Genomic DNA, 113,715 nt, shown 5'->3' on the forward strand with positions numbered 1-113,715 from the left:
TGCCTGAAGCCGTTCCAGGCGCTGGCCGTGCTGCGAGAGCTCGGGTCGGGCACGCCTCTCGACGCCGTGCAGACGGTGCTGGCCACCGCCAGCCACGCCGGAACCGCCGAACACGTGGCCGTCGTGCTGAGCATCCTGCAGCTCGCCGGCCTGACACCGGATGATCTGCAGTGCCCGCACGACTGGCCGAGCTCTTCGTCGGCCCGTGACTCTCTCGTTCGCGCTGGTGCCGAGAAGTCGCGGCTGTACATGAACTGCTCGGGCAAGCACGCGGCCATGCTCTACGCCTGCGTTCTGAACGGTTGGCCCACCGAGACCTACCTCGACCCGTCACACCCTCTGCAGCAGCAAATCGCCGCCACGATCGAGGAGCTGACGGGCGAGCACATCACGGCCTCCGCTGTCGACGGCTGCGGTGCTCCCGTGCACGCGATCTCGCTCGTGGCGCTGGCCCGCGGCATCGGTCGCATCACCTCCGCCCTGCCGATCGCTCCGCTGCTCAGCCCGGTCGATGCGTCAGCCGACGGCGATGCCGCGGAGGTCTTCGTTGCTGCGACGGCATCCCAGGGCGCCCCCGACGGCAGCCATGCTCCGGGCAGCTCCTCCTCCGACCGTCTGGTCTCGCCGGAGGCTGCCGCCCTCACGGCCTCCGTGCTCGCGAACGGCTGGGCCATCGACGGCCCGGGCCGGGCGAACACCCTCTGCATCGACGAACTCGGCGTCTTCTCCAAGCTGGGCGCGGAGGGTGTGATGGTGATGTCGACCACCGCCGCCTCCCCGGCCCCGGGCCGAGAGGTTGCGCCTGAGGCGGCACCGACCACCGTCGGCACCACGGTCGCCCTCAAGGTGCTCGACGGCAACCTCCGAGCCGCCACCCTGGTGGGCCTCACCCTGCTCGTGCGCGCCGGTGCCCTCACCCGGGACTCCGTCGACGCCCTCCTCCCCCGCCTCGACCTCACGGTCTACGGCGGCACCGCACCCGTCGGCACCATCCGCCTCGCCTCCGCCCTCGCCTGACCCCGTCGGCCCCGCCGCCCCCTCGCTACCGCTGCAGCCGCGCCGTGCGCCGCGCCCGCGCCGCGCGCGTCACCTGTGCGACCACCACGAGCACGATCGCGAGGATGAACACCGCCGACGCCACCACGTTCGCTTCGGCCGGAATGCCCCGCGCCGCCGCGATGTAGATGAACTTCGGGAAGGTGTCGACCGCCCCCGAGTTGAAGTTCGTGATGATGAAGTCGTCGAAGCTCAGCGCGAACGACAGCAGCGCTGCCGCCGCGATGCCGGGCAGCAGCAGCGGGAAGGTGATGCGCCAGAACACTGCCACCGCTGACCCGTAGAGGTCGCGCCCCGCCTCTTCGAGCGCCGGGTCGAGTGACGCCACCCGCGCCTTCACCGTCACCACGACGAAACTGATGCAGAACATCGTGTGCGCGATGATGATCGTCATCAGCCCCTTGTTGACTCCGAGCGACAGGAACTGCGCCGCGAGCCCCGCTCCCAGCACCACCTCGGGCGTCGCCATCGGGAGGAACAGCAGCAGCGAGATCGCCCCGCGTGCCCGGAACCGGTACCTGACCAGCGCGATCGCGATCGCCGTGCCGAGCGCCGTCGCCAGCACGGTCGCTACGACCCCGACCAGGATGCTGTTGGCGAACGCCTCACAGACGCCCTGCGCGGAGCACACGTTGGTCCACTTGTCGAGCGTGAATCCCTGCCACGCGATGTTCAGCTTGCCCGAATCGTTGAACGAGAAGACGAACGTATAGGCGATCGGTATCAGCAGGAAGATGAGCGCGAGCGCCGTGTAGATCGGCAGCCCCAGCCCACGAATCCGGATGCCCCGCCGGCGCCGGCCCGGAACAGGCGCCTCCAGCTCCCGGGCGATCCCCCCGGGCGTTGCGGCAGCCAGCCGCGATGCAACCCCGCTCATACCAGGTCCTCCGTTCCGGCCCGCCGCACATACAACCCGACGATGACCAGGATCACCGCCATCAGCACGATGGACAGCGCCGCCGCCACCGGGTAGTTCTGCGTCACCAGGAAGTTCGACTCGATGGCGTTGCCCACCATCGACGTCTGCGCCGATCCCAGGAAGTCCCCCGACGCATTGATGTAGTCACCGGCGGCCGGGATGAACGTCAGCAGCGTTCCCGACACGATCCCGGGCAGCGACAGCGGCACGGTGATCTTACGGAACGTCGTGAACGGTGACGCGTAGAGGTCATTGCCCGCTTCGATGTACCGCACATCCAGCCGTTCGAGCGTCGCGTACAGCGGCAGCGTCATGAACGGAATGAAGTTGTAGGTCAGCCCGAACACCACCGCGAACGGCGTGCCGGTGATGTGACCGTCGTTCGGAAAGACAGACAGCGCTTTCAGCGCCACCACGATGGGCCCCTCGTCGCTCATGATCTGCTTCCAGGCCAGCGTGCGCAGCAGGAAGCTGATGAAGAACGGTGCGATCACCAGGGTCAGCAGCAGGCTCTGCACGAGCGGAAAGCTCCGCACCTTCACCCCGATGAAGTACGCGAGCGGGTAGCTGATCACCAGCGCGAGCACCGTCGCCAGCACCGCGTAGCCGAACGCCCGCAGAATGAGCGGAAGATACTGCGTCACGCTCTCGGTGTAGTTCTCCCACTTGAAACCGGCGCTGTACTGCCCGATGTCACCGCCTATCACCGGCTGCTGGAACGACGTGAAGACGAGCGAGACCAGCGGCGTGATGAAGAACAGCAGCAGGTACAGGATGCCCGGCAGCAGCAGCACGAGCGCGACCCAGCTGCGCCGCCTGACCGCCGGTTCAGCCGCGGCCGGTGCTGACGCGAAGGCACTGAACGCCACGGCTCAGGCCCTGACCGACGAGGTCACGCCCGTGCGGGTGTCGGCATCTGCGCTCTGGGCGGCCGCGGCATCCTGAACACCGGCGGCAGCCTCCTCGACCGAGTCCTCCAGACCGAAGCCGTGCTCGACGTTCCAGCTCACCCAGACCTCGGCCCCGACGTGCACGACCGGCCCGAACACCATGTTCTGCGCGAAGACGACCACGTCGCCGGCACCCGGGATCGCCACGGTGTACTGGGTGCTGACCCCGCTGAACGACACGTCGATGACCCGGCCCGGCCCGAGCGCGTTCGAGCCGGAGGAGGGTGCCGGAGCAGAGGTGAGCAGCAGCAGCTTCTCGGGGCGCACACCGACGGTGACCGTCCCCTTTCGACGCGGGGCGCGGGCGGTCGGGATGATCAGCCTCTGCCCGGCGATCGCCACCGTCAGAGCATCCGGAGTCGACCCCGAGACCTCGCCCGTGAACAGGTTCGACTGCCCGAGGAAGTTGGCGACGAACGCCGTGCGCGGCAGCTCGTACAGTTCTTCGGGCGCACCCATCTGCTCGATCTCGCCCTTGTTCATGACCGCGATCGTGTCGGCCATGGTCATGGCCTCCTCCTGGTCGTGGGTGACGTGCAGGAAGGTGAGCCCGACCTCCGACTGGATGTCTTTCAGCTCGAGCTGCATCTGCCGCCGGAGCTTGAGGTCGAGCGCGCCGAGCGGCTCATCGAGCAGCAACAGGGCGGGGCGGTTCACCACGGCGCGGGCGAGTGCGACGCGCTGTTGCTGGCCGCCCGAGAGCTGGCCCGGCCGACGCGCGGCGAGGTGATCGAGCTCGACCAGCCGCAGCGCCTCGTGCGCCTTCTCCAGCGGCGAGGCGATGCTGCGGCGGCGCAGCCCGAACGCCACGTTCTCGAGCACGGTCATGTGCGGAAAGAGCGCGTACGACTGGAACACCGTGTTCACCGGTCGCTGGAACGACTTCGTGGCCGTCACATCCTGCCCGCCGATCACGATGCGACCGGCCGTCGGCTCCTCGAGCCCCGCGACCAGGCGGAGCGTCGTCGTCTTGCCACAGCCCGAGGGGCCGAGCAGTGCGAAGAACGACCCCGCCGGAATGAACAGATCGAGCGACTGGATGGCGGTGAAGCCGGGGAACGTCTTGGTGATCCCGACCAGCTCGAGGTCGGCGCCCTTTTCGGCGAAGGTTCCGGCCGCCATCAGCTGCCCAGCAGCACTTTCTGGAACTCGGCTCCGAAGTCGTTCTCCTCCTGCGCGCTGAGCGTGCGGAAGACGTGCACCGTCTTCAGGTACTCCTCGTCGGGGAAGATCAGCGGGTTCGACGCGAGCTCGGGATCGATGGCATCCATCGCCTCCTTCGCGCCGTCGACCGGGCTGATGTAGTTGACCCACGCGGCGAGGGTGGCAGCAACCTCAGGCTCGTAGTAGTAGTTCATGACGGCCTCGGCGTTCGATTTGTGCTTCGAGCCCATCGGCACGACGAAGGTGTCGTTCCAGAGCGTTCCGCCCGACTCCGGAATGGCGAACTGCCATTTGTCGCCCGCCGTCGCGTTCAGCGAGGTGATGTCACCCGACCAGCAGATCGCGGCGTAGGTGTCTTCGCTCTGCAGGTCGTTGAGGTACTGGTTGCCCTTGATGTTGCGGATCTGGCCGTCGGAGACCTGCTGGGTGAAGACATCCATCGCGTTCGTGAACTGGTCGGCACCCCACTGGGAGGTGATGTCGGTGCCCTGGTTCAGCATGATGAGGCCGATGGTGTCCCGCATCTCGCTCAGCACGCCGACGCGGCCCTTCAGGTCGGCGCTCCAGAGGTCGTCAATCGTCTTCAGGCCGTTGGGAACCTTCTCGGTGTTCCAGCAGATGCCGGCGAAACCGCCCTGCCACGGAACGCTCTTCGCCCGGCCCGGGTCGAAGTCGGGGTTCGCGAACGAGGCGTTCATGTTCGAGAGGTTCGGCATCGCGGAGTGGTCGAGGTCCTGGAGATAGCCGAGGCGCACCAGGCGCGACACCATCCAGTCGGTCAGGCACACGGTGTCGGTACCGATGTCCTGGCCGAGCGCGAGCTGGTCTTTGACCTTGGCGTAGTACGTGTTGTTGTCGTCGACGGCCACGTTGTAGGTCACGTCGATTCCGCTCTGGGTGCGGAACGCGTCGAGCGTGGGGTTCGCACCGGCGTCGTCTTCGTCCATGTAACCCGGCCAGTTGTCCCAGATCAGCGTCTTCTCGGTCGATGAGAGGTCGGTCGCGGGCGTCAGCGCCTTCTGTGTGGCGGTCACCGGCGCGCATCCGGCGAGCGCGAGGGCGCCCGCACCGAGGCCCACGGCTCCGAGAAAGCTGCGACGGGTCAGGTTCAGCTGCCTGGCGCGCTGCATGGCCTGGGAGTGACGGATGGCCTGGATGATCATCGGATCCTGCGGCGGTTGTAGTGGCATCGGCTCGTGCGCTCCCTCACATCGGTGGGTTCGATGATTGCACAGCCGTCGAGGGCAGTGGGGCGAAAGAGAGCAAAACGATCATCCTGAAACACAATCTTCACGAAATCAGCATCGCAATCGTTATACGACCGTCGTTATGGTCTGTGGACAATCACGTGCACCCTCCGCTACGAATAGCGTTCATGAACAGAAGAGTGTTGGGGGCCCTCCGACTCGTCGCCGGGGTCTTTCTGCTGGTGACCATCGTCATCCAGATCGCCGACCGCGTGGCGGGCGACGCCTTCGACCCGTGGGAGTACTTCAGCTACTTCACGATCGAGACCAGTCTGATGAACATCGTCGTCTTCCTGGTGGGCGGGATGCTCGCTCTGCGGTTCGATCGAGACACCATGCTCTTCACCACGGTGCGGATGGCCACCCTCACGTACGCCATCGTTACGGCCGGCGTCTACAACCTGTTGCTTCGCACTGAGCCCTACGAAGGATTCCAGGGGCTCAGCTGGCCGAACGAGGTCATCCATGTGTGGGTGCCCATTCTCATCGTGCTGGACTGGCTGTTCGCACCGGGGCGCCCGGCGCTCTCCTGGCGAACGCTCCGTGTCGTCATGATCTACCCGTTCGGGTGGCTGGCGTACTCGCTGGTGCGCGGGGCGGTGTCGGGCGGCATCTACCCCTACCCGTTCCTCGACCCGGCGACAGCGGGCTGGGGCAGCGTCGTGGTGTACATCGTGGCGCTGAGCGTGGTGCTGCTGGGGCTCGGCGCGCTGGCTGTGCTGTACGGCCGCCGGCGCGAGCCGAGCCTCCGGCGGGTGAACAGCTACAGCGCGTAGGCGCTGCCTAGCGCGACACGTCGATCACGAGCACGGTGACATTGTCGCGGCCGCCGTTGCGAAGCGCAGCATCCACCAGTGCCGTCGCGGCCTCCTCGGCGGTCGACAGCTGCTCGAGGTAGTGCGCGATGCCGTGGTCGGTGAGTTCTTTCGTGAGCCCATCGCTGCAGACCAGCAGTCGCTGCCCCTCCACGATGTCGAGCAGGGTGTAGTCGGGCACGGGCTTCTCGTGAAAACCGACGGCCCGCGTGATGATGTTGCTGTCGGGGTGGGTCTCGGCCTGCTCCGCGGTGATCAGCCCGGCGTCGACCAGCTCCTGCACCACCGAGTGGTCGACGGTCACCCGCTCGAGCAGCCCGTCGAGGTACTGGTACACCCGCGAATCACCGATGTTGAAGACAGCCCACTTCGGCTCTTCATCGACGAGGGTCAGCGCTGCCCCGGTGACCGTCGTTCCGGTGCCGAGGGCGTTCTCGTCACCGACCACATCGATGTCCTCGAGTGCGAGCGCGAGAGCGCCGTCGATGATGTCGCCCGTCGTGAACGCCGCGCCCTGCACCGCAGCGAGCCGGTTGACCACGGCCGCGCTGGCCACGTCGCCCGCGGCGTGCCCGCCCATACCGTCGGCCACGGCGAAGATCGGCGGAATCGCCGCGACGCTGTCTTCGTTCACCTTGCGCTTCTTGCCGAGGTCGGTGATGGCGCACCACGTCACGAAGAAGGGAGCATCGGATGCACGGGGGCCCGCCACGCGCACGCGCGCCGCGCTCTCGCCAATCTGGGTCACGCCGGAGGTCTTTCTCTGACCGGCTGCGTTTCGAAGGGCAGCAGCCGCTGCAGACAAGACTAGACGATCGAGCGAGACTCCCCTTGCCACCGACGGTTTCGTGAGTCTGAATCGCAGATGACGACGGAATCACTTGCAGCAGCCGTGTTCCACTGACAGAATCGGTGCATGAATCCTCCGCAGCGTCACGTGCACCTCGATGCCACCGCGAAGGCGATCATCGAACAGCTGCAGGTCGACGGCCGCCGCTCCTACGCTGAGATCGGCAAAGCGGTGGGCCTGAGCGAGGCCGCCGTGCGGCAACGGGTGCAGAAGCTCACCGACGCGGGCGTCATGCAGATCGTGGCCGTCACCGACCCCCTGCAGCTCGGGTTCTACCGCCAGGCGATGGTCGGGCTGAAGGTCACCGGAGACACCCGGGTCATCGCAGATGCCCTGGCCGCCCTGCCGGCCGTCGACTACGTCGTTCTCACCGCCGGCACCTTCGATCTGATGATCGAGGTCGTCTGCGAGAACGACGACGATCTCATCGCGTTGCTGAACAGCGAGATCCGCACCCTGCCCGGTGTGATCTCAACCGAGACATTCGTCTATCTGAAGCTGCACAAGCAGCTCTACAACTGGGGAACACGGTAAACCATGACCATCACGCCCACACCCGTCGCGCCCGCGACCGATTCGCACGCATCGGCCCCGTCTGCCTCGGCGGCCGTCTCCGATCCCGGTCTCTCGTCGAAATTCGACGACGCCGACCTGCAGCAGAAGGCTAAAGACCACCTGTGGATGCACTTCTCCCGCCAGTCGGTGATGGAGGACGGTGCCGGGGTGCCCATCATCGTCAAGGGCGAGGGACACCACATCTGGGACTCCACCGGCAGGAAGTACATCGACGGCCTGTCGGGGCTCTTCGTCGTGAACGCCGGCCACGGGCGGCAGCGCCTGGCCGAGGTCGCGGCCAAGCAGGCCGCTGAACTCGCGTTCTTCCCTCTCTGGTCGTACGCGCATCCGTCGGCCATCGAACTCGCCGACCGCCTCGCCGGCTATGCCCCCGGCGACCTGAACCGGGTGTTCTTCTCCTCGGGCGGCGGCGAAGCCGTCGAGACCGCCTTCAAGCTCGCCAAGTACTACTGGAAGCTGCAGGGCCGCCCCACCAAGCACAAGGTCATCTCACGGGCCGTCGCCTACCACGGCACGACGCAGGGCGCTCTGGCGATCACCGGCATTCCCTCGATGAAGGAGATGTTCGAGCCGCTCACGCCCGGCGGGTTCCGGGTGCCGAACACGAACTTCTACCGGGCGACCGAGCACGCCGACGACCTGGGCGCGTTCGGCATCTGGGCGGCCGACCGCATCGAGGAGATGATCCAGTTCGAGGGGCCCGAGACCGTGGCGGCCGTCTTCCTCGAGCCGGTGCAGAACTCGGGCGGATGCTTCCCGCCACCCCCCGGGTACTTCAAGCGGGTGCGCGAGATCTGCGACAAGTACGACGTGCTGCTGGTCAGCGACGAGGTCATCTGCGCCTTCGGACGCATCGGCCACATGTTCGCCTGCGACGAGTACGGGTACGTGCCCGACATGATCACCTGCGCGAAGGGCATGACCAGCGGGTACTCCCCCATCGGCGCCACCATCATCAGCGACCGCCTGTACGAGCCGTTCAAGCACGGCAACACGTCATTCTACCACGGCTACACGTTCGGCGGACATCCGGTGTCGGCTGCGGTCGCCCTCGAGAACCTGAACATCTTCGAAGAGGAGAAGCTGAACGAACGCGTGCGCACGCTGTCACCGGCCTTCCGTTCCACATTGGAGAAGCTCAACGACCTGCCGATCGTCGGTGACGTGCGCGGTGACGGCTACTTCTTCGGCATCGAGCTGGTCAAAGACAAGGCCACGAAGGAGACGTTCGACGACGACGAATCAGAGCGGCTGCTGCGCGGGTTCCTCTCCAAGGCCCTCTTCGACGCCGGTCTCTACTGCCGGGCGGACGACCGCGGCGACCCCGTCATCCAGCTCGCCCCGCCGCTGACCATCGGCCAGCCCGAGTTCGACGAGATCGAGGGCATCCTCCGCGGCGTGCTGACGGAGGCGTGGGCGCGGCTGTAGCGCGCCCACCCTGCGGCGCGCATCAGGGCTGCAGGCGGGTGACCGTCCAGCCGGTGACGGTATCGGCGGTGCGGGTGTAGACGAGGCGGTCGTGCAGGCGCGAGGTGCGGCCCTTCCAGAACTCGATGCGGTGGGGGTCCACTACGTAACCGCCCCAGTGCGCCGGGCGCTCGGCCGCCCGCTCAGTGCCGTCCTCGGCCGTCAGTTCGGCCGTGAGTTGCTCGACGCGGCGCTCGAGCTCTGCGCGCGACGCAATCGGCTGGGACTGGTCGCTCGCAATGGCCGCGAGCCGCGACCCGCGCGGACGGCTCGCGAAGTAGGCATCGCTTTCCTCCGCGCTCAGGCGTGTCACCGCTCCCTGCACAATCACCTGGCGGTGCACCGGGTACCAGGGGAACAGCAGCGAAGCAGAGGGGTTGGTCGCCAGCGCCAGGCCCTTTCGCGAACCGTAGTTGGAGTAGAAAGCGAAACCCCGGTCATCCACTCCCCGCAGCAGCACCGTACGGCTGCTCGGCACTCCATCGGGGTCGACCGTGCCGACGACCATGGCGTTCGGCTCCTCAAGGCCCGCGCTCTCCGCCTCGGCCAGCCAGCGTCGGAACTGGGCGAACGGATCGGCGTCCAGCGAGCCCTCGTCGAGGGCAGCGTCACCGTAGTCGTTGTGTGCAGCAAGGGAATCCATGAGGACTCCACGGTACCCCGCCGAACCCCACCTCCTCTCCTCCACAGGCGGTCTTCGGATGCTGGTTCTCCACAATCTCGCCCGCATCCGCAGAGCGCCAGAACGGAGCGTTAGGGTCGATCCATGACCGCACCACTCTTTCTTGCTCGCACCGAGAGCCCTCTCGGGAGGCTGGAGCTGACCGCCACCGACACCGCCGTCACCTCCCTCTCGATCGAACGCGCCCTCAGGCTCCCGCACGACGACGAGCCAGAACGCCCCAACCCCGTGCTCGACGACGCCGTCCGGCAGCTCACGGAGTACTTCGCCGGCACCCGCACCAGGTTCACCGTGCCCGTGCAGCTCGTCGGCACGACCTTCCAGCAGGAGATCTGGAACGCGCTGTCGTCGGTGGGCTGGGGCGAAGCGCTCTCGTACGCAGAGCTCGGCCTGGCCGCGGGGCGACCCGGCTCCGGGCGGGCCGTCGGCGGTGCGGTCGGGGCCAACCCCGTTCCCATCCTCATCGGCTGCCACCGCGTGCTCGCCTCCAACCGCCGCCTCACCGGCTACAGCGCCGGCAACGGCCTCCCCACCAAGATCTGGCTGCTCGACCACGAACTGATCGAGCACCGCTGATGCCCTCCCCCACACCCGCGACGGGCACTCCCACCGCGCCCGCGCCTGCGTCACCGCGGGCGGCGGTTCTCGTCGGAGAAGACGGAGTGGCGCGCTGCGCATGGGCCGGAACCGACGCCGAATACCTGCGATACCACGACGAAGAGTGGGGGGTGCCGCTGCACACCGACCGGAAGGTCTTCGAGAAGATCAGTCTGGAGGGGTTCCAGGCCGGGCTGTCGTGGATCACGATCCTCCGCCGTCGACCGGCGTTCCGCCTCGCCTTCGCTGACTTCGACATCGACGCTGTCGCAGCCTTCGGGCCCGATGACATCGAGCGACTCGTGGGTGACGCCGGGATCATCCGCCACCGGGGCAAGATCCAGGCGGTCATCGACAACGCCCGCCTGACCCAGCAGCTGATCGCCGAGAGCGGGGATGGCGCCCTCGACCGCCTGCTCTGGAGCTTCGAGCCGCCGGAGAAGCTCCCGCGCCCGCGCAGTTTCGCCGACTTCGTCGCAACCACCCCCGAGTCGACCGCCCTCAGCACCGAACTACGGCGCCTCGGCTACAAGTTCGTCGGCCCGACCACGATGTACGCCCTGATGCAGTCCGCCGGCCTGGTCGACGATCACGTAACGGGTTGCTTCCGCGCCTCGCCATGAGTGCGAGCCTCCGCAGGCTCCCCACCCCCACCCACACCCCACCCCCTGTGCCCGCTCCGCGCTCACCGCCCGGCACCCGGTGAGCTGCACGGCACCCGGGTGCGGCCCGGCACTCGGGGGCTTCCCGACATCCGGTGAGCTGCCCGTTCCCAATTCAGGCCACGGTGGCTCTCGGGGCCGACACGAGCTCCGCACGCCCTGCTTCCTGAATAAGCGCTCTGGTCGCGCGTTCTGGCGGCTGAACTGAAGCCGACCGGACGGTCAGGGTGCGGCGGTCAGGGTCAGACGGGCGGGGTCAGACGGTGAGGGTGAGCTCTGCCGGGGCAGACAGGCGGAGGTCGAAGCCCGCAGGGCCGGCCCAGGCGAGGAGGTCCTCGGCCGTTTCGAAGTCGTGGCCCGCCTCAACGAGGGCGCGGGTGAGTTCGCCTTTGGCGTGTTTGTTGAAGTGGTTCAGGGCGCGACGTTCTCCGTCGGCTCCGAGCGTCGAGACACGGAGGAACGAGGAGTTCGACCGCGTGTTCACCGGGCCGAGGGTGACGTAGCCCTCCGAGCGGAAGTCGAGCAGCAGGCCCGGATGCGCCGCGAGTGCCGCAGAGACACCCGCGGCCCAGTGCTTCTTCAGTGGGATGGCTCCTGTAGTGTCAAGCGCACCGCGAGATGAGACAGGCGCAAGCGCACCGTGCAAGCCGGGCGCGGGTGGCGCGAGAGCAGGCACGCGCGAGTCGTGCGACAGCCGGTAGGCCGGGATGCGATCCTCCGCCATGACAGGGCCGAAGAGCGCCGAGTGCACGGCGACGTGCGCGAAGGCAAAGGCACGGGCATCCGGAGTCAGCGTCACCGCATCGAGTGCGTCGAACACGACCCCGGTGTACCGGTCGAGCGCCGGCATTGTCGGCGAGAGCGTCACCCGCCGGTTGCGTGAAGACTCCACAGCAGCCAGCTCCGGCGAGACACGCAGCGCAACTGCCGAGGCGGCAGCATCCCGGCCCAGCGCGCGCACCGCACGAACGAGTTCGGCCCGACGTGTCTTCAGCGTGGGGAAGCTGAGTGAAGACAGGTCGAGCCGATCATCCGTGCCACCGTCCCTCTTGGTTTCGGAGGGCGGAAGCAGTATCAACAACGGTGCAGTACCGACAAAGCGCTACGACACCAGCTCTGCAGCACGCGCCACGATCGTCACCCGGTCGTTCTCGACCGACAGGAAGCCGTCGTCGGCCCGGGCCACGATGCGCTTGCCATCGGCGAGCGTCACGCGAACCTCACCCTCGGAGAGGATCGCCAGCAGGGGCTCGTGCCCACGCAGGATACCGATCTCGCCCTCGGTGGTCTTCGCGATGACCTGCGTCGCACCACCGGACCACACCTCGTGATCGGCGGCGACGACGCTCACCTGCAGCGGCGCGGCGTTCGAGACGTCTGCCACGGCTAGTCGTCTTCCTTCTGGATCTGCGCCCACTTCTCTTCGACGTCGTTGATGCTTCCGACGTTGAAGAAGGCCTGCTCGGCCACGTGGTCGAACTCGCCGTTCGCGATGGCCGTGAACGACTCGATGGTGTCCTTCAGCGGAACAGTCGAGCCTTCGACACCGGTGAACTTCTTCGCCATGTAGGTGTTCTGCGACAGGAACTGCTGGATGCGGCGGGCGCGGGAGACGGTGATCTTGTCTTCTTCGGAGAGCTCGTCGACACCGAGGATCGCGATGATCTCCTGGAGCTCCTTGTTCTTCTGAAGGATCGCCTTGACGCGAACGGCCGTGTTGTAGTGGTCCTCACCCAGGTAGCGGGGGTCGAGGATGCGGCTGGTCGAGGTGAGCGGGTCGACGGCCGGGTACAGTCCACGCGACGCGATCTCGCGGGAGAGCTCGGTCGTCGCGTCGAGGTGCGCGAAGGTCGTCGCGGGAGCCGGGTCGGTGTAGTCGTCGGCGGGCACGTAGATGGCCTGCAGCGACGTGATCGAGTGGCCACGCGTCGAGGTGATGCGCTCCTGGAGCACACCCATCTCATCCGCGAGGTTCGGCTGGTACCCCACGGCCGAGGGCATGCGGCCCAGCAGGGTCGACACCTCGGAACCGGCCTGCGTGAAGCGGAAGATGTTGTCGATGAAGAGCAGAACGTCCTGCTTCTGCACGTCACGGAAGTACTCCGCCATCGTCAGGGCCGACAGGGCGACGCGCAGACGCGTTCCCGGCGGCTCGTCCATCTGGCCGAAGACAAGGGCGGTCTTGTCGAAGACGCCCGCCTCCTCCATCTCCATGATGAGGTCGTTGCCCTCACGGGTGCGCTCACCGACACCGGCGAACACCGACACACCACCGTGGTCTTGCGCGACGCGCTGGATCATCTCCTGGATGAGAACGGTCTTGCCGACACCGGCGCCACCGAACAGGCCGATCTTGCCACCCTGCACGTAGGGCGTGAGGAGGTCGATGACCTTGATGCCGGTCTCGAACAAAGTCGTCTTCGACTCGAGCTGGTCGAATGCCGGGGGCTTGCGGTGGATGGGCCACCGCTCGGTGATCTCGATCTTCTCACCGTTCATGGTGCCGTCGGCGTCAGCGTTCAGCACCTCACCGATGACGTTGAAGACCTTGCCCTTGGTGACGTCGCCGACGGGTACCGAAATGGGGGAACCGGTGTCGGTGACCTCCTGGCCGCGAACCAGACCGTCGGTCGGGTTCAGGGCGATGGCGCGCACGAGGTCGTCGCCGAGGTGCTGGGCCACCTCGAAGGTGATCGATGTCTCGACACCCTCGATGGAGACCGTGGACTTCAGGGCGTTGTAGATACCGGGAATCGCGTCGTGCGGAAACTCGATGTCAACGACGGGACCGGTGACCCGGGCGACGCGGCCGATACCGCCAGCTTTCGCCTCGGCGGCAGCTGGCTCAGTGGCTGTTGCTGTCGGTGTCATTGCTTCTCTCTCTTCTTGAATAGACAGTCGGTGATCAGCGGGCGGGGGTCAGCGCGTCAGCGCCGCCCACGATCTCTGAGATCTGCTGGGTGATCTCCGACTGGCGTGCGTTGTTCGCCAGGCGGGTGTAGTCGCGGATGAGCTTGTCGGCATTGTCGCTGGCCGACTTCATCGCACGCTGGCGTGCGGCGTGCTCCGATGCGGCACTCTGCAGCATCGCGTTGAAGATGCGGCTCTCGATGTAGACCGGAAGCAGTGCGTCCAGAACATCGCCGACCTCGGGCTCGAACTCGTAGAGGGGCAGCACGACGCTGTCGGCCGGAGCCTCGTCACCCTCGACGACCTCGAGGGGAAGCAGGCGGACGATCTCGGGAACCTGCGACACCATGCTCACGAAGCGGTTGTAGACGACGTGGATCTCGTCGACACCGCCATCGGAGGCCTCTTTCACGAACATCTCGACGAGCGCGTCGCCGATCTCCTTCGCGACCTCGAACGTGGGCTGGTCGGTGCCGCCGGTCCATGTTCTCGCCGCAGCACGCTTGCGGAATGCGAAGTACGCCGCTGCTTTACGACCGACGACGAAGTAGGCGACCTCTTTGCCCTCGCTGCGAAGGAGCGTCGCGAGCTGCTCCGACTCCTTCAGCACGTTCGACGAGAACGCCCCCGCGAGTCCGCGGTCGGAGGTGAAGATCACGACGAGCGCGCGCTCCACCTTCTCGGGCTCGGTCGTCAGGATGTGGTCGACATTCGAGTAGGTCGCGACGGCCGACACCGCATTCGTCACGGCACGGGCGTACGGCCCGGATGCTGCCACCCGCGCCTGCGCCTTCTGGATGCGTGACGCGGAGATCAGCTCCATCGCGCGGGTGATCTTCTTGGTCGTCTGGGCAGACTTGATCTTCTGCCGGTAGACCCGAAGCTGAGCAGCCATTACCTACCTGCGACCTTTGACGATCTGCGCCTGGTTGACGTCTTCTTTGTCGGAGGCCACGAACTTCTCCGACCCGACCGAGGCGAGCGGCTTGCCCTCACCGGTCTGGAACTCCTTCTTGAAGGAGTCGACACCCGACTCGAGCGCGCTCACGACGTCGTCAGAGAGAACGTTCGTGTCGCGAAGCGTGGTGAGCACGTCGGTGTTGCGACCGAAGTAGTCGAGCAGCTCGCGCTCGAAACGCAGGATGTCCTCGACCGGAACCTCGTCGAGCTTGCCGTTCGTGCCGGCCCAGATCGAGACGACCTGCTCCTCGACGGGGTAGGGCGAGTACTGCGGCTGCTTCAGCAGCTCGGTGAGGCGTGCACCCCGGGCGAGCTGGCGACGGGACGCGGCGTCGAGGTCGGACGCGAACATTGCGAACGCCTCGAGGGAGCGGTACTGGGCGAGCTCCAGCTTCAGGGTTCCCGAAACCTTCTTGATGCTCTTCACCTGTGCATCGCCACCGACGCGCGAAACCGAGATGCCGACATCCACTGCCGGGCGCTGGTTCGCGTTGAAGAGGTCGGACTGCAGGAAGATCTGGCCGTCGGTGATCGAGATCACGTTGGTCGGGATGTACGCCGAGACATCGTTGGCCTTGGTCTCGATGATCGGCAGGCCGGTCATCGAACCGGCACCCAGCTCGTCGGAGAGCTTGGCGCAACGCTCGAGCAGACGCGAGTGCAGGTAGAACACGTCACCGGGGTACGCCTCGCGTCCCGGCGGGCGACGAAGAAGCAGCGACACGGCGCGGTAGGCCTCGGCCTGCTTCGACAGGTCGTCGAAGATGATGAGAACGTGCTTGCTGTCGTACATCCAGTGCTGGCCGATCGCCGAGCCGGTGTACGGAGCGAGGTACTTGAAGCCGGCGGGGTCGGAGGCCGGCGACGCCACGATGGTGGTGTACTCCATCGCTCCGGCGTCTTCGAGGGCACCCTTCACCGAAGCGATGGTGGAGCCCTTCTGGCCGATGGCGACGTAGATGCAGCGCACCTGCTTGTTCGTGTCGCCGGATTCCCAGTTGGCCTTCTGGTTGATGATCGTGTCGATCGCGATGGCCGTCTTGCCGGTCTGGCGGTCACCGATGATCAGCTGGCGCTGGCCACGGCCGATCGGGATCATGGCGTCGATGGCCTTGATGCCGGTCTGCATGGGCTCGTGCACGCTCTTGCGGCTCATGACGCCGGGCGCCTGGAGCTCGAGGGCGCGGCGGCCGGTGGTCGCGATCTCGCCGAGACCGTCGATCGGATTGCCGAGCGGGTCGACGACACGGCCGAGGTAGCCGTCGCCGACGGGAACGGAGAGAACCTCGCCCGTGCGCTCGACCTGCATGCCCTCCACGATGCCGCTGAACTCACCGAGAACGATGACACCGATCTCGTCCTGCTCGAGGTTCTGGGCGAGCCCCAGGGTGCCGTCGGCGAAACGGATGAGCTCGTTCGCCATCACGCCGGGAAGACCCTGCACGTGCGCGATGCCGTCTGCAGCATCGATGACGTACCCCACCTCGACAGCACTGGCTGCGGTGGGCTCGTACGACTTGACGAAGTCCTGAAGAGCGTTGCGGATCTCGTCCGGGCTGATCGTTAGTTCTGCCATTGCCAATCCTTAGTGTCTAGGTGAAGCGTAATACGCAGGGGCTGCGGATGCTCCGGTGAGGGAACGGTCGCTGGAGCCCCGGCGGAATCCTTAGCCCGCGAGTTTCTGTCGCAGGTCGTTCAGCCGGGCTTCGATGCTGCCGTCGATCACATCGTCGCCGATCTGAACACGCAGTCCGCCGAGCACCGACGGGTCGACGATCTGGTTGATCTTCAACTCGCGGCCGTAGCTGCGGCCGAGGGCGGAACGGAGCCGGTCGAGCTGGGCGGGTGCGATGGGCGAGGCACTGGTGACGAACGCGATCGACTGGTTGCTCGCATCGGCCACGATGTTCGCCGCGTTGCCGAGCAGTTCCGCGATGCGCCGGCCCCGCGGCTGCTGAACGAGGTGCCGCACGATGACCGCGGTCTGCTCGCTCGCCTTGCCCTCGAGTAGGGCGTTGATAAGCGAGACCTTTGCCTGGGGCGTACCGAGCGACGATCCGATGGCGAGCTCGAGGCCCGCATCGCTCGACACCGCGGCACCGAACGAGAACAGCTCGGCCTCGATCGACACGTCGGCCGGAGCCGTGGTGGCGATCACGCGCAGGGCGATCTCTTCGATGCCGGCCAGCAGTTCATCCGGAGTCGACCAGTGCGCGGTCGTGATCGCCGTCAGCAGTGACAGCGCGTCTGCACCCAGCCTGTTCGCAAAAACGGCGCTGATGAGCGCGCGCTTCTCCGAGGGCTCCGTGGAGGGATCACCGAGGAGCCCGCGGAACTGTGCCGATTCGCCGATGATTCGGCCGGCGGCGAACAGGTCTTCGCCGGTCGACAGCGTCAACGCACTCTCGGGCAGAGCCTCGAGAGCGAGTTTCGACGAAGCCAGGGCTTCTCTGGTTGCGCTACCCATGCTTAGGACGACACCGCCCCGGAGGCCGGAGCCGTGCTGCCGGCTGCGTTCTCGCTGGCTTCGAGGTCGGCGAGGAAACGGTCGACGATCGCAGCCGAACGACGGTCGTCGGTCAGGCTCTCGCCGATGACCCCCGACGCCAGGTCGATGGCGAGGGTACCCACCTCTGAGCGCAGCGAGACGACAGCTGCCTGGCGTTCGGCCTCGATCTGGGCCTGGGCGTTTGCCGCGATGCGGGCGGCCTCGGTATTGGCCTGGTCTTTGAGCTCGGCAAGGATGCGCTGGCCGTCGTGACGGGCCTGCTCACGGATCGTTCCGGCCTCGACTCGGGCGTCAGCGAGCTGCGCCGTGTACTGGGCGAGAACAGCCTCTGCCTCGCGCTGGGCGACGTCGGCCTTCTCGATGTTGCCCTCGATGGCCTCGCCACGCTCGTCGAGCAGCTTCTTGACGCGGGGCAGAACCGCGCGCCAGAAGAAGATGAGCAGCACGAGGAAGCACACCGCGCCCCAGATGAGGTCGGGTGTCTCGGGCAGCACCGGGTTGTGGGTGGCGTCACCCTCCGCGGCCGCACGAACGACCGCGTCAGCGGCTGAAGCTGCAAGTGAAAAAGACATGCTCTCTCCTTTCTAGATGTAGAACGAGAAAGACGGCTTAGGTGGTGGCGGTGAAGATGAAGTAGGTCGCGATACCGATGAACGCCAGCGCCTCGGTGAAGGCGATACCGATGTACATGAGCACCTGGAGACGACCGGCCAGCTCGGGCTGGCGAGCAACACCCTCGATGGTCTTGCCGACGACGATACCCACGCCGATGGCCGGGCCGATTGCCGCGAGGCCGTAACCGACCGTCGCGATGTTTCCGTGAAGCTCAGCGAGTACTGAGATGTCTGCCACGAGTGTTTCCTTCCGTAGTGATGGGAACGACGTCTGTCGAACCCGGTAGTTCTGCCTCCAGGATGTGCTCCAGTACCTAGAAGGCTAGGGACTAGTGCTCATCTGCAAGTGCGAGCTGGATATAGACGGTCGTCAGCAGGGTGAAGACATAGGCCTGCAGAACGGCGACCAGGATTTCGAAGAGCGTGAAGGCGAACCCGAACGCCAGTGTGCCCACGGCGAACAGCGAGAAACCGTTGCCGAGCAGCAGGAAGAACGAGGTGGCCGAGAAGAAGAGCACCAGCAGGAGGTGGCCGACGATCATGTTCATCAGCAGTCGGAGCGTCAGCGTGATCGGGCGGAGCACGAAGGTGGAGACCAGTTCGATCGGCGCCACGATGATGTACAGCGGCCACGGAACCCCGGGCGGGAACAGCGAGTTCCTGAAGAACGAGCCCGGGTGCTTGCGAACCCCCGCGTAGATGAACATGACGTACGCGACGACGGCCAGCACGAGGGGAACGCCGATGACCGAGGTTCCCGCGATGTTCAGCAGCGGGATGATGCCCGTCAGGTTCATGAACAGCACCATGAAGAACATGGTGGTCAGGATCGGCAGGAAGCGTCGGCCGTCTTTCTTGCCCAGGAGGTCTTCGGCGATGGAGACCCGCACGAGGTCGAGTCCCATCTCGACCAGGCTCTGGAAACGGCCCGGAACGACCTTCATCTTCCTGGTGCCGAGCCAGAAGATCAGAATGATGGCCAGTACCGCGATGAACCTGATGAGCATGATGCGGTTGATCTCGAGCGGCGTACCGGCGAAGAGCAGAACATCAGGAAAAAATTCATTGATGGAGGGACCCGTAAAGCCACCTTCATCGGTTGCTAACGGGACTAGCAGGTTTACAGCGTTAGATATCAGCGCTTTCTCCTGTATCGGGGCGTGGAGCTCAGCTCTCGCGTCGACGAATGGTGGGGGGTGCTACATGGGCGTGCTGCAGATGAGGTGTCACAACACTCAGCAGCGGAACGAACAACCCCACCCTATCAAGCTTTGGGCGTCTGAGACGAATCCTCAGGGCTCGAATCGGGCAGATTTCCGCGGTTCGGGGCCGGGTTTTCGACAATCGGTAGAACATCGCTGGCGTAGGGCATCCTGCTCCGTACGACGACAACCATGTCCACCACCAGCGTTCCGATGATGCCGATGATGAGGCAGAGGAACAGCACAGGGGTGTTCACCCAGTCCTGCCCGCGGAGCAGCAGAGCGACCACCAGGAAGATCACGAACTTCACCAGCCACGCCCCCAGCACGATGGCGAAGAAGAGGGCCGTGAAGATGGGTGAGGCGTAGTACCGGTTGGCGATCAGGATGCTTGCGGCCGTGATCGCGAGAAAGACGAACGCCATCGCCGCCCCGATCACCGCGCTCGTGACGCCCACCCCGCCCGCCACGAAGTACCCGACCACTCCGCCGACAACGATCAGGGCCACCGTGAACAGAGCTCCCATGCGCAGCGCACGACGGAGGATGGGGGTCGAGCTGAGGGTCACGGGGGACGCGGTCACGGTGTCAGACTTCCTGTTCGTCGCTGGCCGAGTCCAGAGGATCGAGCACAGCTCCTTCGGTGGAGATGAGGCTTGCCGCCGGTGCGAGTTGCACGGTCGCCTCGAGGGCCTTGCGACGGGTCAACGGGGCGAGGGTGAGCACCGTGCAGACGATCATCCCGACCCCCAGGAAGAAGAACGCCAGCCAGTACGGCTGCAGCACGAAGAAGAGCAGGCAGCCGACGCTGGCGACCGCCGTCCAGCCGTAGAAGATGAATACGGCATGCAGCTGCGAATGCCCCATGTCGAGCAGGCGGTGGTGCAGGTGCTTGCGATCGGCGCTGAACGGACTCTTGCCCGCCCGCAGGCGCCGGATGATCGCCAGCCCGAAATCGAGGAGGGGCAGGATGAGAATGGCGAACGGCAGCAGGATGGGCATGAACGCCGGGAGCAACTGGGAACGACCGAGGGTTCCGGGGTCGATCTGGCCCGTCACAGCGATGGCGCTCGTCGCCATCAGGAGCCCCACCAGCATCGAGCCGGCGTCTCCCATGAACAGCTTCGCCGGGTGCCAGTTCAGCGGCAGGAAGCCGACGCACGCCCCGATCAGCACGGCGGTGATGAGGGACGCCATGTTGAAGTAGTCGGTGGGTGAGGTGAACTTCGTGAGCAGGTAGCTGTAGAGGAAGAAGGTGCAGTTCGCGATGATGGCGACGCCGGCGACGAGACCGTCGAGACCGTCGATGAAGTTGATGGCGTTCATCACGAGCACGATGGCGAGCACGGTGATGAAGAGGGACGCCCCGCTCGAGCCGATCGTGAGCCCGCCGATGGGCAGCGACACGATCTGCACGCCCTGCCAGGCGAGCAGCAGGGCCGCGATGACCTGGCCGGCCAGCTTGACGGCCCAGTCGAGATCCCAGATGTCGTCGGCCACGCCGATCAGCACCACGATCAGCGCCGCGCCCAGGATGGCGAGGATTGGGCCGGGGTTCATGAACACCAGGCTGAACCAGCTCACCTGCGACGCGATGCCGACGGCGATGACGACGCCGATGAACATGGCCACGCCGCCGAGACGGGGGGTCGGGCGCGTGTGCACGTCGCGTTCGCGGATCTTCGGGTAGAGCCGGAACCGCATGCTCAGCCGGTAGACGAGAATGGCGAGCCCGAAGGTCACGACCGCTGAGATCGCGCCGATGAGCAGGTAGAAACGCACGGGTCAGGCAGCCGGTTCGATCAGGGCGTCGCCGACGACCCGGCGGATCTCGTCAACCGAAACGGCACCGATGCGGATGATGCTCACATGCTCGGGGTCTGTCGCGTCGACGATGGTGGAGGGGAGGGCGGGCGCATCCGGTGCCGTCTCAGGATGCCCCGACTCGAGGTAGACCGAGACACTGTCGCCGAGCATCCCGAACGCCGCCTCGGCACTCTCGGCCGCCGGCTGCCCGGTCAGATTCGCCGACGACACCGCGAGCGGACCGGTCTCGGCGAGCAGTTCGAGTGTGAGGGGGTCGCTCGGCTGACGGAGGGCCACCGTTCCGCGGGTCTCGCCGAGGTCCCACATGAGCGAACTCCGGGCCGTCACGACGATGGTCAGGCCGCCCGGCCAGAACGCGGCGACCAGGGCCCGGGCCGGCTCGCTCAGCGATTCGGCCAACGCCTCGAGCGTGCGCACATCGGCGATGAGCACCGGCGGCGGCGACTGCCGGGTACGGCCCTTCGCAGTCAGCAGGCGTTGCACGGCGCGGGGGTCGAAGGCATCGGCGGCGAGCCCGTACACCGTGTCGGTGGGGATCACGACGAGTTCACCGCGGGAGATCGCCGCCCGGGCGAGGCGCATTCCGGCGAGCAGCTCACTCGGAACGGTGCAGTCGTAGATGGCAGACATATCGAGGCAATGATACCGGCCTTGTGCTGGGAGGCCGGGAAGGCCCTCCCGCGTCAGCGAACAGCCGTGGTCGCGCGGTCGCGCCCGGTCAGGTCACGGTGGGTCGACGCCGCATGCCAACCGTCGGCAGCGAGCAGGCTCCTGATGCCGGGCCCCTGCAGTTCGCCGTGCTCCAGCACCAGCGTTCCGCCCGGGCGCACCAGGCGCAGCGCCGTCTGCGAGACGCTCCGCACGACGTCGAGGCCGTCCGCTCCCCCGTACAGCGCGTGCTCGGGGTCGAACAACCGCACTTCGGGGTCGCGCGGAATCGCGTCGGTGGGAATGTACGGGGGGTTCGAGATCACGACGGAGACGAGCCCGTCGAGCTCGGGCAGCGCGTCGGCGAGGTCGATGAACACGAGTCGTGCGTTCTCTGCGGCCACCCGGCCGAAGTTCTGCCGCGCCCAGATGAAGGCAGCGGTGGAGTTCTCGACGGCCCAGACCCGGGCGTGCGGCACCTCGGTGGCCAGCGCCAGGGCGATCGCACCGCTGCCGGTGCCGAGGTCGACCCCGATGGGTGACTCGTCAGCGGTCGCCCGGAGGCTGTCGATGGCGATACCCGCCACGAACTCGGTCTCGGGGCGGGGCACGAAGACCCCGGGCCCGACGGCGAGTTCGAGCAGCCGGAAGCCGGCCGTTCCGGTGATGTGCTGCAGGGGTTCGCGGGTGGCACGACGTTCGACGACCTCCGAGATCGCCACGGCGTCATCGACGGAGACCGGTGAGTCGGTGTAGGCGCTCGCCTGCACCTGGCCCCTGCTGGCACCGAGAACATGGCCGAGCAGAAGCTGGGCATCCACCTCGGGGTCGGGGACACCGGCACGCCTCAGGACGTCGACCGCATGCTCGAGCAGCACCCGGACGGTGATCGGCCGGTCGATCTGGATGACGCTCACTCGGCTGTGGCCCCGAGTTCTGCCAGGCGGGCCTCTTCGTCGGCGGTGATGCACGATTCGACGACGGGCTCGAGGGCACCGTTCATCACGGCGTCGAGGTTGTACGCCTTGTAGCCGGTGCGGTGGTCGGCGATGCGGTTCTCGGGGAAGTTGTAGGTGCGGATGCGCTCGGAGCGGTCCATCGTGCGGATCTGGCTCTTGCGAACCGCACTGGCCGCCTCGTCGATCTCCTCCTGCTGCTTGGCGAGCACCCGGGCACGCAGCACGCGCATGCCGGCCTCGCGGTTCTGCAGCTGGCTCTTCTCGTTCTGCATGGCGACCACGATGCCGGTCGGAAGGTGGGTGATGCGCACAGCGGAGTCGGTCGTGTTGACCGACTGGCCGCCGGGGCCGCTCGAGCGGTAGACGTCGATCTTGAGGTCGTTCGGGCTGATCTCGACCTCTTCGGGCTCATCGACCTCGGGGTAGACGAGCACGCCCGCCGCGGAGGTGTGGATGCGCCCCTGCGACTCGGTGGCGGGCACCCGCTGTACGCGGTGCACTCCGCCCTCGTACTTCAGGTGCGCCCAGACGCCCTCTGCGGGGTCGCTCGACCTGCCCTTGATGCCGAGCTGAACATCCTTGATGCCGCCGAGGTCGCTCGAGGTCTGCTCGATGATCTCGGTCTTCCACTTCTTGCTCTCGGCGTAGTGCAGGTACATGCGCAGGAGATCCGCGGCGAACAGGGCCGATTCGGCGCCGCCCTCCCCCATCTTGATCTCCATGATGACGTCGCGCCCGTCGTTGGGGTCGCGCGGTATGAGCAGGCGCCGCAGCTTCTCGGTGGCCGCGTCGAGCTCCTCGGTCATGCCGGGCAGCTCAGCCGCGAACGACTCGTCGTCTGCGGCCATCTCGGTCGCCGCAGCGACATCGTCGGTCAGCTGCTGCCACTCGCGCCAGGCCGCGATGATGCGGCTCAGCTCGGCATAGCGACGGTTGACCTTCTTGGACCGAGCAGGATCCGAGTGCAGTGCAGGATCGGCGAGCTGCTCCTGCAGCTCGTCATGCTCGATCAGCAGTGTCTCCACTGATTCGAACATGATCTTCTACTCTCCGTGTGACGCGTTGTGGTTCGCGTGGCCGTTGCCGTTGTGGCCGGTGACCGGTGCCGTCGCGGGCATCGACTTCTGCACCTGCATCAGGAACTCGACGTTGCTGGTCGTGTCCTTCAGCCGGCCGAGCACGATCTCGAGCGCCTGCTGCTGATCGAGGCCGGCGAGGGCACGACGCAGCTTCCAGGTGATCTTCGTCTCATCGACGCCCATCAGCAGCTCTTCGCGACGGGTTCCGGAGGCGTTCACGTCGACCGCGGGGAAGATGCGCTTGTCTGCCAGCTGGCGTGACAGGCGGAGCTCCATGTTGCCGGTGCCCTTGAACTCCTCGAAGATCACTTCATCCATCTTCGAGCCGGTCTCCACGAGCGCACTGGCGAGGATGGTGAGAGACCCACCGTTCTCGATGTTGCGCGCTGCTCCGAAGAACCGCTTCGGCGGGTAGAGCGCCGCGGCGTCGACACCGCCGCTCAGGATGCGCCCGCTCGGCGGGGCGGCGAGGTTGTACGCGCGGCCGAGTCGCGTGATCGAGTCGAGCAGCACGACCACGTCGTGGCCCAGCTCGACGAGTCGCTTGGCGCGCTCGATGGCGAGTTCGGCCACCGTGGTGTGGTCTTCGGCGGGGCGGTCGAACGTGGAGGCGATGACCTCTCCCTTGACCGTGCGCTGCATGTCGGTGACCTCTTCGGGCCGCTCGTCGACCAGGACGACCATGAGGTGCACCTCAGGGTTGTTCGTCGAGATCGCGTTGGCGATCTGCTGCATGACGATCGTCTTGCCGGCCTTCGGAGGGGCGACGATGAGACCTCGCTGGCCCTTGCCGATGGGGGCGACCAGGTCGATGATGCGCTGGGTCAGCTTGCCGGGCTCGGTCTCGAGGCGCAGGCGCTCCTGCGGGTAGAGGGGGGTCAGCTTGCTGAATTCGACGCGGTTCGCCGCCTCGTCGACGGGCAGGCCGTTGATCGACTCGACCTTCACGATGGCGTTGTACTTCTGGCGACCGTTGCTGTCGCCCTCCCGCGGCTGGCGGATGGAGCCGACGACGGCGTCACCCTTCCGCAGGTTGTACTTCTTGACCTGGCCGAGCGAGACATACACGTCGCTGTTGCCCGGCAGGTAGCCGCTCGTTCGAACGAAGGCGTAGTTGTCGAGGATGTCGAGGATGCCGGCCACCGGAATGAGCACGTCGTCTTCGCTGATCTCGGGCTCGAACTCGTCGCCGCCGTTCTGGCCGCGGCGCTTGCGGTCGCGGTAGCGGTTGCGCGCGCTGCGGTCATTGCGGTCGTTCGGGTTCTGGCGGTCGCCGCCGTTGCCGTTCAACTCGTCGAGCTGCTGCTCGTCGAAGCTGTCGGCCTGCTCGCTGCGTTCACTGCGCTCGGAGTTGCTGCGGTCGTTGCGGGGGCTCCGCTGCGACTGGTTGCTGCCGCGCTGGTTGTTCAGGCGGTCGCTGTTGGTGCGGTCGGCGCTGCTGCGGTCGTTCTGGGTGCGGTCGTTCTGGCTGCGGTCGTTCTGGCTGCGATCGTCGCCCTGGCCGAGGTTCTGCTGGCTGCGGTCCTGCTGGTTGCGGTCCTGCTGGTTGCGGTCGGCGTTGCGGTCGCGGCGGTTGCGGCCCCGGCCCTGGCGCGTCTCGCCCTGGTCGCGGTCGCCCTGGTCGCGGTCGTTCTGGTCGCGGTCGTTCTGGTCGGCATCCTGGGTGCGGTCGGCGTCGTTCTGGTCGCCGTCGTCGGATGAGGCGCTCTCGCCGCCCACGATGGGCAGGTTCGGAAGGATCGAGTCGGTGCGCGAGCGGTCGACGGCCGGAGCCTCTCCCCCGTTCGCGGCAGCGTCGCGGGCCGCCTGGGCGGCGCGCTGGGCACGGGTGAGTCGTGGCGTGCGCACCTGCCGCTCGGAGCGGGTGCCCTCGGTACCGTTCTGGCCGGCACCGTTCTGCCCGGCACCGTTCTCGGCGACGAAGTTGTCGATCGCGGAGTCGATGATCGCGGAGGGATCGATCTGGGGGGCGCCGGTCTGGGGGGCGCCGGTCTGGAGGGCGCCGGTCTGGGGGGCGCCGGTCTGGGCGTCCTCGCCCAATGAATCGGCGGGGGCGTCCTGCTCGGACCGCTCCTGCTGGGCGCGGGCTCCGGATGCACGGCGGTTGCCACGGCCGCGGCGAGCTTCAGCGGCCTGGGCCTGGTCGGCGACCGGTACCAGTGGGGTGTGTTCCTCGGCTCCGGCGTTCACGTGCCCGACAGCGGACACCCGGCCGGTCGCGGTCTCGGGTGCGACCGCTGCCTGGTCGGCCTCAGCATCGGCGGGTGCGGCCTGGGCGGTGGCGGCGACCGGGGCAGCGGGGGCGCTGGTCGGGTCGGCGGAGGTGACGCGGCGCGACGCACGGCGGCGCGGGCTGGTCTGGGGCCCGTCGGCGACAGGAGCCGGGGAGGCAGCGGCGGGCGCTTCGGTGACTGCGGCATCAGCGGCCGATGCGTCAGCAGCGGGCGCCTCGGAGGTGAAGGTGGCGGCAGCCGGAGCCTCACTGGCGGCGGGAGCTTCCGCAGCCGGCGCTTCAGAGGTGAAGGTGGCAACGGTGGGTGCCTCAACGGCAACCGGCCGAGCGGTGGCAGGAGCCTCGGTGGCGGCATCCGGGGCCTCCGCGGCATCCGGCGCGGGAGCAGCATCGACATGCGGCGCGGCGTCGGCAGGAGTAGCGGGCGCGGCATCGCCGGCCGGTGCCTCGCTCGGCTGCGCTGCCGAGATGGCGAGCACGAGTTCGCCCTTGCGGAGCTTCGATGCCCCGGGGATGTTGAGGGCCGCCGCGAGCGTCTGCAGCTCGGAGACGCGGAGGGCGGCCAGGTCGGCACGTGATTCCACGCGGGGAACCGGGAGGTTGGAGTCAGTCACTGAGGATTTCCTTCCTCTGCCCACTCAGAACGGTGGCAGAAGAGCTGAAAGCAGGTGGATGCCGTGAAAAAGACGGCTCTACACATGCCAGCGGTAATGTGGAGGATGTGCGACCGGGTGCGAGACGCGAGTAAAACTAGGCGGCTTCGACCGGGTGCGCTATCACTGTAGCACCTTTGAAGTCGACCGCCAGTACTCGGGAATCCCAGGGTGTCGTCGATGCCTGGGCCACCAGTTCGACAGCCGCGAGCCGCTGTGAGGGGTCGCTGCAGAGCACCAGGATGCTCGGCCCTGCACCCGAGACGACGGCCGGAAAGCCCTCCGCACGAAGCAGCCGGATGAGCCTGTCGGTCTCGGGCATCGCCGCAGCGCGGTAGCTCTGGTGCAGCTTGTCCTCGGTCGCTGCGAACAGCAGTTCGGGGCTCTGGATGAGCGCCGCGATCAGCAGCGTCGAGCGCGAGACGTTGAAGATGGCATCTTCGTGTGGCACGGTGGCCGGCTGCAGGCTCCGGGCGAGCGCCGTCGACATGGTGGCCTGCGGCACCAGCACCAGCGGAGACACCCCGCGGTGCACGATCAGCTTTTTGAACTGCGGGCCTTCCGGCGTGACCCAGGCGATGGTGAGCCCACCGAAGAGTGCGGGCGCGACGTTGTCGGGATGCCCCTCCAGCTCGGTCGCGCGGGCGAGCAGCCCGAGCGCATCGATCTCGACCACGCCTTCGAGGAGCCCCTTTGCGGCCATGATGCCGCTCACGATGGCGGCCCCGGATGATCCGAGACCGCGCCCGTGCGGAATCGAGTTGCGGGCGATGAGGTCGAGGCCCGGCATCGGCTGGCCGTACGCGGCGAAGGTGTGGGCGATCGACTGCACCACGAGGTTGGTCGCGTCGGTGGGCACCTCACCGGCGCCGACACCCCGGACATCCACCGTGGCGCCGGGCTCCGCGCGCACCGTGACCGTCAGCTCGTCGTAGAGCGAGAGGGAGAGCCCGAGCGTGTCGAACCCCGGGCCGAGATTGGCCGAGGTGGCGGGCACACGAACCGAGACGCTGGTGCCGACAGCGAGCGGCACCGCGCCCGGCACGGCCTGCCCAGGCGCGGGCTGCGGCGGCACGGCCTTCCCGGGCACGGCCTGCGGGGTCACGGCCGCGGCCGGATCGCTCATGCGGTCGCCTTGCTGAGACCCAGGACTCCCGCGATCTCGGGAACGTCGACGGGAACGATCGTGGGCGTGATGTCGCTGCCATCGGCTGCGCGGAGCGCCCACTGCGGGTCTTTCAGGCCGTGGCCCGTCACGGTGAGAACGACGGTGGCGCCCGCGGGGATCTCCCCGGCCTCTGCGCGCTCGAGCAGCCCGGCGACACTGATCGCCGACGCCGGCTCGACGAAGATGCCGACCTCGGCCGAGAGGATGCGGTGCGCCTCGAGGATGAGTTTGTCGCTGATCGCGCCGAAGTAGCCGTCGCTCGTCTCGCGGGCCTGGGTGGCGAACGCCCACGACGCCGGGTTGCCGATGCGGATTGCGCTGGCGATGGTGTCGGGGTTCTTCACGACGTGGCCGAGCACGATCGGTGCGCTGCCGGCGGCCTGGAAGCCGAACATGCGGGGCAGCTTCGTGGTGGCGCCACGCTCGAGCTCTTCGCTGTAGCCGCGGAAGTAGGCGGTGTAGTTGCCCGCGTTGCCGACCGGCACGATGTGGAAGTCGGGCGCATCCTGAAGCACCTCGACGACCTCGAACGCGGCCGTCTTCTGGCCTTCGATGCGGTCGGGGTTCACAGAATTCACGAGGTGAACCGGGTAGTTCGCTGCGAGCTCGCGGGCGATGTCGAGGCAGTCGTCGAAATTGCCCTGCACCTGCAGCAGTTCGGCGTCATGGGCGATGGCCTGGCTGAGCTTGCCCATGGCGATCTTGCCCTCGGGAACGAGCACGGCCGCGGTAATACCGGCGTGGGTCGCGTAGGCCGCGGCCGAGGCCGAGGTGTTGCCGGTCGAGGCGCAGATGACGGCCTTGGCGCCGTGCTCGACGGCCTTCGAGATGGCCATCGTCATGCCGCGGTCCTTGAACGAGCCCGTCGGGTTCATGCCCTCGAACTTGACCCAGACCTTCGCTCCCGTGCGAGCAGACAGCGCGGGGGCGGGAATCAGCGGAGTGCCACCCTCACCGAGCGTGATGACCGGTGTGGCCTCGGTGATGTTCAGACGGTCGGCATACTCGTGCAGCACACCTCTCCACTGCCGCGACGGGATGCGGGGACTGTTCGGGGACACTAGGCTCCTTCAACTCTCATGACGCTTGTCACGCTCGAAACGGCTGGATTCGCGGCGAGCGAACCGACGGTCGCCGCCAGGGATTTCTCGCTCGCCCGGTGCGTGACAATGACTAGGGTAGCGGTGATGTGATCGGCGCCCGTCGCGCCGTGCCCGGCTGCGCCGAATGCGGTGGGCTGCACGGTCTCGGGCCGGGCGGCCGGGGCGGCGGACTGCTCGAGCGTCTCGACCGACACACCGTGGTCGCTGAAGATGCCGGCGATCGTCGCAAGCACGCCGGTGGCGTCAACCACCTCGAGGGTGATCTGGTAACGGGTCTGCACCTTGCCGATGTCGAGCACGGGCAGGTGCGCGGTCAGTGATTCGGCGACACCCGGGCCTCCCGCGACGTGCCGGCGCGCGGCCGAGACGAGATCGCCGAGAACAGCGGATGCTGTCTCCAGGCCGCCCGCACCGGCTCCGTAGAACATCAGGTCACCGGCCGCCTCGGCCTCGACGAACACCGCGTTCTTCGCGCCGTGCACCGCGGCGAGCGGGTGCAGCCTCGACACCAGCGCCGGATGCACGCGAGCCGCGATACCCTCTTCACCCGTCACGGGGTCGACGACCCGCTCGCAGATCGCCAGCAGCTTGACGACGTAGCCCGACCGGCGCGCGCGCTCGACCTGCGCGGCCGTCACACCCGTGATGCCCTCGCGGGAGACGGCCTCGACCGGAACGGCGGAGTGGAACGCCAGGCGGGCGAGGATGGCGGCCTTCTGGGCGGCATCGAACCCCTCGATGTCGGCGGTCGGGTCGGCCTCGGCGTAGCCCAGCGCGGTCGCCGTGGCGAGGGCGTCTTCGAGGGTGTCGCCGTCGACATCCATGCGGTCGAGGATGAAGTTCGTCGTTCCGTTCACGATGCCGAGGATGCGCTGCACCCGGTCGCCCGCGAGGCTGTCACGGAGCGGCCGGATGATCGGGATCGCCCCGCCCGCCGCGGCCTCGTAGAACAGCTGCGCTCCGACCTGCTCGGCGGCCTCGAAGAGTTCGGTGCCGTGCAGCGCCAACAGGGCCTTGTTGCCCGTCACCACGTCGGCGCCCGAGTTCAGCGACTTCAGGATGTAGCTGCGCGCGGGCTCGATGCCGCCCATCAGTTCGATCACGATGTCGGCCGAAAGGATGAGCGACTCGGCGTCGGTGGTGAAGAGTTCTTTCGGCAGTGTCACATCGCGTTCGGCCTCCACGTCGCGCACAGCGATCCCCACGAGCTCGAGGCCGGCACCGACCCGCGACGCGAGCTCGTCGCCGTGCTCGAGCAGCAGGGCGGCGACCCGGGAGCCGACGCTGCCGGCCCCGAGGAGGGCGATCTTGAGGTTGCGGTATTCGATCATGAGGCTCTCTGTGCTGCTGCTTGTGCTGGTGCGGGTTCGGCGTGCGCCGGGGCAGTGCTGGCCTTGCGGGTCGCCGAACCGATGCCCGGGTCGCGCGCCAGAAGGTCGTCGATACTCTCGCCGCGCATGATGAGCCGCGCCGCGCCGCCCTTGACCGCGACGATCGGTGGGCGGCCGAGGTAGTTGTAGTTGCTCGACAGCGACCAGCAGTAGGCGCCGGTGGCCGCGACGGCGAGCGTGTCGCCGGGCTCGACGTCACCGGGAAGGTAGTCCGCGTGAACGACGATGTCGCCGCTCTCGCAATGCTTGCCGGCAACACGCACGAGAGCCGGCTGGGCGGCCGAGACGCGGTTCGCCATGCGCACGGTGTAGTCGGCCCCGTACAGTGCGGGGCGGGCGTTGTCGCTCATTCCGCCGTCGACGCTGACGTAGGTGCGCACGGCGGTGGCGGGCTCAGGATGCCCGGCAGCGGCGTGCGCGGAGGGGTCGGTCGAATCATCCGGAGCCGTCTCGAACGCGGCCGGCAGGGCCACCGTGACCCTCTTGACCGTGCCGACCGCGTAGAGCGTCACCGTCGACGGGCCGATGATGACCCGCCCGGGCTCGAACGCGAGACGCGGCACCGCGATGCCGAGCCGCGCGCACTCGCTCGCCACGATGTCGGCGATCTGGCGGGCCAGCACGTCGACCGGCGTGGGGTCGTCGGCCGCGGTGTAGGCGATGCCGAAGCCGCCGCCGAGGTTCAGCTCGGGGATCGCTCCGCCGGCCAGGAGCTCGTGGTGCAGGCCCAGGAGACGCGCGGCGGACTCTTCGAAGCCGTCGGCGCCGAAGATCTGCGACCCGATGTGGCCGTGCAACCCGAGGAAGCGCAGCGACGAATGCGACCGGATGCTCGCCACGACACCGGGCGCCTCGGTGAGGCTGATCCCGAACTTCTGGTCTTCGTGTGCGGTGGCGAGAAAGTCGTGCGTGTGGGCGTGCACGCCGCTGTTCACGCGGAGTCGTACCGCCTGCACCCGGCCGTGCCGCTCGGCGGCCGAGGCGATGCGCTCGACCTCGATCGGGCTGTCGACGACGATGGCCCCGATGCCGTGTTCGACCGCGGTGTCGATCTCGACGAGCGACTTGTTGTTGCCGTGGAACCCCATGCGGGCGGGGGCGACACCGGCAGCGAGGGCGACGGCGAATTCACCGGCACTGCAGACATCGACGCTCAGGCCCTCGCCGGTCATCCATTCTGCGACGGCAGAACTGAGGAAGGCCTTCGCCGCGTAGTACACGGTGACCCCGGTGCCGATGCGGGCGCACTCGCGCTCGAAGGCCTCACGGAATCCGCGGGCGCGGGCGCGGGCGTCGGCCTCGTCGACCACGTACAGCGGCGTGCCGAACCGCTCGGTGAGAACGGATGCCGGCACGCCGGCGAACACGAGTTCGTCTGCGGCCGAGCGCCGGGCGTTGGCCGGCCAGACCGACGCGGCAAGGTCATTGGCGTCTGCGGGTGGGGCAAGCCACGACGGCGCGAGCGGGTTGGCAGTCATCGAGGAACTTTCGAGCGGGTCGGTCAGAACGGCTGTGCCTGACTCGCAGGGCGACAACGAAGGGATGCTCCGAAATTCTATCGGAAGCGGACCGGAGATGACGGATGGCGTATCGCACGAAAGCGAGGTTTGCTCTAGACTGAGGGAATGTCGACAAACTTCTCGCACTCCGGTCGCCCCCTGGGCGCACGGTCCCTCCTGGCGGCCGTGCTGGCGGCGATACTGCTAGGCGGCACCCTCGCCGGGTGCTCGTTCCAGATCGGTGGCCCGCCCACCATCTCAGCCGAGAAGTTCGCGTCGCAGGTCGCCGACGCGGTCGTCGACCAACTGAAGGTTCCGAGGCCCATCGTCACCTGCGGCACCGCCGACATCGAGGTGGTCGAGGGCAAGGTGGTGCATTGCGATTTCAGCGCGACCGACGACCCCACGACGGTCTACGACTCGCAGACGACCATCAGCCAGGTGCAGGGCACCGACTTCCACATCGAGACGCAGATCGACGACACGCCGAAGGGCGGGTAGAGGCCAGCCGTCGAGGCACCGGTCCCCGCCGCCGGCGCTAACCGCAGGTGCCGGTGGTCTTCAGGGCGTCGGCGGTGAGCAGAAGGTCGGTCGCGTCGGCGGTCACGACGACCTGGCCGGCGGTGGGGCTGATCGAGGTGAGCTGCACCCGCTCGGGCAGGTACTTGGCCACGCAGATCGAGATCGGGTCGGCGACCACGGCCTTGAGGGCTCCCCCGACGTCGATCGAGGCCGACCCCGCTGAGAGCTTCGCTCCGCTCGGGGCGAGCTGCACGTCCGGCCCGTTCGGTGTCGCCACAGCCGTCGCGTCGTACCCGAACGTCAGCCCGAGAATCTGGAACGAGCCCGAGTAGCCGATCGTTCCATCGCCGAGCACGATCTCGTCAGACCCCGGAATGGTGACGAACGCATTCACCGCCGCCTGAGAGAGCGTCATCGTGACGGATGCCCGGGGTACCGGTTTCGACTGGTCGGTGGGCACATCGTGGGCGACCACGGTCGCAGCCACCGGCACACCCTTCACCTCGAAGTTCTGGGTCGTGACGGTGACCTCATCGAACGTGCCGGCGGCGTACTGCGCCAGGAACGAACCGCCGCCGATCTTCACCGACACGTCGCCGGTCACATCGGGCGGGAGGTTGTCGACGATCGCCGAGCGCACGCGGCCTTCGGCGAACGATCGCAGTCCGAATTCGGCCACGACGACCACCACCCCTATGAGTAGAGCAACCGCCGCGACGATCGCGACGACTTTCGTACGTGTGGAGACGCCGCGGCGGGGCGTCATCTGACCTGCGACACCGCGGGCATGCGAACGGGGAGGCGGCGGCGAGTCGACGGACGGGGTCACGGCGGCCGCTACATCCGGTCGGGCGCCGAGACGCCAAGCAGGGCCAGGCCGTTGCGGATGACCTGACCCGTGGCATCGTTCAGCCACAGGCGGGTGCGGTGCAGGTCGGTGACCGCCTCGTCGCCGAGCGGCAGCACCCGGCAGCTCGCGTACCACCGGTGGTAGTGCCCGGCGACCTCTTCGAGATAGCGGGCGACGCGGTGCGGCTCTCGCAGCTCCGCCGACTGCGCGACGACGCGCGGCAGCTCCTGCAGCGATCCGAGCAGTTCGGTCTCGGTCTCGTGCGTCAGAAGTGACGGCTCGAAGGCACTGCGATCGACCCCGGCCGCCTCGGCGTTCTTCGCCACGGAGCGTGTGCGCGAGTGCGCGTACTGCACGTAGAACACCGGGTTGTCGTTCGTGCGCTCGCGCAACTTCTCGCCGTCGAGCGAGAGGGGTGAGTCGGCCGGATACCGGGCGAGCGAGTACCGCAGAGCATCCGCCCCCACCCAGTTGAGCAGGTCGTCGAGTTCGACGATGTTGCCGGCGCGCTTGGAGAGCTTGGCGCCGTTGAGATTCACGAGCTGGCCGATGAGCACCGTGATGTTGACGTCGGGATCGTCGCCGGCAGCCGCCGCGAGCGCCTTCAGTCGACCGACGTAGCCGTGGTGGTCGGCGCCCAGCAGGTAGATCTTCTCGGTGAATCCGCGGTCCTTCTTGTTGAGGTAGTAGGCCGCGTCGGCCGCGAAGTAGGTCGTGACGCCGTTGCCGCGGGTGAGCACACGGTCTTTGTCGTCGCCGAAGTCGGTGGTGCGCACCCACACCGCGTCGTCCTTCTCGAACACGTGGCCCTGTTCGGCGAGCCGCACGGCCGCGTCGTCGATGAGGCTCCTGCCCGTCTCGGGGTCGGCCACATGAAGGCTGCGCTCGGAGAAGTACACATCGAAGTGCACGTTGAAGTTCTCGAGCGACGTCTTGATCTCGTCGAGCTGCTGCAGGTAGCCCAGGTCGCGTGCCAGGGCGATCGCGTCATCGTGCGGGAGTGTGAGCAGGTCGGGTGCCTTCTCGAGCACGTGAGCGGCGAGCGCCTGCACGTACTCCCCCGGATAGCCGTTCTCAGGAGTCGGCTCACCCTTGGCGGCTGCGAGGATCGAGGCCCCGAAGTTGTCCATCTGGTTGCCGGCATCGTTGATGTAGTACTCGGTCGTGACCTCGGCTCCGGATGCCGTCAGCACGCGAGCGATCGCGTCACCGAGAGCGGCCCAGCGCGTGTGGCCGAGGTGCAACGGCCCGGTGGGATTGGCCGAGACGAACTCCATGTTGACGCTGAGCCCGTCGAGCACCGTCGTGTGACCGTACCTGTCGCCCTGGTTCAGGATGCTGCGCACGATCTCTCCCGCCGCGGCGGTGTCGAGGGTGATGTTGATGAAACCCGGGCCCGCGACGTCGACCGATGCGACGCCGTCGATGGCCTCGATGCCGGGGAGGAGTTCGGCGGCGAACGCGCGTGGGTTCGTTCCGAGCCGCTTCGCGAGCTTCATGGCGATGTTCGAGGTCCAGTCGCCGTGGTCGCGGTTGCGCGGGCGCTCCAGCAGAACGTCACCCAGAGTGATGCTCACGTCGTCGCCGCGCAGGCGAAGCCGATCGCCCACGATGTCGAACAGGGCGCTGGAGAGGTCTTCGGGAGTCACGGGCACCAAGTCTACCGCGAGCCCCTCGGCCCTCCCGCGGCGCACAGGGCGGCCCCCGTTTTGCGCAAAAGCACCCAAGCCAGCGGCTTTGGGTGCTTTTGCGCAAAACGCGCGGAGCGGGCGCGGGGGGCGTGCGGGGGGGGGGGCGTCAGTGCAGCTGCACGAGTTCGCGGGTGTCATCGAGTGGCAGGGCATCCGCCGTCGCCGTCACCTCGAGCTCGCGCAGCGTCAGCCAGCCGCCGTGGTTGGTGAGAAAGGCGGTGTCGGCGGCATCTCTGCCCGTCGCGATGCGCACGAGGCTCTGCCGCGGGGCGAGCGCCGTCGCGTCGATGATGAACCATTCGCCGTCGACGAAGGCCTCGGCCACTGCGTGGAAGTCCATCGGGCTGAGGCCGGGCGCATAGACCGACACGAGCCGCGCCGGGATGTCGAGTCCGCGCAGCAGCGTGATGACGAGGTGGGCATAGTCCCGGCACACCCCCCGGCGGCTGAGCAGGGTCTGGATGGCACCGTCGGTCGGCAGGCTCGACCCCGGAACGTAGTTGAGCTTCTCACCCACCCACGAACTCACGCTGTCGAGCAGCATCCGCCCCGACAGCCCCCGGAACTCGGAGCGCGCGGTCGGCAGCAGGGTGTCGGACTCGCAGTAACGGCTCGGTCGCAGGTACGTGATCAGGTCGTTCTTCGTGACCGGTGCCTGCGCAGCACTGCCGTCGACCTCGGCCCAGTAGTTCAGCGTGAGGCGGCCCGCCTCGGCGTCGAATTCGTGCAGCCGGGTACCGTGCACATCGAGAATGTCGACGGGGGTGATCGGATGCCCGTTGTACAGGTACTCGACCCGTTCGGAGGCGAGGCTCACGTTCGCCGCCGCGGCGACCGAGAACACGAGGTTCGCGGGAGCGTCGATGTCGCAGACGATGTGGGCGCTGACCGTTCGCTTCATGCGTCGATCCTCCCACGGAACACAGGGCACTCCTCGCCGGTGGTAGCCTAGACACCGCACTCCTGGCCCCATAGCTCAGGGGATAGAGCACTGCCCTCCGGAGGCAGGGGCCGCAGTTCGAATCTGCGTGGGGCCACCAGCGGCGCGGGGGCACCCCGATCACACGCGACACGCCGGTGTTGGCGGGTATTCCCGGGGCAGAGTCCCCTAAAGTGGGGACTGTAGAACCACTCGTAGTACGCACCACTCGTAGTACGCACCACTCGTAGTACGCACCACTCGTAGTACGCACCACTCGTAGTACGCACCACAGACCCAGCGCCGGGCCAGCCTGTTCTCGCCGCGGGGTCGTTCCGAACCCCGACCAGCTAGGAGAACGACATGGCGCTCATCGTCTTCATCATCGTCTGTGCAGTGGTTCTGTGGGTGGCGGTGTCATTGCCCCTCGCGGTCATCATCGGCCGCATATCGCACCGGGCCGACCTGGGTTCGGCACCGCGGATGCCCGGCGTGGTCGGCTACCGCAGCACCGGCAGCTTCGCCAGCTCGACGGGCAGCGTCGGCAGCATCACGCGCTGAGGCGTGTCGCGCCCAGCTGTTCGCTCGTGCGAGCGGCAGCGGCGCGTTCGCCGAGCCCGTCCAGCAGCAGCCCAAGCTGTTCACTCGGCGCACCCGGGTCTTCCGGATGGAACTGCACTCCCGTGATCGGCGCCGAGACGTGCTCGACAGCCTCCGGCGAGCCATCCGGTGCCACCCCGACGACGACGAGACCGTCGCCCAGCAGGGCGATGGACTGGTGGTGTGCGCTCTGCACTCGCAGGAGAGACGACCCGAGGCTCGCGGCCAGAGCACTGTTGCTGTGCAGCACCACAGCGTGCCCCGCCATCGCCCGCGACACGGGGCCGTGCAGGTTCTTGTGGATGGTGTTCTCGCCGATGTCCTGCTGCAGGGTGCCGCCGAGGGCGACGTTGATGACCTGGTGCCCGCGGCAGATGCCGAGCAGCGGAGTCGAGCGCAGCAGAGCCCGACGCACCAGCGCGAGCTGCCCCTCGTCGGCGGCTTCGTAGTGCCTGCCCTGGCCGGGGTACCGGGTGGCGCCGTCGTAGAACTTCGGTGCGATGTCTTCACCGCCCATGATGACCACCGCCTCGGCCGTATCGGTGAGGGCAAGCAGTTCGGCGGTGCCGACATCCGCGGCGCCGATGCGGGTGACCGTCCAGCCCCGTGACTCGGCTTCGGCGACGACGCGCGAATTGAGCATGTCGACGTAGGAGTGATAGGCGGTGTCGTACGGACGCGTGCGCGTCACCTCGACCACAGCGAGCCGTCGGGTCTTGCTGATCATCCGTTCGCCTTCCGTGTGTTCGAACCTGTCATCTGCCACCTTCAGTCAAGACTACGAAGGCCGAGAGTGACAGCCGACGCGTAACGGGGCGAAACACGCGGGCCGTGCCACACTGGGATCGTGCCAGCAACGTTTCTGATCGTGCCCGAATGGCAGGGTTCCGGGTCGTCCCGGGCCATGCAGCTGATCGATGGCGCCGAGGCCATCGCCGGTGATCTTCCGAAGGCCCTGACCCGCCGCGTGAGCGTGCCGCTGGGCGCCGGCGAGAGCCTGGGCAGCGGGGTGCAGCGCATGAGCGCGGTGCGCAGCATCCGTGACGCCGTCGAGGTGGCGATCGCGGCGGTGACGGCTCCGGATGCCCAGCTCCAGGATGACGCGGGCACCGTTGTGACGATCGGCGGTGACTGCGGGGTCGAGCTGGCCCCGCTTGCCGCCGCGATGCGTCGCACCGAGCAGGCCGGCGGGCGGCTCGCCGTGCTCTGGTTCGACGCGCACGCCGACCTGCAGGCCCCGGACGACGCGAACCCGCAGCCCTTCTCGGGCCAGGTTCTGCGAACACTGCTCGGCGAAGGGTCGGAGCTGCTCGTTCCGGAGTTCGACCAGACTCTCGACGCGACCCGTGTCGTGTTGGCCGGAGTGCGCTCGGTCGAGACGTTCGAAGAGGAGTACATCGCCGAGAAGGGCATCGCGCTGGTACCGGTCGACGAGCTGGGCGACGGGTCGACGCCAGCCGGGGTCGCGCTCGTCAGCGCGCTGGAAGCCACCGGCGCGACGGCGGTGTACATCCACGTCGACCTCGATGTGCTCGACCCTGCGGTGATCGCGGCGATCAGTTTTCCCGAGCCGTTCGGGCTGAGCCTGCCCGTGCTGGTGGAGAACATCACGGCCGTCAGACGGCGCTTCGCGCTGGCCGGAGCCGGCATCACGCAGTTCGCGCCGGCGAGCCCCGACGCGGCATCCGACGACCTGGCTGTCGTGCTCCGCGTCATCTCGGCACTGACGCGCACACTTTGACCCGCGCGCGCTGACCCGCTGGCCCACCGCTGTCCCTGCCCTGTCGGCCCACCCCACCCGACGGGCCGGTCGCGGATGCCTGAATGGCGGTGCGCCGGTGGCGGCTAGCATCGCAGGATGACTACGCGCATCATCGTCGAACGCCGGGGCCACCTTCTGCTGATGGGGCTGAACCGCCCCGAGAAGCGGAATGCCGCCGACTTCGTCATGCTGCAGGAGCTCGCCGCGGCCTACGGCGAGCTGGACAGCGACCCCGAACTGCGGGCGGGGCTGGTCTACGGAGTGGGCGACCACTTCACGGCAGGACTCGACCTGGCCGACATCGGGCCCCGGATCGGCGCGGCGGGCAGCGGCGCAGTGGCGGGAGTCAGCGGGGCGGGCAGCGCAGGCACGGGCGGCGACACGACCGGCGCCCTCGACTTCGTACCCGAGGGGGGCATCAACCCGTGGCAGGTCGAGGGGCGGAGCCTTCGCAAACCTGTCGTCATCGCGGTGCAGGGCAGCTGCTTCACGCTCGGCATCGAGCTGATCCTGGCGAGCGATATCGCGGTGGCTGCGGAGTCGACCCGATTCGGCCAGCTCGAGGTGAGCCGCGGCATCCTGCCCTTCGGCGGGGCGACGCTGCGGTTTCCCCGCGCCGTCGGCTGGGGCGACGCGATGCGCTGGATGCTCACGGGCGACCTGTTCGACGCCAGCGAAGCGCACCGCATCGGTCTCGTGCAGGAGGTCGCCGCAGACGGGTCGCAGTTCGACCGCGCCCTCCAGATCGCTGAACGGGTCGCAGCCCAGGCCCCTCTCGCCGTGCAGGCGACGCTTGCGAACGCCCGCCTCGCCGTGCGCGAGGGGGATGCTGCGGCCGAAGCGGCACTGCAGCCCACCCTTGTCGCCCTCGCCGGCAGTGAAGATGCAGGCATCGGCATGGAAGCGTTTCTCAGCCGGAAGCCCGCCCTCTTCGTCGGACGCTGAGAGCGCACGCTCGGCCCCCCGACCACTCGGGCGGAGCTAGTCTGAACGAAGAAGCACCAGCCGGCCGCGAACCGATTGCGGCCTGTCGAGAGGATCACCGATGACGCCCACCGATTCCGCCAGCACAGATTCTGCCGGCACAGATTCCGGCACCGAAACGACAGGCCCCGGCACCGGCACCACCGCCACCACCTTCGACGTCATCGTCATCGGCGCCGGCGCCGTGGGCGAGAACGTCGCCGACCGCGCTGCCCAGGGCGGACTCAGCACCGCAATCGTCGAGGCCGAGCTGGTCGGCGGCGAGTGCTCGTACTGGGCCTGCATGCCCTCGAAGGCGCTGCTGAGGAGCGGTTCCGTGCTGCGCCAGGCCCAGGCGGTGGGCGGCGCCCGCGAGGCGGTGACAGGCGAGCTCGACGTGCAGGCCGTGCTGAACCGTCGCAACACGACGGTCAACGACTTCAAGGACGACAGCCAGGCCGAGTGGGTGGCCGGTGCCGGCATCACCCTGGTGCGCGGTCACGCCCGCTTCACCGGCACGAAGTCCCTCTCGGTGACGGATGCCCGGGGCACGGTCACGCACCTCACCGCAAAGCACGCCATCGTGGTCTCGACCGGGTCAGCCGCACTGCTGCCCGACATTCCGGGGCTGGCGGATTCGGCCCCCTGGACGAGCCGCGAAGCGACCTCGGCCCAGAGCATCCCCGCGCGGCTCGCCGTCCTGGGCGGCGGGGTCGTGGGCGCGGAGATGGCGACCGCCTACTCCTCGCTCGGATCGACGGTGACCGTGCTCTCCCGCAGCGAACTGCTCGGCAACCAGGAGCCGTTCGCCGGCGAGCTGGTGCACGAAGCCCTGGTCGGCCTCGGCGCCGATGTGAGAGTCGGTGTCTCGGCCACGAGCGTGAGCCGCAACGGCAGCGGCGGCGAGGTCACACTGACCCTCGACGACGGCAGCACGCTCGTGGTCGACGAACTGCTGGTGGCCATCGGCCGGGTACCCAACACCGGCGACCTCGGGCTCGACACGATCGGGCTCGAGCCGAACAGCTGGCTCGACGTCGACGACACCCTGCTCGTGGTCGATGCCGACGAAAAGCCGCTCGAGGGCGAGTGGCTGTACGCGACCGGCGACGTCAACCACCGCGCCCTCCTCACCCACCAGGGCAAGTACCAGGCCCGCGCAGCCGGTGACGTGATTGTGGCACGTGCCCTCGGTAAGCCCCTGTCGACCGCGCCCTGGGGCGCCCACGTCGCCACGGCCGACCATGAGGCCGTTCCCCAGGTCACCTTCACCGACCCCGAGGTCGCGTCGGTCGGTCTCACGAAGGCGGCGGCCGAGAAGGCCGGCTATACAGTCAAGGCCGTCGACTACGACATGGCGAACGTGGCCGGCGCGAGCGTCAGTTCTGATACCTACAAGGGCATGGCCCGCATGGTGGTCGATGAGAAACGCCAGGTGCTGCTGGGCGCCACCTTCGTGGGACCGGATGTCGCCGAACTGCTGCACTCCGCCACGATCGCGGTGGTGGGCGAGGTTCCGCTGAACCGGTTGTGGCACGCCGTGCCGTCCTACCCGACGGTCAGCGAGGTCTGGCTGCGATTGCTCGAGACCTACGGTCGCGACGCCTCGAGCCACTGAGTCAACGCCATGGTCCTTCGCATTCTCGCCGCGATTCTGAAGCCCCTCCTTCTCGCGCCGCCGGTGGTGCGGGCGGGGTATCTGTATGCAACGCTCGTCGGCCTCGTGTGGGGGGCCGCTCTCAGCACCGGCCGCATCCGACGTGTCGAAGGGCTGTTCGTCTGCCGGGGCGTGCCCACCTGGGCCTTCTCCCGCGGAGGCAGCTGCATCGGCGGCGTGTACCTCACCGACACGAACGACGCGCCGACGGTGTTGGAGCACGAAGCCATCCACCGCCGGCAGTGGATGACGTACGGGCTCACCTTTCCGCTCGTCTACGCTCTGGCCGGAACCGATCCGCTGAAGAACCGCTTCGAGATCGAGGCGGGCCTGACGAAGGGCGGGTACCTCCGATGACCGACGCTCGAGAACCCGACGGTCGAGACTCCGACGCCCGAGAACCCCGCGCCGAAGATCCCGTCGACAGCACCGCGATGGCCGGCAAGACCGTCGTCGTCACGGGCGCGAGCTCAGGAGTCGGCCGTTCGGCGGCAACCACTCTCGCCGCCATGGGCGCGCGTGTCGCGGTCGTCGGCGCAACCCCGAGCGCACTCGGGCCGTCGCCGAACGAATCGGCGGCTCAGCATTCATCGCCGACTTCGATGTGCTGGGCGACGTGAGACGACTCGCGGATGATCTGCTCACCCGGTACGAACGCATCGATGTGCTGGCGAACAACGCCGGCGGGCTCGTCAAGAGGCGCGCACTCACCGTCGACGGCTACGAGCGCACCATCCAGTCGAACCACCTGGCCCCCTTTCTGCTCACCACGCTTCTGCTCACCCGGCTGCGGGAGAACGCCGCAGCCGCACCGGTGCGCATTATCGCGACGGCGTCGGCAGCGAATCTCTTCGGGCGCATCCGGCCCGACGACCTCGACTCACGAAATCGTGCCTTCTTCGGCGGCTGGCCCGCCTATTGCTCGGCCAAGCTCGCGAACATCGTGTTCACGCGGGAGCTCGCGCGGCAGACCGCCGGCAGTGGAATCGAGGCGTTCGCCTTCCATCCGGGCTTCGTGGCAAGCTCCTTCGCGGCCGACACCGCCCTCATGAAGGCCGCGAGCGTGCTCGGCAACGGGCACCTGGGGTCGAGCCCCGAGGCGGGCGCTGCACCGCTGGTGCATCTCGCATCGGTCGACGACGTGGGTTCGCCGAGCGGAACCTACTTCGACGGCTTCAGGCCGAACGGCCGGGAGTCGAAGCAGGCTGCCGACCAGCGTCTTGCTGCACAGCTGTGGTCGGCTTCGACCCGAGCTGTGCGATGAGCTCCTGGCGCAACTCGTAGACGCGGGTGCCCGCGCCGTCGATCCACACGGTGAGCTCTCCCCCGTCGAAGTCGGGGTCACCGGTCGTCATCTCGCTGACCCAGGCGCGCACGGCCCGCTCCAGCGCTTGACCGTGTGCGCATCGGCGCGAGGTACCGGGGTTGCCGCTGCGGCTTTCACGCGTCAGCCATGCGACGCTGACGAGTTCGGGAGTCTCGACAGAGACGATGTCGTCTGCCGACCCGACCTCGACGAACACCTGGCCCCGGGCCGTGTCGGGCAGGGCCGCGACAACGCCCAGCAGGGAATCGAGTGAAGCCTCATCGGCTGCCAGCAGGATGCGGCCGGTCACCTCGGGCAGTGTCACCGGGCCGTTCGTCAATACGCTCATTTGTCATAAGCATAGGCTTACCTAACCTCGCTTTCAAGCGACCAGACGGGTGGGTGCAGAAGTTCCCAGCGAAGTCTCCGTTCGAGCTGCCGCCCGATCGACAGCAGCGTCGCCTCACCCCCGGGCCGACCGATCAGCTGCACCCCGATCGGCAGGTGCGAGCGCGTCTCGCCGACCGGCAGGGTGATCGCCGGCAGCCCGCTGACGTTCACGAACGAGGTGAACGGCGAATACAGAACCTGCTGGGCGAAGTTCTTCTCCCCGTCATCGGGGTCGTACCAGCCGATGGGCCGAGGGGGCAGGGCGAGCGTCGGCGTGACGATGGCGTCGAACGTCGAGAACTGGCGGATGATCGACCGCTCGAACCCCGACAGGGTGGCCAGTGCCGACCCGAGTTCGGCCGCTCCGAGCGCACGGCCCCGGTGCATCAGCCAGCGCGTGAGCGGTTCGAGCAGGTTCTCGTTCGAGGCATCTGCCGGCAGCAGTGCCGCCCCGGCCTGCCAGATGCTGCGGAAGGCCGGCGGGTACTCCGGGGCCGGCTCGAGCGAGACCGGCTCGATTCCGTGGCCGAGCGTCGCGAGGAGGTCGACGGTCTGGTCGAAGGTCTCCTGCACCTCCGGGTCGATCACTATCTCGTAGGCCAGGTCCCACGGCGAGTCGGTCATCACCCCGAGCTGGAATCGTCCCTCGCCGCGCACCGCAGCCCCCAGGAACGGGCCCTCGGTGTTCTCCGGGGCCCGCAGAGAGTACGGCTGGCGGGGCGGCGCCCCGGTCGGACTGATGAGTCCGTCGAGCAGCAGCGCGGCATCCGTCACCGACCGCGCCAGCGGGCCCGTGACCGGCAGTCCGGCGAGCGAACCGATGCCCGAGCCCGAGGGCACCCGGCCGCGCGAGGGCTTGAGGCCGACGAGCCCGGTCGCCGCTGCAGGGATGCGGATCGACCCTCCTCCGTCGGAGCCCGGAGCGAACGGCAGCATGCCGGAGGCGACGGCGACCGCGGCCCCACCGCTGGAGCCGCCGGGCCCCAGCGCCACGTCGTAGGGGTTGCGGGTCGGTGGGCCCACGAGGCTCTCGGTGTAGCTCGCCAGACCGAACTCGGGCGTAGCGGTCTTGCCGAGGCTCACTCCCCCGGCGGCGTCGAGGTCGGTGGCAGCGTCATCGGAGATCTCGGGCAGGAAGCCCTCGAACAGTCGGCTGCCGAAGGTGGTGCGCACGCCCTGTCGCCGCACCAGGTCCTTGTCGGCGAACGGCAGACCCCAGAGCGTCGTCGTGCGGGGCACCTGTCGCTCGACGAACCTCGCCCGCTCGCGCGCCCGGTCTGCCGTCACCTCGAAGAACGCACCCAGCTCGGGGTCGAGCCTCTCGATGCGGGCGAGATAGTGCTCGGTCAGCTCGAGAACGCCCACCTCGCCCTTCTGGAGGAGACGCCACTGGTCGAGGGCGCTGAGATCGTGCAGCTCTGGCATGCTCACGAGCCTAGAACCTCGCACCCCGGTCGCCCTACGCTGAGGGGATGACCAGCGAACCGACTCCCGTGCACGCCACCGGAACGAGCACCGGCACCCTGGCGCCGGTGACACGACCGGAGGCACCGGAACACGGCGGGGAGCGCGAGAGCATCGAGGGTATTCTCGACTGGCAGCGGGCATCCGTCGTCTACAAGGCCACAGGTCTCAGCGATGCGGATGCGGCGACCGCCCTCCTGCCGTCGATCACCACGGTCTCGGGGCTGATCAGGCACCTGGCCGACGTGGAGCGCAGCTGGCTGCGCGACGTGATGGCCGGCGAGCCCGACGTGCCGGCGCGCTGGAGCGATGACGACCCCGACGGCGAGTGGCATGTGACAGCGGCGGACTCGCTCGCCGGGATCGTCGCCGACTACGAGGCCGCCTGCTCCGAGTCGCGGGCGGTGGCCGCCCGGTTCGCACTCGACGACCTGTGCGCCGGCCGCGACCACCGCTTCTCGCTGCGCTGGATACAGCTGCACCTCATCGAGGAGACAGCGAGGCATCTCGGGCACCTCGACGTTCTGCGTGAACTGCTCGACGGGGCCACCGGGGAGTAGACCGGCAGCCGGGCGCCGCGCTATTTCAGGTGCTTCTGCAGCAGCACGGTGCCGAGCCAGCGGTTGAACTTGAAGCCGACCCGGCCGAGACGCCCGACCTCCGTGAAGCCGGCGTTCTCGTGGAGGCGGATGGATCCCTCGGCACCCTTGTCGACGATGACGGCCAGAACCTCGCGGATCTTCGCCGCCTTCGCCCGCGCCAGCAGCTCCTTGAGCAGGGCCTTGCCGAGGCCCTTTCCGGTGGCCGCGGGGCCGAGGTAGATGGAGTCTTCGACGGTGCGGCGGTAGCCCGCCTTATGCTTCCACGGTGACACGTAGGCGAAGCCGATGAGCTGGTCGCTGCCCGAGATCGCGACCAGGAACGGCATTTCGAGCTTGGTGAGCCAGCCGAACTTGACCTTCCACTCCTTCAGCGTCATCGCGTCTTCGTCGAGCGTCACGACGGTATTGGCCACGTAATGGTTGTAGATCTCGCGCACGTAGGGCATGTCGGCGGCGGTCGCGTCGCGGATCGTGTAAGTGAAGGTCGGCTCAGGCGGCGTCTTCGGCCGCAGGCGCACCGGGAGCTGACGACGCGGCTGGTATTCCTCTTCGAGCATGCCCCACAGCTTAATCGTCGGGGTCGACCGGCACAGCCCAGTCGACGGGCGCGGCGCCCGCGGCGAGCAGGGCCGCGTTCGCCCGGCTGAACGGTTTCGAGCCGAAGAAGCCGCGCCGTGCGGAGAGGGGGCTGGGATGCGCTGACTCGATCACCGTCACCCCGGCCAGCAGCGGGCTGAGCTTCGCAGCATCCTTCCCCCACAGAATCGCGACCAGCGGGGTGCCGCGGGCGATCAGGGTGCGGATGGCCAGCTCGGTCACCGCCTCCCAACCCCGGCCGCGGTGCGATCCGGCGTCACCGGGTGCGACAGTGAGCACCCTGTTCAGCAGCATGACCCCGTGCTCGCTCCAGCCGGTGAGGTCGCCGTGCGGGGCTTGGTCGAGACCGAGGTCGTCGGCGAGCTCCCGGTAGATGTTCGACAGGCTGCGGGGCAGCGGCCGAACGTGCCGTTCGACCGCGAAGGAGAGGCCGATCGGATGCCCGGGGGTCGGGTACGGATCCTGCCCCACGATGAGCACCCGAACCTCGGCCAACGGGTAGCGAAAGGCGCGCAGCACGTTCTCGGGCGCGGGCAGGTAGCCACGGCCCTCCGCCACCTCGGCCGCGAGGAAGAGTTCGAGCGTGTCGATGACACCCGCCACCGGCTGAAGCGCCTCGGCCCAGCCGGCATCCATTCGCCGGTCGAGCCCGCCCAGAGACGGCACTTCGTCGCTCAGCTCTCGCCCATCGTCGCGACGCGCACACTGCCGTCGTCGTCGGTGACCGTCCACACGCTGCCCCGGCCGACGACCCGCAGGGGCCCGTCACCGACGATCAGCGCAGTGTGCTCGTCGATCGCGATTCCGCCATCGGTGAGGCCGGCCTCCGTCGCGGCGATGAGCCGGGCGAGCGTGCCCCACTGGGCCGCGTGCACGTCGACCACGAGGTCGATCAGCCCGAGACCCTCGCCGAGCGAGACCTCCTCGAGTTCCTCCGACGCGTCTTCGGGGCAGACGGGTACGTCGCCGATCTTCCAGCCGCCGAGCAGTGCGCGGTCGGCGGCGATCGCCGCACCCGCCGAGAAGCCGAGGTAGGGGACCCCCGCGGCGACCTGGCGGCGGATCTCGCCGAACGACCCCGAAATGCTGTCGCGGTAGGCCGGGGTGAGTCCGCCCCAGACGAGGATGCCGTCGACCTCGGCGAGCAGGGCCGAATCGATGGCGACACCCTCCGCCACCACAATCGGCACCGGCTGGAGCTCGGTGAGGAGCGCGAGAGAGGCGGTGAGTTCGGCGTACTTCTCGGCGCCGTCGCCGTCTCGCACGAGAATCAGCGCGACTCGGGGCCCATCGAGACGGCCGGCCTGCAACGCACGCTCAGCGGCCTCGGAGAGGAACTCGCGGTAGACGGCACCGTCGTCGAGGATCGGCCAGCCACCGCCTGTGAGATGGATGCTCACACGGTGACCGGAGGGTGAGCCGACCACGGGAAGACGATCCAGCGGTCGGTCTTCTTCCAGTAGAAATCGGGCTCGATCACGGAGCGCGGCTTGGCGTACAGCGTCGCGGTCTTCACGATCACGCCGACGCGCTCGAGCAGCCCGACCACGAGCGCCAGCGTACGGCCCGAGTCTGCGACGTCGTCGACGAGCAGGATGTTCTTGCCGATGAGGGCGGTGTTGTCCATCATCGGGGGCAGGATGATCGGCTCAGGCAGTGTCGTCTCGACATCGGTGTAGAACTCCACGTTGAGACTGCCGCAGCTCTTCGTGCCCGTGGCATAGGCCAGCGCACCGGCGGGAAGCAGCCCGCCACGAGCGATCGCGACCACGAAATCGGGCACGAAACCGCTCTCGAGCACACTGGTCGCAAGCACCCGTGAGGCCTCACCGAACTCGAGCCAGCCCAGGACCTCCCGCTCGGGTGGTGCCTCGGTGTCGGGTGCTGTCGGGGATGTGCTCTCGGCCATCCACCAAAGGTAGCGGCAATCCCCTCTCCGGGGCGACACCGTAAAGGGTGCTAGTGCTTCACTTCGAGCGGTCCGCGGTGCACTTTGTAGACGGCCGACTGCGCAACCGGCTTGATGATCACCAGATCGAGGCTGATGTGCGGGGCCAGCTCGACCATGGTGACGATCGACGAGGCGACGTCGTCGGCCGTGAGCGGGTGGGGAACGTTCGCGTACACCGCAGCGGCCTTCTCCTCATCGCCCCCGAAACGGTTCGTCGAGAACTCGTCGGTCTTGACCATCCCGGGCGCGATCTCGAGCACGCGGATCGGCTCCCCGCTCAGCTCGAGCCTCAGCACCTCCGACAGGGAGGTGACCGCGAACTTCGAGGCGTTGTACCCACCGCCCCCGGCGTAGGCGAAATGCCCCGCCGTCGAGGAGACGGTGAGGATGTCGGCCACACCCTCGCCGGTCGGCACGCCCGCCATCGATTCGCGAAGCAGCGGCAGGAGGGCGGTGATGACCCTCTTGACCGCGATGACGTTGACCTCGAACATCCATTCCCAGTCCGAGATGGGGCTGGCCTCGACGGAGTCCATGCCGAGCGCACCGCCGGCGTTGTTGACGAGGGTGCTCACACCGCCGGTGGCACGCAGGTGCTCGGCCAGGGCATCCACGTCGTCCTGCTTCAGCAGGTCGGCGACGAAATAGGTGGCACCGGTCTCTTCGGCGAGCGCCTTCAGGCGGTCTTCCCGGCGGGCGACACCCACGACGTTCCAGCCGTGCGAGCGCAGCAGGCGCACAGTGGCCGCCCCGATGCCCGAACTTGCCCCGGTGACGACAGCGCGACGTTTCTGGATGCCCACGATGGTGCCTCTCTTCTGTAGGCTCACAACGCTAGCCGACCTCAGCGTTACCCCGTGTTGCGGCGGCTGTTGACCGGCCCGGGGGCCCTGCCTACTGTTGGCCCTACCGACCCGAAGGAGTCACGCCATGACCGACAACGCCGACTGGCAGTTCGAGACCAAACAGATCCACTCCGGGGCCGCTCCCGACCCCGTGACCAACGCCCGGGCCACGCCCATCTACCAGACCACGTCGTACGTCTTCAACGACGCCGACCACGCGAAGAACCTGTTCGCGCTGGCCGAATTCGGCAACATCTACACGCGCATCCAGAACCCGACGCAGAACGTCGTCGAAGAGCGCGTCGCCGCTCTGGAAGGGGGAACAGCAGCGCTGCTGGTCGCCTCGGGCCAGGCGGCAGAGACCTTCGCCGTACTGAACATCGCGCAGGCGGGCGACCACATCGTGTCGAGCGCCTCGATCTACGGCGGAACCTACAACCTCTTCAAGTACACCCTCGCGAAGCTCGGCATCGAGACGACGTTCGTCGAGAACCAGGACGACTCCGACGAGTGGCAGCGCGCGGTTCGCCCGAACACGAAGCTGTTCTTCGCCGAGACGATCGGCAATCCGAAGATCAACATCCTCGACATCCGCCTCGTCGCAGACGTCGCCCATGACAACGGTGTGCCGCTGATCGTCGACAACACCATCGCGACGCCGTACCTCATCCGCCCCTTCGAGCACGGGGCCGACATCATCGTGCACTCGGCGACCAAGTTCCTTGGCGGGCACGGCACGGTCATCGGCGGCGTCATCGTCGACGGCGGCGTGTTCGCCTGGTCGGAGAACTCGGCGAAGTTCCCGGGCCTGACCACGCCCGACGAGTCGTACCACGGCGTCACGTACACCGAGGCGCTCGGCGACGGCATCGCCTACATCATCAAGGCCCGCGTGCAGCTGCTGCGCGACCTCGGCTCCTCCATCGCACCGGCGAGCGCCTGGCAGCTCATCCAGGGCATCGAGACGCTCTCCCTGCGCATCGAGCGCCACGTGCAGAACGCCCAGGAGGTCGCCGAGTGGCTCGACAACCACGACGATGTCGCCACGGTCTACTACGCCGGCCTGCCGTCGAGCCCCTGGTACGAGGCCGCGAACCGCTACGCCCCCAAGGGCGTCGGCGCGGTGCTCTCGTTCGAGCTGAAGGGCGGCGTCGACGCCGGCCGTGCGCTGGTGAACTCGCTGACGCTGTTCTCGCACCTGGCCAACATCGGCGATGTGCGTTCGCTGGTCATCCACCCGGCCTCGACAACGCACTCGCAGCTCACCCCTGAGCAGCAGCTGACCTCGGGGGTCACCCCCGGCCTGGTGCGGCTCTCGGTGGGGCTGGAGAACATCGACGACATCAAGGCCGACCTCGCCACGGGTCTGGCCGCCGCCCGGGAGGTCGCCCGCGCGAACGCCCTCTGATGGACTGGCAGATCTCCGAAGACACGGTTCCCAGCGACTTCATCACCGACGCTCAGATCCGCTCGATTCTCGGCAAGCCGCCGGCGACGGGTGCCTGGCGCGACGGCGACCCCGTCGGCCGGCGCCAGTTCGCCCACATCGGCGACGTCACGTTCGAGGGTGGCGGCACGGTTCCGGATGCCCGCATAGCGTTCGAGACGTTCGGTACGCTCAATCCGGCTGCCGACAACGCGATTCTCGTGGCACATGCCCTGACGGGTGACAGCCACCTCGCGGGAGACGCCGAGCCGGGGCATCCGACAGCCGGCTGGTGGGGCGGCATCGTGGGCCCCGGGCTCGCGCTCGACACGGACCGGTACTTCGTGGTGGCGCAGAACATGCTCGGTAGCTGCCAGGGATCGACCGGGCCGGCGTCGCTCGCGCCCGACGGCGAGGAATGGGGTTCGAGGTTTCCCTACACGAGCATCCGCGACCACGTCAGGGCGCAGGAGAAGGTGATGCAGCAGCTCGGAATCCGGTGCTGGGCGGCCGTCGTCGGCGGGTCGATGGGCGGCATGCAGGTGCTCGAGTGGGGGGCCATCTTCCCGGACAGGGTCGAGAAGCTCGCGATGATCGCAGCTCCCCCGGTCTCGAGCGCCGACCAGATCGCCCTCAACTCGGTGCAGATCGAAGCGATCAGGGCCGACCCGCTCTTCGCTCACGGCGGCTACTACAACAGGGGCGACGGCGAGGGGCCCCACTCGGGCCTGGCCCTCGCGCGGCGCATGGCCCTTCTGAACTACCGCAGCCCCACCGAACTCAACGACCGGTTCGAGCGCAGTTGGCAGAGCGGCATCAGTCCGCTCGGGCAGAACGGGCGCTTCGCCGTGGAGTCGTACCTCGACTTCCACGGCAACAAGTTCACGCGGCGTTTCGACGCGAACGCCTACATCACCCTCGTCGAGGCGATGAACTCGCACGACGTCGGTCGCGGGCGCGGCGGTGTTCTCGAGGCCCTGCGCACCGTTACGGCGACCTCGCTCGTCATCGGCATCGACAGCGACCGGCTCTTCCCGGTCGAAGACCAGCAGGTGATCGCCCGGCACATTCCGGCGAACATCGACGGCGACGAGGCGAAAGTCATCTCCTCCCGGTTCGGCCACGACGGGTTTCTCATCGAAGACGATCTCGTCAGCGCTGAACTGCGGCGCCTCCTCGCCTACTGATACCCCCCTTTCTGGGCAGACCCCGTAGCATGGCGATGTGATCAGGCGCCAGGAACCCTTGCTGCGCACAGCAGCGTGGGTGGAGGGCTGGGTCTTCACCATCGCCTCCCTTGTCTGCATCGCGATCGCCGGTGACACGCCGGGCTTCTCACTCGTCTTCGCCCTGCCGCTCTACCTCGTCGTGCTGGTCGGATACTTCATAATGGGGCGGTCGTCGGCGACCCTCTGGATCGTCGTCACCACGGTGGCCGGGCTGTCGGCGAGTGCGCTGCTGGGCGGCGTCGTCGCCTCGAGCCCCAGCGTGATCAGCGCGGTACTGCTGCTCTCGGGCGGCGGCATCGGAGCCTTGGCGATCGTGCTCCAGGGGTCGCTCTACGGGCGGTTCTACCTCGCGCTGATGTTCGTGGTGAACCTCGCCGTCACGCTGCCCTTCATCGCGAGCGAGAACATCTCGCAGGCCCTCACGATCTTCGTGGTCGGCTGGTCGGTCAACGTGATGGTGGGCATCTGGATCACCGACAGCGTCAAACGTGCCCGCAGTCGTATCGCCCGGCTCGGCACCGCGCACCAGGCCGAGCGCCGGGCGAGTGAGCTCGAAGCCCAGCGGCGCCAGAGCGCCCGGCTGCTGCACGACACCGTTCTCGCCACGCTGACGCTGCTGGCGCACTCCGGCCGCGGGGTCGATCCGGATGCCCTGCGGGTGCAGGCCGCAGAAGACGCCGTTCTGCTGCGGCAGCTGAGGCTCGGCGAGACACCGACGCCCCGGTCATCCGGAACCTACAATTTGCGCACCGACGAGTCACCCCCCGTGGCCCAGAGCATCAAGGCCCTGCAGCAGCGCTTCAAGCGACGCGGCCTGATGGTGCACTGGCACGGTGACGGCGACGTGACGCTGCCTCCCCTCGTTCGCAGCGCCTTCCTGCTCTCGCTCGGCGAGTGCCTCGAGAACGTCAGGCGGCACGCGCAGGTCGACCAGGCCGACGTGACGATCACCCAGGATGCCGGTGGCGTGCGCGCGATGGTGACCGACTCGGGCATCGGTTTCGAGACCGACGGGGTGGCCAGCGGCAAGCTCGGCATCGCCGAGTCGGTCGTCGCCCGCATCCGTGACGTCGGTGGCAATGCGCGCATCTTCTCGGCCCCCGGGGCCGGTACGACCGTGGTGCTGGAGGTGCCCCGATGAGCGGCGACGACGATCACGCCACCGGACTGCTCACCCGCCTCGTGCGGGCCCGGACCCTCGGCCCCGAGGCACTCGAGTCGCTGCGACGGGATGTCGCGTCGGACTCCCGGATCGGCATCGGTTACCTCGGCGTGGGGGCCATCGTCGCAGCCATTCTGCTGAGTGTCAGAGGGCTCGCGATCTTCATCTTCAACTGGGGCGCCTACGACAACCCGTGGCTGACGCTCATCGCCTGGATCGCGGTGGCGATCGCCATCGGGGGCGGCTGCCTCATTGCCAACGCCCATGGCAGCCAACTGCCCACCCCCGCCTACGCCGGGGTGCTGATCCTGTTGGCGGGGGCGGTCATCCTCGACCTCGTGTCGGCGCACGGCTTCGTCGCGGCCTCGCCCGAGGTGACGGTCATCGTCGGGGCCGGCGCCACCCTCCTCTCCCTCGTCGCCTTCCGGCCCCTGAACGAGCTGATTCTCGCGACGATCGTCCTGTTCGTCTTCCTGTTCGTCGTGACCCTCGTGGGTGCGGGCGAACAGGCGATCGGCGACCGCCCGCAGATCGAGGTGATCGTGGCCGCCATGTCGCCGCCGCTGATCGCCATTCTGATTGTCAAGTCGTTCAGCCGGTTCATCGACCGGGAGCTCGACCGCACGCTGGTCGAGAGCACCCTCTCCTCCCCGCGTTTCGCGGTGGGCATCCTCGGTTCCGACGAACTGGCGCGGCTCGACCAGAGCGCAGAGGAGCTGCTCTCCGACGTCGCGTCGGGGCGCATCAGCCTGCCGCTGGACCCGACGCAGGCGGCCGCCGCGTCGTCGCTGGCGAGCGAGCTGCGGCTGCGGCTCATCGCCGGGCGGCGCCAGACCTGGCTGCAGCACGCGATCGACGACTCCGAGGTGCTGAGCCCCACCGTGAGCCTCGTCGACCCGGACGGTCTGGCCGGGTATCTCGAGCCCGACCAGCGCGAAGGGCTGCTCTCGGCCATCTGGCTGATTGCGGCATCCGCTACCCGGCAGACCCCCTCGATCGTCATCACCGTCGGCCCTCAGGATGACCCCGATCAGGGGGGTATACCCGATATGATGAATTTTCCGATAGAGATCTCAATCGACGGCATACCGCGCCGCCGCATCGACGTGACCATCTGGGGGGCTCTTGACAGAGTTGGTCAGCATTCGGAAAGCGGGCGGCACGGTTCCATTGACATCCGCGTCAATGCGCAGGTTCAGACGCCCGAGTCATGAGTACGGTTTCGCGTCGCACCAGGGGCGGCGCACAAGGGAGGGCTCGACATGCCGGTAATGCATGAGAACATCCGACTGGCGATAGTCGACGACCACAGGATGCTGCTCGGGGCCCTCACGGAATGGATCCGGGGTGCGGCGAGCGACATCAACATGGTTGCGGCCGTGACGACCTGGCCCGACCTGCTCACGAGCCCCGAATTCCCCGTCGACGTCGTCCTTCTCGACCTCGACCTCAAAGACAACCTGCCGATCTCGGTGAAGCTCCGCGCGCTGAAGTCGGCCGGAGTGAAGACGGTGCTGATGAGCACCTATTCCGAGCCCGTCGTCGTTCGCGAGGCTCTCGCCGCGGGCGCGCTCGGGTACCTCGTGAAGAGCGAGGAGGCCGACATGATCGTCGAGGCCATCCGCTCGGCCGCCAAGGGCGAGCCCTTCATCTCCAGCGAGCTCGACCTGGCGCTGAGCGCACAGGAGGTCGGTGGTTCGCCCAAGCTCAGCGCCCAGGAGCGCCGCGTCATGGCGCTGTACGGCGGCGGCGAGCCGGTGAAACAGGTGGCCGAGCAGCTCAGCATCTCTGAGGAGACGGCGAAGAGCTACCTCAAGCGCATCCGCGAGAAGTACCGCGTGCTGGGCATCGACGTGGGCACCAAGGTGGCGCTCCGCAAGCGGGCGATCCAGGATGGGCTGCTGATCCAGGACGACTATCTGACGACGGCCGAGCTGCCCGAGGCCCGGGTCGGGGAGTAGGTTTCGGCGGTGCTCGCCGTGGCGTCATCCGCTGCAACGAGCTTCGCGCGCGTGCGGCGCTCGACGCTGAACGACACCACCGCTATGGTGACACCGAGCACCGTCAGCACGACGCCCACTCCGATCGGCGCGACGTAACCGAGACCGAACGAGAGCGCGATACCTCCGAGCAGCGGGCCCAGTGCGTTGCCCGTGTTCAGCGACGAGTGGTTGAGGGCGGCGGCGATCGACTGACTGTCGCCCGCCACATCCATCAGCCGTGTCTGGATCATCGGTGAGATCGACGCGGCGGCGGTGCCGACGACGAAGAGACCGACGAAGAGCCCCACCGGGTTGGTCACGAACACCAGCAGTTCGATCAGCCCGAGAAGCAGCAGACCGAACAGCAGCAGCATCGAGCGCTTGAGGTTGTGGTCGGCGGCCCAGCCTCCGAGCAGGTTGCCCACGGTCATCCCGAGCCCCACCACGACGAGCGCCCACGGCACGAACGATTCGGGCAGGCCGGTGACGGTCGTGAGGATGGGCGAGACGTAGGTGTAGACGCAGAAGAAGCCGCCGAAACCGATGGCGCCGATGGCGATGGCGAACCACACCTGCGGCCGGCCGAACGCTTTCAGCTCGTTGCGCATGGTGGCAGTTCGGTCGCCCGGCAGGTTCGGCACGGTGAGGGTGACAGCGATGAGGGCGAGCACGAAGATCGCCGCGACGACGAGGTAGGAGACGCGCCAGCCCGAGTTCTGGCCGATCCAGGTCACGAACGGCACGCCGATCACATTGGCGACGGTGAGCCCACCGAGCACGAGGGCGACACCCTGGCCGCGCTTGTTCGGGCCGAGCAGAGAGGCCGCGACGAGGCTTGCGATGCCGAAATAGGCGCCGTGCGGCAGCGCCGAGACGAAGCGGGCGGCGAGAACGAAGCCGAACGAGGGCAGAACGGCCGAGGCCACGGTACCCACGATGATGAGGCCGAGAAGCGCCATCAGCACCACCTTGCGGGGCCAGCGGGCCGCGACGGCGGCGATGGTCGGGGCACCGACCACGACACCGGCCGCGTAGGCGGTGATCAGAAGGCCCGCCTGGCCGTTGGCCTGCTCGGGCGAGACGGCGAAGACGCCGGGCAGCAGGTCACGGGCGAGGTTCGGCAGCAGGCCCATCGCCACGAACTCGGTGCAGCCGATACCGAAGCCGCCCAGGGTGAGAGCCAGGAGGGCAAGACGAAGACGGGCCGGCGACAGCACAGTCGGCCCAGGAGAAGTGAGGGACACGTCTCTATGCTAACTCGCCCACCGGCCGAAATCGAATCGATTCGATACCGGGTGCCGGGCCGGGCCCGATCGAATCGACACGGTTGCGGCCACCCGGGCAGCATGACGCGGCGGTTGCCCGAATCCGTGTCCGTTCGGGGTGCTGGCGGCCGCCGGGCGCCGGGCGCACGGCGCCAGGCGGGCGGGGGTCAGTCGCCCAGAGCCTGCTCGAGGCGGTCGAGTTTGGCCGTGAGCTCTCCGGTGTAACCGGGGCGGATGTCGGCCTTCAGCACCAGCGAGACCCGCGAACCGTAGGCGCCCACGGCCTCGGTGGCACGTTTGACGACGTCGAACACCTCGTCCCACTCACCCTCGATCGTCGTGAACATCGAGTCGGTGTGGTTCGGCAGGCCGGAATCGCGCACGATGCGCACGGCAGCCGCGACGGCGGCGTGCACCGAGGCATCCGGGCTCTCGCCGCCCGCCGGGGCGGTACCCGACGGAGCCACTGAGAATGCAACGAGCATCAGCTGCCAACCCTTTCTTTGAGCGCGAATGCGACGGCCGGGGCTTTCAGGCGAGTCTTCAACAGGGCCCGCACCGCCAGAACGAAGAGCACGCAGACCAGGATGTTGCGAACGGTCAGCGCGAGCAGCATCAGCGGGTCGAGGGAGATCAGCCAGTCGTAGTAGTACGGGTAGATCACCTGGGTGAGCGCCGCGAGCACGGCTGTGATGATCGCGAAGGTGCGAAAGCCCTTCCCCTGCCAGATGAGGCCCAGGATGACCGGGGCGCTGATCCACAGCATGAACTGGGGCGATCCGACCTTGTTGAACACGATCAGCGACGTCACGAGCGCCAGCGCGAGCGGGGGCAGCACGCGCGTGACAGGGGCGCCGGAGCGCACCACCCAGACCCCGAGCAGCAGCACGGCGAGCAGAGCGACCGCGAGCAGCGGCGTGGTGATGACGTCGGCGATCGATGCTCCGGCACCTTTCACCTGGAAGGTCAGGATGTCCTGGTCGTAGTAGACGAGCTGGGCGCGGGGCTGGAAGTACGCCGCCCACATCCACGGCGTGCTGACGGGTGCCTCGATCTGCAGCCCGCGACTCGTCTGCTGGCCGATGAAGCTGAACAGGTTGGCGCCCGCACCGAGCGCGAGGCCGGCCGCCGCGATCGCGACGGCAGCGACGGAGGCGGCGATAGCGACCGTGACGCGGCGCTTCAGCGCGATGACGAGAGCGACGACCATCGCGATGGGCCACACCTTGACCCAGGTGGCGGCGGCGAGAAGCACTCCTGCAACGGCCGGGCGACGGATGGCCAGCAGCAGCCCGACGATGACCAGGTCCACCTCGAAGGTGTCGATGCGACCGAGGGCGACGGGACCGAGCAGCAGCAGGAACGCGAGCCACCACCAGGCGGCCACGAAACGGATGTTCGGCGCGAAGGCGTCGGGGTGGGCATCCTCGGTCTCGCCCGCCTTCGCGGCGGACCCCACGCCCGCACCCGCCTGCGCCTCGATCGCGGGCGCCACCCGTGTCGCCCTCGAGTTCAGGATGAACGCCAGCACCGCACCGTTGGCGAGGATGACGAGCACGAACCACCCGGTTCCGTACAGCGCGCTGCCGAACATCTCGGCCGCGATCATCGGTGCCAGAGCCAGCAGCGGATACACGAAGGGGCCGTCGAGACCGACCCAGTAGCCGTCGAACCCGTTCTGCACCCAGGAGCTGTAGACGAAGGTGACGTCGCCCCACGGCACGGTCGGCGCGGTCAGCCCGATGTAACCGAGCAGCAGGTGCACGGCGGCGAACACCACCCACAGAAGCAGGGGTTTCGTAGCCAGTCGACGCACCCCGCAATCATATGCGGCGCGCGCCGCCCCGCGCTGCAGGGCGTGCGCAGGTGGGGCGGAGTGGGTGGGGTTGCGCGGATGGGTGGCGCCGGGTGGCCTCTGCGCGCAGCGCGCCCCGGGTCAGAGTCGGCGGAGCTCGGCGATGGTCGCGGGCAGCGCTTCGGCGATGTCGAGCGCCACGAGGGGTCCGCCGCCGGATGCCCGCTCCCCCGCCAGCCCGTGCAGCACCGCCGCAGTAGCGGCCAGGCGCGCCAGAACGGCAGGGTCGTCATCGACCTGGGCGCGGTGGGTCGCTACGAGCGCACCCAGGATGCCCGCCAGCACGTCCCCCGACCCGGCCGTCGCGAGCTCAGTGGTGGGTGCCGTCACGCGGAAGCACTCACCCACGACAACCCCGCCGCCCACGTCACCGGCACCGGCGTCACCACCCCGCACCGCGCTCACCACGTGCGTCACGTTGCCCTTCAGCAGCACCGTCACCCCCAGCAGCCGCGCCGCGCGCACCGCCCACGTCGCCGGGTCGGCGGTGACCTCCCCCCTGGACACCTCCACTCCGTGGGCCGCGAGCAGCGTCACGAGTTCCCCCGCATGCGGCGTGATGACGACCGCACCGGATGCCCGCCCGACGAGATCGAGGGCCCCTGCGTCGATCACCGCGGGGTCACCCTGTTCGAGCGCCTCGCCGATCGCCGCGGTCACCGTGTCGTCCCGGCTCGCCGCGTCCATCCCCGATCCGACCAGCCACGCCTGTACGCGCCCCTCCGCCGTCACGATCTCGGGCCGGCGCTGCATCACGAGCCGCGTCGCACGCCCCGGACCGAGGTACCGCACCATGCCGACCCCGGTGCGGCTGGCGCCCTCCACTCCGAGCACCGCCGCCCCGGGAAAACTCGGCGAACCCGTCATGACACCCAGCACGCCGCGGGAGTACTTGTCGTCACCCGGTGCCGGCGGAGTGACCCAGCCCCGGGCATCCAACGCCCCGAAATCAGACCAGCGGATGTCGCCCCCACCGGCCGGCGAGGAGTCGGATTCTGCGTTCTGGGCCATTCCTCCACGATAGGCCCGCGCATGCCCCTGCCGGAATATCTCGTATGCCATTCGGCGTTGGCTCCCACGTGACCAACGCAACGCTCTTCAGTCCTCTGACCATCCGCGAGACCGAGTTTCGCAACCGGCTCTGGGTGGCACCCATGTGCCAGTACTCCGTCGAGAAGCGCGACGGAGTACCGACCGACTGGCACCTCGCGCACCTCGGGTCGTTCGCGACCGGCGGCGTCGGTCTCATCCTCACCGAGGCGACGGCTGTCAGCCCCGAGGGTCGCATCTCCCCCGAAGACCTGGGGCTCTACAACGATAAGCAGCAGGCGGCATTCTCGCGCATCAACGCCTTTCTGCACGCCCAAGGAACGGCCACGGGCATCCAGCTGGCGCACGCCGGCCGCAAGGCCTCGGTCTACCGCCCCTGGGCCGAGGAGAAGGGCACCGCCCCCGCTGAAGACGGCGGCTGGGAGACGTTCGGCCCCTCCGCAGTCGCGTTTCCCGGCTACAGCACGCCGACCGCCCTCACCCTCTCTCAGATCGCGCAGATCGTCGAGGACTTCCGCGCCGCCGCCCGGCGCTCCGTCGACGCCGGGTTCGACGTGATCGAGCTGCATGCGGCCCACGGCTACCTCATGCACCAATTCCTCTCGCCGCTCAGCAACGAGCGCACCGACTCCTACGGCGGCAGCCTCGAGAACCGGGCCCGGATCGTGCTCGACGTCATCTCAGCCGTGCGCGCCGAGGTCGGCGAGAGTATCCCGCTCTTCGTGCGTTTCTCGGGTACCGACTGGGTCGAAGACGGCGGCTGGGACATCGAGCAGACGACGATCGTCGCCCGCTGGGCCCAGGATGCCGGAGCCGACTTCTTCGACGTCTCGAGCGGTGGCAATGTGACCGGCGTCACGATTCCCGTGGCTCCGCTCTACCAGGTCGAGCTCGCCGCGCACCTGAAGTCCGAGGCCCACGTGCCGGTGAGCGCCGTCGGACTCATCACGACCGCCGCCGAGGCGGAGGACGTCATCGCCTCGGGCCGCGCCGACGCCGTCATGATGGCCCGGCAGTTCCTGCGCGACCCGCACTTCGCACTGCGCGCCGCCCACGAGCTCGGCGTCGACCTCGACTACTGGCCCGCCCAGTACACCCGCGCCCACTTCCGCTAGCCGCACACGCCGGGCGCCCGGCCACCGACGGGAGTGGGAGGCCGGCGCTGGGCGCGTAGGGCACGGGCGGGGCGGGGCCTCAGACGCGACGCGTCGCGTCCTGGACCTCACCCACGAGCTCCTCGATCACGTCTTCGAGGAAGAGCACGCCCGTGGTGTTGCCCGAAGCGTCGAAGGCCCGGGCGACGTGGGCACCCGTGCGCCGCATCGTCGCCAGGGCGTCCTCGAGCTCGGTTCCGTCGTAGATCGACGCCAGCAGCCGGATGCGCTTCGCCGGCACGGGCTCGGCGAACTCGTCGTTGTCGAGGTCGATCACGTCTTTCAGGTGCAGGTAGCCGATCGGGTTGCCCGTCGCATCCACCATCACGTAGCGCGAGAAACCGTACTTCGCGACGGCGTGCTCGATGTCGGCCGGGGTCGCCGTGCGATCGAGGGTCACCAGGCGTTCCAGCGGCAGCGCCACCGACGCCACCGTCTTCTCGGTGAACTCGAACGCGGCGTGCAGCGCACCGGAGTTGTCGTCGAGCACCCCCTCGCGGGTCGACTGGGCCACGATGCTCGAGACCTCGTCGAGCGTGAACGAACTCGCGGCCTCGCTCTTCGGTTCCACGCCGAACAGTCGCACGACGCCGTTCGCCGTCGCGTTCAGCGCGACGATCACGAACCGGAAGATGCGCGCCACCCAGACGAGCGGCGGCGCGAGCAGCAGCACCGCACGGTCGGGCACCGAGAACGACAGGTTCTTCGGCACCATCTCGCCGATCACGACGTGCAGGAACGACACCACGACGAGCGTGATGACGAACGCTACGCCGGTGATCACGTCTTCTGACCAGCCGGTGATGCCGAGCGGCACCTCGAGCAGGTGGTGGATGGCCGGCTCGGAGACGTTCAGGATGAGCAGGGACGCGACGGTGATGCCGAGCTGGCTGGTCGCCAGCATCAAAGTGGCGTGCTCCATCGCCCAGAGCGCCGTCTTGGCGCTCTGCTTGCCGGCCTCGGCCAGGGGCTCGATCTGCGAGCGCCGGGCCGAGATGACGGCGAACTCCGCCGCGACGAAGAACCCGTTCACCAGAAGCAGCACGAAGAGCCAGACGATTCCGATCCAGTCGCTCATCAGCGCTCACCCGCCTCGGCGCGAAGCGCCGCTTCAGCCTCGGCGCGAAGAGCCGCATCCGCCTCGGCCGCGACCGATCCCGGACCTGCGCCGGTCAGCGAGTCGACGGATTCGGTGCGCAGCAGTTCGGCGTTCAGCGACTCGGCCCCTTCGATCGTTCCCGGGAGGGGCTCGGTGGGCGTCGGAGTGAAACGCAGGCGATCGATTCGCCGACCATCCATTCGTTCCACCCGCAGTTCGCCGTCAGGCAACGCGACGGTGTCGTCGACGAGGGGCAGCCGCCCGAGCTCGCTCATCACGAACCCCGCGACGGTCTCATAGGGGCCGTCTTCGGGCACAGTCACTCCAGCTCGGTCGAGCAGTTCGTCGGGGCGCAACTGCCCCGGAAAGGAAATGGTGTTACGACTCCGGATGACGCCCGCACGCGTGCGGTCGTGCTCGTCGTTCAGTTCGCCGACGAGTTCTTCGACCAGGTCTTCGAGGGTGACGACGCCGGCCGTTCCGCCGTATTCGTCCATCACGATGGCCATCTGGTAGCCCTTGCCGCGCAGTTCGCCGAGCAGAATGTCGAGCTTCATCGTCTCGGGCACCCGCAGCGGCTCGCTGATGAGGGCGATGACGGGAACGTCGGCCCGCTTGGCCCGCGGAACCGACACGGCCTGCTTCACGTGCGCCACCCCGACCACATCGTCGATCGATTCGTCGACGATGGGAAAACGGCTGTATCCCGTCGAGGTGGCCAGGGCGATGACGTCGCTCGCCGAGTCGGTGCGCTTCAGGGCAGCGATGCGGGGCCGCGGGGTCATGACATCGGAGGCGTCATGCCCGGCGAAGAGCAGTGTGCGGTTCAGCAGGGTCGCCGTGTCGACGTCGAGGCTGCCCTCGAGGGCCGAACGGCGAACGAGCGACGAGAGCTCCTCGGCGGTGCGGGCGCCCGACAGCTCCTCCTTGGGCTCGATGCCGAACGAGCGGATGATCGCATTGGCACTGTTGTTCAGCACCGACACAAAGGGGCGGAACACCGTCGTGAACAGCCGCTGGAACGGAATGACCAGCTTCGCGGTCTGGATCGGCAGGGCGAGGGCGAAGTTCTTCGGTACGAGCTCACCGACGATCATCGACAGCAGAGTGGCGATCACGACGGCGACGATCGAGGCCACGACGGTCGTCACGTCGTCGTTCAATCCGGCGGCGTGGAAGACCGGCCGGAGCAGCCCCGCGAACGCGGGCTCCATCGTGTACCCGGTGAGCAGTGTGGTGAGGGTGATTCCCAGCTGTGCGCTCGAGAGATGGGTCGACGTGATCTTCAGGGCCGAGATCGTCTGGCCGAGGCCCTTCTCGCCGCGCTCCTGGCGACCCTCGAGGTCGCTGCGGTCGAGGTTGACGAGCGAGAACTCGCTGGCGACGAAGAACCCGGTACCGACGGTGAGCAGCAGGCCGACGAGAAGCAGGATGAGCTCAGAGCCCACGGATGTCACCCCGCTCGGCTACAGGAAAGGAGGAACAGGTGGGTGAGGGAGGGTCATCCATGAGGAGGTCAATACTACCGGCCCGGGACGCCCGAACCTGAGAGGTTTTTCACCAAGAGACGGGTAGCGCCTTCCCCTCCTCGTACCCCGCCGCCGACTGGATTCCCACCAGCGCCCGGTCGTGGAACTGCCCCACCGACCGCGCCCCGGCGTAGGTGAACGAGCTGCGCACCCCCGAGGTGATCATGTCGAGCAGGTCCTCGACCGACGGCCGCAGCGGATCGAGGTAGATCATGCTCGACGAGATCCCCTCCGCGAAGAGCTGTTTGCGGGCCAGGTCGTAGGCGCCGAGGCGCCCGAACCGGTCGGTGACGGCCTTGGCCGAGGCCATCCCGTAGTTCTCCTTGTACAACCGGCCCTCGGCATCCCGCCGCAGCACGCCCGGCGCTTCGATCGTGCCCGCGAACCATGAGCCGATCATGACGGATGCCGCACCGGCCGCGAGCGCCAGAGCGACGTCACGCGGGTAGCGCACTCCCCCGTCAGCCCAGACGTGCGCCCCGTACAGCGTTGCCGCGGCAGCGGTCTCGAGCACCGCAGAGAACTGGGGGCGACCGACCGCCGTCATCATGCGCGTGGTGCACATCGCACCGGGGCCGACGCCGACCTTGATGATGTCGGCTCCGGCCTGCGCCAGGTCGCGTACGCCCTCCACCGTCACCACATTGCCCGCCACGATGGGCAGCGCCAGCCCGGCCGCACGCACGGCACGGATCGCGGCGAGCATCCCGTCCTGGTGCCCGTGCGCCGTGTCGAGCACCAGCACGTCGACGCCGGCCGCGGCGAGAGCCCTCGCCTTCGCCGCGACGTCACCGTTGATGCCGACCGCAGCCGCCACGCGGAGCCGGCCCTGCGCATCCACTGCCGGCGTGTAGATCGTGGAGCGCAGGGCGCCCGTGCGGCTGAGGGTGCCGATGACCCGGCCGTGCCGGGTGACGGGTGCGAAGTCGAGGTCGGCGGCGACCATGGCGTCGAAGGCCTGGCGCGGGGTATCGAAGTCGTCGGCCGCGAGGGAGGTGAGCGGGCCGTGCAGCAGGTCACCGAGCTGGGCGTCGTGCAGGGCGGAGGCGAGGCGGAGGGCAGGGATGCACCCCAGGTACGACCCCGACTCGTCATGAACCACGATGCCCTGCCCGCCCACCGCGGGCAGCACGGTCAGCGCCTCCGCAACGGTCGCCGAGGGGCGAAAGTCGAAGGGGGTGTCGTACTCGACCGACTGCTCCTTCACCCAGCGGATGGCCGCATCGAGGTCTTGCAGGTGCATGTCCTGCGGAAGCACTCCCAGCCCGCCACGCCGTGCAAGGGTGGCGGCCAGCCTCGGACCGGTCACCGAGTTCATGTTCGCTGAGACCAGTGGAATGGTCGCACCCGTGCCGTCTCCGGGCGCCAGCGAGACGTCGAGGCGGCTTCCGACGTTCGACCTGCTCGGAACGAGGAAGACGTCGGAGTAGGTCAGATCGGTGTGGGAGGGCGCGCTGAGGAACTTCATGAAGGCCACGGTAGACCCGTTGGGTGATCGATCTCACGGCCGGAGGGTTTAAGCTGGCTGAGCACGTGTCGGCGCGTGAACACCGCAGCGCTTCTGTCTGGCACGTGATCGATACGTGAGCATACGAAAGTGGGCGATCGGCTGTGTCAAGCCAGTTGACCGGAACGGGAACTGACGACGGTTCGTCGGGCGAATTCGGAGCGAACGAGTGGCTCGTCGACGAGCTGTACGAGCAGTACATCGTCGACAAGAACTCGGTCGACCAGTCGTGGTGGTCGATTCTCGAGCACTACAGGCCGAGCGGTTCGGCCGAGACGACCGATGCCGGCGCGACCGGCACGGGCGACAGCTCGACCGGCGAGGCCCAGATCCCCGACGAGATCGCCACACAGGATGTCGCGGCCACCCCCGCACCGAGCGAGACCCCCGCATCATCCGCACCGCCTGCGGCTCCAGCCACCCAACCCGTGGCCCGCACCACTTCCCGCGAACCCGCTCCGAAGCCCATCCCGGCGGAGGCCACCGTGCGCCCGCAGAGCGACGCCGAGGCCGAACAGGACAAGGTCAGCCCCCTCCGCGGGCCCGCCAAGTCGCTGGCGACCAACATGGATGCGAGCCTGTCGGTTCCGACGGCGACGAGCGTGCGCAGCATCCCGGCCAAGCTCCTCATCGACAACCGCATCGTCATCAACTCGAACCTGAAGCGCGCCCGCGGCGGCAAAGTCAGTTTCACGCACCTCATCGGCTGGGCACTCGTTCAGGTGCTCAAGGAGTTCCCCAGCCAGAACGTCTACTACGACGTACAGAACGACAAGCCCGTCGTCGTCTCCCCCGCCCACGTCGGCCTCGGTATCGCCATCGACATGCCCAAGCCCGACGGCACCCGATCCCTCGTCGTGCCGGCCATCAAGCGCGCCGACACGATGCACTTCGGTGAGTTCCTCGCCGCCTACGACGAACTCGTGGCCAAGGCCCGCGGCGGCAAGCTGACGGCTGCCGACTTCCAGGGCGCGACCATCTCCCTGACGAACCCCGGCGGCATCGGAACGGTGCACTCGATCCCGCGGCTCATGAAGGGATCGGGTGCCATCATCGGCGCCGGAGCCCTCGAGTACCCGGCCGAGTTCTCGGGCGCCTCTGCGAAGACGCTGACCGACCTCGGCATCGGCAAGATCATCACGCTCACCAGCACCTACGACCACCGCGTCATCCAGGGTGCCGGCTCCGGTGAGTTCCTGAAGAAGGTGCACGAGCTGCTCATCGGCGAGCGGGGCTTCTACGAGAACATCTTCGCCGAACTCCGCATTCCGTACGTTCCGATCCACTGGAACTCCGACATCTCGGTCGACGTGAGCGATGCGGTCAACAAGACGGCCCGGGTGCAGGAACTCATCAACTCGTTCCGCGTGCGCGGCCACCTCATGGCCGACATCGACCCGCTCGAGTACAAGCAGCGCACCCACCCCGACCTCGACATCGAGAGCCACGGGCTCACCCTCTGGGATCTCGACCGCGAGTTCGTCACCGGCGGCCTCGGCGGAACCTCGTCGCTGCTGCTGCGCGACATCCTCGGCATCCTGCGCGATGCCTACTGCCGGAAGACCGGCATCGAGTACATGCATATCCAGGACCCCGAGCAGCGCAAGTGGATCCAGGAGAAGATCGAGCGGCCCTATGCCAAGCCGGGGCACGACGAGCAGATGCGCATCCTGTCGAAGCTCAACGAGTCCGAGGCCTTCGAGACGTTCCTGCAGACCAAGTACGTCGGCCAGAAGCGCTTCAGCCTCGAAGGCGGCGAGTCGACGATCGCCCTGCTCGACGCGGTTCTCCAGGCCGCCGCAGACGAGGGGCTCGACGAAGTTGCCATCGGTATGGCGCACCGCGGTCGCCTCAACGTGCTGACCAACATCGCCGGCAAGACCTACGGCCAGATCTTCCGCGAGTTCGAAGGAACGCAGGACCCGCGCACCGTGCAGGGCTCGGGTGACGTGAAGTACCACCTCGGCACCGAGGGCACCTTCACCGGAACCGAGGGCAAGGAGATCCCGGTCTACATCGCGGCGAACCCCTCGCACCTGGAGGCGGTCGACGGCGTGCTCGAGGGGATCGTTCGCGCCAAGCAGGATCGGAAGCCCAAGGGCACCTATTCCACGCTCCCGATCCTGGTGCATGGCGACGCCGCCATGGCCGGCCAGGGAATCGTCTACGAGACCCTGCAGATGGAGAAGCTCCGCGGCTACAAGATCGGTGGAACGATCCACGTCAACATCAACAACCAGGTCGGGTTCACGACGCGTCCGAGCGATTCACGCTCCTCCGTGTACTCCACCGATGTGGCGAAGTCGATCCAGGCGCCGATCTTCCACGTGAACGGCGACGACCCCGAGTCGGTCACCCGCGTCGCCCAGCTGGCATTCGAGTACCGCCAGCGCTTCCACGCCGACGTCGTCATCGATCTCATCTGCTACCGCCGCCGCGGTCACAATGAGGGAGACGACCCCTCGATGACGCAGCCGCTGATGTACAACCTCATCGAAGCCAAGCGCTCCGTGCGGAGGCTCTACACGGAGTCGCTGATCGGGCGCGGCGACATCAGCCAGGAGGAGTACGAGGCCGCGCACCGCGACTTCCAGGACCGCCTCGAGCGCGCCTTCGCCGAGACCCACGCAGCACAGACCTCGTCGATCCCGATCATCACCGACGACATGAACGCCGTGGCCGACCTCGAGCGCCCCGAGGCGCAGCAGGCCGACGACAGCTCGGCGGGCGAGCCCGAGACGACCGGCGTCCCCGCCGCGACCGTCGCGCTCATCGGCGACGCGTTCAACAACGCACCGGCCGGTTTCACCGTGCATCCGAAGCTGCAGCAGCTGCTGCAGAAGCGTGTCGAGATGAGCCGCAACGGCGGCATCGACTGGGCGTTCGGTGAACTGCTGGCCCTCGGCTCGCTGCTGCTCGAGGGCACCCCGGTGCGCTTCTCGGGCCAGGACACCCGGCGCGGCACCTTCGTACAGCGCCACGCGGTGCTGCACGACCGCGACAACGGCCAGGAGTGGCTGCCCCTCGTCAACCTCAGCGACAGCCAGGCCCGGTTCTGGATCTACGACTCGCTGCTGAGCGAATACGCGGCCATGGGCTTCGAGTACGGCTACTCGGTCGAGCGTCCCGACGCCCTCGTGCTCTGGGAGGCCCAGTTCGGCGACTTCGCCAACGGCGCCCAGATCATCATCGACGAGTTCATCTCGTCGGCCGAGCAGAAGTGGGGCCAGCGCTCATCGCTCGTGCTGCTGCTGCCGCACGGGTACGAAGGCCAGGGCCCCGACCATTCCTCCGCCCGCATCGAGCGCTACCTGCAGCTGTGCGCCGAGAACAACATGACCGTCGCCCGGCCCTCGACTCCGGCGTCGTACTTCCACCTGCTGCGCCGCCAGGCCTACATGCGCCCCCGCCGCCCGCTGATCGTGTTCACCCCCAAGGCGATGCTGCGGCTGAGAGGTGCGACCAGCGGGGTCGAGGAGCTCACCGAGGGCAAGTTCGAGCCCGTGCTCGACGACGCCCGCATCGGCGACAGGACAGCCGTGAAGCGCGTGTTGCTGATGGCCGGCAAGGTCTACTACGACCTGCTGAACGAGCTGCAGAAGACACCGAACGACGAGATCGCCCTCGTACGGCTCGAGCAGTACTACCCGATGCCCGCCGCCGAACTCAACCGGGTGCTCGCGAGCTACCCGAACGCTGAGATCGTCTGGGTTCAGGATGAACCGCAGAACCAGGGGGCGTGGCCGTTTGTGTGCCTCGAGCTGGCCTCGCGCCTGCCCGCCGGCCGCACCGTTCGGGTCACCTCCCGTGCGGCGGCGGCCTCACCCGCAGCCGGATCGGCGAAGCGCCACGCCCGCGAACAGGCCGACCTGCTGCAGCGGGCCCTGACCCTCTGACCCCGGGCCCTCGGGGTGCGAATCCCGCGGGCCGCGCGTTGTGCGCAAAAGCACCTAAACCGCAAGGTCTAAGTGCTTTTGCGCACAACCGGGCCGGTTCGTCTCCGCGAAAGGACCCCGCGCATCGTCAGGCGTGCGGGGTCCTGGGGTAGAACCTCTAGTGCGTGCTCTGGATCTGACGGATGCTGAACAGCACCTGGTCACGCAACTGTTCGGGCGCGACCTCCTTGCAGGCGCGCTGTACGGCGTCGGTCAGCACGCGGCCGACGTGCAGCTCCGACTCGCAGTCGGTGCAGCCGGCGAGATGCTCACGGATGTCGGCAGCATCGTCGCTGGCGAGTTCGTTGTGGAGGAACTCCTCGAGTTCGGCCTTGGCCTTCGTGCAGCCGCAGTCAGTCATCTGCTGCTTCCCTTCGGTGCGTCTTTCGCGGTGACGGGGATTCCCCGGCCCTCCGCGTACTCGGTCAGCAGACCGCGGAGCAGACGCCTGCCACGGTGCAGGCGGCTCATCACGGTTCCGACCGGAGTCTTCATGATGTCGGCGATCTCCTGGTAGGAGAAGCCCTCCACGTCGGCCAGGTACACGGCCAGACGAAAGTCTTCGGGGATGCTCTGCAGGGCATCCTTCACTGCACTGTCGGGCAGATGGTCGATCGCCTCGGCCTCGGCCGAGCGGGATGATGTCCCGGTCGCCGTCGCCGACTCGGCGTTGCCCAGCTGCCAGTCCTCGAGGTCGCTCGTCGTGCCCTGGTAGGGGTCACGCTGCTTCTTGCGGTAGACATTGATGAACGTGTTGGTGAGGATGCGGTACAGCCACGCCTTGAGGTTCGTGCCTTGCTCGAACTGGGCGAAGGCAGCGTAGGCCTTGACGAACGTCTCCTGTACGAGGTCTTGCGCGTCGGCGGGGTTGCGGGTCATGCGAAGGGCAGCGCCGTACAACTGGTCGAGGAACGGAACGGCCTGCTCCTCGAAGAGCGCTCGTGGGTCGGTGTCAACGGAAGTCATCGGGGCCAAGTCTACGATGTGGGGCCGCTCGAGAACGCTGGTCGCGCCCATCCGCACACCACCTTCCTTTTCGATCGGTCGTAACGCCGATACCCTTGACAACTGATGCTGATCTCGAGATATTCCGCCCCCGACTTCAACCCCTACGGCGACACCGCTCCCGGGGAGCCGAACGCCGACTGGAAGGCCCCCCGTGCGCGTGGCCCGCTGGCCGCCTCCGTCAGCCTTCCGGGGTCGAAGAGCCTGACGAACCGTGAGCTGGTGCTCGCCGCCCTCGCCGACGGGCCTTCGAGGCTCCGCGCGCCGCTGCACTCCCGCGACACGACGCTGATGGCGGACGCCCTGCGATCGCTCGGAGTGACGATCGAGGAGGTTCCTCCCACCCGTGGCCCCGCGGCGGGCCGATTCGGCGCGGACTGGCGGGTGACTCCCGCCCCCGAGCTCACCGGCAGCACCACCATCGACTGCGGCCTGGCCGGCACCGTGATGCGCTTCCTCCCGCCGGTCGCCGCCCTGGCCCTCGGCCCGACGGTGTTCGACGGCGACGAGGGTGCCAGGCGTCGCCCGATGGCGACGACGATCACCTCACTTCGCGCGCTCGGTGTCGACATCAACTCCGACGGCCGCCAGAACCTCCCCTTCACGGTCTACGGAACGGGCAGCGTGCCCGGTGTCGACAGTGGCGGCGAGCTCACGATCGATGCCTCCGCCTCCTCCCAATTCGTTTCGGGCCTGCTGCTCGCGGCCTCCCGCTTCGAGAACGGGCTCACTCTGCGCCACAGGGGCGAGCGCCTGCCGAGCCTGCCCCACATCGAGATGACGATTGCCGCCCTGGCCGCCCGGGGGGTCACCGTGGCCTCTCCCGAGCCGGGCGTCTGGGTCGTCGAGCCCGGCACGATTGCGGCGCTCGACGTCGCGATCGAGCCCGACCTCTCGAACGCCGCGCCCTTCCTCGCCGCCGCGCTGGTCGCGGGAGGCTCGGTGACCTTCGCCGGCTGGCCCGCGCACACCACCCAGGTGGGAGCCCACCTCACCGAGCTGCTGCCTCTGTTCGGCGCGACCGTGGAACTGGTGGATGATCGGCTGACCGTCACCGCAGGGCCGAGCATCCGGGGTATCGAACTCGACCTCTCTGCAGGCGGCGAACTCGCTCCCGCCATCGTGGCGATCGCGGCCCTGGCGGAGACGCCGAGCACGATCACCGGCATCGGTCACATCCGGCACCACGAAACCGATCGGCTGGCAGCGCTGGCGACCGAGATCAACCGGCTCGGCGGCCAGGTCACCGAACTCGACGACGGCCTGCGCATCGAGCCACGGCCCCTCACCGGCGGGGTCTGGCAGACCTACGACGACCACCGTATGGCCCACGCGGGCGCGATCATCGGGCTCGCCGTCGACGGTGTCGTGGTCGAGAACATCGCGACGACCGCCAAAACGCTGCCCGAGTTCGCCGACCTGTGGGAAGCGCTCGTTCTCGGCTCCTCCGGCGAGCGCAGCACCCTGAGCGTCGAGCTTCCTTCGTGACCTGGTGGAGCGACGGCCACGACGACGAGCCTGACGAATTCGACGAATTCGACGAGTCGAGCATCCGGAGCCGGCCGAACCCGAAGGGCAACCGTCCGCGCACGAAACAGCGCCCCGAACACGCCGACGCCGTGCGCGGGCGGGTTCTCTCGGTCGACCGCGGCCGCTTCGGGGTGCTCGTTCGTGAGAACGCCGACGACGAGGCGGTCATCACCGCCTCTCGAGCGCGCGAGCTGGGCCGCCTCGGCATCGTCACGGGCGACACGGTTCAACTCGTGGGCGACGCCAGTGGCGCCGACGGGTCGCTCGCCCGCATCGTGCGAGTGGATGAGCGCAGCACCCTGCTGCGGCGAAGCGCCGACGACTCCGACGCCGTAGAACGCGTGATCGTGGCGAATGCCGACCAGATGCTCATCGTCGTGGCGGCGGCCAACCCGGAGCCGCGGGCCAACCTCATCGACCGTTACCTCATCGCGGCGTTCGACGCCGGGCTCGCCCCGATCCTCTGCATCACGAAGACCGACGTCGCCGACCCGACCACGTTCCTCGAACAGTTCGACTGCTTCGACCTCGAGATCATCATGGGCGCCAAAGACGAGTTCCCGATCGAGGCCCTGAAGGCGCTGCTCGTCGGGCACACCACGGTGACGGTGGGGCATTCCGGCGTCGGCAAGTCGACCCTCGTGAACGCCCTGGTGCCGGGTACCGACCGCGCCGTCGGCCGGGTGAACGACGTGACCGGGCGCGGCCGCCACACCTCCTCGTCGACCGTCTGCCTGCGGGTGCGGGATTCCAGCGGAGACCCGGGCTGGATCATCGACACTCCGGGCGTGCGCTCCTTCGGGCTGGGGCACGTGCAGCCCGCCAACATCCTGAAATCGTTCGCGAACTACGCCATCCCGGCCGCGACCCTGCCCGCCTCGGCCGGCGGCATCGAGCTGAGCCAGGCGCACGACTGGGAGATCGTCGACCGGGTCGAAGCCGGTGAACTGGGCGCCAGTGGCAAGGCCCGCCTCGAATCCCTGCAGAAGATCATCCAGACCCTCGAGAGTTAGGCGCGCCGGTACGCTGGGGGGCGTGACCGAACCCACCCTTGCCGATGATCTCGCCCTCGCGCTCGAGCTGGCCGACGCGGCCGACACGGTATCGCTCGACCGGTTCCGTTCCCTCGACCTGGTCGTCGAGCAGAAGCCCGACCGAACGCCGGTGACGGATGCCGACCGGGCGGTCGAACGCATCATCCGCGACGGGCTCGCCGCCCGGCGCCCCGGCGACTCCATTCTCGGTGAGGAGTACGGCGAGACGGGCAGTTCCCCCCGCCAGTGGATCATCGACCCCATCGATGGCACAGCGAACTTCCTGCGGGGGGTTCCGGTGTGGGCGACGCTCATCGCGCTCGTGGTCGACGGCACGCCGGTGCTCGGGGTCGTGAGTTCACCGGCCTTCCAGAAGCGCTGGTGGGCATCCACCGGCCGGGGGGCATGGCTGATCGAGACGGGGCCCGGGCATACCGCCGCACCCCAGCGCCTGGCCGTCTCCGGGGTCACCGGGCTGACCGATGCCTCGATCAGCTACAACTCTCTGAAGGGCTGGGACGAGGCCGGCAGCCTCGACGACCTGATGCGGCTCTCCCGTGCCGTCTGGCGGACGCGTGCCTACGGCGAGATGTGGTCGTACATGATGGTGGCCGAGGGGCTCGTCGACGTGTCGGGCGAGTACGACCTGCAACCCTATGACGTCGCAGCGCTCATCCCGATCGTCGAGGAGGCCGGCGGCCGCTTCACCAGCCTGACGGGCGGCGAAGCCCTCCACGCCGGCAACGCCCTCGCCACGAACGGCCTCCTGCACGCCGAGACGCTCGCCCTGCTCGCCCGGAGTTAGGCTGGAAACCTCACCGTAACGCAAGGGAGTACCGCCACATGCCACGCATTTACGACAACGTCACCGATCTCGTCGGTCACACGCCGCTCGTTCGCATCAACCGCCTGGCCGAGGGCATCGACACGACCATCCTGGCGAAACTCGAGTTCTACAACCCGGCGAACAGCGTGAAGGATCGCGTCGGCGTCGCGATCATCGACGCCGCCGAGAAGGCAGGGGCGCTGAAGCCCGGCGGCACGATCGTCGAGGGCACCAGCGGCAACACCGGCATCGCTCTCGCTATGGTCGGCGCGGCCCGCGGCTACCGGGTCATCCTCACCATGCCCGAGAGCATGAGCATGGAGAGGCGCGTCGTGCTTCGTGCGTACGGCGCCGAACTCGTGCTCACCCCGGGGCCCGACGGTATGCGCGGCGCTGTCGAGACCGCCGAGAAGATCGCGGCAGAGACCGAGGGCGCCATCCTCGCCCGCCAGTTCGAGAACGAGGCCAACCCGGCGAAGCACTACGCGACCACGGGCCCGGAGATCTGGGAGGACACCGACGGCGAAGTCGACATCTTCATCGCCGGCATCGGCACAGGCGGAACCATCACGGGCGTCGGCCACTACCTCAGGGAGAAGAACCCCGACATCCAGATCATCGGTGTCGAACCGAGCGACAGCCCGATTCTGAACGGCGGCGCCCCCGGCCCTCACAAGATCGCCGGCATCGGCGCGAACTTCGTGCCCGCACTGCTCGACACCTCGGTCTACAACGAAGTCATCGATGTGACCCTGGCGGACTCCCTGCGTCTCTCCCGGCAGCTCGCCACCGATGAGGGCATCCTCTCGGGCATCTCCTCCGGCGCCATCATGTGGGCCGCGCTCGAGGTGGCCAGGCGACCCGAGAACGCCGGCAAGACCATCGTCGCGATCGTCTGCGACTTCGGCGAGCGCTACGTGTCATCGGTGCTCTACGACGACATCCGCGGCTGACCTGCCGCGTGGGCTTCTTCGACACGCTCGGCGAAGACCTCGCCACAGCGATGAGGCGCGACCCCGCCGCTCGGTCGCGCCTCGAAGTGTTGGTCGGGTACTCCGGCATGCATGCGCTCTGGATGCACAGGCTCACCCATGCGCTCTGGCTCCGCCCGGGGTTCCGGCTCCCGGCACGTCTGCTGTCGCAGTCGACCCGCTTCCTCACCGGCGTCGAGATCCACCCGGGAGCAGCGATCGGCCGCCGGGTCTTCATCGACCACGGCATGGGCGTCGTCATCGGCGAGACAGCAGAAGTGGGTGACGACGTGCTCATCTACCACGGCGTCACGCTCGGTGGAGTCGGGCCGAGAACGGGCCGGCGTCATCCTATCGTCGGCGACGACGTGCTGCTCGGGGCGGGTGCGAAGCTGCTCGGCGCGATCGAGATCGGCAGTGGCAGCGCTGTCGGCGCCAATGCCGTCGTGCTGCAGGATGCTCCACCGAACTCGCTCGTCGTCGGAATACCCGCAACCGTGACGCCGAGAGCCCCCCACCGGTCTTCCGGAGGGGGGCTCCCGAGTCGGTGACGGGTCGTCAGACCTTCCGGCCGGTGATGAACCGGAGCAGGAAGACGATCAGGGCGATGACGAGCAGCACGACGCCGACCCAGATCAGGAAGCTGAGCGACGAGGAGACGCCGCCGGTGATGAGCAGAATGACCGCGATGACCGCGATGATCGCTACGAGAATGTTCATAGGAGTACCCCTCTTGCGTTGAGTGCGGCGAGTGCCGCAGAACGACTCTATCGCCGCTCAGCCCGAGAGGCTCAGCCCAGGAGGCTCAGCCGGGTCTCGGGCTGCTCGAGCAGGGGTGTGCCCGCCAGCAGTTCTCGCGGGGTGATGCCGTACGTCGTCCGGAGGGCGTAGCGCAGTTCCTTCACACTCGAGAACCCGGCCTGCAGCGCGATGTCGGCGACCGACCGCGGGGCCTGCGACGCGAGCCGCATCGCCTCGAGAGCAGATTCGAGGCGCTTCGCCCGGATGGCCTCGGCCGGCCCGAACCCCCGTGAACTGAAGCTCCGCTGCAGGTGCCGCAACGACACGTTCAGGGTCTCGGCAAGCACCGGGGGCGTGAAGTCGGGGTCGGAGGAGTTTCGTGCGATGAGCGCCTCGGCCCGCGCACGCAGCCCCTCAGAGAACGAGGCCGAATCCATGCGGTAGCCGGAGTCTTCGATGAAGAGGCCCGCCATGAGCTGGGCGAGCACCGTCGAGACCGGGCCGGGCGGGGTCGACGTGACGCCGGCCGCCGTCAGTTCGTCCATCAGCGCGAGAACGAACGACAGCGCGGGGCGCCTGAGCCGGCCGGACTCCGAGAAGCCGCCGATGTCATCCCGAACAGTGACACCGAGCGTCGCGAGGCGGTCCCGGTGCATTGTCACCATCGCAATGCGCGCCTTCACCGAACAGGATGCGGAGACGCTGTTCCAGCCTGCCATGTAGCCCGCGCTGCCGGCCTCGAAGTGGAAGGTGCCGCCTTCTCCGTAGAGATCGTAGACTCCGTGCCTGACGAAGACGACGCTCACGTAGTCCCGCTGCTCGACGCCGTTCTCGGGCGGGGAGATCGACACCGGCGTGTGGGCGACATCGGAGACCGCCACACCCGGCAACGTCCACCGCCTGCCCCGCAGATGGAATTCGTCCGGCTCGTCGGACACCAGGTAGCCACCGAGCTCTTTCAGGCCATCACGGCCGTCGAACATCCAGCGCACCGGCCTGAGGTCGGAGCAATCGGGTTCATCCATGCTGTTCCTGCCTTCGCCCCTCGCGAACTCGGTACCGTCGAACCCCTCTGCTCTCAGGTTACCCCCAGCGCCACGTTTCTGACCACCTGCGACTGCGAGCCTCCCCCTCTCGGAGGGCCCCGGACGGCCCGACGGAGAATGTTGTCACCTCGCTCTGGTCCCGTAACGGCGGCAGATCACCCGAGAGGAAGGTGGGTTCACGATGACACACACTCGTTCCCTGGTCGTGCTCGACGACCGGCCGGTTCTCGTCGACGGCATCGTGCGCGTCGCTCAGTTCACCTACCCCGACCTGCACGTCGACACGGTGGTCGTCGACACGGTGGTCGGCGACACAGTGGTCGGCGACACGGATGCCGCCGGGGCCGGCCGGGTCGTCGTGCTGGGCGGCGCCCAGCTCGATGCGTGCCCCGGCTCCGAACAGTTCCGCGCCATCGTGTCGTCGGGAGCCACGGTGATCGCCCTGGTCGACACCCGACCCTCGACCGATGTGTACGAGCTCCGGGAAGCCGGGGTGAGTGTCTTCGTCTGCATCTCGGAGGGTATGAACGAGCTGCTCCGGGCCATCGATCGCGCTTTCTCGGGCGAGACGCACCTCTCGCCCGACGCCGAGGTGCTGTTCTCCCAGCCCAACAGGGTCGTGCCGCGGATCAGTCCCCGCGAACGCCAGATCGTGCTGCTCTACCTCTCGGAGAACGACTGGAGCGTCGACGACGTCGCCGGCTTCCTGCAGATCAGCTCGCAGACCGTGCGTTCCCACCTGGCTCGCCTCCGCAGCCACTTCACCGCTGCCGGGTTCCGCGTGCACAACCGCCTCGAACTGCGGCAGACGCTGGTCGACGTCGGCATCATCGACGTGACCACCACGGCCCACCCCTACGCCCTACCGGCGGCGCAGGCAGATCCCCGCGCCGTCTCCCGGTTCCACTACGTCGGCGACTCCGCCTTCCGAACGAAGGTCGGCTGACAGCATCCAGCCCGTACCGATTAGCATCGGAGACATGAGCGTTTTCAAGGGCATCGACACCGGCGTCGCACCGAGCGGCCCGGGGTGCGGCGACTGTGATGCCGACGGGAGTTGGTGGTTCCACCTGAGGCGCTGCGCCCAGTGCGGCCACATCGGCTGCTGCGACGATTCCCTGGGAAAACATGCCACGGCGCACAACCGCGAGACCGGGCATCCGATCATCCAGAGCTACGAACCGGACGAGACGTGGATGTTCGACTATCGCATCGACGCCCTGGTCGACGGGCCGCAGCTCGCACCCCCGACCCACCACCCCCTCGCCCAGCCGACGCCGGGCCCGGCTGACCGTCTGCCCGCCGATTGGGTCCAGCAACTGAGCTGAGCCGTGCGGTCAGGCCGTCGGCCTCGATCAGCCGGGGGCGCCCCGGCTAGCCGGTGTTCTGCAGGCCGGCAGCCACACCGTTGACGGCGAGCAGCAGCAACCGGTGCGGTTCGTCGAGCGGGTCGGCGCTGCCGGATGCCCGGATGTCGCGAAGAGCACGCAGCTGCAGCAGCGACAGCGCATCGACGTAAGGGCTTCGCAGGCGCACGGCCCGGCGGAGCACCGGGCGCCCCTCGAGCAGTTCGGAGTGCCCGGTGGTCTGCTGCACCCACTCACGGGTCAGCGCCATCTCCTCGAGCACCAGCTCGGCCAGGTCGTTCCGGTCGCCGAGCGCGAGGTACCGCTTCGCGAGGCGCAGATCGGTCTTGGCGAGCGACATCTCGACGTTGTCGATCATCGCCGTGAACAGCGGCCAGCGTGCGTAGGCGTCTCTTAGCACGCCTACGTCGCCAACCGCAGCGAGCGCCGACCCGAGCCCGAACCAGCCGGTGAGGTTGATGCGGGCCTGGGTCCAGGCGAACACCCAGGGAATGGCGCGCAGGTCTTCCAGCGACTCGATCGAGAGTCCCCGCCGGGCGGGGCGGGAGCCGAGGGCGAGCAGCCCGACTTCTTCGAGCGGGGTGACCTGTGCGAACCAGGGCGCAAAACCCTCGCTCTTGATGAGTTCGTAGAAGCGGTCGCGGGAGCGGGCATCCATCGTCGTCGCGACCGCTTCGAAATCGTCGGTCGCCGCCTGGTTCGCCTCTTCGTTCGACGGGCTCGAGGCCAGCAGGGTCGCCGCCGCCATCTGCTCGATGTGCCGTGCTGCGATGGTCTTGTCGCCGTACTGCGCGAAGATCACCTCACCCTGTTCGGTGAGCTTGAAGCGGCCCTCGACCGATCCGGGGGGCTGGGCGAGCACCGCCTCGTTCGCCGGGCCGCCCCCGCGGCCGAGCGCTCCGCCGCGGCCGTGGAACAGGGTGAGCTCGATGTCATTGTCGACGGCCCACTGGGAGATGCGCTGCTGGGCGGAGTACAGCGCCAGGGTCGCCGAGACCGGGCCGACGTCCTTCGAGGAGTCGGAGTAGCCGAGCATCACCTCGAGCTTTCGCCCGGTTGCCGCGAGACGCGCCTTGACCGCGGGCAGCTCGACCATCTCGGCGAGGATGCTCGTGCTCGCGGCGAGGTCGTCGAACGTCTCGAACAGCGGAACCGCATCGAGCACCGGAGCCGCCTCCGGCGTACCCATCGCCGCCTCCGCCAGCTCGTAGACCGTGGCGAGATCGGCCGAGGACTGGGTGAACGAGACGATGTACCGCCTCGACGACTTCTGGCCGTAGCGACGTTGCAGAAAGGCGATGGTGCGGTAGACGTCGAGCACCTCGACGGTCATCTCACTGAGCTCTCCGCCCGCTCTCACCTCGGCGAGCGCCTCGCGGTGCACCTTCGAGTGCTGCCTGACCTCGAGCTCTGCGAGATGGAAGCCGAACGTCTCGACCTGCCAGATGAGCGCCTGCAGTTCCCCGTTCGCGCTGCGCACGGCGCCGGCGCCCTGCAGGGACTCCTGGATGACGCGCAGGTCTTCGAGCAGTTCCTCCGGATTCGCGTATCCCAGGTCGGCATCGCGGCGGCGCGTCGCCGCGATGCGTTCGGCGACGACGAGCAGCACGCGGCGGTGCGGTTCGTTCGGAGCTCGGGTGCCGACGAGTGCCGTCACCTCGCCCGCGAAGCTGCGCTGCGTCTCCCAGAGCCCCTTCAGCGCCCGGCTCGCCGGGGTGTCGGCCTCATCGAGGGTGAGGGTTCGGCCGATGCGGGTGGCGACGTGTTCGAGGCCGAGCAGAATGTGCTCCGACAGGATGGCGGCGGCCTGTTTGGTGACCGCTGCCGTCACGAACGGGTTGCCGTCACGGTCGGCCGCGATCCAGCTGCCGAGGCGGAGGAACGCGGGCGCTTCGGCGGGCCGGGCTCCGGCGATGTTTCCAAGCAGCCAGTCGTCGAGCATCCGGTACACCTTCGGCACCACCTCGAAGAGCGTCTGGTCGAAGATGCTCATGGCGGTTCGCACCTCGTCGAGCGGGGTGGGGCGGGTCGTTCGAAGCGGCGAGGTTCGCCAGAGCACGTCGATCTCCTCGAGCAGGCGGCGGTCGTTCTCGGCGGCCGGCAGCGACTCGGGCACCAGCTGGTCGCGACCCTCGAGCAGCTCACTGATGCGACGGATTCCGGATGCCACGGCACGGCGACGCGCCTCCGTCGGGTGGGCGGTGAGTACCGGGTGAAAGCGCAGCGCCTGCAGCCGCTCGGCCGTCTCCTCGGTGCCGACCTCGGCCACGAGCTTCTCGATGGCGGCCGGGAGGGAGTCTTTCGCGGCCGTCGTGCCCGCAGCATCCCGAGCCCTCAGCACCCGCACCCGGTGGTGCTCTTCGGCGAGATTCGACAGATGGAAGTAGCAGGTGAAGGCACGGGCGACCTGCTCGGCGCGCTCGGGCGTGAACGCGTCGACAAGGCGTTCGGCATCTTCGATCGAGACCCCGGCTTCGCTCTCGTAGGCGGCGATAGTCAGCGCACGGAGCTTCTCGACGTCGTCGAGCAACCCGGCACCACCGGCCTCGGTGAGCACCCGGCCGAGCAGGGCTCCGAGGAGCCGAACGTCGCGTCTCAGGTCTTCGTCGACCTCGTCGCGGGTGCTCCGTCTCGAAAGATCGGTCGAACGGGCATGCGTCGCGGGGTCTGGGCTCGTGCTCACAGAGATCACGCTAGCGCGAACAGATTGACAGCATGTTTCGAAAGGGCATTCCGAACGGTGCGAGCGACGAACCCGCGGCGCAGCGATCGCTCAGCTTCGTCCGACAGATTGAGAACCTATGGAACTCGCCGTCGATCTCGTTCTCGCCGTCGCGGCACTGATCGCCCTTATCGCGGGCTGGGGTCGCGGTGCGCTGGTGATGGCGGCATCCCTCGCCGGCATCGTGGTCGGGGCCTGGGTGGCGACCCTCGTGGCGCCGATCGTCGTGACCATGCTCGAAGGCCACGGCTGGACGAGTTCGCTGCAGCGCTCCATTGCCGCGGGTGTGGTGTTCGTGCTCTGTTTGGTCATCGCCTCCTCTGTGCTCGGATCGCTGGCGCTCGTGGTGCGCCGCACCATCGGCCGGGTCAGGGTCGTGCGCGGTCTCGACTCTCTCGGCGGAGCGGCGATGGGCGTGATCGCGTGGGCCGTGGTGGTGTGGCTCGCGGGCGAGTTCCTGCTGTCGACCGGGCAGCTGCAGGCCACGCAGCTCGTGAACTCCTCGAAGATCGTCTCGACGCTCGACACCCTCGCCCCGGTTCCGGCGACCGAGGCCCTCGGCACACTCGACGGTGCGCTCGGCAGCGCCGGCTTCCCCACCGTGTTCGCCGACGGCGCGGAGATCATCGCCGGAGCGCAGGCTCCCGACAACTCCGTGCCGGGCGCCGTCGACAATGCCTCGGGCGGGGTCGTCAAGATCCTGTCGTCGGCGCCGAACTGCAACACCGACGCCGAGGGCAGCGGCTGGGTGGTCGCGGGCGACCGCATCATCACCAACGCCCATGTCGTCGCCGGCAGCAGCGAGATCTTCGCGCAGGTCGAGGGTTCTGGCGCTCTGCTCCCCGCGCGACTCGTCGTCTACGACCCCGAACGCGACCTGGCGGTACTCGCGGTGCCAGACCTCGGCGTGACGCCGCTCTCCCTCGGAACCGACCTCGGGGCATCCGACCCGGCGGTGGTTGCCGGCTACCCCGAGAACGGTCCCTTCACGACGGCGACGGCTCGCGTCCGCCAGGTCGTGCAGGCCACCGGGCTCGACATCTACGGCCAACAGAACGTGACCCGCGAGGTGTACTCGCTGCGCGGAACCGTGCTGCCCGGCAACTCGGGCGGACCGCTCTTCGACACCGCGGGCAACGTGGTGGGCGTCGTCTTCGCGCGCTCGACCACCGACTCCGACACGGGCTATGCGATGACGCTCGACGAGATCGCGCCCGTCGTCTCTGCCGCTTCAGGCGCCTCCGAAGCCATCAGCTCGGGCGCCTGCCAGACCGAGTAGCGCCCTCGCCGCCGGGTCAGGCGTCCCAGGCGAGGCGGAGGCCGTTGCGTGCCGCCGCCCTGCGCACCCGGTCGTGCAGGTGGGCCGAGGCATCCGGGGCCGACGGATGCACGCTCACCCCCTCCTCGGAGACGAGCACGCCACCGACGAACACCTTCTTCAGGTTGCGCAGGCCGCAGGCGAACGCGTACGCCGCCACCACGTTCCAGACCGGCCCGGTGTCGGGCGAGGTCGGATCGACCACCACGAAGTCCGCGAACTTGCCGACCTCGAGGCTGCCGACCCGGTCTGCCACGCCGAGCGCCTCCGCGGAACCGAGGGTGTGCATCCGGAGCATCTCTGCGGGGCCGAGGATCGAGGCGTCCCGGTGCACGGCACGCTGGGTGTACATGCCGATGCGCATGTTCTGGAACGCGTCGGACACGTCTGTGCACGACTGATCGTCGAGACCGACACCGATCGGCATACCGAGGTCGCGGTAGCGCGGAATGTCGGCGACGCCCGAGCCGAGCCGGCCGTTCGAGGTCGGCTGCCACACCATGCCGCTGCCCGAGCGTGCGGCGGTCTCGGCCATCCGGGCATCCGGATGCACGAAATGCCCGAAGAGAAAACCGTCCCTGAACGCACCCGCGTCTTCGTACCAGCGGAACTTCTCGCGCTGCTGATCGAGCGCCTCGCTGGTCTCGAGGAAGTGCGCCTGGTTGCCGATGCCGTGAGCGTCCATCATGCGGACCTCGTCGCGCGCGGCGCGCTCCTCGGCCGACCACTGCACGGCTCCGAAGACACTCTGCCCGAGGCTGAGGTCGGCCGGCACTTCTGTGCGCGCGTATTCGACAGCATCCGCGAACACCTCGAACGCCTGCTCGACCCTCTGGAACTCACTGTCGACCCGGATCGCGCTCATCGTGCGGAGCCCTGCATCCCGGGCCGCGTCGAACTGACGCTGCAGGTAGCGCTCCGATCGGATCGAGAAGATCTCGCGGCGGTCCGTCGCAGGGTCGTAGCGCCCGACCACCCGCGAGTCGGTGAAGTTGTAGGCGCTGGTCACGCCGTTGTTCAGAAAGTCGAGGCAGCCGTGCAGCGTGAACCAGTAGATGTCGTCTTCATCGGCGGCCGAAATGAAGGTCGACTGCTGGCCGACCCAGCCGTAGAGGCTGTCGTCGGGGGTCATGCCGCGCATTCCCGAGGTGAAGATGTGGCTGTGCGCCGAAACGAAGCCGGGCGCGACGAAGGCGCCGCCGACGTCGAGCACCTCGCCCTGCGCACCCTGACCCTGCTGCGGCTCGCCCTCCCCGAGCCCACTGATGCGGCCGTCGCTGCCCACGGTCAGCCACCCCCTGAACCATTCGATGCCGCCGCCCACCGGAATGATCACCGCATTCGTGATGGTGAGAACGGTGCGTGACGGGGTGGGGTCATCCATTGGCATGGGTGGCACGTTACCGAACCGAGAAGTCGGTCAGGTTACACGCCGCTCGCATTCGACGAGCACCGTGCGGAGCGACGCCTCCAGGCGCGCCCGGTCGCGGGCGTCGAGCCCGTCGACCAGCGCCCGTTCGAGGTCGAGCTGGGCGGGCAGGGCGGCGTCGACGCGAGCCTGCCCCGCCGCGGTCGCCTGCACGGTCACGATCCGCCGGTCGGCGCTCGTGCGCTCGCGGGTCGCGAGTCCGGCGGCCTCCAGGGCGACAAGACGCTTCGTGATCGAGGCGTTCGATGCGGCCAGCAGCCGGGCGAGGTGCGAGGCCGTGACCGGTTCAGGTGCCCGGCGCACCGCAGAGAGCACGTCGAACTCGCCGCGGGTGAGCCCGTGGGCGGTGAGCAGTTCGTCGCTGAACAGCGTGACGAGGCGGGCGATCCGCAGAATGCGTCCGACCGTCGCCATGGGGGTGGTGTCGAGGTCGGGCCGCAGCGCCTGCCAGGAGGATCGGGTGTCATCGAGCAGATCGGTGGTCATCCAATTATTTTACTAGTAAAATGGTTTGTGAGCCTCACGGCGGCCGCGCGTGTGGATGCACCTCCCGCACCACTCCCCTTCCCGTGGAACTCCGTACGCCTTCCGACCCAGAACAGGACCCCCGTGTCGACCAGCAGCACCCTCCGCCCGTACGCCCGCTCGCTCGTGCGCGTCGGCGAGCACGGCGGGGCCCACCGGGTGGCCCTGCGGGCGGGAGCCTCGGTGCTCGTCCCCTTTCTCGTGCTCTTCACGATCGGTCATGTCGAATGGTCGATCTACGCCGCGTTCGGCGCGTTCACGGCGGTCTACGGGCGCACTGCGCCACGGCGGGCGCGCCTGGGAATGCAGGCCGCCGCGGCCGCCGTTCTCGTCAGCACGGTGCTGCTCGGCAGCCTGGTCGCCCTCCTGCCCGGCCGAGAGTGGGCGGTGGTCGCCATCGCGAGTGTCTGGGCGATGGTCGTGGCGCACGTCTCCGACGTGTTCCGGTTCACGCCTCCCGGGCCGCTCTTCGCGGTGTTCGGCCTCTGCGCCATCGCCTCGGTGCCCGGCTCGCCGTCGTCGCTCGGCGCCGCGTCTGTGGTGAGCGGGGCATCCGCCCTGTTGGCCGTAGCCATCGGGCAGGCCGGCCGGGTGCGCGGGCTGCAGGCGCGCGGGCGGGCTGCGGCGACGGATGCCCGGCAGCGGCCCGCCCGCAGCAGACCCTCCGCCGCACCCTCCGCCCTCACCCCCGGCGCGTCGACCCAGCCCTCCCCCGTGCGCTGGGCGCACCTGGCGCGGTACGGAATCGCCGCTGCCGCGGCGGGCTCCCTCTCGACGGGGCTCGGCATCGGGCATCCGTACTGGGCGATGGTCGCTGCCATCGTTCCGCTCGTCGCGGTCGATCTGCCGAACTCCCTGCTTCGCGGAACGCACCGCGTGCTCGGAACCGTCGTGGGGCTCGTGGTGGCGTGGGGGCTGCTGCTCGCCGACCCGACCGGAATCTCCGCCATCCTGCTCATCGTCGGGCTGCAGGTGCTCGCCGAGCTGTTCGTTGTGCGCAACTACGGGCTCGCCCTGCTGTTCGTGACCCCTCTTGCGCTGCTCATGGTCAACCTCGTACACCCGGCAGATCCGACCCGGCTGATCGTCGACCGGGGCGTGGAGACGCTGCTCGGCACCCTCGTCGCGCTTGCCGTTGCCTGTGGATCGGTGCTCGTTTTTCGTCGGCCGTTGGTTCGGGCCGAGCGCCTCACCTAGGGTTGAGTAATGGCTAAACCTTCCCGTGGCAGAACTCCGTGGATCCTGGGGGCCCTGATCGTCTTCATCGCAGCCGATCTGGCGCTCGTCGCCTTCGCACTGCGGGGCCCCGCCACCGAGAGTTCGACCGTCAATGCGCTTGCTCCCTCGACGAGCAGCGCAGCGCCGACGACGGGAGCCGCGACGCCGGTACCGAGTGCCGAGCCCTCCACGGCGGCGACCCCGTCGACCTCCGCGCCCACCCCGTCTGCCACACCCGGGGCGACCACCCCCGCCACGTCGTCGCCCGCCACATCGTCACCCTCCTCCACCGGCGCCGCGAGCGCGCTGAGCGGCATGGCCTCGGCGAAGGTCGGTTACCGCTCGACGGCCGGCACCTGCACCGGTACCTCCACGGCCACCGATGCCGTCATCGAGCTCACCACCGACGGCGGAGCCACCTGGACGACGGTGAACCCCACGAACATCCGCATCCGAGCCGTCGAGAAGATGATCGTCGTCGATGAATCCCACGTCGACCTGCTCGCCAAGTACGGCGACACCTGCGTCGAGTCCGACGTGACCACCTACACCCAGGGCGAGTTCTGGCAGGTCTACCCCGACCGCACCGCCCAGTTCAACTAGCAGCACGAAGTCAGTCGGCGGGCACGCAACGGACGACACGAAGCGGTTATCCACGCGAGCCTGGCTCAGCAGTGCGCAACGGTGGCCGGCGGTGGAGATGCGGGGAATTGAACCCCGGTCCACTGCTGTGGTCGTATGCCTTCTACGGGTGTAGCCAGCAAGATGTTCTACTCGGCTCCGGAAGTTGTCGCTGGCACCTGATCCGACGAGCCCAGCCCGAGTGCAAGTCCCTGTGCGCCCTCTGGCGTGACGCACAAGCAATCCCTCTAGATAACGCCAGGGGCCGGGTAGAGGGCATTCCCGGTCTGACGGTTCCTTAAGCGGCTAGCGGGAGCTTAGGCTGCGAGAGCGAAAGCGGCCTGCTTGGCCGGAACAGTGCTGTTTTGATTGGCACTTATTGTTTGCGCGGATCGTTTACGAGATAACCGTGCGTCCTCGGCCCGCTTCTCACACTCACTCAGGCAATGTCGAAACCGATCATCCCCGCGAGCAGCTGAAGAGCTGGGCCACCGTTGCACACTGTTGAGTTGTCAGAGCCGCCCTCTCAGGCAGCCCTCCATACTATCAACTATTGTCGGGGAATGACGACCTCTCGCTGGACCCCGGCTCTGCTCCCCTCCCTCACCGGCAAGACCTTCGTGGTGACGGGCGGCAATGCCGGCCTCGGCTACTGGGCGGGCGAGTTCCTCGCCCGAAGGGGCGCCAGCGTCGTGATCGCCGCGCGCAACCGAGACAGGGCACACCGTGCCATCTCCTCCATCCACACCCGAGCACCCCGGGCCGATGTTCGTTTCACGGAGCTCGATCTCGCCGACCTCGGGTCGGTGCAAACCGCCGCCGAAGCGCTCTCGAACGATCCGATCGACGGCCTGATCCTCAATGCCGGGGTGCTCGGCCAGTCGAAGCGCAGCACGACGAAAGACGGCTTCGAGCTGATGTTCGGCACGAACGTGCTCGGCCACTTCGCGCTCACCGCCCAGCTCGCGCCGACCCTGCTGGCGACGCCCGGCTCCCGCGTCGTCTCCCTCGGCAGCATCGCGCACCGCTTCTTCGAGCTGGACCTGGATGATCTGCAGAGCGATGACTACTCGAGCTTTCGCACCTACGCCCGCTCCAAGCTCGCGGTCATGCTGCTCGGATTCGAGCTCGACCGGCGGCTGCAGAAGGCCGAACACGGCACCCGGAGCATCGTCGCACACCCCGGCTTCGCCCTCGACGGCCTGAGTGCCGCCCGGCCGGACATCGGCTCGAAACGGTCACCGGCCCTCGTTCGCACCGGTCTCGGCGCCTTCGCGCAGGGCAAGGACGCGGGAGCCCTGCCGATCGTGCGCGCCGCCGCCGACCCCCTCGCCCAGGGCGGTGAATACTGGGGCCCCGACGGGTGGGAGCAGCTCAGCGGCAACCCGGCGGTGGTCTACGCGCGCACCCGTTCCCGCGACATCCGCACCGCCAGCGCACTGTGGAACATCGCAGAGACCCGCACCGGAACTCCCTTCGTGATCTGAGCGGCCACCGCCCCCTGACCCACCGCCCCTGACCCTCCGTCGCGCCACCGCTCACCTACCGGGAGCTCACCGAGGTGAACTTGCGGATGCTCAGCGGCACGAAGATCACCAGCAGCAGCGCGATGCCGATGAGCACCGTCAGCACCGGGTGCTGCTGCGTCCACACATCGGCGACCGGGGTGCCCGGGGGAATGTTGCCGAACAGTGTTCGTGCCGCCTGCACGAGCGCCGACACCGGGTTGTACTCCGCGAAGATGCGCAACGGCGTGGGCAGCGTGTCGCTCGGCACGAAGGCGTTCGAGATGAACGTGATCGGAAAGAGCACGAGGAACGACACGTTGTTGATCACCTCGGGGCTTCGCACACTCATACCGAGAAAGGCCATCACCCACGACAGCGCGTAGGCGAAGAGCAGCAGCAGCACGACCGCCGCCGCCGCCTCGAGAAAGCTGGAACGTACCCGCCAGCCCACGATGAACCCGGTCGTCATCATCACCGCCATCGAGATGGTGTTGATGAGCAGGTCGCCGTTCGTGCGCCCGATCAGCACCGACGCCTGGTTCATCGGCAGCGTTCGGAAGCGGTCGATGATGCCGTCTTTCAGGTCTTGCGCCATCGCCGAACCCGAATAGGTCGACCCGAAGACCACGGTCTGTGCGAAGATGCCGGCCATGATGAACTCGGTGTAGCTGCTGCCCGGAATGTCGATGACGCCGGCATAGACGTAGCTGAACAGCAGCACGAACATGATGGGCTGCAGCAGCGTGAACACCAGGATGTCGGGAACCCGCTTGATCTTGATGAGATTGCGCCGGGTTGTTATCCAGCCGTCGTTCACCAGGTTGCCGAGGTGTGAGGTGGAGGCGGCGGGGGCTGCACCCGAATCGGCGATCTTCACAGCGGCGCTCATGCCGCCACCTCCTCGTCGCTGGCCATATGGCCGGTGAGCCTCAGGAACACGTCGTCGAGCGTGGGCCGTCGCATGCCTGCGTCATAGAGCTCGATGCCCCGCTGACCGAATTCGCCCAGCACCTCGCGGAGCGCTGCCGGGGCGTGAACGGCGTTCACCGTGAGTTCGCGGCCGTCGCCCGAGAGCGTCGGCTCTGAACTGCCGACACGCCTCAGGATGCCCGTCGCCACCTCTGCATCGGCCGCACTCACGAGGCTGATCTCCAGCCGCTGCCCGCCGATCGACGCTTTGAGCTCGTCGGAGGTGCCTTCGGCGATGACCCTGCCCCCGTCGATCACCGAGATGGCGTCGGCCAGCTGGTCGGCCTCCTCCAGGTACTGGGTGGTGAGCAGCACGGTCGTGCCCTCCCCCACCAGGGTCGTGATGATGTCCCACATGCCGAGCCGGCTGCGCGGGTCGAGCCCCGTCGTCGGCTCGTCGAGAAAGAGCACCTGCGGCCGTGACACCAGCGCCCCAGCGAGATCGATACGCCGCCGCATTCCGCCCGAGAAACCCTTGACGGGCCGGTTCTGGGCCTCGGTGAGGTCGAACAGCTCGATGAGTTCGCTCGCCCTCGCCCTGGATGCCCTGGACCCCAGATGGTAGAGCCGCCCCACCATGTCGAGGTTCTCGAACCCGGTCAGGTTCTCGTCGACCGCCGCGTACTGCCCCGACACCCCGATGATGGGCCTGATGCATTCGGGGTGTTTCACCACATCGACCCCGCCGATGGTGGCGGTGCCGGAATCGGGCCGGGTGAGGGTGGTCAGCACCTTGACGGTGGTCGTCTTGCCCGCCCCATTGGGGCCGAGCAGAGCCGTGATGGTGCCCTGCGGCACCTCGAGGTTCAGCCCGTCGAGGGCATGCACCGGCGACGCGCCCCGGGGGGTGTAGGTCTTCAGGAGGTCGTGCGCGATGATGAACGTCATGCGGCGAGGCTAGCCAGAACCTCCGACATCGCACAACGGTGAACACTGTCCACTTTGTCCCGAGTTGATCACGACGCGGGCAGGTCTACTCTCCGAGGTTGCGCTGCGTTCCCATCGCCCGGTCGGCCTCGCGTTTGTCCTGCCGCTCGCGGAGGGTCTGGCGCTTGTCGTACTCGCGCTTGCCCTTGGCCACCGCCAGCTCGACCTTCGCTTTGCCGTCGCTGAAGTACAGCCGAAGGGGCACCAGCGTGTAACCGCCCTCTTTCACCTTGTTGTGGATCTTCAGGATCTGGGCTTTGTGCAGCAGCATCTTGCGCTTGCGGCGCGGCGGGTGGTTGTTCCAGGAGCCCTGGTTGAACTCGGGGATGTGCACGGCGTCGAGCCACGCCTCACCCCCGTCGATGTAGCCGTAGCCGTCGACGAGGGATGCCCGGCCGGCGCGCAGCGACTTGACCTCGGTGCCCGTGAGAACGAGCCCTGCCTCGAAGGTGTCTTCGATGCTGTAGTCGTGGCGGGCCTTGCGGTTGGTCGCGACGACCTTTTCTCCGCGTTCGCGTGGCACGAGTACTCCTGGAGGTAGAGAGGGTGGATGCTGCGGGGCGAGAGCGCCCGGCAGCCCTCCAGTCTATGCACTCGAACCGCTCAGACCTTCAGGTACCGGGTGATGGCGAACTTCGCCGAGAACGCGGCCAGCACGATCGACAGCACGATGAGCACCGGAACCACGATCGCCAGCGCATCGTTGTCGTTCACGAACGCCGTGAACGGCAGCGCCTGCTGCAGGTAGCCCTGCACGAAGAAGTGCACCACGCCCCACACCGCCGCTCCAGCGAGCACCGACCCGATCAGCGCGGCGATCACGCCCTCGAGGATGAACGGCGTCTGGATGAACCGGTTGGACGCCCCCACCAGCCTCATGATGCCGATCTCCCGTCTGCGGGAGAATGCCGAGAGCCTGATCGTGGTGGCGATCAGCAGCACCGCCGCCACCAGCATCAGGATCGCGATACCGATCGCGGTATAGCTCGCGGCGTTGAGGATGGAGAAGATCTGCTCGAGGTAGCTGCGCTGGTCCACCACGCTGTCGACGCCGGGCTGGCCCGACAGGCTCTCGACGAGCACCGCCGACTGCTGCGGGTCGACCATGTTGATCCAGTAGGTCTGGTTCAGCAGGTCGGGCGTCACGTACTGGGCGACGTCATTGCCCGCGAACTGCTGCTTGAACTTCTCGTAGGCCTCTTCGTGCGTCTCGAAGTAGTACTGCTGGATGAACGGCGACAGGGTCGGCGACTTCAGCTGGGCATCCACCGCGGCGATCTGGTCGGCCGTCGCCTCTCCGTTCGCGCAGTTGTCGCCACCGGACGTGGCCGTGCACATGTACACCGCGACCTGCGCCTTGTCGTACCAGTAGCTCTTCATCTGGCCGATCTGCATCTGCAGCAGAATGGCAGCACCGACGAAGGTCAGCGAGATGAAGGTGACGAGCACGACGGAGACGACCATCGACATGTTGCGGCGGAGGCCGGTGCCGACCTCGCCGAGAATGAGTGCGAATCTCACGAGGTGGGCCCTACGTTCTGGTCTCGGGTGGGATCGTCGTGGTCGCCGGGGGCACGCAGCCCGAGCTTCTCGGCGAGGCTGATCTGGCCGGTCATCAGCGGATCCCCTGCCGGCTCCTCCGCCTCAGGCACGGGTACCTGATCGGACTCGGGCACGGGCGCCGGCTCGGGATGCTCGGCAGCACCCTGAGCGGGAAACCGGCCCCGGGCATCCGGTGCCGTCTCGGGCACGACACCGTCGGCGGGCGGGAAGAAGAACGGCTCGTCGAACGGCTCGTCGTCGATGACGGCGACGGGCGCGGCGTGGGCGACCGGCGCGGCATGGGTGGAGGGCTGCGCAGCGGGCTGGGCTGCGGGCGCGGGCCGCACCAGGGGAACGGACGACGTGTGCGTCGACACGGGCGCGGTGCCCACGGGCATCACGGGCCGCTCGATGGCGCCCGTGGCCTGCATGCGGAGCGACAGCGGGTCTGGCCGGGTGATCTCGGCGGTCATACCGCTGTCTTGCAGGCTGATCTCGGTCGTCGTGCCGTACCCGCCCTGCACATCGTCGCGAACGACCTGGCCACTGACGAGCTCGACGACCCGGCGCTGCATCTGGTCGACGATCGCGTTGTCGTGGGTGGCCATGATGATGGTCGTGCCGCCCGCGTTGATGCGGTCGAGCACGTTCATGATGCCGGCGCTGGTGACAGGATCGAGGTTGCCGGTGGGCTCGTCGGCGAGCAGGATGGCGGGCTTGTTCACCACCGCGCGGGCGATCGCCACGCGCTGCTGCTCACCACCGGAGAGTTCATGCGGCAGGCGCCCGGCCTTCTCGGCGAGCCCCACCATCGCGAGCACGTCGGGTACGGCCTCCTGGATGAAGCCGCGCGACTTGCCGATCACCTGCAGGGTGAAGGCGACGTTGTCGAAGACGTTCTTGTTCGGCAGCAGCCGGAAGTCCTGGAAGACGACGCCGAGGTTGCGGCGGAAGTACGGCACCTTGCGCGACGAGATCGAGCCGAGGTCCTGGCCCAGCACGTGGATGTGGCCGCTCGTGGGGCGGTCTTCCTTGAGCACCAGCCGGAGGAAGCTCGACTTGCCCGAGCCGGAGGCACCGACGAGGAAGACGAATTCACCGCGCAGGATTTCGAGGTCGATCGAGTTGAGCGCCGGCTTGGCCGTGCCCTTGTACATCTTGCTTACCTGGTCAAATCGAATCATGGCGAGGTCAGCCTAAGCAGAGGGTCGGGGCATTGTGACCAGCGACTCGCCCAATGCCCGAAGCCCCCGGGTGAAGCTGGGAAGCGGCTCGGTGAACGCCGAGGATCGACCGGCTCAGCTCTCGATCTTGCGCTTGCGCCACCGGATGCCCGCGGAGATGAACCCGTCGAGGTCGCCGTCGAAGACATTGCTGGGGTTGTTGACCTCGTAGTCGGTGCGCAGGTCTTTGACCATCTGGTAGGGCGCCAGCACATAGCTGCGCATCTGGTCGCCCCAGCTCGCCGTGATGGTGCCGGCCAGCTCCTTCTTCTTGGCGTTCTCCTCCTCGCGCTGCGCGAGAAGCAGCCGCGACTGCAGCACGCGCATGGCGGCCGCCCGGTTCTGGATCTGGCTCTTCTCGTTCTGGCAGCTGACGACGATGCCCGTGGGGAGATGGGTGATGCGCACCGCCGAGTCCGTCGTGTTCACCGACTGCCCACCGGGACCGCTCGAGCGGAACACGTCGACGCGGATGTCGTTCTCCGGCACCTCCACGACGTCGGTCGTCTCGATGAGCGGCACGACCTCGACCGCCGCGAAGCTCGTCTGGCGCTTGCCCGCCGAGTTGAACGGGCTCATGCGCACGAGTCGGTGCGTTCCGGCTTCGACCGAGAGCGTTCCGAAAGCGTAGGGCGAGTCGATCTCGATGGTGGCGCTCTTGATGCCCGCCTCTTCCGCGTAGCTCGTGTCGAGCACGGTCGACTTGTGGCCGTGCTGCTCGGCCCAGCGCAGGTACATGCGCATCAGCATCTCGGCGAAGTCCGACGCGTCGACGCCGCCCGCTCCGGCGCGGATGGTGACCACGGCGGGCCGGGGGTCGTACTCCCCGTTCAACAGGGTCTGCACCTCGAGCTCGCCGAGCAGCTTCTGCAGGCTGACGAGCTCGGCCTGCGCCTCGGTCACGGCCTCCTCGTCGGACTCGTCGTTGGCGAGTTCGACCATCACCTCGAGGTCGTCGAGCCGCGAGTCGATGCTGATGATCTTCGCGAGCTCGGCCTGGCGGTGAGACAGGGCGCTCGTCACCTTCTGGGCCTGCTCGGTGTCGTTCCAGAGGTCGGGCACGCCGGCCTGCTCGCTGAGCTCGACGATCTGGGCCCGCAGGCCCTCCACGTCGACCACCGACTGGATGTCGCCGAACGTGGAACGGAGGGCGCTGATCTGCTCAGAGAGGTCGAGTTCTAACACGATCCCCCAGCCTACCCGCTCCGTCTGGCGGCGGGCCGGGCGCTCCTCCGGTCGTAAACTGGTTGCCTGATGACAACTTCTGGGCCTGCGGTCGAATTTCGGATCCGGTCGGTCGCAGCATCCGCTCTGCTGCCTGCCCTGCTCTTCGCGATCGGCGAAGGGGCGATCATCCCGATCATTCCGGCCATTGCGAGCAACCTCGGGGCGACCCTCGCGGTCGCCGGGTTCATCGCGGGTATGACGATGATCGGGGAGCTCATCGGAGACATTCCGAGCGGCTGGGTCGTGAGCCGCATCGGCGAGCGTCGGTCGATGATCTGGGCCGCCGGGCTGTCGATCGTGTCGGTCATCCTGAGCCTGGTCGCACCGAACGCACTCGTGTTCGGAGTCGGCATCTTTCTGCTCGGCCTGTCGGCGGCCATCTTCGCGCTCGCCCGGCACGCCTTCATGACGACCTACGTGCCCGTTCAGTTCCGGGCCCGCGCGCTGTCGACGCTCGGCGGAACGTTCCGGGCGGGCTGGTTCATCGGCCCGTTCCTCGGGGCAGGGCTGATCGCGCTCACGGGTACGTCGATGTCGGTGTTCTGGGTGATGGGGCTCTGCGCGGTGGCGATCATCGTGCTGCTGCTGGTCGTCGACGACCCGACGGAGAAGCTGGCGGCGGGGAAGCTGGCCGCGGGGAAGCTGGCGAGAGCGGATGCCGGCGAGCCGTCGCACCCGGCCCCCACGGCCGGCGAGAGCGAACTCGCCGAAGAGGCGCAGGGCCTGTTCGCGACCATCTGGTCGTTCCGGGCCGTGCTGACCCGACTGGGGCTCGGCGTGGCGATCGTCAGCGCCCTGCGTGCGAGCCGCACCGTGGTGCTGCCGCTCTGGGCGGTGAGCCTGGGCCTGCCCGAGAGCAACACCGCGCTGATCATCGGGCTGGGGGCCGCCCTCGACTTCGCTCTGTTCTACTCCAGTGGCCAGATCATGGACCGTTTCGGCCGACTGTGGAGCGCACTGCCCTCGATGATCGGCATGGGAGTGTGCCTGGTCATCCTGTCATTCACCCACGACTTCGCGCAGGCGGTCGGCTGGTTCATCGTGCTCACGGTGCTGCTGGGGGTCTCGAACGGCGTGAGCAGCGGCATCGTCATGACACTCGGCGCCGACCTCGCGCCCAAGAGCTCCCCCGCTCCGTTCCTCGGGGCGTTCCGGTTCACCAGCGACCTGGGCTCGGCGGCCGCACCGGTTCTCATTTCGGCGATCGTCGTGGTGGCCGGCCTCCCCGTCGCGGTCTTCGCCATCGGCGCGATCGGGTTCGCCGGGGCCGGCGTGATGCTCCGCTACGTGCCCCGCTATGTACCGCGGAGCCCTGCTCACAAATCGCTGGGATTCAAACCGGGCGCGTGATACCCACCCATTACACTGGGGGTGTTCTTCGCGGGAGTGGTGAAATTGGTATACACGCAGGTTTTAGGTACCTGTGCTTTCGAGCGTGAGGGTTCAAGTCCCTTCTCCCGCACGCGAGAGCCGATTCTTCCGGCCGGCCGCTTGAGAAACACGACGACTGGAGTCTCCACCCATGCACGCAGCGCTCATCTCCGCGGCCGTCCAGGCCGCGCCGGTGCACACCGCCCTCATCCCCTTCCTCGACCCGACGAACCTGATCAACGCGTTCGGTCCGTTCGCGCTGCTCGGCATCTGCTTCATCGTCTTCGCCGAGACCGGGCTGCTGGTCGGGTTCATCCTGCCGGGCGACACGCTGCTGTTCTTCACAGGCCTGCTCACCTACTCGGGAATGAACGGTGCGGGCATCCAGGTCCCCATCTGGCTCGTGGCCCCGGCCATCGCGCTGGCCGCGTTCATCGGCGGTGAATGCGGCTACCTGATCGGCCGGAAGGCCGGCCCGCGCATCTTCGAACGCAAGGAGTCGGGCTTCTTCAGCATCAGGAACGTCGAGCGCACGAACGCCTTCTTCGAACGCTTCGGGGGGTTCGCCGTCGTGATCGCGCGCTTCGTGCCCGTCGTTCGCACCTTCGCCCCGGTCGCCGCGGGCGTCGGCAAGATGGATGCGCGCAAGTACAGCTTCTACAACGCCATCGGCGCGATCATCTGGGGCGGCGGCTTCACCCTGCTGGGCTTCTTCCTCGGCCAGATTCCCGTGGTGGCCGACTTCACCGCGAAGTACATCGACGTGGTACTGCTCGCGGTGGTCGTGCTGACCCTCGTACCGACGATCTTCCACACCATCCAGTCGACCCGCAAGGCGCGGAAGGCCGCGAACGCCGGTGCTGCCTCGGGTGCGGGTACCGCCTCGAACGCCGGTACCGCCTCGAACGCCGCTACCGCCTCGAACGCCGCTACTGCGTCAGGTGCCGACATCGATGCCGAGACCGTCGAGGCGACCGGCGCAGCCGAGAAGCTGCTGCTCGATCCGTCGGCCTTCACGCAGCACCCGCGTAAACGCGACGCGACCTGATCCGCCGCTAGCGCCGCACGCGCGGCTGCCGCCGCGCGACGTCCGCTATGGTCAGCGGTGTTGTTCGTGCTCGTGGCCGGCGTGCTCGGCCGGCTCGAGCTGGAAGGTGGAGTGCTCGACGTCGAAGTGGGCCGTCAGGCACTCCGACAACCGGTCGAGCAGCTCCCCCGTCGAGCCCTCGGCGAAGACGCGCGGCTCGACCACCACGTGCGCGGAGAACACGGGTTCGCCCGAGGTGATCGCCCAGACGTGCACGTCGTGAACTTCGAGCACCCCGGGAGTCTCGATGATGTGGCGCCGGATCTGCTGAACGTCGGTCTCGCGCGGGGTTGACTGGATGAGCACCGCCACGACGTCTCGAAGCAGCACGAAGGCCCGCGGCACGATCATCACGGCGATGGCCAGCGACGCGAGGGCGTCGGCCGTGACGAAGCCCGTCGTGATGATCACGATGCCAGCGACGATGACCGCGACCGATCCGAGAGTGTCGCCGAACACCTCGAGGTAGGCCCCACGCATGTTGAACGACGCACGATCGCCGCCCCGCAGCACCAGCAGCGCAGCGACATTCGCGACCAGCCCGATCGAGGCGATGATGAGCATCGGTAGGCCCTGTACATGGTCGGCCTCAGGTGAGAGGAGACGCCGCACACCCTCGAAGCCGACGAACGCGGCGACGACCAGCAGAATCAGTCCATTGGCAAGCGCTGCCAGCACCTCTGCACGCTGGAAACCGAACGTGTGCCGGTCGGAAGCCGGTCGCAGAGCGATGATCGAGGCCACCAGCGCGATGACCAGGCCGAAGAGGTCGGAGAGCATGTGGCCGGCGTCGGCGAGCAGGGCCAGCGAACCGCTGAGGGCCGCACCTGCGACCTCGACGACCAGCACCGCGGTGACGATGCCGATGGCGATGAGCAGCCGCGTGCGGTTCGTCGACCCGTTCGCGTGACTGTGTCCCTCGCTGTGGCCCTCGCTGTGTGCCTCGCTGTGTGCGCTCATCGCTTACAGGATAGGCAGCCCTCCTGCCAGAAACCACCCGCCCGGGCCTGTTCCCGTCTAGATAGGAATGACGTTCATTCTCAAGAGTGGAATCACGTTCGAGAACGCCAGGGCCCGGTGGCTGATGGCGTTCTTCTCGTCGGGGCTGAGTTCGGCCGCGGTCACGGTGAGTCCGGCCGGAACGAACACGGGATCGTAACCGAACCCGTTTGCACCGCGCGACTCGCGGAGGAGCGAACCCCGCCAGAACCCGGCGGCCACGTCTTCGTACGGCTGGTCATCCGGAGCCGCATCCGGAGCCGCACCCGGAGTTTCAGGGCGCAGGGCCGCGGGAACCACCACCGCGATGTGGCAGACGAAGGCCGCGCCGCGCTGGTCGTCGTGGATGTCGGCGAGCTGGTCGAGGAGAAGCTCCCGGTTCGCCAGATCGCCCTTCCCGTGCCCCGCCCAGCGTGCGGAGAAGATGCCGGGCGACCCCCCGAGGATGTCGACGGTGATCCCGGAGTCATCGGCCAGCGCCGGCAGCCCCGTGTGCAGAGCCGCCGCCCGCGCCTTGATCAGCGCGTTCTCGTTGAAGGTCGTTCCGTCTTCGACCGGCTCGGGCCCGTCGTACTTCACGATGTCGAGCTCGGGCAGCCGGGCACCCAGGATCTTCTGGAACTCGTCGACCTTGTGCTGGTTGTGCGTCGCCAGCACGACGCGAACCCGGTTCATGCGTCGTTGCCCGGCGTGGTGGAGGGGAGTGCGGGGGCGAGCGCCGTCTCCTGCAGGGTGGCCAGGGAGGTCGTGCCGACCAGGGCGAGGTCGAGCAGCGCGTTCAACTCGGCCCGGTCGAAGGGTGCTCCCTCGGCGGTTCCCTGCACCTCGACGAACGAGCCCCGGCCGGTCACGACCACGTTCATGTCTGTTTCGGCACGCACGTCTTCGACATATGCCAGATCGAGCATGGGTGTTCCGTCGATGATGCCCACCGAGACGGCCGAGACGCTGTCGGTGAGCGGCTGGGCCTTCTGACCGATGAACTTCTTGCCGCGGGCCCACTCGATGGCGTCGACCATGGCCACGTAGGCGCCCGTGATGGCGGCCGTGCGTGTTCCGCCGTCGGCCTGCAGCACGTCGCAGTCGATCACGATGGTGTTCTCGCCGAGCGCCTTCATGTCGACGACCGCACGGAGCGACCGGCCGATGAGCCGCGAGATCTCGTGGGTGCGGCCGCCGATCTTGCCCTTGACGGCCTCCCGGTCCATGCGGCTGTTCGTCGCCCGCGGCAGCATGGCGTACTCCGCCGTGACCCAGCCCTTGCCCTTGCCCGACATCCAGCGCGGAACGCCATTCGTGAACGAGGCCGTGCAGAGCACCCTGGTCTTGCCGAACGAGATGAGCGCAGAACCCTCGGCCTGCGCGCTCCAGCCGCGCTCGATGGTCACCTCGCGAAGGTCGGCGACCGATCGGCCGTCGGCGCGCACGAGCGGGGAGGGGGTGGTGTCGGTCATCGGTTCTCCTTGAAGCGGGGGTGGGGTTTGATGCTGTGGCGCTCGGTGGTCTGTTCGGCGAGCGCGGCCAGGGCGGCGGGGAGCACGGGAATGGTGCCGGTCTCGACCAGATCGACCGCATCGACCTGCGGACCGAGAAAACGGTGGGCGAGCCGCAGGAACTCGTCGGCACTCTCGCCCGTGGCCTCATAACGGTAGGTCGGCTCGGCCGAGCTCGTGCGCAGGATGCCCTGGCCCACCAGTTCGCGGTAGACATCGTTCGCGGTCTCGGTGTCGCTCGACACGAGCGTGACACCGTCGCCCATGACGACACTGATCGCGCCCTTCAGGAACGGATAGTGCGTGCACCCGAGCACCAGCGTGTCGACCTTCGCCTCCCTCAGCGGGGCGAGGTAGTCGGCTGCCACAGCGAGCAGCTCGGGGCTCGACGTGTCACCGCCCTCGACGAAGTCGACGAAGCGCGGGCAGGCCACGCTCAGCAGCTCGAGGTGCGGGGCGGCGGCGAAGGCGTCGTCGTAGGCGCGCGACGTGACCGTGGCGCTCGTGCCGATCACCCCGACGCGGTTGTTGCGGGTCGCCCTGACGGCGGCACGCACGGCCGGTTGGATGACTTCGATCACCGGCACCCCATAGCGCTCCCGGGCATCCCGGAGCATGGCGGCCGACGCCGTATTGCAGGCGATGACCAGCATCTTCACACCCGCATCGACCAGATCGTCGAGCACGGCGAGAGCGAAGCGACGCACGTCGGCGAGAGGCTTGGGGCCGTAGGGCGAGTGCGCGGTGTCGCCGACGTAGAGCAGAGATTCGTTCGGCAGCTGGTCGCGAATGGACCGGGCGACGGTCAGACCACCGACCCCGGAATCGAAGATGCCAATCGGTGCGTCACTCACAACTGACGAGCCTACCGTGGGGCTAGGCTCGTCGCTGTGAGCTCATCCACCGCCCTTCTCACCGACCGGTACGAGCTGACGATGCTCGATGCGGCCCTCACCGACGCGACCGCCGACCGGCAGTGCCTCTTCGAGGTGTTCGCCCGAACGCTCCCGCACGATCGCCGGTACGGCGTCGTCGCGGGCACCGGCCGGGCACTCGAGCTGGTTCGCGACTTCCGGTTCGGCGAAGCTGAGCTCGACTGGTTGCGAACCAACGGCGTGGTGAGTGCTCGCACGCTCGACTGGCTGGCCGACTACCGGTTCACGGGAACGATCCGCGGGTACCGTGAGGGCGAGCTGTACTTCCCCGGCTCCCCCATCCTCACGGTCGAGGCGTCGTTCGCCGAGGGTGTCATCCTCGAGACCCTCATTCTCAGCGTTCTGAACTACGACTCCTCGGTCGCCGGCGCCGCAGCCCGCATGGTCTCGGCCGCAGCCGGCCGGCCGCTCGCCGAGATGGGCTCGCGCCGCACGGGCGAACGTTCGGCCGTCGCCGCCGCCCGGGCCGCGTACATCGCGGGCTTCGCGGCGACCTCCAACCTCGAGGCCGGGCGCTCCTGGGGTGTTCCGACCATGGGCACAGCAGCCCACGCCTTCACGCTGCTGCACGACACCGAAGAAGATGCGTTCCGCTCACAGGTCGAGGCGATGGGACCGGGCACCACCCTGCTCATCGACACCTACGACGTCGACCGCGCGACCGACCTCGCCGTCGAGGTCGCGGGCCCGGCTCTCGGAGCCGTGCGGCTCGACTCCGGAGACCTCCCCGCGCTCGTCGCCTCGGTGCGCGCGCGCCTCGACGCCCTGGGCAACACCGCCACCAGGATCACCGTCACGAGCGACCTCGACGAATACACGATCGCCGCACTGGCGGCCACCCCGGTCGACTCCTACGGGGTCGGCACCTCGGTCGTCACGGGCTCGGGGTCGGTGGCTGCGGGAATGGTGTACAAACTCGTCGCCCACCGCACCGACAGTGGCGAATGGATGTCGGTGGCCAAGCGCTCAGCGAAGAAGACGTCGATCGGCGGTCGTAAGAACGCGGTGCGACAGCTCGACGGCGACGGCCACGCGGTCGCGGAGGTGCTGTACGTCGACGCGGATGGAGACGGGAGCGCCGGGCGCGGCGGCGCTGGCAGCGCCGGCAGCGCTGGCAGCGGCGCAGACTCCGAGTCGGGCGTGGTCTTCGGCGAACGCGACCTTCTCGTGACCCTGGTCGAGAACGGGGTGGCCGACGAGGCCTACCTCGGTGCCGCGGGCGTCGAACGGGCCCGGGCCCACCACAGGGCTGCGGTTGCCGAACTGCCGCCGGGGGCGTTCCGCCTGTCGCGCGGCGGAGAGGCGATCATACCGACCCGCTACATCACCGACTGACGCAGCGCTCGCCCCGGGCGCCATCCCTGGGTTCTGTCTACTCGTCTTTGATCATCTTGTCGTAGATGTCTTTGCAGGTCGGGCAGACCGGGAACTTGTCGGGGTCGCGGCCGGGAACCCACTTCTTGCCGCAGAGGGCCTTGACCGGGGTGCCGCTCAGCGCCGACTCGAGGATCTTCTCCTTCTGCACGTAGTGCGAGAAGCGCTCATGGTCGCCGGGATCGATCTGCTCGGTGTTGAGCAGCTCTTCGAGTTCTCGTTCGAGCGTCGCGGTGCCTCCCCCGTCGGGTAGGGCACCGGGCTCGGAGATCGAGGCCCGGGGGGTGAGGGACAGCGGCGACAGAGTCATGCAAAAAGTCTAGCCGCGAACGGAGGTGGCGAGGATCTCTGGCCCGCGGCGGTTGAAGACGGCACCGCCGGCCACACCGCCGAGCACCAGCACGGCCACGCCGACGAGCACACCCCACCAGAGCGAGCTCCAGTAGGCACTGTCTGCGGTGAGACCGTCTGCTGCCACACCGGCTGCGGCTGACCCGGCTGCGGCCGACCCGGCTGCGGCAATGCCACCCGGGGTCAGGGCGACGATCGCGAAGTAGAGGCTCGGCGACGCCAGCGCCAGGGTGCCGACGACGATTCCGACCTGCACGAAGACCGAGGTCGAGCCGGTCGTCTGGGGCTGAGTGAACGGGCTCTCGCCGGGACGGGTTGCCGCGTAGGGAAAACGGGCGGAGAGGAGGCTGCCGAGCCCGGTCGAGACGAAGAGCAGGCAGGTACTCACGCCGAGAATCGAGGGCAACGCTGCGCTGTTGTGGGCGAAGAAGACGGTGGCGACCGATCCGACACCGATCAGCGGCAGGCCCAGCAGCAGAACCGGGGCGATGCGACCGAATCGGTCGGCGATGCCGCGCTTGCCCGAGACGACATGCAGCCAGACGGCGGTGTTGTCGAGGGCCACATCGTTGTGCACGGCGAACCCGAGGAACAGGCACATGATCGGCAGCGGGAACAGCGCGTACTGCTGCAGGGGGAACTGCACGACGATGAGAGGGATCGCCAGGATGATCGGCACGATCGGAATGATGACCAGCGGAACGTAGTACCGCGGGTCACGTGCCCAGTAGGTGAGGCTGCGCGCGGCGATCGAACCGGCGGGGGTCGAGGGCAGGCTGCCGAACCAGCCGAGGGCCGCGGGCTGGGCGCGAACGGCGCCGTCCCGACGCGACGAGGTCATCATCAGGGTCACCAACGTTCGCCAGACGACCCACAGTACCGAGACCGTCACTGCGGCGATCAGGAAGCACAGGAAGGCTCCCCCGGTGTCGCCACCGGCGGCGACCGCGGGCAGGGCCCATGCTGCGCCGAGCGGGGTGAACCCGAGCATCCGCGAGACGGTGTCGCCGAGAGTGGTGTCTGCCGAGCCCCAGTTGAGGCTGAGCGCCAGGGCGTCTGCCGGGGCCACGAGCACCAGCACGAAGACCCCGACCACTCCTGCGACTTCCCGGGCCCGCCGGGTCACGAGCACGAGCGCCGAGACAGACGAGAAGATGCGACCGCAGAGAACGCAGGTGGCGACGGCGAGCAGCGCACCGACGACGGCCAGCACGGCACCGAGGGGGCTCGCCGACCACACGAGCACCGTCGCGACGGAGAAGACCAGGGTGGCCACGACGGGCAGCGCCACGACGGAACTGACCGCGGTGGCGAGGGCGAGCTTCGGCCCGGGGATGCCGAACAGCGCGAAACGGCGGGGATCCATCGGGTCGTCGCGCTGCAGGAGCAGGGGCACCACCACGAACGCCAGCACGATGGCCGACCCTCCGATGACGATCTCGGAGCGGGCGACCACCGTGTCCAGCTGCGCGAGCCGCAACACCCTGGCGGAGACGGCGATCACCGCGACGAGAGCGGCAAGAAGACCGATCCCGACGCCGACGCGGCGAGCGGGGGTGCCGGTTGCGATGTTGGCGAGAAGCGCGAGCCTCAGTCGAGTGAGTTCAGCAACCATTCCATGCCCTTGACTGCCTTGTGGCCTCCGGCCAGTTCGATGAACCGGTCTTCGAGGGTCGACCCCTCGCGAACCTCGTCGACGGTACCGCTGGCGAGAACCTTGCCCTGAACGATGATGGCGACGCCGTCGCAGACCCGCTCGATCATGTCCATGCTGTGGCTCGAGAGCACGACGGTGCCGCCGTTGGCGACATACCGCTGCAGGATGCCGGTGACCGTGTCTGCAGAGACCGGGTCGACGGCCTCGAACGGCTCGTCGAGAACGAGCAGGCGCGGTGAGTGGATCATCGAGGCAGCCAGCGCCACCTTCTTCGTCATGCCCGCGGAGTAATCGGAGACCAGGCGACCGAGGGCATCCTGCAATCCGAAGGCCTCGGCCAGTTCGTCGGCGCGCTCTCGCACCGTACGCCCGTCGAGCCCCCGCAACGACCCGGAGTAGTGCAGCAGCTGGCGCCCGGTCAGCCGGTCGAAGAGCCGCAGCTTGTCGGGCAGCACTCCGATCGAACGCTTCGCAGCCACCGGGTCATCCCAGACATTCAGACCATTCACTCGGATGACGCCCGCGTCGGGCCGCAGCAGCCCGGTGACCATCGAAAGCATCGTCGTCTTGCCTGCACCGTTGGGACCGACGATTCCGTAGAACCCGCCGCGCAGGACATCGAGATCGACCCCATCCACCGCAACCGTCGATCCGTAGCGCTTGACGAGTCCCGCCATCGAGAGCGCGGGCAGGGTGACGGTCTCGCCCTCGGCCGTCGCCACGGCATCCCCGATCTGCGGCTCCTCGACGACTCGGGCCTCGACGGTCTGCGCTTCGACGGTGCGGGCCTCGACGGTCTGCGCTTCGACCGCATGCGCCTCGACAGCGTGCGCATCAGCCGCAGGAGCTTCGACGGCGACGGCCCGCGGTTTGGCCTGGCGCGGAGCCGTGGGCCGAGACGGTGCGCCACCCGTCGAGGCGGTGCGTGGCGAGGCGGTGCGGGGCGAGGCGGTCCGCGGTGTGGAACTTCGAGGGCTGGAGGTGCGCGGTGGAGTCGTGCGCGGCGCGCTCGACCGGGACGCCTTCTCGACCGGCGCATCCTGAACCGAAGCCACCTCGACCGGCGCATCCTGAACCGAAGCCACCTCGACCGGCGCATCCTGGACCTTAGCCGCCTCAACCGGCGGCAACGGAACGGTCTCCTCCGGGGCAGCGACACCGGGCGCAGAGGCCTTCGCCGCGGCAACCGCGCGGGGCGGGCTCACCCGGGGCTTCGCGGTGCGGGGCGCCGCAGGCTTCCGGGGCGCCGCGGGGGTCTTCGTCGTCGCACCGGCGGAGGCGCTGCGACCGGTCGACGCTGCGCGGGTGGCGGCGACGCGGGGTTTGGCGGGAGCACGGCGCACAGCAGGGGTGCGTTCCGCGACAGCGCTGTCGGATGCGGTGTGTTCCGGCGCGCCCGACGGCTCGGGCTGCTGACTCCCGGTACCGGGAGTGTCTGCTTCTGAACTCACTCGTTAAACCTATCAATCCCCATGGTGCGCTGCGACGGCCAGAGTCAGCTCCGACGGCCCGAGTCATCTGCCGGCGCTCAGAGCCCCACCCCCGGGCCACAGAACGAACCCGCGACGACAGCATGTATATCACAGAGCATCCGGCTGGCGCTGTGCCTCGATTGGTTCAGGCGCCCCCCATAGAATTGGCGACTCACCCGCGACAACTCTGGAAGAGAGACCGACGATGGCCAAGAGCACCAAACCTCTTCCCGCCGAGGCGAACCCGGCCGATGCGAACCCGGCCGATGTGAACCCCAAGGTCATCCAGGGCATCGACCGGGTGCTGAGCATCCACCGTCCCGTTGTGATCGCCCACATCAGGAGCATGCGTAAACGGCACCCCGGGTACACCCCCGCCCAGTTGATCTCGGCGCTCGAACGTCACTACCTCGCTGCGGTCACGACCGGGGGCGCCGCGGTGGGTGCGACGTCAGCGGTTCCCGCGGTCGGCACGGCCGCGTCGCTGGCCCTCACCGGTGTCGAGACCCTCGGGTTTCTCGAGGCGAGTGCCCTCTTCGCCCAGTCGATCACCGAGATCCATGGCATCGCGGTGGAGAACCCCGACCGGGCCAGGGCCCTCGTCATGAGCCTGCTGATGGGCAGCGGCGGCGCCGACCTCGTTCAGCAGCTCGCCAAACAGGCCGGTGGCGCCGGTACCGGGCGTTCCGAGTTCTGGGGAACGATGGTGACGAAGAACCTGCCGCAGGCCGCGGTCGGGCCGATCGCCGACCAGATGAAGAAGACGTTCCTGAAGCACTTTCTCGCCTGGACCGGCTCCACCGCTGTGGGGCGCCTGCTCCCCTTCGGTGTGGGTGCCGTCGTCGGCGGCGCGGGCAACAACATCCTGGGTCGCCGGGTGGTGAAGAGCGCACGCAGCGCCTTCGGCCCCGCGCCGACGGTCTTTCCGGTCGGAACGGAGCCGACGATCAAGGCGCCGACAGTCCGGGCACCCGAGGCGCCGAAACCTCCCAAAGCCGTCAAGCCCGGCAAGATGAAGATCTCCAAGCCGCCGAAGCCCGCGAGGGAGTCGAAGGCCAAGCCGGCCACGCCGTCGAAGGTACAGAAGACCTACCGCCTGCCGAAGGAACCCCGCACGCCGAAGGTACCCACACCCTCGTACGACATCCCACAGGCCGCCCCGACGGGCCCGCAACCCCAGGGAACCACTCCCCCGCAGCCGCCCGCCTGACCGCCGGTTCGACCGGAGCCGCACGGAGCAGGCCCGGGGCCGGTGCAGCGTCGGTGGCGCGTCGTACAGTTCCAGCATGCTCGCCAGGAGAACCTCCACGCCACCGCCGAACCGGTCCCCATCGAACCTCTCGAACCGGTCGCACCGGTCGCGGTCGAACACGCCCCCGCCCACCCCGCCGACGTCGAACCCGCTCGCCGAACCGGCCTACGCCGTGCCGCTCCGCGTCGACCGCACGGCCGCGCCCGTCTACCGCATCGTCAACGTCGGTCACGAACGGTTGGTCGGGCTCACGTTCTGCCTGCTGGGTTCCGGGGTCATGAACACGGGCACGCCCCGGCCGCTCGATGTGGGCGGCGTGCTGGAGGTGATCATCCGCGGCGAAGACCTGGCCCGCCGGTCGGTGCTCGTCGTGCGGTGGTTCCGGCCGACGGGTGAGGAGTACCTCTGGCGGGTGAGCTTCTGACCTCTAGTCGAGGTTCACGATCACGGTGTCGGCCGCGCCCTCGAGGTTGAAGAACCCGGCCAGGTACCCGAAACCCCAGCTGAAGTGCGCGAGCGGCAGCACCAGCGCGAACCAGGCGCCGGTTCGGGCGCCGGAGCGCGTCGCCTCGATCACACCCAGCACCAGCACGCCGACCACATAGGCGATGGGAACGAGCAGCAGGGCGAACAGGATGAACGACACCACGGTCGCGGCCCCGAGCGCTCCGGCGACGAGACCGAAGAGCCCGCCCGCCCCCAGGATGAAGCCCAGGATGGTCGCCACGACGACAGCGGGCGGCAGCGGAAACCGCAGGTCGGTGCTCTCGGGGAACGCACGGGCGAACTCGCCACGCCAGAGCCCCTCGGCGAAGAGGCTGCGGGTGAGCACCACGACTCGTGATGGCGGGCGGAAGGTCACGCTCAACTCGGGAACGAACACGACGGAGTGGCCCGCCTCCCGCAGCTTCTGGTTCATCTCCCACGCCTGGCCGTGACGGATCTCCTCGTCGAACAGCCCGGCTTCGATGAACATGCGGCGGCGCAGAACGTGGTCTTCGGCGATGTTCGTCGGTCCGGCTGCGCTCGCCCTCTTGAGGGGGTCGGCCGCCAGGCCGAGCCGGTGGCCGAACACCTTCGCCACGGCACGCTCGACGGCGTTCACGCCGATGGGCACGGTGCGCCCGACGAGGGCCGCAGCATCCGTTCTCACCATCGCCTCGACCGCGTGCCGGGTGTAGTCCACCGGGAGCTCGCTGCGCGGGTCGACCCGCACGATCAGGGAGCTGCGGGCAGCGGCGATCGCCTCGTTGAGCGGGATGACCGGCGACGCCGACCTCGTCGTGAGCACGGTGAGGCGGGGGTTGAGAGTCGCGGCGTACTCGACGAACTGCGTGGTGCCGTCGGTGTTCGGGCCGACCGCCACGATGATGTCGAGCCCGAGCGGATAGCTCTGCGCCGCAATGCTCTGCAGGGCCGCCTCGATGGTCTCACGGTCGTTTCGCGCGACCATGATCGCGGTCACCGGCGGCAGCACAGACGACCCGGCAGCAGAGGAGGGGGCAGGAGGAGAGTCGTTCATTGGTCCGCTCGGTGGTTCAGGTACAGGCCGCCCACATACCGATAGGCCCCCCGCTTGCAGTCACAGCAAGCGTTGAGCCTATCAGGTGGGGTGGTTTGCGCCGGGAGCGGCGCGGTCGGCGAGACGCCGTTCGGGTCAGCTGGCGAGTTCGCCGAGCGTGACGTCGACCGTGGTCGACTTCCCGTCGCGCAGGTAGGTGACCGAGGCCGAGGCGCCCGCCGGGAGCACGCGGACCTGGGCGGTGAGGTCGGTCGCATCGGCGATGGCGATGCCGTTGAACGCCGTGATGATGTCGCCCTTCTTCAGCCCTGCCGCCGCCGCTGCGCCGCCGTCGGTCACGGCCACGACGCTCGCGCCGGTGACGGTCTGGGTCGTGTCGGTCGAGGCGCCGATGGATGCCCCGAGCAGGCCGTGGGTGGCCTTGCCGTTCGCGATGATCTCATCGGAGATGCGCTTGGCGAAGTTGGCCGGAATCGAGAAGCCCACGCCGATGCTGCCCGACTGGCCGCTCGAGGAGCTGCTGCCCGCGCTGGCGATCGCCACGTTGATGCCGATCAGCTTGCCTTCGGAGTCGAGGAGCGCGCCACCGGAGTTGCCCGGGTTGATGGCCGCATCGGTCTGGATGACCGCGAGCGAGATGGAGCTCGACGCCGTCGAGGGCGTCTGTGTCTGCGAGTTGCCACCCTGGCCCGGAATGTCGAAGTTCCAGAAGTCGTAGGGGCTGCCAGTGCTGTTCGGGTCGGGCGTGGCCTGCTCGCCGCTGGTGTCGGGCGCGGCCGACGACGCAACGGTGATGCTGCGGTTCAGCGAGCTCACGATGCCGTTGGTCACCGTGCCCGAGAGACCGAGCGGAGCACCGATGGCGATGGCCGTGTCACCGACGTTCAGCTTCGACGAGTCACCGAATTCGATCGGAGTGAGGCCCGAGGCATCCTGCAGCTTGACGACCGCGAGGTCGGCGACGGGGTCGGTGCCGACGACCTTGCCAGCATAGATCTTGCCGTCGGCGGCGGTGACGGAGATGGTCGGGTTGGCGGTGGCGCCGTCGAGCGTGACGACGTGGGTGTTCGTCAGAACGTTGCCGTCACTGCTCAGAATGACGCCTGACCCGGTGCCCGACGTGGTCGTGCCGTCGGTCACCGAGAGGGTGACGACAGAGGGCGACGCCTTGGCCGCGACCGCCGTGATGAGGTTGGCTGAGTTCGGGTTGTTGACGGTGATCGTCTGGGGGCTGGCGGCCTGGCTCGACGCGTTGTTGTTGTTGCCCGACATGGCCCAGACGCTGATGCCGGCACCGGATGCCCCGCCGATCAGTGCGCCGATGGCCAGTGCTGCCACGAGGGCGACTCCGGCCCGACGCCTGACGGGCGAGGTCGTCGTACCGTCAGCCGTGGCGAAGGACCCGGCGGCGGGCTGCCCGAACGCTCCGTTGCCGTAGTTGGGCAGCGGGGTGGTGGGCTGCGTGTAGGCGGCCTGCGGCGCGGGGTGCTGGGCCGGTGGGTACGCGGGCTGGCCATAGCCGGGCTGGTTGTTGCCGGGCTGGTTGTAGCCGGGCTGGCCGTTGCCGGGCTGGCCGTTGCCGGGCTGGTTGTAGCTGGGGGTGGCGGGGCCAACCGGAGCGACGGGGCCAACCGGAGCCACGGGGGAAACCGGAGGGACGGGAGCAACCTGCTGGGCGTTCTCGACCGGCACGGCGTCGTGCGTCGGAGCCGCGGGCTCGACCGGTGGTGCGGGGGTGGTGTTGGAGGCCGGAATGTCTCGGGGGGTGGAGATGTCGCCCGAGTCGTCGGCGCCTGTGCTGTCGGTCAATTGGTGCTCCTTTCAAGCATCTCCAGCTTTCCCGGCATACCTGTGCATTTTCTATGCGTGGGCTGCGAGCAGACTGTTGTTTCAATTCTGCACCGCCTGCGGCCGTCTGCACCCCCGCGGCCGGTCTCGGCCCGAGAGCCGAGTAGGTTGGAGCAATGTCGATGAACGGACCGTGGCAGAGAACCGCTGAGGGTGCCGGCCTCCTGAAGAGCGACGGGGTCGTTCGGCCCACGATCTTCGCCGAGATGAGCGCGCTCGCCCAGGCCACCGGGGCCATCAACCTCGGCCAGGGTTTTCCCGATGAAGACGGGCCGGCCGAGGTGCTCGACGCCGCCCGCCGGGCCATCAGCGAGGGGCTCAACCAGTACCCGCCGGGGCTCGGCATGCCCGTGCTCCGCACCGCGATCGCCGACCACCAGCGGCGGTTCTACGGTCTCGACCTCGACCCCGACCGCCAGGTTCTCGTCACCGCGGGCGCGACAGAGGCGCTCGCCGCCACGATTCTCGCCTTCGTCGACGATGGTGACGAAGTCGTCACGCTCGAGCCGTTCTACGATGCCTACGGCGGTCTCATCGCCCTGAGCCGCGGCATCCACCGCACCGTGCCCCTGCGGCTCCCCCACTTCCTCCCTGACCATGACGACCTGCGCAGGGCGGTCACCGACCGCACCAAGCTCATCGTGATCAACAACCCGCACAACCCCACCGGCGCCGTTCTGCCGCGGGAGACGCTCGAACTCATCGTCGAACTCGCCCACCAGCACGACGCGCTGATCGTCACCGACGAGGTCTACGAGCACCTGACCTTCGACGCTCCGCACATTCCGATCGCCACCCTGCCCGGCGCCTGGCAGCGCACGATCACCATCTCCTCGGGCGGCAAGACCTTCAACACGACGGGCTGGAAGGTCGGCTGGATCACCGCCCGCCACAAGCTCATCACCGCGATCGTCGCGGTGAAGCAGTTTCTCACCTACGTGAACGCGGCACCCTTCCAGCCGGCGATCGCGCTGGGGCTCGGGCTGCCCGACGAGTTCTTCGAACGGCTCGCGGCCGACCTGCGGCACAAACGCGATGTGCTCTCGGCGGGGCTCGCCAAGGCGGGCTTCGAAGTGCACGACTCCCACGCGAGCTACTTCGTCGTGGCCGATGCTGCCCCGCTCGGTTTCACGGATGCGACCGACCTCTGCCGCCAGCTCCCCGAGCTCGCCGGAGTCGTGGGCGTTCCGCTCTCGGCGTTCTGCCACGACGAACTGGCGGGCGAATACTCCTCCCTTGTTCGCTTCGCGTTCTGCAAGCGCGTCGACGTACTCGAGCTGGCCGCCAAACAGCTCTCCCGCCTGGGCCGCTAGCCCCGGGCCGGTTCCGCGCCGGTTCCGCGGCGGTTCCGCGGCGGTTTGTCCGTTTCGCGGCTGCGCGCGCACCCGCGAATGCGACAAACGGGCGCGCAACCCCCGGGCGCTCAAGCAGGGGCGCGGCGCCGCTGCGGCCGGGTCAGCGCGGCACGACCGCGAAGCGGCGGAGGGCGAGGGCGGGGTTGATCCTTCGCGCCTCATCGAGATGCGACGGGTCGACGAACGCGACGGTGACGCCCTCCTCCGAGCCAAGGGTGGCGAGCGCAGTGCCGGTCGGGTCGAGCACCTGGCTGAGGCCGACCCCGCCGGGGGCGGTGTGGTCGGCGGCCGCCACGAACACGGTGTTCTCGATGGCGCGCACCGCGAGCAGCGCGTTCCAGTGCCGCTCCTTGGTCGGGCCCGGCACCCACTCCGCCGGAACCAGCACGAGGTTCACCCCGGCGTCGACCAACCAGCGCGTCACCTCCGGAAAGCGGATGTCGTAACACGTCTGCAGCCCGACCGTAAAGCCCGCCACGTCGAACGTCTCCGGTGCGGCGACAGTGTCGTGCTGCATCCATTCGCTCTCGGTGACGCCATAGGCGTCGTAGAGATGCAGCTTGCGGTAGCGCGCGACCACGTCACCGGTCGGCGACAGCGCCACGAGCGTGTTGTGCACCCGCGGGCCGTCGGCAGTCTCGACGATGCCGGCGACGAGGTGGATGCCGTACTGCACGGCGAGCGCTCCGAGCGCCTGCACGAACTCCCCGTCGATCGACTCGGCCGCGTCGAGGGTCTGGCTGCCGAGCGGTGCCAGGAAGTGCATGGAGTATTCGGGGAACACGACGAGGCCTGCGCCACGGGCGACGGCGGTCTCGATCATCCCGCGCATCGCCTCGAGGTTCGCGGCCTTGTCGCCGCCCGGCGCGAACTGGGCGACCGCGACCCCGAGCGGGTCGCCAGACGCTCTCATGGCCGTGTCGCTCACGACAGGTGCGCGATCGCCTTGATGGCCCGCCGGCCGTCCATCGCGGCGTAGGCGTCGCCGATGTTCTCGAGGTCGAACTCGTAGTCGAAGACGAGCCCCGGTTCGATCGACCCGTTGAGCACGTCGTCGAGCAGGGCGGGCAGGTAGGCGCGCACCGGCGCAACCCCGCCGCCGAGCCCGATGTTGCGGGTGAAGGCATCCTGGAGGGGGAACTCGACACCGTGCGGAACCCCGACGAACCCGACGCGCGAACCGGGCCGGGCGACTGCGAAGGCCGTGGTGAAGGCCTGGGCCGTTCCGACGCACTCGAGCGTGGCATCGGCTCCGACGCCGCCGGTCAGCTCGTGCAGTTCGGCGACCGCGTCGTCACCGCGCGAAGAGATGATGTCGGTGGCCCCGAAGGCCGTCGCGATGGCCTGGCGCCCGGGGTTGCGGCTCAGCGCGATGATGCGCTCCGCACCGAGGCGACGGGCCGCGAGCACGCCGCAGAGCCCGACGGCGCCGTCTCCGACGACCGCGACAGTCGATCCGGCGACCACGCCCGCGCTGACCGCAGCGTGGTGGCCCGTACCCATGACGTCGGACAGTGTCAGCAGCGAGGGCAGCAGCCGTGCATCCGGAACCCCGCCGGGAACGACCACGAGCGTGCCGTCGGCTTCGGGCACCCGTACATACTGGCCCTGGCCGCCGTCGGTGCCGACCGCCCAGAATCCGCCGTGCACACAGGAGGAGGTGATGCCGTGCAGGCAGTGGGCGCAGGTTCCGTCGCTCCACATGAAGGGCGCGATCACGAAGTCGCCGACCTTCAGAGCCGTGACCTCGCCACCGATCTCCTCGACCACGCCGAGGAACTCATGGCCGATCGGTCCGCCGCCTCTGCGTTTGCTCTCGCCGCGGTAATACCAGAGATCGGAGCCGCACACGCAGGTCGAGGTGACGCGCACGATCGCTTCGCGGGCATTCTGGATGACCGGGTCGGGCCGGGTCTCGACCGAGACGTCGAACGGGGCGTTGTACACGGCTGCTCTCATAGACCAAGCCTAGAGCGCGCATCCGGAGTGGCCGGCGACTCCGCGTAGACTTCGTACCCATGATCGTGGAGTCGCTGGATCGCCTTGCTGCCGGGCGGAACGCGACCTACCGCATCGCCGAAGACCTGCGCACGCATCCGCGCACTGAGCGGGCGTTCACGGCGATCACCTGGCTGCTCGCCGTCGAATTCGTTCTCGGCGTCGCCGCTCTGGCCATTGCCCTCGTGCTCACGCTGAACGGCCAGCAGGTTCCCTGGCCGGTCTGGTTTCGGGGGCTGGTCGTTCTCGGCATCACGACGACGCTGTTCTACTTCGCCTGGCGGGCACGCTCCGGTTTCTACTGGGCATACTCGAGGCTTCGACTGTTCAGCAAGATTTTTCCCCTCGTGACCCTGGTCATCGCCGCCATCCCCGGCCTCTACCCGCTCTGGATGATCACCGAGCAGATTCTCTTCAGCCTGGTGTTGTTCGGCATCGGTGAATACCTGTCGAGCGACCACATGCGGAGCGCCTTCAGCAAGCCCGACCGGGGGAATACGCGGTAGAGCGAGGTGGTTTAACCCTCCATGAGCACTCAGACCCTGACCCAAGAGAACCACGACCAGACGGTCGCCGACGGTATCGTGCTGATCGACTTCTGGGCCGCATGGTGTGGCCCGTGCCGGCAGTTCGCGCCGGTGTTCGAAGCGACGAGTGAGAAGAACGGCGACATCACGTTCGCGAAGGTCGACACCGAAGACCAGCAGGCGCTCGCAGCCAGCTACGGCATCACCTCCATCCCGACCCTGGTCGTCTACCGTGACGGCATCCCCATCTTCGGGCAGCCCGGCGCGCTGCCACAGCCCGCCCTCGAGGGTCTCATCGAGCAGGTGCGGGCCCTCGACATGGCAGAGGTGCGCAAGGAGTACGACGAGGCGCTTGCGAAGCGCGAAGCCGAGGGTTCTGCCGAGGTGGATGCATAGCTGATCTTTTCTCACTATGATGGTGGGTCTCGTCTTGGGGAGACGTGACCCACCATTTCCAGTTGAGAGAGATCAATGACGACTCAGCACCACCCCCGCTCGGAGCACCGCCCCACGCACCCCTTCCGCCGCCTCCTCGCGGTGGCCGCGGTCACGACAGTCCTGGCCGGCGGTGTCGTGTCGCTGCCGACCGCGGCGCTCGCGGCGACCGGTGACTCCCCCACCGTCAACGCCATGGCTCCGCTCTGGATGGCCGACTGGGCGAGCGACGGCCCTCAGTGGCAGGCCTTCACCCGCCAGCTCACCGAGTTCAAACGCATCGGCGGCACCGGCATCTCGGTCGACGTCTGGTGGGGCAAGGCCGCCCTCACACCGACGTCGTACAGCTGGGGCTATTACGACAAGACCTTCGCTGCCATCAAGGCCGCCGGCCTCAGCATCGTTCCGGTGATGTCGTTCCACCAGTGCGGCGGCAACGTAGGCGACGACGGGGACTGCAAGACGCCGATCACGATCCCCTCGTTCGTCTGGGATCCGATGACGGTGGGGGGCATCGTCGGAACGCGCCCGGCCGACAACTACTACCAGAGCGAATACGGCAACATCTCGCGCGAGACGGTTTCGCCCTGGGGCCTGACGGCGGCGCGCACGTACCAGCAGATGAAGAACTTCATGAATGCCTTCGAAGACCACTTCAGCTCGGGCGCGACCGATCTGCGGGGGTCGATCTCCGAGGTCGCGCTCAGCGCCGGTGCCTCGGGTGAGTTGCGCGAACCGTCGTACAACGCGCACGACGCAGGCGTCGCCGGCTCCCCGGCGTCGTATCCCAACCGCGGGGTACTGCAGACCTACAGCCCGGCCGCCAAGTCTTCGTTCACCGCGTGGGTGCTGGCGAAGTACGGATCGGTCGCCGGCGCGGCCTCGGCCTGGGGCATCCCCGGGCTCACGCTCGACACCATCTCGGCACCGAACGACCACGCGAACTTCTTCACCTCCGGCGCGTTCAAGAACATCACGTACGGCAAGGACTTCACGAACTGGAACACGCAGAGCCTCGTGGGCCACGGGCGGAAAGTTCTGAACGCCGCCATCGAGGCGTTCGACGGCGCCTTCGCGAACGTCGACCTCAGCGAGAAGATCCCCGGGGTGCACTGGCAGACGATGTCGGCCTCGAGCATCCAGCGGGTGCCTGAGGTGGCGGCCGGCCTCATCTCAACCGACACCGACATGAACAGCGCGGCGACCGGCCATGGCTACCGCCCCATCCTGACGATGATCAGCGACGTGAACGTTCACGGCGACGGTACCCTGCCGGTCACCCACCACATCGTGCTGCACTTCACCGAGCTCGAGAAGACGAACCTCGTCGACGACGACATCTACAAGGGCGCCTATTCGGCCGCGGCCGACCAGGTCGGCTGGATCGCCGATGCGGCGTGGGACGCGGGCGTCGAGCTCAAGGGCGAGAACGCTCTGAACGGCGGGCTCTACAGCGATGGTGACGCGACCCACGCGGGCTGGTCGCACATCAGGCAGGCCTTCGACCGTGACCCCGTCCGGCGCTTCTACGGCCTGACGGTGCTGCGCCTGAGCGATGTCGCAACACCCGGAGCAGCGGAGACCGGCATGGCGAACTTCATCCGGGACTACAAGTAGGGCTGAGGGCGACAGGGGGGCCTGAACGAGAGAAGCCCCCGGCCAGAGCGGCCGGGGGCTTCTTCGACGAATCGGGGAACGGCTACGCGCCGTCGACGTGGCGCAGCACCTGCAGGGGAATGAACACCCCGAGGCACACCGCCACCAGACCGGAGGAGAAGATCAGGGCACCGAAGTCAGGGAACTCGAAGGCGACTCCGAAAAGGAACATGCCACCGAGGAAGAGCGCGAGTGACACGATCAGGGCCACCACAGTGGTCACTCCGCCAGAGGTCTGGCGGGATTCGACGGGGCCTTTACCGAGCTGTGTCATGACTCCATCTTAGATTGCGCATCAGCTCTCGCGCACCACATCGGCCGGCGACTTGTCGGCGCGCCAGCCGCGCCAACTCGGCTGACGGAGGTGATCGGCCGCCGTCCACTCAGCGAACTCCACCTCGCCGACAAGCGTCGGCTCGATCCAGTGCGCGTCGGCGGCGACCTCCCGCGGAGCATCCGTGAACGGGCTCGACGTCCGGCCGAGCTTCTTTACGGTGGTGCTGAGTCGTCGCAGGTCGGCGTCGCTGAAGCCGGTGCCGACCCGACCGACGTAGCGCAGGCCGTCACCGTCGGGGATGCCCAGCAGCAGCGATCCGATGCTGTCGGCTCGTCGTCCGTTGCCCGGTCGCCAACCACCCACCACCACCTCCTGGGCCAGGTGGTGCTTGATCTTGATCCACGAGCGCGAGCGCCTCCCCACGCCGTAGGTGCTGTCGTGCTTCTTGGCCATGACGCCCTCGAGCCCGAGCTTTCTGCTGCTCTCGAACGCGCTTTCGAAATCCCCGTCGAACACCTGCGGAACCTGAACGCGGGAACGGGCATCCGGAGTCACGCTCGCCTCGAGACTCGTGCGCCGGTCGTCGTACGACTTTCCCAGCAACGAACTGCCGTCGAGGTGCAGCTGGTCGAAGACGAGGTAGTGAACCGAGACCGCGCGCATCGCCTTCTTCACATCGGCCTCATCCAGCAGGTTCATGCGCTGCTGGAGTCGACTGAAGCTCGGGCGGCCCTGCGCATCGAATGCGACGATCTCGCCGTCGAGAACGGTCGAATGATGGCCGATGGATGCTCGCAGAGGTTCGGCGAGGTCGGGGTACTGGCTGGTCAGGTCGTTACCGTTGCGGCTGAGCAGCTTCAGGCTCGTGCCGTCGGGCCCGCCGTCGAGGTAGGCCACAGCACGAATGCCGTCCCACTTCATCTCGTAGGCCCACTCGGCGTGCTCGCGGAGGTCGGCCGCGGCACCGAGGGTGGCGAGCATGGGGGTGATGGGTGCGATGGGGGTGATGGGGGTGATGGGTGCGATGGAGGTGGTGGGGGCGGCCGACTCCGCTGCACCGGCCCGCGCCGCGTTGATCGACGGCGCCTCATCGTCGGGCTGCGCGGGCATCCCCCGGTGCTTCTCCTCCTGGGCGGGCGTGTACGTCAGTTCCATGCGGTGGATGAGCCAGTTCTGCTCGGCCTTGGATCCCCCGCCCGATCCGGTGTGGATCAGCACGAACTTGCGATCACCGCCCAGCCCGCCCTTCTTCGTACCGTGCAGGGTCGCGATGATCTCCTTGCCGTCGCGCCACTTCTCGAGGTC

109 protein-coding genes, 2 tRNA genes, 1 other RNA gene and 1 pseudogene (2 of these 113 running past the window's edge) are annotated in these 113,715 nt (G+C 68.1%); 43 read left to right on the top strand and 70 right to left on the bottom strand.

Annotated elements, in window-relative coordinates:
- Positions 1–1,017 carry the 3' portion of an asparaginase gene (locus B7R24_RS09665; RefSeq protein ID WP_437123524.1) on the top strand. The gene continues 231 nt to the left of window position 1, outside the view, so 1,017 of the gene's 1,248 nt are visible here — the last part of the coding sequence; the start codon falls outside the window, past its left edge; it ends in the stop codon at positions 1,015–1,017.
- Positions 1,018–1,042: 25 nt separating this feature from the next.
- On the opposite strand, the gene B7R24_RS09670 is transcribed toward B7R24_RS09665, so the two are convergent.
- From B7R24_RS09670 to B7R24_RS09685, 4 genes are read right to left on the bottom strand one after another with little or no spacing between them, the layout of a single operon-like run.
- Entirely contained in the window at positions 1,043–1,933 is an 891-nt protein-coding gene (locus B7R24_RS09670) for an ABC transporter permease (RefSeq protein ID WP_116418766.1), read from the bottom strand.
- Positions 1,930–2,844 (bottom strand): ABC transporter permease, encoded by a 915-nt coding sequence (locus B7R24_RS09675; protein ID WP_116418767.1) that lies wholly within the window; start codon positions 2,842–2,844, stop codon positions 1,930–1,932. The genes B7R24_RS09670 and B7R24_RS09675 overlap by 4 nt, the downstream gene beginning before the upstream one ends.
- 3 nt (positions 2,845–2,847) lie before the next feature.
- A complete protein-coding gene (locus B7R24_RS09680; RefSeq protein ID WP_116418768.1) occupies positions 2,848–4,047 on the bottom strand; it encodes an ABC transporter ATP-binding protein in 1,200 nt (399 codons plus the stop codon).
- Positions 4,047–5,279 (bottom strand): ABC transporter substrate-binding protein, encoded by a 1,233-nt coding sequence (locus B7R24_RS09685; protein ID WP_116418769.1) that lies wholly within the window; start codon positions 5,277–5,279, stop codon positions 4,047–4,049. Before B7R24_RS09685 ends, B7R24_RS09680 begins: the two co-directional genes overlap by 1 nt.
- Positions 5,280–5,464: 185 nt before the next feature.
- On the opposite strand from B7R24_RS09685, the gene B7R24_RS17590 reads away from it, so the two are divergent.
- Positions 5,465–6,112, top strand: a complete 648-nt coding sequence (locus B7R24_RS17590; protein WP_172582778.1) for a Pr6Pr family membrane protein — start codon at positions 5,465–5,467, stop codon at positions 6,110–6,112.
- A 7-nt stretch (positions 6,113–6,119) separates the two neighbouring features.
- Here the strand turns inward: B7R24_RS17590 and B7R24_RS09690 are convergent, their stop codons facing one another.
- Positions 6,120–6,899 carry a PP2C family protein-serine/threonine phosphatase gene (locus tag B7R24_RS09690; protein WP_172582779.1) on the bottom strand — a complete coding sequence of 260 codons (780 nt, stop codon included), beginning with the start codon at positions 6,897–6,899 and terminating at the stop codon, positions 6,120–6,122.
- Between the two features lie 168 nt (positions 6,900–7,067).
- Between B7R24_RS09690 and B7R24_RS09695 the strand changes: the two genes are divergently transcribed.
- Both B7R24_RS09695 and B7R24_RS09700 read left to right on the top strand, forming a co-directional pair.
- A complete protein-coding gene (locus tag B7R24_RS09695; protein ID WP_116418770.1) occupies positions 7,068–7,535 on the top strand; it encodes an Lrp/AsnC family transcriptional regulator in 468 nt (155 codons plus the stop codon).
- A 3-nt stretch (positions 7,536–7,538) separates the two neighbouring features.
- Complete coding sequence (locus tag B7R24_RS09700) at positions 7,539–9,005, top strand: aspartate aminotransferase family protein (protein ID WP_116418771.1); 1,467 nt, start codon at positions 7,539–7,541, stop codon at positions 9,003–9,005.
- A gap of 22 nt (positions 9,006–9,027) precedes the next feature.
- Here B7R24_RS09700 and pdxH read toward each other — a convergent pair whose 3' ends face one another.
- On the bottom strand, positions 9,028–9,687 hold the full coding sequence (pdxH, locus tag B7R24_RS09705) for a pyridoxamine 5'-phosphate oxidase (RefSeq protein WP_116418772.1): 660 nt from the start codon (positions 9,685–9,687) through the stop codon (positions 9,028–9,030).
- A 123-nt stretch (positions 9,688–9,810) separates the two neighbouring features.
- On the opposite strand from pdxH, the gene B7R24_RS09710 reads away from it, so the two are divergent.
- Together B7R24_RS09710 and B7R24_RS09715 are read left to right on the top strand one after the other, a co-directional pair.
- A complete protein-coding gene (locus tag B7R24_RS09710) occupies positions 9,811–10,302 on the top strand; it encodes a methylated-DNA--[protein]-cysteine S-methyltransferase (RefSeq protein ID WP_116418773.1) in 492 nt (163 codons plus the stop codon).
- The gene (locus B7R24_RS09715) at positions 10,302–10,946 is read left to right on the top strand and encodes a DNA-3-methyladenine glycosylase I (RefSeq protein WP_116418774.1); all 645 of its coding nucleotides are present in this window, start codon (positions 10,302–10,304) and stop codon (positions 10,944–10,946) included. The genes B7R24_RS09710 and B7R24_RS09715 overlap by 1 nt, the downstream gene beginning before the upstream one ends.
- Before the next feature lie 295 nt (positions 10,947–11,241).
- Here the strand turns inward: B7R24_RS09715 and B7R24_RS09720 are convergent, their stop codons facing one another.
- From B7R24_RS09720 to B7R24_RS09810, 19 genes are all read right to left on the bottom strand, one after another.
- The gene (locus tag B7R24_RS09720; RefSeq protein WP_116418775.1) at positions 11,242–12,066 is read right to left on the bottom strand and encodes a YaaA family protein; all 825 of its coding nucleotides are present in this window, start codon (positions 12,064–12,066) and stop codon (positions 11,242–11,244) included.
- 21 nt (positions 12,067–12,087) lie between these two features.
- Positions 12,088–12,369, bottom strand: a complete 282-nt coding sequence (locus tag B7R24_RS09725; protein WP_172582780.1) for a F0F1 ATP synthase subunit epsilon — start codon at positions 12,367–12,369, stop codon at positions 12,088–12,090.
- A 2-nt stretch (positions 12,370–12,371) separates the two neighbouring features.
- Positions 12,372–13,856, bottom strand: a complete 1,485-nt coding sequence (gene atpD / locus B7R24_RS09730) for a F0F1 ATP synthase subunit beta (RefSeq protein WP_116418776.1) — start codon at positions 13,854–13,856, stop codon at positions 12,372–12,374.
- 34 nt (positions 13,857–13,890) lie between these two features.
- A complete protein-coding gene (locus B7R24_RS09735; RefSeq protein WP_116418777.1) occupies positions 13,891–14,790 on the bottom strand; it encodes a F0F1 ATP synthase subunit gamma in 900 nt (299 codons plus the stop codon).
- Between the two features lie 3 nt (positions 14,791–14,793).
- A complete protein-coding gene (atpA, locus tag B7R24_RS09740; protein ID WP_116418778.1) occupies positions 14,794–16,431 on the bottom strand; it encodes a F0F1 ATP synthase subunit alpha in 1,638 nt (545 codons plus the stop codon).
- A gap of 90 nt (positions 16,432–16,521) precedes the next feature.
- Complete coding sequence (locus B7R24_RS09745; protein WP_116418779.1) at positions 16,522–17,322, bottom strand: F0F1 ATP synthase subunit delta; 801 nt, start codon at positions 17,320–17,322, stop codon at positions 16,522–16,524.
- A 2-nt stretch (positions 17,323–17,324) separates the two neighbouring features.
- A complete protein-coding gene (locus B7R24_RS09750; protein ID WP_116418780.1) occupies positions 17,325–17,936 on the bottom strand; it encodes a F0F1 ATP synthase subunit B in 612 nt (203 codons plus the stop codon).
- Positions 17,937–17,973: 37 nt separating this feature from the next.
- Complete coding sequence (atpE, locus tag B7R24_RS09755; RefSeq protein ID WP_437123525.1) at positions 17,974–18,207, bottom strand: ATP synthase F0 subunit C; 234 nt, start codon at positions 18,205–18,207, stop codon at positions 17,974–17,976.
- A gap of 100 nt (positions 18,208–18,307) precedes the next feature.
- A complete protein-coding gene (gene atpB / locus B7R24_RS09760) occupies positions 18,308–19,114 on the bottom strand; it encodes a F0F1 ATP synthase subunit A (protein WP_437123526.1) in 807 nt (268 codons plus the stop codon).
- A gap of 128 nt (positions 19,115–19,242) precedes the next feature.
- A complete protein-coding gene (locus B7R24_RS09765; protein ID WP_216363668.1) occupies positions 19,243–19,764 on the bottom strand; it encodes a DUF4407 domain-containing protein in 522 nt (173 codons plus the stop codon).
- A gap of 4 nt (positions 19,765–19,768) precedes the next feature.
- The gene (locus B7R24_RS09770) at positions 19,769–20,962 is read right to left on the bottom strand and encodes an MraY family glycosyltransferase (protein WP_253259380.1); all 1,194 of its coding nucleotides are present in this window, start codon (positions 20,960–20,962) and stop codon (positions 19,769–19,771) included.
- Positions 20,963–20,965: 3 nt separating this feature from the next.
- On the bottom strand, positions 20,966–21,637 hold the full coding sequence (locus B7R24_RS09775) for an L-threonylcarbamoyladenylate synthase (protein WP_116418783.1): 672 nt from the start codon (positions 21,635–21,637) through the stop codon (positions 20,966–20,968).
- 53 nt (positions 21,638–21,690) lie between these two features.
- Positions 21,691–22,563: a peptide chain release factor N(5)-glutamine methyltransferase gene (gene prmC / locus B7R24_RS09780; protein WP_116418869.1), complete on the bottom strand. Its 873-nt coding sequence runs from the start codon at positions 22,561–22,563 to the stop codon at positions 21,691–21,693.
- Positions 22,564–22,568: 5 nt separating this feature from the next.
- Complete coding sequence (prfA, locus tag B7R24_RS09785; protein ID WP_116418784.1) at positions 22,569–23,651, bottom strand: peptide chain release factor 1; 1,083 nt, start codon at positions 23,649–23,651, stop codon at positions 22,569–22,571.
- Positions 23,652–23,657: 6 nt separating this feature from the next.
- The gene (gene rho, locus B7R24_RS18115) at positions 23,658–26,564 is read right to left on the bottom strand and encodes a transcription termination factor Rho (RefSeq protein ID WP_116418785.1); all 2,907 of its coding nucleotides are present in this window, start codon (positions 26,562–26,564) and stop codon (positions 23,658–23,660) included.
- Positions 26,565–26,676: 112 nt separating this feature from the next.
- A complete protein-coding gene (thrB, locus tag B7R24_RS09795) occupies positions 26,677–27,624 on the bottom strand; it encodes a homoserine kinase (protein WP_253259390.1) in 948 nt (315 codons plus the stop codon).
- Between the two features lie 77 nt (positions 27,625–27,701).
- Positions 27,702–28,808 (bottom strand): threonine synthase, encoded by a 1,107-nt coding sequence (thrC, locus tag B7R24_RS09800; RefSeq protein WP_172582782.1) that lies wholly within the window; start codon positions 28,806–28,808, stop codon positions 27,702–27,704.
- Entirely contained in the window at positions 28,808–30,181 is a 1,374-nt protein-coding gene (locus B7R24_RS09805) for a homoserine dehydrogenase (protein ID WP_116418787.1), read from the bottom strand. The genes thrC and B7R24_RS09805 overlap by 1 nt, the downstream gene beginning before the upstream one ends.
- Positions 30,178–31,719 carry a diaminopimelate decarboxylase family protein gene (locus tag B7R24_RS09810; protein WP_116418788.1) on the bottom strand — a complete coding sequence of 514 codons (1,542 nt, stop codon included), beginning with the start codon at positions 31,717–31,719 and terminating at the stop codon, positions 30,178–30,180. Before B7R24_RS09810 ends, B7R24_RS09805 begins: the two co-directional genes overlap by 4 nt.
- 147 nt (positions 31,720–31,866) lie before the next feature.
- Here B7R24_RS09810 and B7R24_RS09815 point away from each other — a divergent pair, with 147 nt between their 5' ends.
- On the top strand, positions 31,867–32,241 hold the full coding sequence (locus B7R24_RS09815; RefSeq protein ID WP_116418789.1) for a DUF4333 domain-containing protein: 375 nt from the start codon (positions 31,867–31,869) through the stop codon (positions 32,239–32,241).
- A 37-nt stretch (positions 32,242–32,278) separates the two neighbouring features.
- On the opposite strand, the gene B7R24_RS09820 is transcribed toward B7R24_RS09815, so the two are convergent.
- The 3 genes from B7R24_RS09820 to B7R24_RS09830 form a co-directional block, all read right to left on the bottom strand.
- Positions 32,279–33,091: an LmeA family phospholipid-binding protein gene (locus B7R24_RS09820; RefSeq protein WP_116418790.1), complete on the bottom strand. Its 813-nt coding sequence runs from the start codon at positions 33,089–33,091 to the stop codon at positions 32,279–32,281.
- Between the two features lie 8 nt (positions 33,092–33,099).
- Positions 33,100–34,761 (bottom strand): arginine--tRNA ligase, encoded by a 1,662-nt coding sequence (gene argS, locus B7R24_RS09825; protein ID WP_116418871.1) that lies wholly within the window; start codon positions 34,759–34,761, stop codon positions 33,100–33,102.
- A gap of 148 nt (positions 34,762–34,909) precedes the next feature.
- On the bottom strand, positions 34,910–35,704 hold the full coding sequence (locus B7R24_RS09830) for a transglutaminase-like domain-containing protein (protein ID WP_116418791.1): 795 nt from the start codon (positions 35,702–35,704) through the stop codon (positions 34,910–34,912).
- Positions 35,705–35,768: 64 nt separating this feature from the next.
- Between B7R24_RS09830 and B7R24_RS09835 the strand changes: the two genes are divergently transcribed.
- Positions 35,769–35,843, top strand: a tRNA-Arg gene (locus B7R24_RS09835).
- 242 nt (positions 35,844–36,085) lie between these two features.
- Positions 36,086–36,283 carry a hypothetical protein gene (locus B7R24_RS09840; protein ID WP_116418792.1) on the top strand — a complete coding sequence of 66 codons (198 nt, stop codon included), beginning with the start codon at positions 36,086–36,088 and terminating at the stop codon, positions 36,281–36,283.
- Here the strand turns inward: B7R24_RS09840 and B7R24_RS09845 are convergent.
- The gene (locus tag B7R24_RS09845) at positions 36,273–37,049 is read right to left on the bottom strand and encodes a gamma-glutamyl-gamma-aminobutyrate hydrolase family protein (RefSeq protein ID WP_116418793.1); all 777 of its coding nucleotides are present in this window, start codon (positions 37,047–37,049) and stop codon (positions 36,273–36,275) included. The two genes, B7R24_RS09840 and B7R24_RS09845, sit on opposite strands and share 11 nt — an antisense overlap.
- A gap of 120 nt (positions 37,050–37,169) precedes the next feature.
- On the opposite strand from B7R24_RS09845, the gene B7R24_RS09850 reads away from it, so the two are divergent.
- The 5 genes and pseudogenes from B7R24_RS09850 (at position 37,170) to B7R24_RS09870 (ending at position 41,968) form a co-directional block, all read left to right on the top strand.
- The gene (locus tag B7R24_RS09850; RefSeq protein ID WP_172582783.1) at positions 37,170–38,063 is read left to right on the top strand and encodes an arginase family protein; all 894 of its coding nucleotides are present in this window, start codon (positions 37,170–37,172) and stop codon (positions 38,061–38,063) included.
- A 117-nt stretch (positions 38,064–38,180) separates the two neighbouring features.
- On the top strand, positions 38,181–39,029 hold the full coding sequence (locus B7R24_RS09855) for a crotonase/enoyl-CoA hydratase family protein (RefSeq protein WP_116418795.1): 849 nt from the start codon (positions 38,181–38,183) through the stop codon (positions 39,027–39,029).
- A gap of 100 nt (positions 39,030–39,129) precedes the next feature.
- Positions 39,130–40,665 carry a dihydrolipoyl dehydrogenase family protein gene (locus B7R24_RS09860; RefSeq protein WP_116418796.1) on the top strand — a complete coding sequence of 512 codons (1,536 nt, stop codon included), beginning with the start codon at positions 39,130–39,132 and terminating at the stop codon, positions 40,663–40,665.
- Positions 40,666–40,674: 9 nt separating this feature from the next.
- Positions 40,675–41,061 carry a Fe-S oxidoreductase gene (locus B7R24_RS09865; RefSeq protein ID WP_116418797.1) on the top strand — a complete coding sequence of 129 codons (387 nt, stop codon included), beginning with the start codon at positions 40,675–40,677 and terminating at the stop codon, positions 41,059–41,061.
- A 77-nt stretch (positions 41,062–41,138) separates the two neighbouring features.
- Positions 41,139–41,968, top strand: a pseudogene (locus B7R24_RS09870) (SDR family NAD(P)-dependent oxidoreductase).
- Here B7R24_RS09870 and B7R24_RS09875 read toward each other — a convergent pair.
- Positions 41,880–42,359 carry an SIP domain-containing protein gene (locus B7R24_RS09875; protein WP_116418798.1) on the bottom strand — a complete coding sequence of 160 codons (480 nt, stop codon included), beginning with the start codon at positions 42,357–42,359 and terminating at the stop codon, positions 41,880–41,882. The pseudogene B7R24_RS09870 and the gene B7R24_RS09875 overlap by 89 nt on opposite strands.
- A gap of 17 nt (positions 42,360–42,376) precedes the next feature.
- Entirely contained in the window at positions 42,377–43,825 is a 1,449-nt protein-coding gene (locus B7R24_RS09880) for an amidase (protein ID WP_116418872.1), read from the bottom strand.
- A gap of 47 nt (positions 43,826–43,872) precedes the next feature.
- Between B7R24_RS09880 and B7R24_RS09885 the strand changes: the two genes are divergently transcribed.
- Entirely contained in the window at positions 43,873–44,424 is a 552-nt protein-coding gene (locus tag B7R24_RS09885) for a DinB family protein (RefSeq protein WP_116418799.1), read from the top strand.
- Positions 44,425–44,444: 20 nt separating this feature from the next.
- On the opposite strand, the gene B7R24_RS09890 is transcribed toward B7R24_RS09885, so the two are convergent.
- The 5 genes from B7R24_RS09890 to B7R24_RS09910 are packed head-to-tail and all read right to left on the bottom strand — an operon-like array spanning position 44,445 to position 47,817.
- The gene (locus tag B7R24_RS09890) at positions 44,445–45,023 is read right to left on the bottom strand and encodes a GNAT family N-acetyltransferase (RefSeq protein ID WP_116418800.1); all 579 of its coding nucleotides are present in this window, start codon (positions 45,021–45,023) and stop codon (positions 44,445–44,447) included.
- 10 nt (positions 45,024–45,033) lie between these two features.
- Positions 45,034–45,699, bottom strand: a complete 666-nt coding sequence (locus tag B7R24_RS09895; protein ID WP_116418801.1) for a uracil-DNA glycosylase — start codon at positions 45,697–45,699, stop codon at positions 45,034–45,036.
- A gap of 38 nt (positions 45,700–45,737) precedes the next feature.
- Positions 45,738–46,463 carry a Type 1 glutamine amidotransferase-like domain-containing protein gene (locus B7R24_RS09900; protein ID WP_116418873.1) on the bottom strand — a complete coding sequence of 242 codons (726 nt, stop codon included), beginning with the start codon at positions 46,461–46,463 and terminating at the stop codon, positions 45,738–45,740.
- The gene (locus tag B7R24_RS09905) at positions 46,460–46,972 is read right to left on the bottom strand and encodes a phosphoribosyltransferase (RefSeq protein ID WP_116418802.1); all 513 of its coding nucleotides are present in this window, start codon (positions 46,970–46,972) and stop codon (positions 46,460–46,462) included. The genes B7R24_RS09900 and B7R24_RS09905 overlap by 4 nt, the downstream gene beginning before the upstream one ends.
- 50 nt (positions 46,973–47,022) lie before the next feature.
- On the bottom strand, positions 47,023–47,817 hold the full coding sequence (locus B7R24_RS09910; protein WP_116418803.1) for an SDR family oxidoreductase: 795 nt from the start codon (positions 47,815–47,817) through the stop codon (positions 47,023–47,025).
- Positions 47,818–47,944: 127 nt separating this feature from the next.
- On the opposite strand from B7R24_RS09910, the gene B7R24_RS09915 reads away from it, so the two are divergent.
- From B7R24_RS09915 to B7R24_RS09935, 5 genes are read left to right on the top strand one after another with little or no spacing between them, the layout of a single operon-like run.
- Entirely contained in the window at positions 47,945–49,267 is a 1,323-nt protein-coding gene (locus B7R24_RS09915; RefSeq protein ID WP_116418804.1) for a bifunctional o-acetylhomoserine/o-acetylserine sulfhydrylase, read from the top strand.
- Positions 49,267–50,472: a homoserine O-acetyltransferase MetX gene (gene metX / locus B7R24_RS09920; protein WP_116418805.1), complete on the top strand. Its 1,206-nt coding sequence runs from the start codon at positions 49,267–49,269 to the stop codon at positions 50,470–50,472. Before B7R24_RS09915 ends, metX begins: the two co-directional genes overlap by 1 nt.
- A 37-nt stretch (positions 50,473–50,509) precedes the next feature.
- The gene (locus B7R24_RS09925) at positions 50,510–51,655 is read left to right on the top strand and encodes a sensor histidine kinase (RefSeq protein ID WP_147304012.1); all 1,146 of its coding nucleotides are present in this window, start codon (positions 50,510–50,512) and stop codon (positions 51,653–51,655) included.
- The gene (locus B7R24_RS09930) at positions 51,652–52,890 is read left to right on the top strand and encodes a hypothetical protein (RefSeq protein WP_116418807.1); all 1,239 of its coding nucleotides are present in this window, start codon (positions 51,652–51,654) and stop codon (positions 52,888–52,890) included. The genes B7R24_RS09925 and B7R24_RS09930 overlap by 4 nt, the downstream gene beginning before the upstream one ends.
- Positions 52,891–52,938: 48 nt before the next feature.
- Entirely contained in the window at positions 52,939–53,637 is a 699-nt protein-coding gene (locus tag B7R24_RS09935; RefSeq protein WP_116418808.1) for a response regulator transcription factor, read from the top strand.
- On the opposite strand, the gene B7R24_RS09940 is transcribed toward B7R24_RS09935, so the two are convergent.
- The 4 genes from B7R24_RS09940 to B7R24_RS09955 form a co-directional block, all read right to left on the bottom strand.
- On the bottom strand, positions 53,592–54,902 hold the full coding sequence (locus B7R24_RS09940; RefSeq protein WP_116418809.1) for an MFS transporter: 1,311 nt from the start codon (positions 54,900–54,902) through the stop codon (positions 53,592–53,594). The genes B7R24_RS09935 and B7R24_RS09940 overlap by 46 nt on opposite strands.
- Before the next feature lie 188 nt (positions 54,903–55,090).
- Positions 55,091–55,408, bottom strand: a complete 318-nt coding sequence (locus B7R24_RS09945; RefSeq protein ID WP_116418810.1) for a thiamine-binding protein — start codon at positions 55,406–55,408, stop codon at positions 55,091–55,093.
- Entirely contained in the window at positions 55,408–56,739 is a 1,332-nt protein-coding gene (locus tag B7R24_RS09950; protein WP_147304013.1) for a glycosyltransferase 87 family protein, read from the bottom strand. Before B7R24_RS09950 ends, B7R24_RS09945 begins: the two co-directional genes overlap by 1 nt.
- 120 nt (positions 56,740–56,859) lie before the next feature.
- On the bottom strand, positions 56,860–57,789 hold the full coding sequence (locus B7R24_RS09955) for an ADP-dependent NAD(P)H-hydrate dehydratase (RefSeq protein ID WP_116418812.1): 930 nt from the start codon (positions 57,787–57,789) through the stop codon (positions 56,860–56,862).
- Positions 57,790–57,833: 44 nt separating this feature from the next.
- Between B7R24_RS09955 and B7R24_RS09960 the strand changes: the two genes are divergently transcribed.
- Positions 57,834–58,943 (top strand): NADH:flavin oxidoreductase/NADH oxidase, encoded by a 1,110-nt coding sequence (locus B7R24_RS09960; protein ID WP_116418813.1) that lies wholly within the window; start codon positions 57,834–57,836, stop codon positions 58,941–58,943.
- Between the two features lie 79 nt (positions 58,944–59,022).
- Here B7R24_RS09960 and B7R24_RS09965 read toward each other — a convergent pair whose 3' ends face one another.
- The 3 genes from B7R24_RS09965 to B7R24_RS09975 all read right to left on the bottom strand — a co-directional run bounded on the left by B7R24_RS09965 (position 59,023) and on the right by B7R24_RS09975 (position 63,078).
- On the bottom strand, positions 59,023–60,060 hold the full coding sequence (locus tag B7R24_RS09965; RefSeq protein WP_116418814.1) for a hemolysin family protein: 1,038 nt from the start codon (positions 60,058–60,060) through the stop codon (positions 59,023–59,025).
- Positions 60,060–61,538 carry a hemolysin family protein gene (locus B7R24_RS09970; protein WP_116418815.1) on the bottom strand — a complete coding sequence of 493 codons (1,479 nt, stop codon included), beginning with the start codon at positions 61,536–61,538 and terminating at the stop codon, positions 60,060–60,062. The genes B7R24_RS09965 and B7R24_RS09970 overlap by 1 nt, the downstream gene beginning before the upstream one ends.
- A gap of 100 nt (positions 61,539–61,638) precedes the next feature.
- Positions 61,639–63,078: a GuaB1 family IMP dehydrogenase-related protein gene (locus B7R24_RS09975; RefSeq protein WP_116418874.1), complete on the bottom strand. Its 1,440-nt coding sequence runs from the start codon at positions 63,076–63,078 to the stop codon at positions 61,639–61,641.
- Between the two features lie 143 nt (positions 63,079–63,221).
- Here B7R24_RS09975 and B7R24_RS09980 point away from each other — a divergent pair, with 143 nt between their 5' ends.
- Positions 63,222–67,013 (top strand): multifunctional oxoglutarate decarboxylase/oxoglutarate dehydrogenase thiamine pyrophosphate-binding subunit/dihydrolipoyllysine-residue succinyltransferase subunit, encoded by a 3,792-nt coding sequence (locus B7R24_RS09980; protein WP_116418816.1) that lies wholly within the window; start codon positions 63,222–63,224, stop codon positions 67,011–67,013.
- Between the two features lie 157 nt (positions 67,014–67,170).
- Here the strand turns inward: B7R24_RS09980 and B7R24_RS09985 are convergent, their stop codons facing one another.
- A complete protein-coding gene (locus tag B7R24_RS09985; protein WP_116418817.1) occupies positions 67,171–67,413 on the bottom strand; it encodes a zf-HC2 domain-containing protein in 243 nt (80 codons plus the stop codon).
- Positions 67,410–68,018 carry a sigma-70 family RNA polymerase sigma factor gene (locus tag B7R24_RS09990; protein ID WP_253259382.1) on the bottom strand — a complete coding sequence of 203 codons (609 nt, stop codon included), beginning with the start codon at positions 68,016–68,018 and terminating at the stop codon, positions 67,410–67,412. The genes B7R24_RS09985 and B7R24_RS09990 overlap by 4 nt, the downstream gene beginning before the upstream one ends.
- A 105-nt stretch (positions 68,019–68,123) precedes the next feature.
- Here B7R24_RS09990 and aroA point away from each other — a divergent pair, with 105 nt between their 5' ends.
- From aroA to epsC, 5 genes are read left to right on the top strand one after another with little or no spacing between them, the layout of a single operon-like run.
- Positions 68,124–69,545 (top strand): 3-phosphoshikimate 1-carboxyvinyltransferase, encoded by a 1,422-nt coding sequence (aroA, locus tag B7R24_RS09995; protein ID WP_116418819.1) that lies wholly within the window; start codon positions 68,124–68,126, stop codon positions 69,543–69,545.
- On the top strand, positions 69,542–70,600 hold the full coding sequence (gene rsgA / locus B7R24_RS10000) for a ribosome small subunit-dependent GTPase A (RefSeq protein ID WP_116418820.1): 1,059 nt from the start codon (positions 69,542–69,544) through the stop codon (positions 70,598–70,600). The genes aroA and rsgA overlap by 4 nt, the downstream gene beginning before the upstream one ends.
- A gap of 22 nt (positions 70,601–70,622) precedes the next feature.
- Positions 70,623–71,426, top strand: a complete 804-nt coding sequence (gene hisN / locus B7R24_RS10005) for a histidinol-phosphatase (protein ID WP_116418821.1) — start codon at positions 70,623–70,625, stop codon at positions 71,424–71,426.
- A gap of 38 nt (positions 71,427–71,464) precedes the next feature.
- The gene (gene cysK / locus B7R24_RS10010) at positions 71,465–72,400 is read left to right on the top strand and encodes a cysteine synthase A (protein ID WP_116418822.1); all 936 of its coding nucleotides are present in this window, start codon (positions 71,465–71,467) and stop codon (positions 72,398–72,400) included.
- Positions 72,401–72,408: 8 nt separating this feature from the next.
- Positions 72,409–72,969 (top strand): serine O-acetyltransferase EpsC, encoded by a 561-nt coding sequence (epsC, locus tag B7R24_RS10015; protein ID WP_116418823.1) that lies wholly within the window; start codon positions 72,409–72,411, stop codon positions 72,967–72,969.
- Positions 72,970–72,976: 7 nt separating this feature from the next.
- On the opposite strand, the gene B7R24_RS17595 is transcribed toward epsC, so the two are convergent.
- Together B7R24_RS17595 and B7R24_RS10020 are read right to left on the bottom strand one after the other, a co-directional pair.
- Positions 72,977–73,138 carry a hypothetical protein gene (locus tag B7R24_RS17595; RefSeq protein WP_172582784.1) on the bottom strand — a complete coding sequence of 54 codons (162 nt, stop codon included), beginning with the start codon at positions 73,136–73,138 and terminating at the stop codon, positions 72,977–72,979.
- A 71-nt stretch (positions 73,139–73,209) separates the two neighbouring features.
- The gene (locus tag B7R24_RS10020; RefSeq protein WP_116418824.1) at positions 73,210–74,184 is read right to left on the bottom strand and encodes a helix-turn-helix domain-containing protein; all 975 of its coding nucleotides are present in this window, start codon (positions 74,182–74,184) and stop codon (positions 73,210–73,212) included.
- Positions 74,185–74,386: 202 nt separating this feature from the next.
- Between B7R24_RS10020 and B7R24_RS10025 the strand changes: the two genes are divergently transcribed.
- Together B7R24_RS10025 and B7R24_RS10030 are read left to right on the top strand one after the other, a co-directional pair.
- Entirely contained in the window at positions 74,387–75,151 is a 765-nt protein-coding gene (locus B7R24_RS10025) for a sigma factor-like helix-turn-helix DNA-binding protein (protein ID WP_116418825.1), read from the top strand.
- A 34-nt stretch (positions 75,152–75,185) separates the two neighbouring features.
- Positions 75,186–75,533: a UBP-type zinc finger domain-containing protein gene (locus tag B7R24_RS10030; RefSeq protein ID WP_116418826.1), complete on the top strand. Its 348-nt coding sequence runs from the start codon at positions 75,186–75,188 to the stop codon at positions 75,531–75,533.
- Between the two features lie 46 nt (positions 75,534–75,579).
- Here B7R24_RS10030 and B7R24_RS10035 read toward each other — a convergent pair whose 3' ends face one another.
- Complete coding sequence (locus tag B7R24_RS10035; protein ID WP_116418875.1) at positions 75,580–78,255, bottom strand: phosphoenolpyruvate carboxylase; 2,676 nt, start codon at positions 78,253–78,255, stop codon at positions 75,580–75,582.
- A gap of 118 nt (positions 78,256–78,373) precedes the next feature.
- Here B7R24_RS10035 and B7R24_RS10040 point away from each other — a divergent pair, with 118 nt between their 5' ends.
- A complete protein-coding gene (locus tag B7R24_RS10040) occupies positions 78,374–79,573 on the top strand; it encodes a MarP family serine protease (RefSeq protein WP_116418827.1) in 1,200 nt (399 codons plus the stop codon).
- A 16-nt stretch (positions 79,574–79,589) separates the two neighbouring features.
- Here the strand turns inward: B7R24_RS10040 and B7R24_RS10045 are convergent, their stop codons facing one another.
- Positions 79,590–81,002 carry an amidohydrolase family protein gene (locus B7R24_RS10045; protein WP_253259383.1) on the bottom strand — a complete coding sequence of 471 codons (1,413 nt, stop codon included), beginning with the start codon at positions 81,000–81,002 and terminating at the stop codon, positions 79,590–79,592.
- Between the two features lie 30 nt (positions 81,003–81,032).
- Positions 81,033–81,527, bottom strand: coding sequence for a MarR family winged helix-turn-helix transcriptional regulator (locus tag B7R24_RS10050; RefSeq protein WP_116418829.1), 495 nt, complete (start codon positions 81,525–81,527; stop codon positions 81,033–81,035).
- Positions 81,528–81,650: 123 nt separating this feature from the next.
- On the opposite strand from B7R24_RS10050, the gene B7R24_RS10055 reads away from it, so the two are divergent.
- Together B7R24_RS10055 and B7R24_RS10060 are read left to right on the top strand one after the other, a co-directional pair.
- Positions 81,651–82,763 carry an FUSC family protein gene (locus B7R24_RS10055; RefSeq protein WP_116418830.1) on the top strand — a complete coding sequence of 371 codons (1,113 nt, stop codon included), beginning with the start codon at positions 81,651–81,653 and terminating at the stop codon, positions 82,761–82,763.
- Positions 82,764–82,772: 9 nt separating this feature from the next.
- Entirely contained in the window at positions 82,773–83,387 is a 615-nt protein-coding gene (locus B7R24_RS10060; protein WP_116418831.1) for a hypothetical protein, read from the top strand.
- An 89-nt stretch (positions 83,388–83,476) separates the two neighbouring features.
- Here the strand turns inward: B7R24_RS10060 and ssrA are convergent.
- Positions 83,477–83,872, bottom strand: a transfer-messenger RNA (tmRNA) gene (ssrA, locus tag B7R24_RS10065).
- 96 nt (positions 83,873–83,968) lie between these two features.
- Between ssrA and B7R24_RS10070 the strand changes: the two genes are divergently transcribed.
- Positions 83,969–84,892, top strand: coding sequence for an oxidoreductase (locus B7R24_RS10070; protein WP_116418832.1), 924 nt, complete (start codon positions 83,969–83,971; stop codon positions 84,890–84,892).
- A 55-nt stretch (positions 84,893–84,947) separates the two neighbouring features.
- On the opposite strand, the gene B7R24_RS10075 is transcribed toward B7R24_RS10070, so the two are convergent.
- The 6 genes from B7R24_RS10075 to prfB all read right to left on the bottom strand — a co-directional run bounded on the left by B7R24_RS10075 (position 84,948) and on the right by prfB (position 90,759).
- Positions 84,948–85,802 carry an ABC transporter permease gene (locus tag B7R24_RS10075; protein ID WP_116418833.1) on the bottom strand — a complete coding sequence of 285 codons (855 nt, stop codon included), beginning with the start codon at positions 85,800–85,802 and terminating at the stop codon, positions 84,948–84,950.
- Positions 85,799–86,770 (bottom strand): ATP-binding cassette domain-containing protein, encoded by a 972-nt coding sequence (locus tag B7R24_RS10080; protein ID WP_116418834.1) that lies wholly within the window; start codon positions 86,768–86,770, stop codon positions 85,799–85,801. The genes B7R24_RS10075 and B7R24_RS10080 overlap by 4 nt, the downstream gene beginning before the upstream one ends.
- An 85-nt stretch (positions 86,771–86,855) precedes the next feature.
- The gene (gene smpB / locus B7R24_RS10085; protein ID WP_116418835.1) at positions 86,856–87,332 is read right to left on the bottom strand and encodes an SsrA-binding protein SmpB; all 477 of its coding nucleotides are present in this window, start codon (positions 87,330–87,332) and stop codon (positions 86,856–86,858) included.
- Between the two features lie 80 nt (positions 87,333–87,412).
- Positions 87,413–88,330, bottom strand: coding sequence for a permease-like cell division protein FtsX (gene ftsX, locus B7R24_RS10090; RefSeq protein ID WP_116418836.1), 918 nt, complete (start codon positions 88,328–88,330; stop codon positions 87,413–87,415).
- Positions 88,327–89,535, bottom strand: a complete 1,209-nt coding sequence (gene ftsE / locus B7R24_RS10095) for a cell division ATP-binding protein FtsE (RefSeq protein ID WP_116418837.1) — start codon at positions 89,533–89,535, stop codon at positions 88,327–88,329. Before ftsE ends, ftsX begins: the two co-directional genes overlap by 4 nt.
- A 114-nt stretch (positions 89,536–89,649) precedes the next feature.
- The gene (prfB, locus tag B7R24_RS10100; RefSeq protein WP_116418838.1) at positions 89,650–90,759 is read right to left on the bottom strand and encodes a peptide chain release factor 2; all 1,110 of its coding nucleotides are present in this window, start codon (positions 90,757–90,759) and stop codon (positions 89,650–89,652) included.
- 69 nt (positions 90,760–90,828) lie between these two features.
- Here prfB and B7R24_RS10105 point away from each other — a divergent pair, with 69 nt between their 5' ends.
- From B7R24_RS10105 to B7R24_RS10115, 3 genes are all read left to right on the top strand, one after another.
- Positions 90,829–92,151, top strand: coding sequence for an MFS transporter (locus tag B7R24_RS10105; RefSeq protein ID WP_116418839.1), 1,323 nt, complete (start codon positions 90,829–90,831; stop codon positions 92,149–92,151).
- Positions 92,152–92,181: 30 nt separating this feature from the next.
- Positions 92,182–92,263, top strand: a tRNA-Leu gene (locus B7R24_RS10110).
- A 60-nt stretch (positions 92,264–92,323) separates the two neighbouring features.
- Entirely contained in the window at positions 92,324–93,220 is an 897-nt protein-coding gene (locus B7R24_RS10115; protein WP_116418840.1) for a DedA family protein, read from the top strand.
- A gap of 51 nt (positions 93,221–93,271) precedes the next feature.
- Here the strand turns inward: B7R24_RS10115 and B7R24_RS10120 are convergent, their stop codons facing one another.
- From B7R24_RS10120 to murI, 4 genes are read right to left on the bottom strand one after another with little or no spacing between them, the layout of a single operon-like run.
- Positions 93,272–94,219, bottom strand: coding sequence for a cation diffusion facilitator family transporter (locus B7R24_RS10120; protein WP_116418841.1), 948 nt, complete (start codon positions 94,217–94,219; stop codon positions 93,272–93,274).
- 57 nt (positions 94,220–94,276) lie between these two features.
- The gene (locus tag B7R24_RS10125) at positions 94,277–94,933 is read right to left on the bottom strand and encodes a non-canonical purine NTP pyrophosphatase (RefSeq protein ID WP_116418842.1); all 657 of its coding nucleotides are present in this window, start codon (positions 94,931–94,933) and stop codon (positions 94,277–94,279) included.
- Positions 94,930–95,712 (bottom strand): ribonuclease PH, encoded by a 783-nt coding sequence (gene rph, locus B7R24_RS10130; protein ID WP_116418843.1) that lies wholly within the window; start codon positions 95,710–95,712, stop codon positions 94,930–94,932. The genes B7R24_RS10125 and rph overlap by 4 nt, the downstream gene beginning before the upstream one ends.
- Positions 95,709–96,605: a glutamate racemase gene (gene murI, locus B7R24_RS10135; RefSeq protein WP_116418844.1), complete on the bottom strand. Its 897-nt coding sequence runs from the start codon at positions 96,603–96,605 to the stop codon at positions 95,709–95,711. The genes rph and murI overlap by 4 nt, the downstream gene beginning before the upstream one ends.
- Positions 96,606–96,641: 36 nt before the next feature.
- Between murI and B7R24_RS10140 the strand changes: the two genes are divergently transcribed.
- Positions 96,642–98,021, top strand: a complete 1,380-nt coding sequence (locus B7R24_RS10140) for a nicotinate phosphoribosyltransferase (RefSeq protein ID WP_116418845.1) — start codon at positions 96,642–96,644, stop codon at positions 98,019–98,021.
- A gap of 37 nt (positions 98,022–98,058) precedes the next feature.
- Here B7R24_RS10140 and B7R24_RS10145 read toward each other — a convergent pair whose 3' ends face one another.
- From B7R24_RS10145 to B7R24_RS18435, 3 genes are read right to left on the bottom strand one after another with little or no spacing between them, the layout of a single operon-like run.
- On the bottom strand, positions 98,059–98,370 hold the full coding sequence (locus B7R24_RS10145; protein ID WP_116418846.1) for a DUF3039 domain-containing protein: 312 nt from the start codon (positions 98,368–98,370) through the stop codon (positions 98,059–98,061).
- Between the two features lie 9 nt (positions 98,371–98,379).
- Entirely contained in the window at positions 98,380–100,026 is a 1,647-nt protein-coding gene (locus B7R24_RS10150; RefSeq protein WP_116418847.1) for an ABC transporter permease, read from the bottom strand.
- Positions 100,002–101,519: an ABC transporter ATP-binding protein gene (locus B7R24_RS18435; protein ID WP_367302618.1), complete on the bottom strand. Its 1,518-nt coding sequence runs from the start codon at positions 101,517–101,519 to the stop codon at positions 100,002–100,004. The genes B7R24_RS10150 and B7R24_RS18435 overlap by 25 nt, the downstream gene beginning before the upstream one ends.
- Before the next feature lie 226 nt (positions 101,520–101,745).
- Between B7R24_RS18435 and B7R24_RS10160 the strand changes: the two genes are divergently transcribed.
- A complete protein-coding gene (locus tag B7R24_RS10160) occupies positions 101,746–102,750 on the top strand; it encodes a hypothetical protein (protein WP_116418848.1) in 1,005 nt (334 codons plus the stop codon).
- Between the two features lie 76 nt (positions 102,751–102,826).
- Entirely contained in the window at positions 102,827–103,216 is a 390-nt protein-coding gene (locus B7R24_RS10165) for a hypothetical protein (RefSeq protein ID WP_216363669.1), read from the top strand.
- Between the two features lie 3 nt (positions 103,217–103,219).
- Here the strand turns inward: B7R24_RS10165 and B7R24_RS10170 are convergent, their stop codons facing one another.
- A complete protein-coding gene (locus B7R24_RS10170) occupies positions 103,220–104,314 on the bottom strand; it encodes a glycosyltransferase (RefSeq protein ID WP_116418849.1) in 1,095 nt (364 codons plus the stop codon).
- Positions 104,315–104,449: 135 nt separating this feature from the next.
- On the bottom strand, positions 104,450–106,123 hold the full coding sequence (locus B7R24_RS10175; protein ID WP_253259384.1) for a S1C family serine protease: 1,674 nt from the start codon (positions 106,121–106,123) through the stop codon (positions 104,450–104,452).
- Between the two features lie 155 nt (positions 106,124–106,278).
- Here B7R24_RS10175 and B7R24_RS10180 point away from each other — a divergent pair, with 155 nt between their 5' ends.
- Positions 106,279–107,475, top strand: a complete 1,197-nt coding sequence (locus B7R24_RS10180; RefSeq protein WP_116418850.1) for an aminotransferase class I/II-fold pyridoxal phosphate-dependent enzyme — start codon at positions 106,279–106,281, stop codon at positions 107,473–107,475.
- A 142-nt stretch (positions 107,476–107,617) separates the two neighbouring features.
- On the opposite strand, the gene B7R24_RS10185 is transcribed toward B7R24_RS10180, so the two are convergent.
- A complete protein-coding gene (locus B7R24_RS10185) occupies positions 107,618–108,430 on the bottom strand; it encodes a carbon-nitrogen hydrolase family protein (RefSeq protein ID WP_116418878.1) in 813 nt (270 codons plus the stop codon).
- Between the two features lie 11 nt (positions 108,431–108,441).
- Positions 108,442–109,476 (bottom strand): zinc-dependent alcohol dehydrogenase family protein, encoded by a 1,035-nt coding sequence (locus tag B7R24_RS10190; RefSeq protein WP_116418851.1) that lies wholly within the window; start codon positions 109,474–109,476, stop codon positions 108,442–108,444.
- 59 nt (positions 109,477–109,535) lie between these two features.
- Between B7R24_RS10190 and B7R24_RS10195 the strand changes: the two genes are divergently transcribed.
- The 3 genes from B7R24_RS10195 (at position 109,536) to B7R24_RS10205 (ending at position 112,094) form a co-directional block, all read left to right on the top strand.
- The gene (locus B7R24_RS10195) at positions 109,536–110,021 is read left to right on the top strand and encodes a hypothetical protein (protein WP_116418852.1); all 486 of its coding nucleotides are present in this window, start codon (positions 109,536–109,538) and stop codon (positions 110,019–110,021) included.
- 21 nt (positions 110,022–110,042) lie between these two features.
- Complete coding sequence (gene trxA / locus B7R24_RS10200; protein ID WP_116418853.1) at positions 110,043–110,438, top strand: thioredoxin; 396 nt, start codon at positions 110,043–110,045, stop codon at positions 110,436–110,438.
- 75 nt (positions 110,439–110,513) lie between these two features.
- A complete protein-coding gene (locus B7R24_RS10205) occupies positions 110,514–112,094 on the top strand; it encodes a family 14 glycosylhydrolase (protein WP_116418854.1) in 1,581 nt (526 codons plus the stop codon).
- Between the two features lie 82 nt (positions 112,095–112,176).
- Here the strand turns inward: B7R24_RS10205 and B7R24_RS10210 are convergent, their stop codons facing one another.
- Together B7R24_RS10210 and B7R24_RS10215 are read right to left on the bottom strand one after the other, a co-directional pair.
- Positions 112,177–112,407, bottom strand: coding sequence for a hypothetical protein (locus tag B7R24_RS10210; RefSeq protein WP_116418855.1), 231 nt, complete (start codon positions 112,405–112,407; stop codon positions 112,177–112,179).
- 21 nt (positions 112,408–112,428) lie between these two features.
- Positions 112,429–113,715, bottom strand: partial view of an ATP-dependent DNA ligase gene (locus B7R24_RS10215; protein ID WP_116418856.1) — the end only. It continues 1,332 nt past the right edge of the window; 1,287 of the gene's 2,619 nt are visible here — the last part of the coding sequence; its start codon lies beyond the right edge, outside the window; the stop codon is at positions 112,429–112,431.

Origin of the sequence: Subtercola boreus (genome assembly GCF_003399645.1) — a bacterium.
GTDB lineage: Bacteria > Actinomycetota > Actinomycetes > Actinomycetales > Microbacteriaceae > Subtercola > Subtercola boreus_A.

Bases quoted from the DNA above. Each gene is read 5' to 3' on its own strand.
- B7R24_RS10020 (WP_116418824.1), bottom strand. From the start codon at position 74,184: ATGGATGAACCCGATTGCTCCGACCTCAGGCCGGTGCGCTGGATGTTC.
- B7R24_RS10210 (WP_116418855.1), bottom strand. From the start codon at position 112,407: ATGACACAGCTCGGTAAAGGCCCCGTCGAATCCCGCCAGACCTCTGGC.
- B7R24_RS09845 (WP_116418793.1), bottom strand. From the start codon at position 37,049: ATGATCAGCAAGACCCGACGGCTCGCTGTGGTCGAGGTGACGCGCACG.
- B7R24_RS10205 (WP_116418854.1), top strand. From the start codon at position 110,514: ATGACGACTCAGCACCACCCCCGCTCGGAGCACCGCCCCACGCACCCC.
- B7R24_RS10080 (WP_116418834.1), bottom strand. From the start codon at position 86,770: ATGACGTTCATCATCGCGCACGACCTCCTGAAGACCTACACCCCCCGG.
- B7R24_RS09955 (WP_116418812.1), bottom strand. From the start codon at position 57,789: ATGGCCCAGAACGCAGAATCCGACTCCTCGCCGGCCGGTGGGGGCGAC.
- B7R24_RS09895 (WP_116418801.1), bottom strand. From the start codon at position 45,699: ATGGATGCCGGCTGGGCCGAGGCGCTTCAGCCGGTGGCGGGTGTCATC.
- B7R24_RS10045 (WP_253259383.1), bottom strand. From the start codon at position 81,002: ATGCCAATGGATGACCCCACCCCGTCACGCACCGTTCTCACCATCACG.
- B7R24_RS09975 (WP_116418874.1), bottom strand. From the start codon at position 63,078: ATGAAGTTCCTCAGCGCGCCCTCCCACACCGATCTGACCTACTCCGAC.
- B7R24_RS10150 (WP_116418847.1), bottom strand. From the start codon at position 100,026: ATGGTTGCTGAACTCACTCGACTGAGGCTCGCGCTTCTCGCCAACATC.
- cysK (WP_116418822.1), top strand. From the start codon at position 71,465: ATGCCACGCATTTACGACAACGTCACCGATCTCGTCGGTCACACGCCG.
- B7R24_RS10115 (WP_116418840.1), top strand. From the start codon at position 92,324: ATGCACGCAGCGCTCATCTCCGCGGCCGTCCAGGCCGCGCCGGTGCAC.
- aroA (WP_116418819.1), top strand. From the start codon at position 68,124: ATGCTGATCTCGAGATATTCCGCCCCCGACTTCAACCCCTACGGCGAC.
- B7R24_RS09960 (WP_116418813.1), top strand. From the start codon at position 57,834: ATGCCATTCGGCGTTGGCTCCCACGTGACCAACGCAACGCTCTTCAGT.
- B7R24_RS10160 (WP_116418848.1), top strand. From the start codon at position 101,746: ATGGCCAAGAGCACCAAACCTCTTCCCGCCGAGGCGAACCCGGCCGAT.
- metX (WP_116418805.1), top strand. From the start codon at position 49,267: ATGGACTGGCAGATCTCCGAAGACACGGTTCCCAGCGACTTCATCACC.
- atpD (WP_116418776.1), bottom strand. From the start codon at position 13,856: ATGACACCGACAGCAACAGCCACTGAGCCAGCTGCCGCCGAGGCGAAA.
- B7R24_RS10185 (WP_116418878.1), bottom strand. From the start codon at position 108,430: ATGAGAGCGTCTGGCGACCCGCTCGGGGTCGCGGTCGCCCAGTTCGCG.
- B7R24_RS10070 (WP_116418832.1), top strand. From the start codon at position 83,969: ATGACGACCTCTCGCTGGACCCCGGCTCTGCTCCCCTCCCTCACCGGC.
- B7R24_RS09745 (WP_116418779.1), bottom strand. From the start codon at position 17,322: ATGGGTAGCGCAACCAGAGAAGCCCTGGCTTCGTCGAAACTCGCTCTC.
- prfA (WP_116418784.1), bottom strand. From the start codon at position 23,651: ATGTTCGAATCAGTGGAGACACTGCTGATCGAGCATGACGAGCTGCAG.
- B7R24_RS10145 (WP_116418846.1), bottom strand. From the start codon at position 98,370: ATGACTCTGTCGCCGCTGTCCCTCACCCCCCGGGCCTCGATCTCCGAG.
- B7R24_RS09815 (WP_116418789.1), top strand. From the start codon at position 31,867: ATGTCGACAAACTTCTCGCACTCCGGTCGCCCCCTGGGCGCACGGTCC.
- B7R24_RS10025 (WP_116418825.1), top strand. From the start codon at position 74,387: ATGACACACACTCGTTCCCTGGTCGTGCTCGACGACCGGCCGGTTCTC.
- B7R24_RS09855 (WP_116418795.1), top strand. From the start codon at position 38,181: ATGACTACGCGCATCATCGTCGAACGCCGGGGCCACCTTCTGCTGATG.
- B7R24_RS09935 (WP_116418808.1), top strand. From the start codon at position 52,939: ATGCCGGTAATGCATGAGAACATCCGACTGGCGATAGTCGACGACCAC.
- B7R24_RS09670 (WP_116418766.1), bottom strand. From the start codon at position 1,933: ATGAGCGGGGTTGCATCGCGGCTGGCTGCCGCAACGCCCGGGGGGATC.
- B7R24_RS17590 (WP_172582778.1), top strand. From the start codon at position 5,465: ATGAACAGAAGAGTGTTGGGGGCCCTCCGACTCGTCGCCGGGGTCTTT.
- B7R24_RS09735 (WP_116418777.1), bottom strand. From the start codon at position 14,790: ATGGCTGCTCAGCTTCGGGTCTACCGGCAGAAGATCAAGTCTGCCCAG.
- B7R24_RS09840 (WP_116418792.1), top strand. From the start codon at position 36,086: ATGGCGCTCATCGTCTTCATCATCGTCTGTGCAGTGGTTCTGTGGGTG.
- B7R24_RS10105 (WP_116418839.1), top strand. From the start codon at position 90,829: ATGACAACTTCTGGGCCTGCGGTCGAATTTCGGATCCGGTCGGTCGCA.
- B7R24_RS09990 (WP_253259382.1), bottom strand. From the start codon at position 68,018: ATGACTTCCGTTGACACCGACCCACGAGCGCTCTTCGAGGAGCAGGCC.
- B7R24_RS09890 (WP_116418800.1), bottom strand. From the start codon at position 45,023: ATGCTCGAAGAGGAATACCAGCCGCGTCGTCAGCTCCCGGTGCGCCTG.
- B7R24_RS09945 (WP_116418810.1), bottom strand. From the start codon at position 55,408: ATGCTCGTTGCATTCTCAGTGGCTCCGTCGGGTACCGCCCCGGCGGGC.
- B7R24_RS09885 (WP_116418799.1), top strand. From the start codon at position 43,873: ATGACCAGCGAACCGACTCCCGTGCACGCCACCGGAACGAGCACCGGC.
- B7R24_RS09860 (WP_116418796.1), top strand. From the start codon at position 39,130: ATGACGCCCACCGATTCCGCCAGCACAGATTCTGCCGGCACAGATTCC.
- B7R24_RS09965 (WP_116418814.1), bottom strand. From the start codon at position 60,060: ATGAGCGACTGGATCGGAATCGTCTGGCTCTTCGTGCTGCTTCTGGTG.
- B7R24_RS10195 (WP_116418852.1), top strand. From the start codon at position 109,536: ATGATCGTGGAGTCGCTGGATCGCCTTGCTGCCGGGCGGAACGCGACC.
- B7R24_RS10125 (WP_116418842.1), bottom strand. From the start codon at position 94,933: ATGAACCGGGTTCGCGTCGTGCTGGCGACGCACAACCAGCACAAGGTC.
- B7R24_RS09805 (WP_116418787.1), bottom strand. From the start codon at position 30,181: ATGATCGAATACCGCAACCTCAAGATCGCCCTCCTCGGGGCCGGCAGC.
- B7R24_RS09750 (WP_116418780.1), bottom strand. From the start codon at position 17,936: ATGTCTTTTTCACTTGCAGCTTCAGCCGCTGACGCGGTCGTTCGTGCG.
- B7R24_RS09700 (WP_116418771.1), top strand. From the start codon at position 7,539: ATGACCATCACGCCCACACCCGTCGCGCCCGCGACCGATTCGCACGCA.
- B7R24_RS09685 (WP_116418769.1), bottom strand. From the start codon at position 5,279: ATGCCACTACAACCGCCGCAGGATCCGATGATCATCCAGGCCATCCGT.
- atpA (WP_116418778.1), bottom strand. From the start codon at position 16,431: ATGGCAGAACTAACGATCAGCCCGGACGAGATCCGCAACGCTCTTCAG.
- B7R24_RS10050 (WP_116418829.1), bottom strand. From the start codon at position 81,527: ATGACCACCGATCTGCTCGATGACACCCGATCCTCCTGGCAGGCGCTG.
- B7R24_RS09880 (WP_116418872.1), bottom strand. From the start codon at position 43,825: ATGCCAGAGCTGCACGATCTCAGCGCCCTCGACCAGTGGCGTCTCCTC.
- B7R24_RS09775 (WP_116418783.1), bottom strand. From the start codon at position 21,637: ATGTCTGCCATCTACGACTGCACCGTTCCGAGTGAGCTGCTCGCCGGA.
- B7R24_RS09930 (WP_116418807.1), top strand. From the start codon at position 51,652: ATGAGCGGCGACGACGATCACGCCACCGGACTGCTCACCCGCCTCGTG.
- B7R24_RS09985 (WP_116418817.1), bottom strand. From the start codon at position 67,413: ATGACTGACTGCGGCTGCACGAAGGCCAAGGCCGAACTCGAGGAGTTC.
- B7R24_RS09695 (WP_116418770.1), top strand. From the start codon at position 7,068: ATGAATCCTCCGCAGCGTCACGTGCACCTCGATGCCACCGCGAAGGCG.
- B7R24_RS09680 (WP_116418768.1), bottom strand. From the start codon at position 4,047: ATGGCGGCCGGAACCTTCGCCGAAAAGGGCGCCGACCTCGAGCTGGTC.
- B7R24_RS09905 (WP_116418802.1), bottom strand. From the start codon at position 46,972: ATGGCCGAGAGCACATCCCCGACAGCACCCGACACCGAGGCACCACCC.
- B7R24_RS09865 (WP_116418797.1), top strand. From the start codon at position 40,675: ATGGTCCTTCGCATTCTCGCCGCGATTCTGAAGCCCCTCCTTCTCGCG.
- B7R24_RS10170 (WP_116418849.1), bottom strand. From the start codon at position 104,314: ATGAACGACTCTCCTCCTGCCCCCTCCTCTGCTGCCGGGTCGTCTGTG.
- pdxH (WP_116418772.1), bottom strand. From the start codon at position 9,687: ATGGATTCCCTTGCTGCACACAACGACTACGGTGACGCTGCCCTCGAC.
- B7R24_RS10075 (WP_116418833.1), bottom strand. From the start codon at position 85,802: ATGAGCGCCGCTGTGAAGATCGCCGATTCGGGTGCAGCCCCCGCCGCC.
- B7R24_RS10040 (WP_116418827.1), top strand. From the start codon at position 78,374: ATGGAACTCGCCGTCGATCTCGTTCTCGCCGTCGCGGCACTGATCGCC.
- B7R24_RS10165 (WP_216363669.1), top strand. From the start codon at position 102,827: ATGCTCGCCAGGAGAACCTCCACGCCACCGCCGAACCGGTCCCCATCG.
- B7R24_RS09710 (WP_116418773.1), top strand. From the start codon at position 9,811: ATGACCGCACCACTCTTTCTTGCTCGCACCGAGAGCCCTCTCGGGAGG.
- rph (WP_116418843.1), bottom strand. From the start codon at position 95,712: ATGACCGACACCACCCCCTCCCCGCTCGTGCGCGCCGACGGCCGATCG.
- B7R24_RS09715 (WP_116418774.1), top strand. From the start codon at position 10,302: ATGCCCTCCCCCACACCCGCGACGGGCACTCCCACCGCGCCCGCGCCT.
- B7R24_RS10120 (WP_116418841.1), bottom strand. From the start codon at position 94,219: ATGAGCGCACACAGCGAGGCACACAGCGAGGGCCACAGCGAGGGACAC.
- ftsE (WP_116418837.1), bottom strand. From the start codon at position 89,535: ATGATTCGATTTGACCAGGTAAGCAAGATGTACAAGGGCACGGCCAAG.
- B7R24_RS09830 (WP_116418791.1), bottom strand. From the start codon at position 35,704: ATGAAGCGAACGGTCAGCGCCCACATCGTCTGCGACATCGACGCTCCC.
- trxA (WP_116418853.1), top strand. From the start codon at position 110,043: ATGAGCACTCAGACCCTGACCCAAGAGAACCACGACCAGACGGTCGCC.
- B7R24_RS10180 (WP_116418850.1), top strand. From the start codon at position 106,279: ATGTCGATGAACGGACCGTGGCAGAGAACCGCTGAGGGTGCCGGCCTC.
- B7R24_RS09875 (WP_116418798.1), bottom strand. From the start codon at position 42,359: ATGAGCGTATTGACGAACGGCCCGGTGACACTGCCCGAGGTGACCGGC.
- B7R24_RS10030 (WP_116418826.1), top strand. From the start codon at position 75,186: ATGAGCGTTTTCAAGGGCATCGACACCGGCGTCGCACCGAGCGGCCCG.
- B7R24_RS10060 (WP_116418831.1), top strand. From the start codon at position 82,773: ATGGCTAAACCTTCCCGTGGCAGAACTCCGTGGATCCTGGGGGCCCTG.
- B7R24_RS09915 (WP_116418804.1), top strand. From the start codon at position 47,945: ATGACCGACAACGCCGACTGGCAGTTCGAGACCAAACAGATCCACTCC.
- B7R24_RS17595 (WP_172582784.1), bottom strand. From the start codon at position 73,138: ATGAACATTCTCGTAGCGATCATCGCGGTCATCGCGGTCATTCTGCTC.
- B7R24_RS09810 (WP_116418788.1), bottom strand. From the start codon at position 31,719: ATGACTGCCAACCCGCTCGCGCCGTCGTGGCTTGCCCCACCCGCAGAC.
- B7R24_RS10190 (WP_116418851.1), bottom strand. From the start codon at position 109,476: ATGAGAGCAGCCGTGTACAACGCCCCGTTCGACGTCTCGGTCGAGACC.